This is a genomic window from Variovorax sp. GW821-FHT10B04, assembly GCF_059415645.1.
In genome coordinates this window covers 112,011-204,835 of sequence record NZ_JBWKNQ010000013.1, presented here as the reverse complement: position 1 = coordinate 204,835, position 92,825 = coordinate 112,011, and the positions used below count along the sequence as shown (strand labels likewise).

Genomic DNA, 92,825 nt, shown 5'->3' with positions numbered 1-92,825 from the left:
GACTCCAGTTCGCGGTCTCGTCGACCTTCGTCGTCGAGCAACCGGCCACCAGCCATGCGGCTGCGCACAGCGCCAGCCAGCCCGGGACAACCGATAATTTGGAGCGAAATATCACATGAAACTTTCTTGAAACAAGTCCCTTCGATTATATCGACGCCCCCTCTCCAGGCGCCTTTCGACCCTGCCGACACCGAGGATGGAGCCGATCCGGCCGATGCCAGCGAATGGCGATCCTTCGTGGTCGGGCCGGCGGAGCATGGCCAGCGGCTGGATCGTGCGCTCGCTGCGCTGGTACCGGAGTTGTCGCGCAGCTACCTCCAGCAACTGATCCAGGCCGGTGTCGTCGAACTGCAGGGGCGTGCGGCGACCAAGGCCTCCGCCACGGTGCGTGCCGGCGAGGCCGGACGGATCGAGATGCGCCCGACGCCGCAGAGCCAGGCGTTCAAGCCGGAGCCGATGGCGCTGCGCGTGGTGCACGAGGACGCCCATCTGCGCGTGATCGACAAGCCGGCAGGATTGGTCGTGCATCCCGCGCCCGGCCACTGGAGTGGCACCTTGCTGAACGGCCTGCTCGCACTGGATCCGCAGGCCGTCATGCTGCCGCGGGCGGGCATCGTGCACCGGCTGGACCGCGACACCAGCGGCCTGATGGTGGTGGCCCGCACGCGTGCGGCAATGGATGCGCTGGTTGCCCTGATCGCCGCGCGTGACGTCAAGCGGCAGTACATCGCCATGGCCCACAAGCCATGGCAGGGTGCCGCCGCTCGCCAGATCGACGCGCCGATCGGCCGCGATCCGCGCAACCGGCTCCGGATGGCCGCAGTCGATCTCGAGCGGCATCCAGGCAAGACCGCGCGCACCTGGGTCGAGCGGCTCGACAGCACGGCCGAGGGTTGCGTGGTGCGTTGCACGCTCGAGACCGGACGGACCCACCAGATCCGCGTGCACATGGCGCTGATCGGTCATCCGCTGGTCGGCGATGCGCTCTATGGCGGCGTCCCTGCGGCAGGAATCGCCAGGCAGGCGCTGCATGCGTTCCGGTTGGCTTTCGTGCACCCGGTGACGGGCGAGGCGATGGAGTTTCGTGCGCCGCCGCCGCCCGATCTGGTCGCTGCCTTGCAGGCGTGGGGGCTGGATTACAATCGCGCCTGACGGCCCCAGGGCCTCGCCGGCCATCCGAGTCGGCCTTGCGTTGTGCTCGCCACGTGCCGGCAACGCCCTCTTCGAATCTTCTCTCTTCCAACTGAACGTGCGCCACGGGCGCCTTTTCGGATCACGCGAACCATGAATACGGCGGATGCCAAGCGCATTCTCGAAACCGCCTTGATCTGCTCGTCGCAACCGCTGCCGGTGCGCGAGCTGCGCGTTCTGTTCGACGACGAACTGGGCGCCGACACGATCAAGTCGCTGTTGCTCGAGCTTCAGGAAGACTGGTCCCAGCGCGGGCTGGAGCTCGTCGGCGTCGCAACCGGCTGGCGCTTTCAGAGCCGGCCGGAAATGCGCGATCACCTGGACCGGCTGCATCCCGAGAAGCCGCCGCGGTACACCCGTGCCGCGCTGGAAACGCTCGCGATCATTGCCTATCGCCAGCCCGTCACGCGTGGCGACATGGAAGACATTCGCGGCGTCACGATCAACTCGATGATCCTGAAGCAGCTCGAAGACCGCAATTGGGTCGAGGTCATCGGGCACCGCGAGACGGTCGGTCGGCCCGGGCTCTATGCCACCACCCGCCAGTTCCTCGACGATCTCGGCCTGGCATCGCTCGACCAACTGCCGGTGATCGAGACATCGGCCCAGCAGGGCGCGCTGATCGATGCGCTGGCCGAAGCTGCCGGCATGGTGCAGCCGGGCTTGCCGATGGGCGATCCGCAAGACGCCATCGCATCTACCGAACCCGTTGTGGCCGCAGCGCCCGACGCCGAACCCTCACAGGCCGAGCCCCCGGCCGTCTCCTCTGGAAATCCATCATGAGTCCATCCGAACACGACGACGCGGCCGGTTCCCCGGAACCTATCGCAGAAGAAAAGCGTCTCGTCGAGGCCGTGCGGAACGACGGTCCCGCGGGCGAATCCGCTCCGGATGCGGCCGAGGCTCCGCGCAAGCGTCGCCCGCGGCGAAAGAAGCCGGCGGAAGCCTCTGCTGAAGCCGGTGAGTCCGAGGAGGGTGTCGTCACGTCGGCAGATGCGGTGTCCGAGCCGTCCGCTGCGCCCGTCGTCGAGCGTCACGCGCCGGAGCTCGCTGCGGTGGTGCGCGAGGAAGTCGATGCGTCGGACGAGGATGAACTCGACGAAGACGATCTCGACGAGGAAGAGGACGATCTCGATCGCGCCCGTCGCGCCGCCGACCGCGCGCAGCGCAACGCGCCGCCGCCGGAGCCGATCCGTTTCGCCGATGTGATTTCCGGCCAGTTCGATGCGGACGAGGAGAGCCCCGAGGTCCCGCCGCTCAAGCGTGTGTTGCTGCCGGAAGCCGATTCGCCGAAGCTGCACAAGGTGCTGGCCCAGGCCGGCCTGGGCTCGCGTCTCGAAATGGAGGCGCTGATCCTGCAGGGGCGGATCTCGGTCAATGGCGAACCCGCCCACATCGGCCAGCGCATCCAGTACGGTGACCAGGTCAAGGTCAATGGCAAGCCGATCCGCTATCGGATCGCGCCGCCGCCCGCGCGGATCATTGCGTACCACAAGCCGACCGGTGAAGTCGTGACGCACGACGATCCGCAGAACCGGCCGACGGTGTTTCGCAAGCTGCCACGGCTCGTGCAGGGCAAATGGCAGTCGGTGGGGCGACTCGACCTGAACACCGAAGGCCTTCTCCTTTTCACGAGCTCGGGCGAGTTGGCCAACCAGTTGATGCATCCACGCTTCGGGCTGGAGCGTGAATACGCGGTTCGCGTGCTGGGCGCCATCAATGCGGAAGAGAAGAAAAAGCTGCTCGAGGGTGTGCGGCTCGACGATGGCATGGCGCAGTTCGGAACCATCGAGGAAGGTGGCGGCGAGGGCTCCAACCATTGGTATCGGGTGACCATTTCCGAAGGCCGAAACCGCGAGGTTCGCCGGCTGTTCGAGTCGGTGGGTCACGCAGTCAGCCGCCTGATTCGGATCCGCTATGGCGCCATGGTGTTGCCGCGCGGTCTCAAGCGTGGTGCATGGATGGAGCTCGATGAGCGCGACATCCGGTCGCTGCTGGCGGCTGTCGGCGGCGGCGAGCGTCCGGCACGGGCCGATGCGGGCGACCGAGGTCCGCGACCGGACGGGCGCAATGGCCGGAACCGCAACAACAAGCCTCGCAGCGGCAACGCGGGCGGGCCGCCGCAGCAAGCGCGTCGCGGTCCCAACGGCGCTGGTGGCGGTGGTGCTCCCGGCGGCGGCAAGGCACGCGGCGCCCAGGGTGGTCGGCAGAACGCTGACCGGGCGGATCGCGCCCCAGGCGGCGCCAGCCAGCCGGACCCGATGAAGACATCGCTGGGGTACATCGGCGCCGACAGCTTCTCGCGGCAGCGCAAAGAACAGCGTCAGGGCGGTCGCCGTCCGGGCGGCAATCCTGGCGGCGGAAACGCTGGCGGCGGGCAGGGCGGTCGTCGCCGCGGCCGCTGAGCCAGGAATCTGTGACCGGCCAGCGGTCTTTCATGGCTTCTTCATTCGCCGTGGTGGTCGCGCCGGTTAAAATCTAGGGCTTTGTCAAGACCGCGTGACCACTCGCGGCTCTGGCTCATTCTTTCAAAATCAAGCTACTCAGGAAGCATTTCAATGGCAATCGAACGCACTCTCTCCATCATCAAGCCCGACGCCGTCGCCAAGAACGTCATCGGCAAGATCGTCTCGCGCTTTGAAGCCGCCGGCCTCAAGATCGCTGCTGCCAAGCTGGTTCACCTGTCGCGCGCCGAAGCCGAGCAGTTCTATGCCGTCCACAGCGCACGTCCTTTCTTCAAGGACCTCGTCGAATTCATGATTTCCGGCCCCGTGTTCGTGCAAGTGCTCGAAGGCGAAAACGCCATCCTCAAGAACCGTGACCTGATGGGCGCCACCGACCCCAAGAAGGCCGCCGCCGGCACCATCCGCGCCGATTTCGCCGACAGCATCGACGCCAACGCCGTGCACGGCTCGGACGCTCCTGAAACCGCAGCGAACGAGATCTCCTTCTTCTTCGCTGGCCTCAACGTCTACGCACGCTGAGGTTCAACCCAGCCCGCACAATGACCACCGCCAACCTGCTCGAGTTCGATCTGGAGGGGCTGGCCGCGTTCTGCGAACGGCTGGGTGAAAAGCGTTTCCGCGCGACGCAGCTCTTCCGCTGGATCCACCAGCGTGGAGCGAGCGATTTCGCGCAGATGACCGATCTGGCCAAGTCCCTTCGCGAGAAGCTGGCCACGACGGCGCACATCGAGCCGTTGCCGGTCATCACGCAACATGAGTCCGCGGACGGCACCATCAAATGGCTGTTCGATGTGGGTGACGGCAATGCCGTCGAAGCCGTATTCATTCCCGAAGACGACCGCGGGACACTCTGCGTGTCGTCGCAGGCCGGCTGCGCTGTCGGCTGTCGCTTCTGCTCGACCGGGCATCAAGGTTTCAGCCGCAATCTGCGTACCGGCGAAATCGTCGCGCAACTCTGGTTTGCAGAGCACTTTCTCCGCAAGCATCTGAAGCGCACCGAGCGCGTCATCTCCAACGTGGTGATGATGGGAATGGGCGAGCCCCTGCAAAATTACAGTGCGCTCGTGCCTGCACTGCGCACGATGCTCGACGACAACGCCTACGGGTTGTCGCGCCGTCGCGTGACGGTGTCGACTTCCGGCGTCGTTCCCATGATCGATCGCCTGGGCGCCGACTGCCCGGTGGCGCTGGCGGTGTCGCTTCATGCGCCAAACGATCCGTTGCGTGACGACCTGGTACCGCTCAATCGCAAGTATCCGATCGCTGAATTGCTCGAGGCCTGCAAGCGCTACCTCGCTCATGCGCCGCGCGACTTCATCACCTTCGAGTACTGCATGCTCGACGGCGTCAATGATCAGCCCGAACATGCCAGGCAACTGGTCGATCTGGTCCGCAAGCAGGGCGTTTCCTGCAAGTTCAACCTGATTCCGTTCAATCCGTTCCCGGCATCCGGCCTGATTCGGTCGCCGCAGCCGCGTGTGCTGGCTTTTGCCAAGACGCTCAGCGAAGCCGGAATCGTCACGACCGTGCGCAAGACGCGTGGGGACGACATCGACGCCGCCTGCGGGCAGCTCGCAGGCGATGTCAAGGACCGCACGCATGCTGCCGAGCGCATGGCGCAACGCCGCACCGTGGTGCTGCATCCAGCACGGCGGCCGGCGGCGACCCAGGAGCGCTGAGGCGATGACCGCGGCGTTTCCGGGTGTGCGCAGCGGGTGGCACCCCGCGTTGCTTTTGGCTGTACTGGTGTTCGTGACGCTGGCTGGCTGCGCGTTGCGTTCGACGGGTTCGACCGGCTCGGATTCCGCGGCCACTGCCGACGTGATCACCTCGTCGGATGAGCCGGCGGGTCGCAAGCGGGCTCGCATCAGGCTCGAGCTGGCCATCGGCTACTTTCAGCAGGGTCAGGCCACGGTTGCGCTCGACGAAACCAAGCAGGCCATCGCGGCCGATCCCACGTTCGCCGATGCCTACAACCTGCGTGGACTGGTCTACATGCGGCTCGACGAGCCGGCGCTGGCGGAAGATAGTTTTCTGCGCGCGATCGCGCTCAATCCGCGTGATGCCAACTCGCTGCACAACTATGGCTGGCTGCTCTGCCAGGAACGTCGCTATGGCGACGCCGCACAGCAGTTCACCCAGGCTTTGGCCGTTCCTGCCTACACGGATCGAGCCAAGACGTTGATGACGCAGGGCGCATGCGAAGTCAGGGCCGGCCAGCTCGACGATGCCGAACGCAGCTTGCGCCAGGCCTACGAACTCGATGCCGGCAATCCAATGATCGGCTTCAACCTCGCTGCGGTGCTTGTGCAGCGAAAGGATTGGACGCGTGCGCAGTTCTATGCGCGGCGCGTCAACAATGGCCCCTCGGCCAACGCCGAGACGCTCTGGCTCGGAATCCGGATCGAGCGTCAACTGGATGATCGTGATGCAATGGCCCAGCTTGGTGGGCAATTGCAAAGGCGCTTTCCGCAGTCGCGGGAAGCTATTGCGTACGAGCGCGGGAACTTCAATGATTGAACGAGCCAGCGAACTCGCTGCTTCCTCCGTGCAACCGCCGGTTGCAGAAGACACCATGACCTTGACCGCTGGCGACATGCTGCGGGAGGCCCGGCTGGCACGCGGTGTCCAGCTCGACATGCTCGCGGCGGCCCTCAAGGTCCCGGTCAGAAAAATCCAGGCGCTTGAAAACAACGACATCGAGGCGTTGCCGGACCCGGTGTTCGCGCGTGCGTTGGCGGCGAGTGTCTGCCGGGCGCTGCATGTGGATGCGGCGCCGGTGCTGGCCAAGCTTCCGGGCGTGATACGGCCCGGGCTTGCGGAAGAGGACCGGGCCATCAGTACCGGGTTTCGTCCGGGGCTGCCGCGGCGCACCAACCGCAACAGCTCGAGCGGCTTGCCTTCACGCGTCCTGCTGACGGTCGTCGTCCTGCTGCTGATCGGGGCTGCGGCGTTGTTCTGGCTGCCGCCGACGGCCTTCGAGCGGATCGGGTCGTCGATCTCGCGCTTCACTTCGCGCGATACGGCGAGCGTGCCCGCCGCAACGGAAATGACAGGCGACGTGCAGCCCGCCGGCACGGTTGTCGAGCCTGTGGCTGCCGTGGCGCCGATGCCGCCGGCGTCGGCGCAGGTACCTGCTTCGGCCCTGCCCGCAACGGTCGTTCCGGCCGCCGCGAGCGCGAGCGTACCGCCGGCCTCCAGCGACGTTCTGGCCTTCGCGGCGCGGGACGAGACCTGGATTGCAGTCAGCGAAGCGGGCGGCAAGCAGTTGATGAGCCGCACCTTGCGTGCGGGCGAAAAGATCGGTGTCTCCGGTGCGTTGCCGTTGTCGGTCGTCGTCGGGCGTTCTTCCGGCGTGGACGTATCGGTGCGCGGCGCGCCTTTCGATCTGACACCTTTCTCCAAGGCGGGCGGTGTCGCACGTTTCGAGGTAAAGCCATGACCGAGCCATTTCCGATCGAACCTGCCGCGCCCCAAGCGCGCCGCTCCCGACAAGCCCGTGTCGAATGGGGCGCGAGGATCGTGACCGTCGGGGGCGATGCGCCGGTGCGCGTCCAGTCGATGACCAACACCGACACCGTCGACGCCATCGGCACGGCCATCCAGGTCAAGGAGCTCGCGAACGCGGGTTCCGAGATGGTGCGGTTGACGGTCAACACGCCAGAGGCCGCGGCCCAGGTGCCTTACATCCGCGATCAGCTGGATCGGATGGGCATCGACGTGCCGCTGATCGGCGACTTCCACTACAACGGCCACCGTCTGCTGACGGACTATCCGGCGTGCGCCGAAGCGCTCAGCAAGTACCGCATCAACCCCGGCAACGTGGGCAAGGGCGACAAGAAGGACAAGCAGTTCGGCCAGATGATCGAGGCGGCGATGCGCTGGAACAAGCCGGTGCGCATCGGCGTGAACTGGGGCAGCCTCGACCAGGAACTGCTCGCGCATCTGATGGACGTCAACAGCCGGCGCTCGACGCCCTGGCAGGCCAAGTCGGTCATGTACGAGGCGCTGGTCAGCTCGGCCATCGATTCCGCCAAGCTGGCCGAATCGATGGGCATGAATGGCGACCAGATCATCCTGAGCTGCAAGGTCAGCGGCGTGCAGGACCTGATCTCCGTCTACCGCGAACTTGCCAAGCGCTGCAGCTATGCGTTGCACCTCGGGCTCACCGAGGCCGGCATGGGGACGAAGGGCACGGTGGCGTCGGCCACGGCGTTGTCGGTCCTGCTGCAGGAGGGCATCGGCGACACGATCCGTGTGTCGCTCACGCCCCAGCCGGGCGAGTCGCGTACGCAGGAGGTAGTGATCGCCAACGAGATCCTGCAGGCACTGGGCCTGCGCATCTTCGTGCCGAGCGTGACCGCCTGCCCGGGCTGCGGCCGGACCACCAGCACGACCTTCCAGGAACTGGCCAAGACCATCGACGATTACCTGCGCATGCAGATGCCCGTCTGGCGGACCAAGTATCCCGGCGTCGAGGCGCTGAAGGTGGCGGTCATGGGCTGCATCGTCAACGGCCCGGGCGAGAGCAAGCATGCCGACATCGGCATCAGCCTGCCCGGCACCGGTGAAGCACCGGCCGCGCCGGTGTTCATCGACGGCGAGAAGGCGTTGACGCTGCGCGGCGACAACATCGCCGCCGAGTTCCACCAGCTGGTCGAGAACTACATCGAGAAGCGCTTCGGCAGCCCGCAGGCTGCCGAGCTTGCGTGATCACTTTCCTGCTTCCTTTCAACGGATTCCATGGTTGACAAATTGAATGCCGTCAAAGGCATGAACGACATCCTGCCGCCCGATTCGGCGCGCTGGGAATGGCTCGAGGCCATCGTGCGCGAACTGATGGCGCGCTATGCCTACCGCAATGTCCGTACGCCGATCGTCGAGCACACGGCGCTGTTCGTGCGCGGTATCGGCGAGGTCACCGACATCGTCGAGAAGGAGATGTACTCCTTCGAGGACAAGCTCAACGGCGAGAAGCTCACGCTGCGTCCCGAGGGCACGGCCAGCCTGATGCGCGCGGTCGTCGAGCATTCCATGCTGTACGACGGCGGCAAGCGGCTCTGGTACTCCGGTCCGATGTTCCGCCATGAGCGGCCGCAGCGGGGTCGCTACCGGCAGTTCCACCAGATCGGCGCAGAGGCGCTGGGCTTCGCGGGTCCCGAGGTCGATGCCGAGTTGATCCTGCTCGCGGCCGCGCTCTGGAAGGCCATCGGCCTGACCGACGTGCGGCTGGAGCTCAACAGCCTCGGCCAGCCGCCGGAGCGCGCATTGCACCGCGCAGAGCTCATCAAGCACTTCGAGGCGCATGCATCGCTGCTGGACGAGGAGGCGAAGCGCCGGCTGCACAGCAATCCGCTGCGCGTCCTGGACACCAAGAATCCGGCCATGAAGGAAGTGGTCGAGTCCGCGCCGAAGCTGATGGACTTCCTCGGTGCCGAGTCGCTTGCGCACTTCGACGGCTTGCGGGCGATCCTCGACGCCAATGGCATCGCCTACACGATCAATCCGCGCCTGGTGCGCGGCCTCGACTACTACAACCTCACCGTCTTCGAATTCGTGACCGACCGCCTGGGTGCGCAGGGCACGGTGTGCGGTGGTGGCCGGTACGACGACCTGATCGTGCAGATCGGTGGCAAGGCGGCGCCGGCCGTCGGCTGGGCGCTGGGTATCGAACGCGTGCTTGCCCTGGTGGAAGAACAGGGCACCGCCGTGCCGGTCCCGGTGCCCGACGTGTATGCCGTGGTGCCCGATGCCTCCGCCATGCCCGTGGCCTTGCGGACGCTGCAGCAATTGCGCGATGCGGGCGTTCGGGTGCAGATGCACGCCGGTACCGCCGACGGGTTGGGCAGCTTCAAGTCTCAGTTCAAAAAGGCCGACGCCAGCGGTGCCTTGCACGCGCTGGTCTTCGGTGCCGACGAACTGGCGCGCGGCGAGGTCACGGTGAAGGCGCTTCGCGACGGCGGAGGCGCGCAGACCACGCGTGCGCTGGACGAGGTGGCCGTCTGGGCCTCCACCCTACAATCGCCTGCTACCAAGGACTGACAGCGCATGGCAACTCATCTCGATCTCGAAGAACAGGAACAGCTCGATCAGCTCAAGCATTTCTGGAACACCTACGGCACGCTGATCACCTGGGTCGTGCTGTTGGCTGCAGGCGCTTTCATGGCCTGGAACGGCTGGCAGTATCTGCAGCGCAGCAAGGCTGCACAGGCATCGGCGCTGTATGACGAGGTCGAGCGCACGGCCACGGCAGGCGATGCGGAGCGGATCGAACGCGCGTTCGGCGACATGAAGGACAAGTTCTCCGGAACCGCCTACGCGCAGCAAGCCGGCTTGCTGGCTGCCAAGACGCTCAACGAAAAAGGCAAGACGGATGCGTCTCGCGCAGCGTTGACCTGGGTGGCCGAGCATGCCGTCGACCCGGGCTATCAGGCAATCGCCAAGCTTCGGCTGGCGGGCGAATTGATGGATGCCAAGTCCTACGACGAGGCGCTCAAGCAGTTGTCGTCATCCGTGCCAAAGGAATTCGACGCGCTCTTCGCCGATCGAAAAGGCGACATCTATATGGCGCAGGGCAAGCGCGATGAAGCCAAGGCCGAGTACCAGAAGGCATGGACGGGTCTTGAAGCCCGCAATGACTATCGGCGCTTGATCGAGGTCAAGCTCAATGCCGCCGGCGCCGATCCGGCTTCTCTGGCGCCGAAGATCGCCGTGAGCGTGTCGCCCGCAAAAATCGTCCAGTGATCCTTATGAATTTGAAGTCGTTGAATTTCGCGCCGTTGGCCGCGCCTGCATGGCGCCTTGGGGCTGCGGCCGTCCTGGTCGCAGCACTTGCAGCATGTTCGGGAACTGCCAAGCCCAAGCCAGCCGACTTGCCGGCCAACGCCGCACTCTTCGGTGTGCGGCAGGCCTGGGCCGTTCGCATGCCCGCGACCAGCGTGCCATTGCAGACGGATGTGAGCGGCGACATGGTGACGGTGGCCAGTTCGGACGGTACCGTCGTCGCCATCGACGCGGTCTCCGGCGTCGAGAGCTGGCGCACCAACGTCGGCGGTTCGTTGCTGGCCGGCGTCGGTAGCGACGGGTCGCTGGTTTCCGTGGTCACCAGCGGCAACGAGCTCGTGACGATCCAGGGCGGAAAGGTGCTTTGGCGGCAACGCCTGGCCGCGCAGGCGTACACGGCGCCGCTCGTGGCGGGCCGTCGGGTGTTCGTGCAGACCGCCGATCGCACGATGACGGCATGGGACGGCCAGAGCGGCCGCCGGTTGTGGTCGCAGCCGCGCACGGCCGAGAATCTCGTGCTCAAGCGCCCCGGAGTCCTGCTCGCCGTGGGAGATACCCTGGTGACGGGCGCCGGCGGTCGACTGACGGGCCTCAACCCGGCCAATGGCTCTTCGCGCTGGGAGGTGTCGATCGCCGCACCTCGCGGGACCAACGACGTCGAGCGGCTGGTGGATCTGACCGGCCCCGCGAGCCGGCTCGGCGACAGCGTGTGCGCACGTGCCTATTACGCCTCGGTGGGTTGTGTCGACACCTCGCGCGGTTCGTTGGTCTGGAGCAAGCCTGCATCCGGTGCCGGTGGCCTCGGCGGCGACGATCGCCTCATCTACGGAACGGAGTCCAACGGCGATGTCGCGGCCTGGCGTCGTGCCGACGGTGAGCGCGTCTGGCTGTCGGAGCGTCTGAAGAATCGCACCCTCACAGCGCCGCTGGCTGTGGGGCGTTCGCTGATCGTCGGTGAAAGCACGGGCACGCTGCACTTCATTTCGCGTGAAGACGGCTCGTTGCTCAACCGTATCAGCCCCGATGGTTCCGCCATCGAGTCGACGCCGGTCCTGGCCGGCAACACCGTTGTCGTGGTCACGCGCAACGGCGGCGTGTTTGGCTATCGTCCCGAATGACAGCACGCCATCACGTCGCACGCCGCATGACGTTCTTGCAGAACAAGGGTCAGCCATGAAGCCGGTCATCGCGCTGGTCGGGCGTCCGAACGTCGGCAAGTCGACGCTGTTCAACCGCCTCACGCAGACACGCGACGCCATCGTCGCCGACTTCGCCGGGCTCACACGCGATCGCCACTACGGCAACGGGCGGCAGGGCAAGCACGAGTTCATCGTGATCGATACCGGCGGCTTCGAGCCCGACGCCGGAAGCGGCATCTTCAAGGAGATGGCCAAGCAGACGCGTCAGGCCGTGGCCGAAGCCGATGTGGTCATCTTCGTGCTCGATGCGCGCGAAGGCCTCTCCGCGCAGGACCACGAGATCGCCAAGGAGCTGCGGCGTCTGGGCAAGCCGACCTTGCTCGTCGCCAACAAGGCCGAAGGCATGCGCGATGCGACCAAGCTGGCCGAGTTCTACGAACTGGGTTTCGGCGAAGTGCACGGCATCTCCGCTGCGCATGGCGAGGGCATTCGGGGGATCGTCGAACTCGCGCTCGAACCGCTGAACCTGCCTGACCCTGACGACGAGCCGGGTGACGAGGAAGCGGGCAAGCCCATCAAGCTGGCTGTCGCCGGCCGACCCAACGTCGGCAAGTCGACGCTGATCAATACCTGGCTTGGCGAAGAGCGGCTGGTGGCTTTCGACATGCCGGGCACCACGCGCGATGCCATTTCCGTGCCTTTCGAGCGCAACGGCCAGCGCTTCGAACTGATCGACACGGCCGGGCTCCGCCGCAAGGGCAAAGTGTTCGAGGCGATCGAGAAGTTCTCGGTGGTCAAGACATTGCAGGCGATCGAGTCCTCGAACGTCGTGCTTCTGCTGCTGGATGCCACGCAGGGCGTTACCGATCAGGATGCGCATATCGCGGGCTATATCCTCGAATCGGGCCGTGCGGTGGTTATTGCGATCAACAAGTGGGACGCAGTCGATAGCTACCAGCGCGAACAATTGCAGCGCCAGATCGAGACCCGGCTCCCGTTCCTCAAGTTCGCGGCGTTGCATTTCATTTCTGCAATCAAGCGCCAAGGGCTCGGCCCTGTCTGGCAGGCGATTGCGCAAGCACATAAATCGGCGACGCGGAAGATGTCGACGCCCGTGCTGACCCGGCTTTTGCTGGAGGCTGTTCAGTTCCAATCGCCTCAGCGCGCGGGCATGTTCCGCCCGAAGATGCGCTATGCCCACCAGGGCGGCATGAACCCGCCGGTGATCGTGATCCATGGCAATTCGCTGGAGCACGTGACCGATGCCTACAAGAGATTTCTCGAAGGGCGTTTTCGCAAGGAATTTGATCTGGTCGGAACGCCGATGCGCATTGAATTCAAGACATCGACCAATCCCTATGCGGACAAGGATCGCGGCTGAACGGCCAGTCTGACCAGACCGAATACGTGAGCGTGATTCGCCTGCAAAGTTCAGTCTTTGAAGTGCCGTTATTTTCGTCCGGGTTTTCCCGTTGCCGGAGCAACCCTGAAACGGTGTGTTAAGGTTCCCGGTCCAACAACTCTTCCTTGAACACGGAGAATATCGTGAGCAACAAAGGGCAACTTTTGCAAGACCCGTTCCTGAATACTTTGCGTCGGGAGCATGTGCCGGTTTCCATTTATCTGGTCAACGGCATCAAGCTTCAGGGTCAGATCGAATCGTTCGATCAATATGTCGTGCTGCTGCGTAACACTGTGACGCAGATGGTCTACAAGCACGCCATTTCCACCATCGTGCCTGGCCGCGCAGTCAACTTCTCGGCCGCCGAGAACGACGACGCTGCCGCTTGACTGGCATGCCGCGCGGCGGGGCAACCTGCCGCGCTTTTTAATTTCTGATTCCGTTGTCTGAACCGTTACCACGCCAGGAAGGCGCCGCAATCCTCGTCGGTGTCGACTTCGGGTTGCCTCATTTCGACAGCGAACTTGAAGAACTCGGCCTGCTCGCCCAGACTGCAGGTCTCGTGCCCGCCGCCCGCATCGTCTGCAAACGCAAGGCGCCCGATGCGGCGCTGTTCGTAGGCAGCGGCAAAGCTGCCGAAATTCGCGAACTGGCCGAATTGCATCGCGCCAGCGAAGTCATCTTCGATCAATCCCTGAGTCCTGCGCAGCAGCGCAATCTCGAGAAGCAACTCGAGATTGCGGTCTATGACCGCACCTTCCTGATTCTCGAGATCTTCGCGCAGCGCGCGCGGTCGCACGAAGGGAAGCTGCAGGTCGAACTCGCGAGGCTCCAGTACCTCAGTACGCGCCTCGTTCGGCGCTGGTCTCACCTGGAACGCCAGACCGGCGGCGCGGGCGTTCGCGGCGGCCCTGGCGAAAAGCAGATCGAACTCGACCGTCGAATGATCGGCGAGTCGATCAAGCGCACCCGCGAGCGGTTGACCAAGGTTCAGAAGCAACGCGGTACGCAACGGCGCCAGCGCGAGCGCCGAGAGACCTTCAATATTTCGCTCGTCGGCTATACCAATGCCGGCAAGTCCTCGATCTTCAATGCGATGGTCAAGGCGCGTGCCTACGCGGCCGACCAGTTGTTCGCGACGCTCGACACCACGACCCGGCACCTCTACCTGGGCGACGCAAGACGCGAAGTGTCGATCTCGGACACGGTCGGGTTCATCCGCGATCTGCCTCACGGGCTGGTCGATGCATTCAAGGCGACGCTGCAGGAGGCGGTCGACGCCAATCTGCTGCTGCATGTGGTCGATGCGTCCAATCCGCACCACCCCGAGCAGATGGCCGAGGTCCAGCGGGTGCTCCACGAAATCGGCGCGGGCGATGTTCCGCAATTGCTCGTTTTCAATAAGCTGGACGCTCTTGATTCCGGCCAATACCCCCTGCATCTGCAGGATGAGATCGAAGTCGACGGCGTGCAGGTGCCGCGTATTTTCGTGAGCGCGCACACCGGCGATGGCTTGCCCGCCTTGCGCAGCGAGCTTGCGCGGCGCTCCGGTTCGGTCGTCGACGATGCCATGCCCTTGGGCGCCGGTGCTGAATTGCATGGGGCGGCCGAGTGATTGGGCACAATCCATCCACTGACGAGAGAAGCAAAAACGAATGAATGCAAAGCCAGTGTGGAGCCGTTTTCAGGGCATGTTCAATCTGAACGATGGCCGGTGGGGACGCGGCGACGAGCCATCTTCCAATAACAACGACCGCCCGACCCAGAACCGGCCCGATGCAGATCCGCCGCCGTCGGGCAACGGCAATCGCCCCAAGGGCCAGGGACCGAATCAGGGTCCTCCCGATCTCGACGAACTCTGGCGCGACTTCAACCGCAAGCTCGGTGGGCTTTTCGGTGGTGGGCGCGGTGGCAACCGCGGACCGAGCGGCGGCAGCGGTGGCGGGAATTTCAAGCCCGACATGAAGAACGCCGGCTACGGGATCGGTGTGATCGCCATTGTCGCGGTGCTGATCTGGCTCGGAACCGGCTTCTTCATCGTGAACGAAGGCCAGCAGGCAGTCATCACCCAGTTCGGTCGCTACAAGGCGACCGTCGGCGCTGGTTTCAATTGGCGCATGCCGTACCCGATCCAGCGAAATGAACTCGTGGTCGTCACGCAGATCCGTTCCGCCGACGTGGGGCGCGACAGCATCGTGCGTTCGACGGGCCTGCGCGAATCGGCGATGCTCACCGAAGACGAGAACATCGTTGAAATCAAGTTCGCCGTGCAATATCGCCTGAGCGATGCGCGCGCTTATCTCTACGAAAGCAAGAACCCCGCTGAGACGGTCGTCCAGGTTGCCGAGACGGCCGTGCGCGAGGTTGTGGGCAAGATGAAGATGGATGCCGCGCTGGCCGAAGAGCGTGACCAGATCGCACCGCGCGTGCGGACGCTGATGCAGACCATCCTCGACCGTTACAAAGTCGGCGTCGAGATCGTGAACATCAACCTGCAACAGGGCGGTGTGCGTCCGCCGGAGCAGGTTCAGGCCGCGTTCGACGATGTTCTGAAGGCGGGCCAGGAGCGTGAGCGCGCCAAGAACGAGGCGCAAGCCTATGCCAATGACGTCGTGCCGCGTGCGACGGGTACGGCGTCCCGTCTCAAGGAAGAGTCCGAGGCATACAAGGCACGGATCATTGCGCAGGCGCAAGGCGATGCAGGCCGGTTCGCAGCCGTGCTGGCCGAATACCAGAAGGCGCCACAGGTGACCCGCGACCGCATGTACACCGACGCCATGCAGCAGATCTACAGCAACACGACCAAAGTGCTGATCGACTCGAAGCAGGGCTCGAACCTGCTGTATCTGCCGCTCGACAAGATCATGCAGATGGGCGGCCAGAATGCGGCGCCCGCGCCGGTCGATGCGGCCAGCCCGAATGTCGCCGGTACCGCCCCGTCGCAGTCGTCGGTGATTCCCGTCGCGCCCACGTCCAACGACATGCGTGCACGCGATGGCCGCTCGCGTGATCGCGACGTGCGTTGAGAAAGCCAGAACAATGAACAGAATCGGATTCATCGCATCGACGATCCTCGTGGCGCTCGCCCTGCTGAGTTCCACCCTCTTCGTGGTCGACCAGCGCCAATTCGGCGTGGTCTACGCACTGGGCCAGATCAAGGAAGTGATCACCGAGCCGGGGCTGAACTTCAAGCTGCCGCCGCCGTTCCAGAACGTGTCGTACATCGACAAGCGCTTGCTCACGCTGTCCAGCCTCGAGACCGAGCCCATGCTCACGGCCGAGAAGCAGCGTGTCGTGATCGACTGGTACGTGCGCTGGCGCGTGACCGACCCGTCGGAGTACATCCGCAACGTGGGCCTCGACGAGAGCGCAGGCGCCGTGCAACTGAATCGCGTCGTGCGCAACGCGTTCCAGGAGAACGTCAACAAGCGCACCGTGCGCGACCTGATCTCCGTACGCCGTGAAGCCCTGATGGCCGACGTACAGCGCGAGGTGCTGGCGGTGGTCAAGGGTGCGAAGCCCTGGGGCGTGGATATCGTCGATGTGCGGATCACCCGCGTCGACTATGTCGAAGCCATCACCGAGTCTGTCTATCGCCGCATGGAAGCCGAGCGCAAGCGCGTCGCCAACGAGCTGCGCTCGACCGGTGCGGCCGAGGGCGAAAAGATTCGTGCCGACGCCGACCGCCAACGTGAAGTCACGGTGGCGAACGCCTATCGCGACGCGCAGAAGATCAAGGGCGAAGGCGACGCGCAGGCCGCAGCCTCCTATGCGGAAGCCTTCGGGCGCGACCCCCAGTTCGCCCAGTTCTATCGCAGCCTTGACGCCTACAAGCAGAGCTTCGCGAAGAAGAGCGACGTGCTGGTGGTGGACCCATCGTCGTCCGATTTCTTCCAGGCACTGCGCAGCTCCGGCAGCAACACGGCAGCGCCGCGCCGCTGAACGCGCGTGAGCGCTGATGCCTTCTGGAGCGCGATCGCGCTCGTGCTGGTCATCGAGGGCATCCTGCCTTTCCTGTCGCCCGGCGGCTGGCGCCGTGGCTTCAGCCAGCTGATGCAACTGAGAGACGGCCAACTGCGTTTCTTCGGCCTTTGCAGCATCGTCATCGGCCTCGCATTGCTCTGGTTCGTCGGCTAGCCTGACGCCCGCGTTGCACGCTTTTACCGGTCCGCCTGGCGCGGCCCGGTAGAATCCTGGTTTAACCACGCCCCCGATCCCCATGTCCGCTTGGGTCCTTCCGGATCACATTGCCGATGTGCTGCCTTCCGAGGCGCGTCACATCGAAGAACTTCGCCGTCAGCTGCTCGACACTGCCCGTGGCTATGGCTACGAGCTGGTGATGCCGCCGCTGCTCGAGCACCTTGAATCGCTGCTGTCCGGTACGGGCGAGGCCCTTGGCCTGCAGACTTTCAAGCTGGTCGACCAGTTGTCAGGCCGCACCATGGGCCTGCGTGCCGACACGACACCGCAAGTCGCGCGCATCGATGCGCATCTGCTCAATCGCCAGGGCGTGACGCGTCTTTGCTATTGCGGTCCCGTGCTGCATACGCGCCCCGACCGTCCTCATGCGACACGGGAGCCGCTGCAGTTCGGTGCCGAGATCTACGGCCACGCCGGTCTCGAGGCCGACACCGAAATTCTCCGGCTCGCGCTCGACAGTCTTCACGCCGCCGGCATTGCCGATGGCGCGATCGTCGACATGGCGGACGCGCGCATCGTGCGCTCGCTGTTCGCGGGCGTGCCTGTCGACGCTGCTGCACTGGCGCGCGTGCATGCCGCGCTGGCCGCCAAGGATGCGAGCGAGCTCCGTGCGCTGACCCGTGACTTCCCCGCAGCATCGCGTGAAGGGCTGCTCGCGCTGGTCGAGCTGTATGGCGACGCGTCGGTGCTCGACGAGGCCGAAAAATTATTGAAGCCCATCGCGGCGGCGCAGCAGGCATTGGCCGATCTTCGTTTGCTGGCCTCGCGACTGAGCGGCGCCAAGGTGAGCTTCGATCTGTCGGATCTGCGCGGTTATGCGTATTACAGCGGCATGCGCTTCGGCATCTATGTCGACGGCGCCGCCGATGCGCTGGTGCGCGGCGGCCGGTACGACGAGGTCGGCGCGGTCTTCGGCCGCAACCGGCCGGCGGTCGGCTTCAGCCTGGACGTGCGGGAACTGGTGGGCGTGTTGCCTGCGCAGCCGCTGCGCGCCGCGATCCGTGCGCCCTGGAACGACGACCTCGCGCTCCGCACGGCCATTTCCGGCCTGCGTGCGCGCGGTGAAACCGTGGTCTGCGTGCTGCCGGGCCACGACAGCGAAATCGACGAATTCAACTGTGACCGCGAGCTCGTCGAGCAAGGCGGGCAGTGGAGTGTGCAAGCCATCCGAATCTTGAGAAGCGACAAATCATGAGCGTTACCACAGGCAGAAACGTGGTCGTCGTCGGCACCCAGTGGGGCGACGAAGGCAAGGGCAAACTGGTCGATTGGCTGACCGAAAGCGCCCAGGGCGTGGTCCGCTTCCAGGGCGGCCACAATGCGGGCCACACGCTGGTCATCAACGGCGTCAAGACGGCGTTGCATCTGATCCCCAGCGGGATCATGCGGCCGGGCGTCAAGTGCTATATCGGCAATGGCGTGGTGCTCTCGGCGGCCAAGCTGTTCGAGGAGATCGAAGGGCTCGAGAAGGCTGGCGTCGAAGTGCGTTCGCGCCTGCGCATCAGCGAGGCCTGCCCGCTGATCCTGCCTTTCCATGCCGCGCTGGACATCGCCCGCGAGGCCTACCGCGAAAAGGGTGGCATCGAAAAGATCGGCACCACCGGCCGCGGCATCGGCCCGGCTTACGAGGACAAGATCGCCCGCCGCGCACTGCGCGTGCAGGACCTGAAGCATCCCGAACGTTTCGCAGCCAAGCTGCGCGTTCTGCTCGACCTGCACAACCATGTGCTGACGCAGGTGCTGGCTGCACCGGCCATCGATTTCGACGCCGTCTTCGACGAGGCCATGAAGCATGCCGAGCTGCTCAAGCCGATGATGGCGGACGTCTCGCGCGAGCTCAACGACGCACACCGCAATGGCGCGAACCTGCTGTTCGAAGGCGCGCAGGGCACGCTGCTGGACGTCGATCACGGCACGTATCCGTACGTGACCTCGAGCAATTGCGTGGCCGGCAACGCCGCCGCGGGTTCGGGCGTCGGCCCGGGCATGCTGCACTACATCCTGGGCATCACGAAGGCGTACTGCACGCGTGTCGGCGGTGGCCCGTTCCCGACCGAGCTCGAATGGGAAAAGCCCGGCACGCCGGGCTACCACATGAGCACGATCGGTGCCGAAAAGGGCGTGACGACCGGCCGCAGCCGCCGTTGCGGCTGGTTCGATGCCGCGTTGCTCAAACGCTCGGCGCAGGTCAACGGCCTGTCGGGCCTGTGCATCACCAAGCTCGACGTGCTCGACGGCCTCGAAAAGCTCGAACTCTGCACGGGCTATGAGCTCGACGGCGAGATCACCGACATCCTGCCAATGGGCGCAGACGAGATCGAGCGCTGCACGCCGATCTACGAAACGCTGGAAGGCTGGAGCGAAAGCACGGTCGGCGTGACGCAATACGACAAGCTGCCGGTGAATGCACGGCTGTATCTCCAGCGCATCGAGCAGGTTACCGGCGTGCCGATCCACATGGTGTCGACCAGCCCCGACCGCGATCACACGATCATGATGCGCCATCCCTATTTGGCCGACTAACCAGGAACACACGCCATGTTGACCGAAGACGGCAAGCATCTCTACGTCAGCTACGACGAGTACCACAACCTGATCGAGAAGCTTGCGATCAAGGTGTACCAGTCCGGCTGGCAGTTCGACACGATCCTGTGCCTTGCGCGCGGCGGCATGCGGCCTGGCGATGTGCTGTCGCGCATCTTCGAGAAGCCGCTGGCCATCATGTCGACGAGTTCCTACCGCGCCGACGCCGGCAAGGTGCAGGGCCATCTCGACATCGCGCGCTACATCACGACGCCCAAGGGCGAGATCGCGGGCAAGGTCCTGCTGGTCGACGATCTGGCGGATTCCGGTCATACGCTGCACGCCGTGATCGACATGCTGCGCAACAACTACGCGCCGATCACCGAACTGCGCAGCGCAGTGATCTGGACCAAGGCCCTGTCGACCTTCACGCCGGACTATTCGGTCGAGTACCTCGAGACCAATCCTTGGATTCACCAGCCGTTCGAGGGTTACGACAGCATGGGTGCCGAAAAGCTGCTGAAGAAGTGGTCGGTGTGAGGTCGTCTTCGGGCCTCGCGATGCTCTAGCATCGCGGCATGCGCAAGCCCATCACCGATCTCATTCACCACTCCTACGTTCCCCCCGCCACCTTTGCCGCGCCGCAGCCCGGCGTGTACAAGGCGTCGACGGTCTTCTTCGTCGATGTGGCCGCCATGCGCGCGCGCGACTGGAAGACCAAGGCCGGCTACACCTACGGCCTGCACGGAACCCCGACCACCTTCACCCTCGAAGAGCGGCTCGCATCGCTGGAAGGCGGTACGGCCGCGCTGCTGGTGCCGAGCGGTTTGGCAGCGATCTCCCTGGTCGCGTTTGCGTTGCTGAAGAGCGGCGACGAAGTACTCATTCCCGACAATGCCTACGGCCCCAACAAGGCACTGGCAACCGGCGAACTGGCGAATTTCGGCATCACGCACCGGCTCTACGACGCCATGGATCCGGCCGATCTTGCGGCCAAGCTGTCCGAGCGCACGCGCCTGGTCTGGCTCGAGGCCGCCGGTTCCGTGACGATGGAGTTCCCGGATCTGCCGACGCTCGTCAAGCTGTGCCGCGACCGTGGCGTGGTGACTGCGCTCGACAACACCTGGGGTGCCGGGCTCGCATTTCCTGCGTTTGACCTGGGCAATGGATGGGGCGTCGATATCTCGGCGCACGCGCTCACCAAGTACCCGAGCGGGGGGGGCGACGTGCTCATGGGCAGTGTCGTCACGCGCGACGATCGCTTGCACAACGCGCTCAAGCTCACGCACATGCGGATGGGCTTCGGTGTGGGCGCCAACGATGCCGAGTCGCTGCTGCGTTCGCTGCCAAGCATTGCGCTGCGCTATGCGGCGCACGACCGCAGTGCGCGTGCGCTGGCGCGCTGGTTCGAGGACCGCGAAGAGATCGCCCAGGTGCTGCATCCCGCATTGCCTGGATCTCCTGGCCATGCGAACTGGCGGCGGTTGTGCGCTGGAGATTCGTCCGCAAGCGAAGGCCTGGCCGCCGGCTTGTTTTCCGTCGTGTTCGACGAGCGCTACAGCGCTGACCAGGTCGACCGCTTCTGCGACAGCCTGCAGCTGTTCCGCCTTGGCTATTCGTGGGGCGGGCCGATCAGCCTCGTCGTCCCGTACGACATCGGACTGATGCGCGATGCGAGTGTCGCGCGCTGGCCGCATCGCGGCACGCTGGTGCGCTTTTCGGTGGGGCTGGAGGCCGTCGGCGACCTTCAGGCCGACCTCGAACAGGCGCTCGCCGCGCTCTGATCCTCGACGGTTATCGCGTACAGTCAGAGCAAGTACAGTCACTCGGACTGTTTCGCACAAGGAGAAGCAGTGGCAGCACCCAATTACGGCTACGAGAAGCGCCAGAAGGAACTGGCCAAGAAGAAGAAGAAAGAAGAGAAGCTGCGTGACAAGGCCATGCGCAAGCTCAGCCCGAGCGCCGACGGGCTGGCGCCTGGCGATCCGGAAACAGATGTCGCGTCGCTGGAGCGCGATCCGCCGACTGTCCCCGATCTGCCGACCAAGAACGGTTGAACGGCAAGCCCCCTGAAAGAGCCGCTGCCTGCATCTGCAGGGAGCGGCTTTTCTTTTGCCGCAGCGCTTTCGATACGCCGGTCTTCAGCGGCCGAGCAGCTTGCGCAGTTCGGGCCAGACGTTGTCCAGCATGCGCGGCTGCGCCGTCGCGATGGGGTGGATGCGGTCGGCCTGGAACAGCGTCGCGGCATCGGGTCCATCGGCCACACCGCGCAGCAGGAACGGCACCACCGCAGCCTTGGTTGCCGTGGCCACATCGAGGAACATCGCCTGGAAACGCCGCAGGTAATCACTGCCGTAGTTCGGTGGTACCTGGATGCCGACGATCAGCACCTTCGCGCCTGCGGCCTGCGCCGCACGGGTCATCTGCGTGAGGTTGTCCTCGGTGTTCTTGATCGGCAGGCCGCGCAGTGCGTCGTTGGCGCCGAGCTCGATCAGGACATGCGTCGGTTTGTGCTGCGCGAGCAGGGCGGGCAGCCGCGCGCGACCGCCGGAACTGGTGTCGCCGCTGATGCTCGCATTCACGACTTGCGCGTCGATCTTCTGTTCCGCGATCCTTTTCTGCATCAAGGGCACCCAGCCCTCGCCGCGCTTCAGCCCGTATTCCGCCGACAGCGAGTCGCCGACCACCAGGATCACCGCAGGTGTGCCGGCCTGCTTCTGTGCCCAGGCGGGCGCGGGCATCGCCGATAAACCTGATAACCCCGTGACGCCGAGCCATCCGGCCGCCAAGATAAAGTGACGCCGATTCACCATGCAAAACCTTTCAATGTCCCAAGCTCCATCCGATGCCATCGTTGCCGTTGATCATGTCTTCAAATCGGTCACCGATTCCACCGGTACGCTGGACATTCTGAGGGACATCGATTTCACCCTGGGCGCGCGGGAGACTGCGGCCATCGTCGGCGCTTCGGGTTCGGGCAAGAGCACGCTGCTGTCGATCATCGCGGGGTTGGACACGCCGACGCGCGGCACCGTCAAGCTCGCCGGCAGCGACCTCTTCGCCATCGACGAGGACGATCGGGCCGCCCTGCGAGCCCAGAAGGTTGGCTTCGTGTTCCAGAGCTTCCAGTTGCTCGCCAACCTGAGCGCACTCGAAAACGTCATGCTGCCGCTCGAACTCGCAGACCGCAAGGACGCACGCAAGGCCGCCACCGAGATGCTCGGCCGTGTCGGGCTGGGCCAGCGGCTCGGGCACTACCCGAAGGTGCTGTCGGGCGGCGAGCAGCAGCGCGTCGCGCTCGCGCGGGCCTTCGTCGTGCAGCCGGCTTTGCTGCTCGCCGACGAGCCCACCGGCAGCCTCGACTTCGCCACCGGCGAGCAGGTCATGAAGCTGATGTTCGATCTCAACCGCGAACTCGGCACGACGCTCGTTCTGGTCACCCATGACCGAGGCATCGCGGCGCAATGCGAACGCCGGATCACGATCGAGGCAGGCCGCATCGCGCGGGACGAGCGAAGCGTCTGACGCCGCGGCGCTCCGGCGCCGGGCCGCGGGGATAATCGACGGATGTCTTCCCCCAAAGTGATATTCGGCTTCCATGCCGTCGGCGTGCGCATCAAGACCGCGCCGGCATCGGTGATCGAGGTCTTGTTCGACGCGAGCCGGCGCGATGCGCGCATGAAACAGTTCATGGCGCGTGCCCAGGAGGCCGGCGTCCGGCTGGTCGAAGCCGACGGTGCGCGGCTGTCCAAGCTCAGCGGCAGCCACGGCCACCAGGGCGTCGCGGCGCGGGTCGAACCCATCGCGCAGACGCATTCGCTGGACGAGCTGCTCGAGGGCCTCGAAGCCACCGACACCATGCCGCTGCTGCTGGTGCTCGACGGCGTCACCGACCCGCACAATCTCGGCGCCTGCCTGCGCGTGGCCGACGGCGCCGGCGCTCATGCCGTGATTGCGCCGAAGGACCATGCGGCCGGCATCAACGCCACGGTCGCCAAGGTGGCGAGCGGCGCCGCCGAGACGGTGCCGTATTTCATGGTGACCAACCTGGCTCGTACGCTGGGTGAACTCAAGGAACGCAGCATCTGGTGCATCGGGACCAGCGACGACGCGCCGCGCACGCTGTATCAAAGCGATTTGAAGCGTCCACTGGCACTGGTGCTCGGCGCCGAAGGCGCAGGCATGCGCCAGCTGACCCGCAAGAGCTGCGACGAGCTGGTCGGCATCCCGATGCTGGGCGCGGTCGAAAGCCTCAACGTCTCCGTGGCCAGCGGTGTCTGCCTCTACGAGGCGATGCGGCAGCGTATCGGCTGACCCGCGCTTTCAGAGGCGCCTGGCGCTACCTGGTGGCGCCGATCAGGCGTCCAGCCAGGGTGAGCCCTCGGCTGCCGTGGCGGTGAGCATGTCGGCCTCATTGGCGCCCAGCGCTTCCGCCAGCGCGCGGCGGGCCAGTTCAGGCCGGTTGTTCTGTTCGCTCAGATGGGCGGCGACCACATGGCGCAGCCCGGCATGGTGTACCGCACGCGCGATGGCGCCGGCAGCGGCATTCGACAGATGCCCATAGTTGCCACCCACGCGATGCTTCAGGAAGGCAGGGTAGGCCGAAGTCGCGAGCATGTCGGTGTCGTGATTGCATTCGAGCAGCAACGCGTCCAGGCCCATCAGATGATTCAGCACGTGGGGCGTGGCATGGCCGAGATCGGTCAGGATGCCGATCGTGCGGTCACCATCGGTGCAGCGCAGTTGCAGCGGTTCCTTGGCATCGTGGGGCACGGTGAAGGGCTGGACCGTGATGTCGCCGGCCTGGATATCCATGCCGTCGCGCGCCAGCTGCAGCTGGCCTTCGAAGTCGCGGCCACCGGTGGCGAGCCATGTGCCCTCGCTCATCCAGACGGGGATATGGTCCCGTCGCGCCACGGCATGGGCGCAGCCGATGTGATCGCCATGCTCATGCGTGATGAAGATGGCATCGATGTCCGATGCGCAAAGCCCGGCGCGCGCCAGCCTTGCGTCGAGGTGCCGCAGCGTGAAGCCGCAGTCGATCAGCAGCCGCGAGGTGCGGCCACCGCTGCTGGCTTCGACCAGCGTGGCATTGCCGGTACTGCCGCTGCCCAGACTGCGGAAGCGCAGCATCCCCGGAGACGCTCAGGACACCAGGGCTGCGGCGGATCGAGCCCTACTTGAGGTCATCCGCAATGACCTTCACGATGCGTTGCGCGTTTTCCGTGTTGTCGGGTGCACCGGCCTCGTTGAGTACCGACACGGTCGTGCTTTCGCCCTGGCTCTTGACGAGGATGCGGAACTTCAGTGGCGTGTCGTTGGGGTTCGTCTTCCCGAAGCTGAAGATCTTCGAGAACAGGCCGGCTTCCTTCTTGTCGGGGTTCGGCGTCACGTAGCGCACGAAATACGTGCCTGCCGCGCGGTCGCGGTCTTCCACGGTGAAGCCGGTGCGATCGAGCGCAAGACCGACACGGCGCCATGCGCGCTCGAAGCCTTCGCTCATCTGCACGACCGGCTGGCCGCCCACCGTCGCGACGCGCGAGGTCTGCGCAGGCGCGGCGCTCGCGACCAGCGCCGTGGCCTGTTGTTGCGACACGCCGAGCCGGACCATCAGGCGGCGCAGGAACTCGGTCTCGAGTTCCGGGTCGCTCGGACGTGGCTGCCAGACGGTCTGGTCCTTGGTGGAGTTGCTGTAGACCTCTTCCATGCCGCGATGGCTCACGTAGATCTCGGTGCCGTTCGGCGTGCGTTCCAGCCGCGTGCGGAAGCGGTCGAGTTCGCCGGTGGAGTAGATCGAGTCGAGCAGCTTGCCGACGGCGCCGCGGATGATGTCCTGCGGCAGCTTGGCGCGGTTCTCGGCCCAGTCGGTTTCCATGATGCCGAGATTGCGCTGGTCGAGCGTCAGCAGGAAGCCGCTTTCGAGCCAGAAGTCGCGCACCGGGTCCCACAGCTGTTCCGCGGGGCGATTCACCACCAGCCAGCGCTGCGAGCCGGAGCGTTCCATGCGCACGTCGCCGATCGACGATGCGGCGGTCGGCACGCTGGGCGCCGCGGCCGCGCCGGCCTGCATGCTGTTCGCGGACACGGCCTTGCCGGGGACGACGTAGCGGCTGTCGCGCGACAGCTGGGTCAGGTCCGGCGGCACTTCGAGTGTGGGTGCCTTAGCGCCGCTGGCGCTCTTGTAATCAATCTTGTCGCCCTCGAACACCGAGCAGGCAGCCAGGCTGGCGGCAACCAGTGCCAACAGCGTAAATCGCAAATAAGTCTTCAACGTCTCTTCCTCAGTGGAATGGTTCGGTCAAGCATGGGCCACCTTGGCCCACAGCGTCGCTGTGTCGGAGCCTGCGTGAGGCAAAAGGTTGCCATTCACCGCACGCGCTGACGTAAAGATTGGGTTTCAGCCGGTGAGCAGGCCGCTCGCACGCAGCGCCGCCTCGACCACCGGACGGCTGCCCTCAGACAACGGCGTCAGCGGCAAGCGCAGCGCACCGCCGCACAGGCCCATGCGCGCCATCGCCCATTTGACGGGGATCGGATTCGGCTCGACGAAAAGATGGCGATGCAGCGGCATCAGCTCGAACTGGATGCGCATCGCGGTGGCGACGTCGCCGGCGATGGCCGCCATGCACAGTTCGTGCATCTTGCGTGGCGCAACGTTGGCCGTCACGCTGATGTTGCCCTGGCCACCGCAGAGCATGAGCGCCACGGCCGTCGGATCGTCGCCGGAATACACGCCGAAGTGCGCCGGCAGCTCGCGGATGAGCCATTGCGCCCGCTCGATGTTGCCGGTCGCTTCCTTGATGCCGATGATCCCGGGCACCTGCGCCAGGCGCAGCACGGTGTCGTGCGCCATATCGGCGACGGTTCGGCCGGGGACGTTGTAGAGCACCACGGGCAGGTCGCCGACGGCCTCGGCGATCGCCTTGAAATGCAGGTACTGGCCTTCCTGCGTCGGCTTGTTGTAGTAGGGCACGACCTGCAATTGCGAATCGGCGCCCACGCCCTTCGCGAACTTGGCGAGTTCGATCGCTTCCTTGGTGGAATTGGCGCCACAGCCGGCCATCACGGGCACGCGCCCCGCCGCCTGTTCCACCGAGACGCGGATGATCTCGCAGTGCTCTTCGACGTCGACCGTCGGCGATTCGCCGGTGGTTCCCACCACGCCGAGGCAATCCGTGCCTTCGGCGATGTGCCAATCGATCAGCCGGCGCAGGGCTGGATAGTCGACGCTGCCATCCTCATGCATGGGGGTGGCGAGCGCAACGATGCTGCCTTTCAGTTGCTCCAAGGGACTCTCTTTGCGGTTAGCCGAAAAGCAGCCATTCTACTGACTGGACAAGTCACGATTCCAGACGGTGGCGGGCGCCGGGTCCGGCCTCGCGCACGGCGGCGATCCGCTGCACGAAGCGCGGCGGCGTCTCCAGGTAGCCGTCTTCGTAGCCGATGACGTGCAGTCCGGCGCAGGCAGCCAGCAATTCGCCCGGCTGGAGAAGGAAATCCGGACGCGACGGCTTGCCGACCGTCTCGTTGCCCGCGGCGAAGGTCTCGTACAGCAGCACGCCGCCCGATGCGAGCGCCGCGACGATGTCTGGCAGCCTCGCTCGCCAGAGGTAGTTGGTCACCACCACGAGGTCGAACGGCTCGCTGGCAAAGGGCCAGGGCCCGTTCTCGATGTCGGCGAGCACCGTCCGTCCGAACGCCGCGGCGCTGCGCAACGCCTCTTCGGCGCGGTCAACACCGGTCACGGGATGGCCGCGCTCGGCCAGCCAGCGCATGTGCCGCCCCGAGCCGCAGGCGACGTCGAGTGCCGAGCCGCCTGGGCGCGCCAGGTGCGACCACCGCACCACCCAGGGCGATGGGGCCAATGCCATGTGCGTGGTCGGTGGGGTGTTCAGAAGCATGACCACATCTGGTCGATCAGCGTGACGAGGAAGGACGGGCGGGTGTACAGCGCGAACACGCCCGCGAGCACGGCCGCGGCAAGCAAGCCGCCGGCCGTGCGAATGAGAAGGGGACGCGCATCGCGGTGCATCAGCGTTCCATCACGCCGGCCGAGGCGCCATCCGCACGATCGCGCTCTCCTTGACCGGCAGGTTGATCAGCGCGGCGAACACGCCCAGTGCGATCGCGATGTACCAGACGATGTCGTAGCTGCCCGTGCGGTCGTACAGCACGCCGCCGAGCCAGACGCCCAGGAACGAGCCCACCTGGTGCCCGAGGAACACGAAGCCGCTGAGCATCGACAGATGCGCCACGCCGAAGATCTGTGCCACCAGCGCGTTGGTCGCCGGCACCGTCGACAGCCAGAGGAAGCCGATCACCGCGGCGAACACATACACGGTCAGCGGTGAGATCGGCAGCGTGATGAAGAGGGCGATCGCGATCGCACGGCTGAGGTAGATCGCGGCAAGGATCTTTCGCTTGGCCAGCCGCTGCCCGAGCGAGCCCACGAGATAGGTGCCGAAGATGTTGAACAGGCCGATCAGCGCCAGCGCGTAGCTCGCGACTTGCGGCGACAGGCCCTTGTCGCGCAGGTAGCTGGGCATGTGCACGCCGATGAACGCGAGCTGGAAGCCGCAGACGAAATAACCCGCCACCAGGAGGCAGAAGCTCGGGTAGTTGAAGGCCTCCATCATGGCCTGGGTCATGGATTGCTCGCGCGATACGCCTGCGGTGGCCCGCCTGGGCTCGCGCAGCCCGAAGGCCAGCGGCACGATGAGCAGCGCCACGACCGCCAGGATCAGCAGCGCGTTGTGCCAGCCGAACTGCATGATCAGCTGTCCCTCGACCGGCACCATCAGGAACTGTCCGAACGAGCCGGCCGCTGCCGCGACGCCCATCGCCCATGAACGCCGCTCCGCCGGCAACTGCCGGCCGATCACTCCGTAGATCACTGCATAGGTGGTGCCGGCCTGCGCCGCGCCGATCAGCACCCCGGCGGTCAACGCGAACAGCACCGGTGTCGGCGACAGTGCCATGCCGACCAATCCGAGCGCGTAGCAGGCGGCGCCGATCAGCAGCACGCGGAACGCGCCCAGCTTGTCGGCCAGCATGCCCGCGAAGACACCCATCACGCCCCACGACAGGTTCTGGATCGCGATCGCGAACGAAAAGGTCTGGCGCGACCAGCCCTGTTCCTGCGTGATCGGCTGCAGCCAGAGACCGAAACCGTGGCGAATGCCCATGGACAGCGTCACGATCAGCGCGCCGCAGAGCAGCACCTGTCGCATCGAAAGAGGAGCGGGAGAAGTCATCCTTTGACTTTAGCCAATGCGCCGGCCCGCCAACGCGGGGAAATCCAGTGCATTGTTGCTATTGGCGGCGGATGTTGATGCGTCGTCGGCATCAATGAGCGGCCAGGATATTGGCCCGCCGCATGCTTGCAACCTTCCGCGCTGTATACGTATCCAGTTGTTCTCTTCTTCCTCACTACAATCCGCGCCCATGGCGACTCCTCCCAAGATATCTTCCACTCCGCCCGCTTACTCGGAAGGCTCGATCCGGGTGCTCAAGGGCCTCGAGCCCGTCAAGCAGCGGCCGGGCATGTACACCCGAACCGACAACCCCCTGCACATCATTCAAGAGGTGCTGGACAACGCCGCCGACGAGGCGCTCGCCGGTCACGGCAAGAAGATCAAGGTCGTCCTTCATGCGGACGGCTCGGTCAGCGTCGAGGACGACGGCCGCGGCATTCCCTTCGGCCTGCATCCTGAAGAAAAGGCGCCCGTCGTCGAACTCGTCTTCACCCGGCTGCACGCGGGCGGCAAGTTCGACAAGGGCTCGGGCGGTGCCTACAGCTTCTCGGGCGGCCTGCACGGCGTGGGCGTGAGCGTGACCAACGCGCTGTCCACGCGGCTCGAAGTCACCTCCTACCGCGAAGGCTCGGTGGCGCATCTGGCGTTCTCGGGCGGCGACGTGATCGAGGCGCTGAAGATCCGTCGGCAGGAAAGCGCAGCAGGCGCCGCCGACGGCGCGCGCGACCGCAAGCAGGGCACCACGGTGCGGGCCTGGCCCGATGCCAAGTACTTCGAATCGAGCACGCTGCCGCTGAACGAACTGACGCACCTGCTGCGCAGCAAGGCCGTGCTGATGCCGGGCGTGACCGTGACGCTCGTCAACGAGAAGACCAAGGACACGCAGCAGTGGCTCTACAAGGGCGGCCTGCGCGACTACCTGATGCAGACGCTGCACGGCGAGCCCGTGATCCCGCTGTTCGAGGGCGCCGGCCATGCCGACCGGAACGCCGACAACTTCGCCGAAGGCGAGGGCGCCGACTGGTGCGTGGCCTTCACCGAAGACGGCCAGCCGGTGCGCGAGAGCTACGTCAACCTGATTCCGACCAGCGCCGGCGGCACGCACGAGAGCGGCCTGCGCGACGGGCTGTTCAACGCCGTCAAGAGCTTCATCGAGCTCCATTCACTGCTGCCCAAGGGCGTGAAGCTGCTGCCCGAAGACGTGTTCGCCCGCGCGTCCTACGTGCTGAGCGCCAAGGTGCTCGATCCGCAGTTCCAGGGCCAGATCAAGGAGCGCCTGAACTCGCGCGACGCGGTGCGGCTGGTGTCGAGCTTCGTGCGCCCGGCGCTTGAACTCTGGCTCAACCAGCACGTCGACTACGGCAGGAAGCTGGCCGAACTCGCGATCAAGGCGGCCCAGACCCGCCAGAAGGCCGGCCAGAAGGTCGAGAAGCGCAAGGGCTCCGGCGTGGCCGTGCTGCCCGGCAAGCTGACCGATTGCGAGAGCAAGGACATCAGCCACAACGAGGTCTTCCTGGTCGAGGGCGACTCGGCCGGCGGCAGCGCCAAGATGGGCCGCGACAAGGAGTCGCAGGCCGTTCTGCCGTTGCGCGGCAAGGTGCTCAACACCTGGGAGGTCGAGCGCGACCGGCTCTTCGCCAACACCGAAATCCACGACATCTCGGTCGCCATCGGCGTCGATCCGCATGGCCCGAACGACACGCCCGACATGAGCGGCCTGCGCTACGGCAAGGTCTGCATCCTCAGCGATGCGGACGTCGACGGCTCGCACATTCAGGTGCTTCTGCTCACATTGTTTTTCCGGCATTTTCCGAAGCTGATCGACGCCGGCCACGTGTACGTCGCCAAGCCGCCGCTGTACCGCGTCGACGCGCCGGCACGCGGCAAGAAGCCCGCCTCGAAGGTCTATGCGCTGGACGAGGGCGAACTTGTCGCCACGCTCGACAAGCTGCGCAAGGACGGCGTCAAGGAAGGCGCCTGGAGCATCAGCCGCTTCAAGGGCCTGGGCGAAATGAGCGCGGAACAACTCTGGGAAACGACGCTCAATCCGGATACGCGCCGCCTGCTGCAGATCGGCCTGGGCCGCCTGGCCTTCGGCGAAACCGAGGGCGAGATCACCAAGCTGATGGGCAAGGGGGAAGCGGCTGCGCGGCGCGAGCTCATGGAGATCCGCGCCGACGACATCGAAGTGGACGTCTGAGTCCAGCCGCCACCTGACCTGAGACGCCAGACCCGAACATGCCGATGCTGCGCCATCTTCGACCCGTGCTCGCGAGCCTGTTGCTGCTCGCGGCGCAGTCGTGGGCGCATGCGGCCGACATCTTCGGCTACGTCGATGCGCAAGGCGTGGCGCATTTCGCCGCCGAGAAACTCGACGAGCGCTACCAGCTGTTCTTCCGCGGCGGGCAGAGCTTCGACACCGAGAACGGCGTCGCACCGCTGGGCCGCGGCCTGTCCGTCGCGCCCGGACCGGCCGGCGTTCCGCCCGCGGCGCAGACCCTGATGGCGCTGTTCGAGTCATCGCCGAGCTACAAGGTCGCCAAGTCGGCGCTTCAGGAAGCCTCGAAGCGCAACGACATCGACTACGAACTGCTGCAGGCGCTGGTGGCGACCGAATCCGGCTTCGACACGCATGCGGTCTCGCCCAAGGGCGCGCTCGGGCTGATGCAGCTGATGCCGGACACCGCGCAGCGCTACGGCGTGCGCGGCGACCGACGCGCCAGCCTCGAGAAGAAGCTGTTCGACCCGGTCGTCAACATCGCGGCCGGCGCGCGCTACCTGGGCGACCTGATGGCGCTGTTCGAGGGCGAGATCGAGCTCGCCCTGGCCGCCTACAACGCCGGCGAAGGTGCGGTGCAGCGCGCCGGCAACCGCATTCCCAACTACCGCGAGACGCAGAACTACGTGAAGACCGTGCTTCAGCTCTACGCCTACCTCAAGCCGACGGCATCGTCCGCGGGCCGTGGCGCGCCCGGCCGCGTGCACATGGAGCTCGCGGCGCCGCAGGGCGGCGCCATCGGGCGCGGCAACATGCCTGCGGCTGCCGGCCAGCGCCCCGTGCTGCCGCCGGCGCCATCGACCGACACATCGCCCGCTGCCGACACGGCGCGGGCCACCGAATAGAACCGACCCCGACGAGACCATGGACGATTCCCAACCAACGCTCGACCTGAGCCCACCTGACCCGAACCGCCTGACGCTGGCCGACTATGCGCAGACCGCCTACCTCGAATACGCGCTGAGCGTGGTCAAGGGCCGCGCGCTGCCCGACGTGAGCGACGGCCAGAAGCCGGTGCAGCGCCGCATCCTGTACTCGATGGCCCGCATGGGCCTGGGCTTCGGCGGCACCAACGGCACGGTCGGCGCCAAGCCGGTGAAGAGCGCGCGCGTGGTCGGCGACGTGCTCGGCCGCTTCCATCCGCACAGCGACCAGGCCGCGTATGACGCGCTGGTGCGCATGGCGCAGGACTTCAGCCAGCGCTATCCGCTGGTCGATGGCCAGGGCAACTTCGGCAGCCGCGACGGCGATGGCGCCGCGGCGATGCGCTACACCGAGGCGCGGCTGTCGCGCATCACCGGCCTGCTGCTCGACGAGATCGACGAAGGCACGGTCGACTTCATCCCCAACTACGACGGCAGCACCGAAGAGCCGCGTCTGCTGCCCGCGCGCCTGCCCTTCGTGCTGTTGAACGGCGCCAGCGGCATCGCGGTCGGCCTGGCCACCGAGATACCGAGCCACAACCTGCGCGAGATCGCCGACGCCTGCGTGGCGCTGATCAAGTCGAACGGCAAGCTGGCCGACGAGGAGCTGCTGCAGATCGTGCCCGGCCCCGACTATCCGGGCGGCGCCCAGATCATCAGCAGCACCACCGACATCGCCGACGCCTACCGCACCGGCCGCGGCTCGCTCAAGGTGCGGGCGCGCTGGACCATCGAGGACCTCGCGCGCGGCCAGTGGCAACTGGTGGTCAACGAGCTGCCGCCGGGCGTCAGCACGCAGAAGGTGCTGGAGGAGATCGAGGAGATCACCAACCCGAAGGTCAAGGCCGGCAAGAAGGCGCTGTCGACCGAGCAGAGCAACCTCAAGGCGGCGCTGCTGTCGGTGCTCGACGTGGTGCGCGACGAGTCGAGCAAGGACGCAGCCGTGCGGCTGGTGTTCGAACCCAAGACCTCGCGCATCAGCCAGGAAGAGTTCATCACCACGCTGCTCGCGCAGACCTCGCTGGAAACCTCGTCGCCGATCAACATGACGATGGTCGGCATCGACGGCAAGCCGGTGCAGAAGTCGCTGCGCCAGATGCTCAACGAGTGGATCGCGTTCCGCGAGATCACGGTCGAGAAGCGCTCGCGGCACCGGCTGAACAAGGTGCTCGACCGCATCCACATCCTCGAAGGCCGGCAGCTCGTGCTGCTGAACATCGACGAGGTGATCGCGATCATCCGCGCGGCCGACGACCCGAAGGCGGCGCTGATCGCGCGCTTCAACCTGAGCGAGCGGCAGGCCGAGGACATCCTCGAGATCCGGCTGCGGCAGCTCGCCCGGCTGGAGGCGATCAAGATCGAGCAGGAGCTCAAGGGCCTGCGCGACGAACAGAAGAAGCTCGAGGACATCCTCGCCAGCCCGGCCGCACTGCGCCGTGTGCTGGTCAAGGAGATCGAGACCGATGCGAAGACCTTCGAGGACACGCGCCGCACGCTGATCCAGGCCGAGAAGCGCGCCGTCTCCGAGATCAAGGTGCTCGACGAGCCCGTCACCGTGATCGTGTCGCAGAAGGGCTGGGTGCGCACGCAGAAGGGCTGGGCCAGCGAGAAGGCCGCGGCCGGTACGCCGGTCGAATACAGCTTCAAGTCGGGTGACACGCTGTACGGCGCTTTCGAGTGCCGCACGGTCGACACGCTGCTGGTCTTCGGCACCGCCAAGGACAAGGGCGTGCGCGTCTACACGGTGCCGGTCGCGTCGCTGCCCGGCGGGCGTGGCGATGGCCAGCCGCTGACCACATTGATCGACCTCGACAGCGGCACGCAGGTGGCGCATTGCTTTGCCGGTCCGGTCGGCGCGAGCCTGCTGTTGTCGAACACCGGCGGCTACGGCTTCATCGCCTCGGTCGAGAACATGATGTCGCGCCATCGCGGCGGCAAGGCCTTCATCGACGTGGGCGAGGGCGAGCAGATGTGCCAGCCTTCATTGGTCGGCGGCGCTGGCGGTGCGGAGCCGCTGGCCGCGGCCACACACGTTGCGTGCGCATCGACGGGCGGCCGCATCCTGACCTTCGACATCGCCGAGCTCAAGGCGTTGCCGAAGGGCGGGCGCGGGCTCACGCTGATCGACCTGGAGCCGAAGGACACGCTGGCCGGCGCTGCGGCCTATACGCGCAGCGTGCGCATCGACGGCATCGGCCGCGGCGGCAAGGAGCGCGACGAGACGCTGGAGATCCGCACGCTCAACAACGCGCGCGGCAATCGGGCCCGCAAGGGCAAGGCGGCCGACCTCGGCTTCAAGCCGACGCGCATCGTGCGGGTGCAGTGACCATGAACGCATTCGACCTCAGCACGCTCGGCGTGGTGATCGCAACGCTGACGGGCCTCGGCAGCTTCTTCCTGGGGCGACGACTGAGCAGGCGCCGTACGGAAAAGCGCATGGCCAAGGAGCGTGCCACGGCGCAGGCCAGCGAAAGCCGGCAGGTACGGCGCGCGCGGGAGCGCAAAGGATCGCGCTGAGGCGGCGGCGCCTTGGCGTTGGAGGCGTGCACGCAGCACGCCTGTCTCGTTGCTTCGCGGCGTGATGCACTCGTTCGCAGCGGAGGCCGGATAAAGCGGATCGGCGTGGAGGATTCGGGGGGGTTCAACTCCAGTCTGCGAGGTACGCCATGGTCGCCAGTTCAATTCCGTCAAAGAAGGATGCAGCGTTGGGAGCGTGGTCCGCATCCGGCGCATCCCCGAATCCGGCCGATCCGGTCGTGAAGCCGAACAACGCGGGCAGCGCGAGTTCGGCGGAGCGTCGTTCGGCGCCGTCCAGCACCCCATTCGAGAGGCTGCCGCAGAAGCCGGCCTCGCACGACACGCGGACAGCGCAGTTTTCCGCCCATGCCGATGGAGCGAAGACCGTGCGCGAGGACATGCTGTCCCTGCCGATATTCCACAGGCACCTCGGCATTCGGAATCTCCTCAATTGCAAGCCGCGGGAGTCGGCGGACGAGACACTTCTCAAGCAGAGGCTGAATCAATTCGCGGAGCGCCTGGTCGAATGCTTCAACCATCAGCCGCCGGATCTGGACGCCGCATGCAAATGGTTTCCCGGCGAGTTTCGCAGCCTCACTCGCGCCCGTGACGTCGATACCGTGTTGCGGACGGAGCAGGTGCGGACGTTGGTCGCGGCATTGGTCGAGAAGGGCAAGATCAAGCCGAGGGGGCAAGATGCCGCTGTGCAATTCATGGCGAACCTGGAGCGCCATCGCGATCTGACGGACCGCTTTCCCTGCCATATCCCCGACCTCGTCCTGAGCGGCGGCCTTTCGGATGCTTTCGCCGCTGGCGGATGGCAAGCCGTTGAGCCCCTGATGGCGACACAAACGCCGAACACGGCCGAATGGAACAGGGCTTTCGAGACGATAACGTGCATCGTGCCGGAGCTTTTTCGCACCAAGGTGATCTCCAAGGAGCTTTATCTCAAGATGAACAGCAGCCTCGCGGATTTCCACAGGGATTTGCAGCGAGCGCCCGACAAGGGCCGTAGCGATCAGGACTGGAAGTGCGGCCATCTGTTGAACGAACAGAACCAACATCCCTCGAAGTTCGCGCTGCTTTCGGATCTGGTGAAGAAGGCCCCCATGGCAAACGACTCGCTCGGGTGGCATCCGTTTGCCGACGGTAGCGGCGGCGTGGTGCAAACCGTCGGCGAATTTCTCAAGGGAAGCATGGCGAGCGGTACGGCGATCGTCAGGAAGGACCTGCCTGATCACGTTAAGGCCTTCGATATCTTCCAGCAGGGCAGGTTGATCATCGACCTGCTGGACCGCGAGGCACTGCTGAATTGGATACTGGAGCCCGATCCTTCATCAAACAACGTGCCTGCCAGCACCCGCTAGCGCAGCGCCTTCCACCACAGCACGTTCTCGCGTGGCTTGCCGAGCGTCAGCACCTCGCCGATCTCCGGCGTGGCCAGCGCGATGTTCTTCTCGGCGGCCAGCGCCGAGATGCGGTCGAGCGGATCGCGCCAGGTGTGGAAAGCCAGGTCGAAAGTGCTGTTGTGGACGACGTAGAGCAGCTTGCCGCGCAGGTCCTCGAAGGCCTTGACGCTCTCTTCGGGCTGCATGTGGACCGACGGCCAGTAGGTGTCGTAGGCGCCGTTTTCCATCAGCGCGATGTCGAAGCCGTCGAAGCGTTCGCCGATCTGCCGAAAGCCCGGGAAGTAGCCCGAGTCGCCGCTGTAGAAGATCCGTTCGGGGCCGCTCTGGATCACCCATGACGCCCACAGCGTGCGATCGCGGTCGAACAGGCCGCGGCCGGAGAAGTGCTGGGCCGGCGTGGCTGTGAGTTCGACCTCGCCATGGCGGCCTTTCTGCCACCAGTCGAACTCCTCGATCCGCTCGGCGGGCACACCCATGTCCTGCAGCCGCTGGCCGACACCCAACGGCACGAAATAGCGCTGTACGCGTGCGCGGAGGTAGGTGATCGTCGCGACGTCGAGGTGGTCGTAGTGGTCGTGCGAGAGGATCAGCCCTTCGATCGGTGGCAACTCCGTGAGCGGCAGCGGCGTCGGATGGAAGCGCTTCGGCCCTGCCCATTGCACGGGCGATGCGCGCTGGCTGAAAACGGGGTCGATCAGCCAGTATTTGCCTCGCAACTTGAGCAGGTGCGACGAGTGGCCGAGCCGGATCACATGGTTGGCCGATGGGTCCAGCGCGTCGAGCGATGCGCGGTCGAGAACGCGCACCGGAATCGGGTCGACGGGCACGGTGCCTTCCTTGGTGCCCAGCACGAAGCGGCTCCAGATCTTCCAGCCACTCTCGGAGGCGCGCGCCCCCGGATTCGCCATGTTGTGGAAGCGGCAGTCCGCGGTCGAAAAATCCGCGCCGGCCGCTGGCGCGCCAGCGGGCGCATGGGGGCTGCAGGTTTCGCTCGTCGCGCAGCCGGTGGCGCCGAGCAGCGCGAGCAGGCCGAACAGCCGGGTGAGACGGTTTCGCAGGAAGGTCATGGCATGAGGAGGTGGAGGCCTGCGGTGCAGGGATGACGCCGAGCGTAGCGTCACCATCTGCACGCGGGCGGCCCGACCCGCGCAAAACGAGGGCATCGTTGGTGCGGCCGTGCCGCTGGCCGCCCAATAAACGGGCATTGCTTACAAAATGCCACATCAGGGTAATCCCTAATGTGTACATGAAACCGGTTTCATACACTGCCAGCCGTCCCATCGATGCCCGCTTCAGGTGCGCCAGGTCGTGAATTACCAATTTCAATTCGATGCCGTTTTTGCCGCCTGGCCGCTGTTGCTCAAGGGCGCCTGGATCACGATCCAGCTGTCGCTCGTGTCCACTGCGCTGGGCCTCGTGGTTGCCGTTTTCTGCGCCTGGGGCAAGACCTCGGGGCCGCGGGTGCTGCGTTTCCTGATCAACGCCTACATCGAGGTGATCCGGAACACGCCGTTCCTGGTGCAGCTGTTCTTCTTCTTCTTCTTCGCGCTGCCGGCGATCGGCCTGCGCTGGTCGCCCTACACCGCGGCATTGACGGCGATGGTCGTCAACCTGGGCGCCTATGCCGCCGAAATCGTGCGCGCCGGCATCGAGTCGATTCCCAAGGGCCAGATCGAGGCGGGCCGGGCGCTCAACCTGAAGTCGTGGGAAATCTTCCGCTTCGTGATCATCAAGCCGGCGCTCAAGGCCATCTACCCGGCGCTGACGAGCCAGTTCATCCTGCTGATGCTGAGCTCGGCCGTGGTGTCGGTCATCTCGGCGGACGACCTGACCTCGGTCGCCGCCAACTTGCAATCGCAGACCTTCCGCAGCTTCGAGATCTATATCGTGGTCGCCGCCATCTACTTGGTGCTGGCGCTCGCGTTCTCCGGGCTTTTCAAGCTGATCTACCAGCGCACGCTCAACTACCCGGATCGGCGCTAACACCATGCGTACCTTCGGCTATCCAGAATTCCTGTTCATCCTCGAGGCGGCCAAGTGGACGCTGGCGCTCTCGCTGATCGCCTTCATCGGCGGCGCGATCCTCGGGCTGGTCATCGCGCTGGCACGCACCTCGGAGAACAAGACGGCGCGCGGCGTTGCCGTGCTGTTCATCCAGGTCTTCCAGGGCACGCCGCTGCTGCTGCAGCTGTTCCTGATCTTCTTCGGCGCGCCGGTGCTGGGGCTCGACATCAATCCGTGGATCGCCGCGGGCGTGGCGCTGATCCTGAACAGCGCAGCCTTCCTGGGCGAGATCTGGCGCGGCTGCATCGAGGCGATCCCGCGCGGCCAGATCGAGGCGGCGCAGGCACTCAACCTGCGCTACGGTCCGCGCATGCGTGACGTGGTCCTGCCGCAGGCCTTCAAGATCGCGCTGCCGCCGACCGTCGGCTACGTGGTGCAGATCATCAAGGGCACGTCGCTCGCGGCCATCATCGGTTTCACCGAAATCACCCGGGCCGGCCAGATCATCAACAACGCGACCTTCCAGCCGCTGGAAGTGTTCACCACGGTGGCGGCCATCTATTTCGTGATCTGCTGGCCGCTGTCGCTGCTCGCCGCGCGCATGGAGCGCAAGCAGGCGCGTGCCTTGGCGCGCTGACCGTTTCTTTTTTCTTGCTTCCCCGTTCCCGTTCCCACCTCAGGAGACTTCGAATGATCCGTTTCACCACCCGCCGCACCGCCACCACCGCGCTGGCCGCACTCGGCCTCGGCGCCGCGCTGACCGTGTTCGCCCCCTTCGCTTCGGCCCAATCGGTCGCCGACATCAAGAAGAAGGGCGAGATCACCGTCGGCATGCTGGTCGACTTCCCGCCCTACGGCACGACCAACGCCAAGAACGAACCCGATGGCTACGACGCCGATGTCGCGAAGCTGCTGGCCAAGGACCTGGGCGTGAAGGCCAACATCGTGCCGGTGACCGGCCCGAACCGCATTCCGTTCCTGCTGACCAACAAGGTCGACGTGCTGGTCGCATCGCTGGCCATCACGCCCGAGCGTGCCAAGCAGGTCCAGTTCTCGCAGCCTTACGCCGCTGCCACGATCGTGCTGTACGGCAAGACCGGCAGCGCCATCAAGGGCCCGGCCGACATGAAGGGCCTGCGCGTGGGCGTGGCTCGTGCCAGCACGCAGGACGTGGCCGTGACCAAGGCCGCACCGGAAGGCACCGAGATCCGCCGCTTCGACGACGACGCTTCGGCCATGCAGGCACTGATCTCCGGCCAGGTCGACGCGATCGGCTGCTCGGTCACCGTCGCGGCGCAGATCGCCAAGCGCGTGCCGGCCAACACCTTCGAGAACAAGTTCAACCTGGTCCAGCAAGCCATGGGCATCGCACTGCGCCCCGGCCAGGACGAGCTGACCAAGACGTTGAACGACTTCGTCGCCAAGAACACGGCCAATGGCGAGCTGAACAAGCTCTACCAGAAGTGGCTCGGCGCCGATCTGCCCAAGCTGAACTAACCCCCAGGCTTCGCGCACTGCGTGTCGCTTTCGCCAACCCCCCTTCCAGGGGGCGACACCAGCGGCCTGGCAAAGCCAGTTCCGCGGTGTCTCACGTGAAGAGGCGGTAGAGGCGGAGGTGCGGTGTGACGCGCGATGCCGTGGTGTCTCGCCCGAAGACATCGGGTGCGCCTGTTGAAGATTTTTTGGAACTGAAAAGCATGACCGACGCAGTCACGACGCCCGCCGGCACCGAGCCGATCATCCGCATGGAAGCGGTGAACAAGTGGTACGGCGAATTCCAGGTGCTGACCGGCATCGACCTGAGCGTTCGCGCGGGCGAGCGCATCGTGATCTGCGGGCCCTCGGGCTCGGGCAAGTCGACGCTGATCCGCTGCATCAACCGGCTCGAGACCGTGCAGAAGGGCCGGATCGTGGTCGACGGCATCGACCTCACGGCCGGCGGCAAGAACGTCGATGCGGTGCGCGCCGAGGTCGGCATGGTGTTCCAGCAGTTCAACCTGTTCCCGCATCTCACGATCCTCGAGAACTGCACGCTGGCGCCGATGCGCTCGCGCGGCATGAACAAGGTGCAGGCCGAAGAGATCGCGATGAAGTACCTCACGCGGGTGCGCATCCCGGAGCAGGCCAAGAAGTATCCGAGCCAGCTGTCCGGCGGACAGCAGCAGCGCGTGGCCATCGCGCGCGCGCTGTGCATGACGCCGAAGATCATGCTGTTCGACGAGCCCACCTCGGCCCTCGACCCCGAGATGGTCAAGGAAGTGCTCGACACCATGATCGGTCTCGCCGAAGACGGCATGACGATGCTCTGCGTGACCCACGAGATGGGTTTTGCGCGCAGCGTGGCCGACCGCGTGATCTTCATGGCCGCCGGCAAGATCGTCGAGCAGGCACCGCCCACCGAATTCTTCAGCAACCCGAAGGACGAGCGCACCCGCCAGTTCCTCGGCCAGATCCTGAACAACCATTGATGACCGCCGGGCCTGCCCGCGCCGTCCTTTCCAGACAAGACACAGCATGCAGGTATTGATTTCCCTGTCTTCCTTCGGTACCGCCGAAGTGGGGCGCCATGGCCAGCTCTGGTGTTCGCAGCTCGCGCGCGCCGCCGGTGCGGATTCGGTCGAAGTGCGCGGCGAGATGCTGCGCGACCCGGCCGCCGAACTGCCGGCACTGGCCGGCCACGCGTCGGTCTATTCGAGCCCCGAGGGCCTGTGGGCCGAAGGCGGCTGGCTCGACAGCGCGGCGCTGTCGCGCGGCATCGCCGCCGCCAGGACACTGGGCGCGAGCCGCCTGAAGATGGCGATCGGCGGCTTCGGCCCCGCGTCGCACGGCTCGCTCTGGGGCCTGAAGGTGCAACTGGCCGAAACCCACATCGAGCTGGTGATCGAGAACGACCAGACCGTGCGTGCCGGCACCCTGCCCGCGATGGTCGACTTCTTCAACGCCGCCGACCAGGCGGGTCTCAGCCTCGGCATGACCTTCGACATGGGCAATTGGCACTGGGTCGGCGAATGCCCGCTCGAAGCTGCCAAGGTGCTCGGCCACCGCGTGCGCTACGTGCATTGCAAGGGCGTGCAGCGCCTGCCGGCCAAGTGGGTCGCCGTGCCGCTGGCCGAGTCGTCGGCCCCCTGGCGCGCCGTGCTGCGCGCGCTGCCGGCCGACGTGCCGCATGCCATCGAATACCCGCTGATCGGCGACGACCTGCTGGCCGTCACGCGCGAGCAGATCGCGCTGATCCGCGCCACACGCGCCCTGTGATGAGCCCTGCGATGACCGACACCACTTTCGACGTTGCGTTGTTCGGGGAGGCGATGCTGCTGATGGTCGCCGACCGTCCCGGTCCGATCGAGGACGCGCAAGCCTTCTACAAGCGCACCGCCGGCGCCGAGACCAATGTGGCGATCGGCCTGTCGCGGCTCGGCCTGAAGGTCGGCTGGGCCAGCCGGCTCGGCACCGACTCGATGGGGCGCTACCTGATCGCGACGATGAAGGGCGAGGGCATCGATTGCTCGCACGTGATCTGCGACCCGACGCAGCGCACCGGGTTCCAGTTCAAGGGCCGTGTGACCGATGGCAGCGATCCGCCGGTCGAGTACCACCGCAAGGGTTCCGCCGCGAGCCAGATGACGCCCGACGACGTCGACGTGCCGTGGCTCACCTCGGCGCGCCATCTGCATGCGACCGGCGTGTTCGCCGCGATTTCCGCGACCACGCTGCCGGCCGCTGCCAAGACCATGGACGCGATGCGTGCCGCAGGCCGCACGATCTCCTTCGACCCGAACCTGCGGCCGACGCTGTGGGCGTCGACCGACGCGATGCGCACGGCCATCAACGACCTCGCGGCACGTGCCGACTGGGTGCTGCCCGGCATCGAGGAAGGCCTGCTGCTGACCGGCGAAAGCACGCCCGAAGGCATTGCCGCCTTCTACCGCCGGCTCGGCGCCAAGCTGGTCGTCGTGAAGCTGGGTGCCGACGGCGCCTATTACGACAGCGACGTGGCCGGCACCGGCCGCGTGCCGGGCTTTCCGGTGAAGGAAGTGATCGACACCGTCGGCGCCGGTGACGGCTTCGCAGCCGGCGTGATCAGCGCATTGCTCGAAGGCCGGTCGGTGCCCGACGCGGTGCGGCGCGGCTCTTGGATCGGCGCGCGCGCCGTGCAGGTGCTCGGCGACACCGAAGGGTTGCCCACGCGCGCCCAGCTCGAGGAGGCCGGGCTGTGAGCACGCGCAAGCAGGTCCTGGTGTTCCGCGAGTTGCCTGACGATCAGCTCGCACGGCTGCAGGCCGTGCATGACGTGATCGTCGCGAACCCCAAGCTGCCGACGCAGCGCGCGGCGTTCGATGCGGCGCTGCTCACGGCGCAAGGCTTGATCGGCTCGAGCTATCCGGTCGATCGCGGCCTTCTCGAAGCCGCGCCCCGACTCGAGGTCGTGTCCAGCATTTCGGTCGGTGTCGACAACTACGACCTGGCCGCGCTGCATGCGCGCGGCATCGTGCTGTGCCACACGCCCGGCGTGCTCGACGAAACCGTGGCCGACACGGTGTTCGCGCTGCTCATGGCGACCAGCCGCCGCGTGGTCGAACTGTCGAACCTCGTGCGCAACGGCGAGTGGACGAAGAACATCGGCGAAGACCTGTTCGGCTTCGACGTGCACGGCAAGACGCTCGGTCTGCTCGGCTTCGGCCGCATCGGCCAGGCCATCGCGCGCCGCGCCGCACTGGGCTTCGGCATGCCGGTGCTCTACCACGCGCGCCGCCCGGTCGACCTGGGTGCGCACGCGCCCGAGCTTCAGGCGCGCGCCATCCACACGCCGCTCGACGAACTGCTGGCGCGTGCCGACTTCGTCGTCGCGATGCTGCCGCTGTCCGACAGCACGCGCGGCATGATCGATGCCGGCCTGTTCGCCCGCATGAAGCCGGGCGCGATCTTCATCAATGGCGGACGCGGCGCGACGGTCGACGAGACCGCGCTGCTGGCGGCGCTCGACGGTGGCCGCCTGCGCGCCGCCGGGCTCGACGTGTTCGCCAAGGAGCCGCTGCCGCTGGCGTCGGCATTGCGCACGCATCCGCGCGTGACGCCGTTGCCGCACATCGGCTCGGCCACGCACGAGACGCGTCACGCCATGGCCGAGCTCGCCACGACCAACCTGCTGCAGGCACTGGCCGGTGAACGGCCCACGGCGGTGTACGACACCGCAAGTGCCTGAGGGCGGCGCGAAAGCGCGCCCACCCATGAAGCCCAGCGGTCGCGCCACCATTGCCGACGTCGCCGAGGCGGCCGGCGTGTCGAAGGCCACCGTTTCGCGCTTCCTGAACCATCGCGAGCGGCTGCTGAGTCCCGACATCGCCGCGCGCGTCGAGACGGCGATCGCAGCGCTTGGCTTCACGCCCAACCCGATGGCGCAGGCGCTCAGCCTGGGCCGCTCGCGCCTGATCGGGCTGATCGTGGCCGACATCACCAACCCCTATTCGGTCGCCGTGCTGCGCGGGGCCGAGAAGGCCTGCCAGGACGCCGGCTATCTCGTCGTGCTGTTCAACCTCGGCAACGAGTTCGGCCGCGAGCGCGAGGCGATCGACGCGCTCGCGGGCTACAAGGTCGACGGCTTCATCCTCAACACGCTGGGCCGCGGCGCGGGCGTGGTCGATGCGGTGACGATGCATGGCAAGCCGGCGGTGCTGGTCGATCGTCGCCATGCCGGCATGGAGGCCGACTTCGTCTCGCTGGACAACGCCGGCGCGATGGCGCAGGCCTGCGAACACCTGGTGGCCGGCGGCTGGCGCGAGCTGCTCTACATCACCGAGCCGCAGCAGGGCGTGAGCACGCGGCGCGAGCGTTCATCCGCCTTCCGCGACTGCGTCGCGACGCATGCGGCCGATGGAGTGGCCGGCGAGATCTTCGAGAGCGAAGAGGCGGGTCAGGATGCGCTCGACGGCGCGCTGCGGGCGTTGGGCGAACGGGCTGCTGCCGGGCGGCCAGGCCGCCGGCCCGCCGTGGTGGCGGGCAATGCGGTGGTCACGCTTCGCGTAGCGGCCGCAATGACACGGCTGGGTTGGCGCTTCGGCGAGCAGCTGGGTTTCGTGGGTTTCGACGACACCGAATGGGCGCCGCTGGTCGGGCCGGGCCTGAGCACCATCGAACAGCCGACCGATGGCATCGGCCGGGCGGCCGCGGCGAGCCTGATCGATCGGCTGCGGGGCTTCGAAGGACCCGCACGCCAGCAGCTGCTGCCTGGGCGGCTGATGGTGCGGGGTTCTTCGATCGCCTGAGAGAGCCCGGCGGGATCAGCCGATCTCGGCGATCAGTTCGATCTCGACGCAGCAGCCCATCGGGATCTGCGCCACGCCGAAGGCACTGCGCGCATGCGCACCTTTTTCCGGGCCGAAGACTTCGGCGAAGAGTTCGCTGGCACCGTTGGTCACGAGATGCTGCTCGGTGAAGGTCGGCACCGAGTTCACCAGGCTCATGACCTTCACGATGCGCTTGATCTTGTTCAGGTCGCCCACGGCCGCATGCAACGTGCCCATCAGGTCGATCGCGATCGCGCGCGCGGCGAGCCTGCCTTCGGCCGTGTCGATCGCGCCGCCGAGCTGGCCGACCCATGGCTTGCCGTCCTTCTTGGCCACGTGGCCGGACAGGAAGACCAGGTTGCCGGTCTGCACGAAAGGCACATAGGCGGCAGCGGGGACGGCGACGGGCGGCAGCGTGATGCCGAGGGCGGTGAGTTTGTCGTAGACGCTCATGGAAAGACTCCTTGGATGGAACGGAAAAAGAAGGCAGAGGTGGCGGGCGTGTGGCGGCTTCGCGCCGTGCCGCCTCCGCTGGCCCTCAGGACTGGGATTGCAGCTGGACCGGCGGCAGCATGCCGGGCTGGCCTTGGGACTGTGACTGGCCCTGGCCCTGTGACTGACCTTGCGACTGGCCCTGCGATTGCGACGACAGGCCGGGCACCAGCGCCATGCCTGGCAGATAGGCCTGCATTTCCTCGAGCGGTTGCACCGTCACCCCGACGTCGAGCGTGTGGCGTGCGCCGCCGTGCAGCACGCCGCGCATCGGCGACACGTCGGAGTAGTCGCGGCCGATCGCCAGCGTCACGTAGTCCTGGCCGGGCTGGCGTCCGTTGGTCGGGTCGAAATCGACCCAGTCGCCCGGGCCATCGGTCGCCGGCAGGTAGACCGACACCCAGGCGTGCGAGGCGTCGGCGCCGACCAGCCGTTTCTGGCCCGGTGGCGGCTGCGTGAGCAGGTAGCCGCTGACATAGCGCGCAGGCAGCCCCATGGTGCGGAAGCACGCGATCATGATGTGGGCGAAGTCCTGGCAGACACCCTGGCGCTGTGCGAGCGCTTCCACGGCCGGCGTGTTGATCTCGGTGCTGCCGGCGTCGTATTCGAAATCGCGGTAGATGCGGTGCGTGAGGTCCATCGCCACGTCGAAGGTCGGGCGACCGGGCGCAAAGCTCAGCCGCGCATAGGCGGCGAAGTCGTCGTGGCGCGGTACGTAGGGCGACGGAAACACGAAGTCCGACGCCGGATCGAAGCGCGATCCCTTGCTGTAGCGGAAGCGCTCGCGCACCTCTTCCCAGGGCAGCATGCGCGCGATGCAGCTCGCGAGCACGGGGTCGGACGTCTCGACGACGCTTTCGGCCGTGACCACCAGTTCGTGGTGCGTGGAGTCGAGCGCGAAGAAGGCGCGCGTGTTGCCGTACAGGTCGAGCTGCTCATGGCATTGCGCGGGCGTCGGCGTGATGGCCAGCGTGTGGCTCACCAGCCGCTGCGAGGCCGTGGTCCGCGGCTTCAGGTGGGCGAGATGCTGCGCCGTCTCCACCGGCGGGGTGTAGTCGTAGCGGGTTTCGTGGGTGACGTGGAGAAGCATGCCGGGATGCGGAGCTAGGCGCCCACCGACCGAAGCGATTCGGACGTGAGCGTGAAGTAGCGCGTGCCGATCGAGTCGGACACGTGATAGGCCGCGGTTTCGCAGATCTTGAACAGTTCGACCAGAGCGGGGTATTTGGCGTCCGGGCCCGGATCGCAGAGGCGTTCGAGCGTCCAGGTGGCCGGGTCGGGCAATTCGTAGGACAGCGCGGTGAGCTTGCCCGGTGCGCTGCCGGCCAGTTTGGCGATGCGTCCGCGCAGCGTCTGCGTGACCCAGGCGAGCGAGCGCGGGTTGTCACCGTCGAGCACGAGCAGGTCGACCATCGTCGCGACGTCGCGACGCTGCTGGTAGCGGCCGTGGAAGGTGATGGTGCTGTCGAACAGCGCAATGATGGCTTCGAAGCCGGCGACCTCGTGCACGGAACCGTTGGCGAAACCGGCGGCCAGCGCGTTCGACAGGAAGGCGAGCCGCTCGATGTGGCGGCCGATCGATAGCAGCCGCCAGGCGTCGTCGCGCGTCATGCGGTCGGTCTGCGCGCCGGTCATCGCGGCGAGCGCGGCACTCGCCGCCTCGAGCGAGCGAACCGCGGCACTGGCGGCATAGCTGCCTTCGCGCTTCTCGCCGGCCTGCTCGGCGGTATGGCGCAGGAATTCTTCCTCGGCGCGCACGATCTGCTTCCAGTGGTCCTGCGACAGCCGCTCGCGCACCGCTGCAGCGGCCTGCCGCACGCTGCGCAGGTTGTAGCCCACGCTGCCGCCGTCGGCGTCGCCGAGTTCGGCGATCAGTGCCCGCTCGAAGACGCGCAGCGACTTGGTGCCGATCGGCACTTCGGGCGGGATCAGCGCGTTGCGCTGCGCCAGCTGGTGCATCCAGGTCAGCAGCGCGCGCGACGACTGCCCCTCGCCGCCGAGCACGTCGAGGATCAGGCGTGCCAGGCGCACCGCGTTCTCGGCGCGCTCGGTGTAGCGACCCAGCCAGAACATGTTTTCGGCCGCGCGGCTCGTCACCGGTGCGCGGTGGCGTGCGAGCGACGCGGGCGTGGCGTGCGGTTGCAGCAGCGTGGTGCGGTCGATTTCGCCGTGCGTCTGCACCCACACGTCGGCGCTGCTGCCGCCGCGCTGCATCGAAGCGATCTGCGCATTGGCGCCGGCCAGCCGGGCCAGGCCGCCGGGCAGCACCCGCCAGGATTGCGCACCGTCGCTCACCGCGAAGACCCGCAACAGCACCGCGCGCGGCGCAATGCGGCCGGTGCTGGCGCCGCGGTCCTGCGACCAGGTGGGCATCTGAGACAGCGGAAGGTAGCTCTGCACCGTGTGCTCGTCGCCTTGCCGGACGATCCGGCCGGCCCATTCATCGAGTTCGCGCCGGCCCATCTGGCTGCCGAGCACCGCCTCGAAGCTGGTGCGCGAGTCGTAGCCGGGATAGGTCGACTTGATCGCCGCATCGGCCAGTTGGGGAAGCGCGGATTCGAGCGCGGCGCGCTCGCCGCACCACCAGGTCGGCAGTGCCGGCAATTGCAGCTTTTCGCCGATCAGGCGGCGTGCCAGCGCTGGCAGAAAGCCCAGCAGTGCCGGCGATTCGAGGAAGGCCGACCCCGGCATGTTGGCCACGAGCACATTGCCTGCGCGGATGGCTTGCAGCAATCCGGGCACGCCCAGCGTGGAATCGGGGCGCAGTTCGAGCGGATCGAGGAACTGGTCGTCGAGCCGCTTGATGAGGCCGTGCACCGGTCGCAGGCCCTGCAGCGTCTTGAGGTAGAGCCGCTGGTCGCGCACCGTGAGGTCGCTGCCTTCGACCAGCGTGATGCCGAGGTAGCGCGCCAGGTAGGCGTGCTCGAAATAGGTTTCGTTGTACGGGCCGGGCGTCAGCAGCGCGATGTGCGGCGGCGCGCCGGCCGGGCACATCTGCTGCAGGCCCTCCATCATGGCGCTGTAGGTGGCGGCGAGGCGCTGCACCTGCAGTGCCTCGAAGGCCTGCGGGAACTGGCGCGAGATGGCCAGCCGGTTCTCCAGCAGGTAGCCCAGGCCCGACGGCGCCTGTGTGCGCTGCGAAACCACCCACCAGTTGCCGTCGGGGCCGCGCGCCAGGTCGAAGGCGGCGATGTGCAGCCAGGTGTCGCCCGGCGGCTTCACGCCATGCATGGCGCGCAGGTAGCCCGGATGGCCGCGCACCAGCGCCGCGGGCAGCAGGCCTTCGGCGAGCAGCTGCTGCGGGCCATAGACGTCGGCCATCACGCGGTCGAGCACGCGCACACGCTGCAGCACGCCGGCTTCGATCTGCGCCCAGCCTTCAGGCGAGATGATCAGCGGGAACAGGTCGAGCGACCACGGCCGCTGCGGGCCGTCGGCATCGGCGTAGACGTTGTAGGTGACGCCGTTGTCGCGGATCTGGCGTTCGAGGTTGAGGGCGCGCCGTGGCAGGTCGGTGAAGCCACCGGCACCGATGTGTTCGAAGAAGCGGTTCCAGACAGGCGTCAGCGGCGGCTTGTCCTTGGCCGCGGGCTCGGTGGCCGCAGCGGCAGCAGGATGGGGCGGCGGTGTGGAGGCCGCGTCGTACAGAACCGTGCCGGCTGCGGGTGCCGGGGGGCGCGGCGCGATCGCGGGCTGTGCGAAGCCGCGCAGCTCGTCGAAGTGCCCCGGCGTCGCGTTGGGGGCGAGCGCAGACGCGAGCGCCGCAGGCGTTTCCATCGCTTGCGCGCCAAAGAGAGATTCGTTCAACGGTTCCACAGTGCAGGCATTTTCGCACTGCACATGTGGTGCCGAAGGCAAGTTTCCTGCTGTCGTCTCTTTCTTGCGAGATTTCGCCGCTTCATTGGTGCTTTCACTTGCGTCAGGGCCGGTAACGGGCTGCTCTTTAATGGTGCGATCTAACTTGTGGAGTCAACATGGTCAATCGCACCGTCTCCGAACCGATGCCTTCTTCGGCGGCGCACTTTGGTCGCTGGGCTTAGTTCATCAGGTGCCATCTGATGGCAGGCGCGGCGTGGTCACACAACGCGTCAACTGGCTTTACAGCCGGCTTGCGGACGGCGGCTTGAAGGTTTCCGGCAGCCCCTCGGTAACGCGCGGGTCCGCCTCATAGACACAGGCGTCGATTTCAAGTGCGCTGCGGTGGTACCCCGACTCTTGCAACTCGGCCAGGCTGGCGTCCAAGAAGTTGGTGCCGCTTTCATGTGCAATTTCGGCTTGGCGAACATGTCGCAACTCGTGCGCCAGAAGCTCCGCATTGATGGGATCGTCGCCGACGAAAACGATGGCATCGCGATCCAACGTCAGCGCCAACAAGCCGCTGGCCGGAAGCCCTATAAGCTCTTCCAGTTTTGCCGGAAATTGCTGCTCAAACTCTTTGGGCGACATGCAGACATAGCGCACATGCTCCGGGTGTTCCACACCTACACGCCGTGCAATTTCGCATTGGGCGGGCGTCAGCGCATGGCCGCATTGCTGCACCAGGCTTCGCATGCTGTCGGAGGCTTGGCGCAACGCCTGTTGCTCACCGCGGTCCAGGTTCAGCGGCGCTGGCTGATCGAGGTACATCCTCACGATGTGGGCTGGATCGCCCTGGCAATCTTGGTATGGAATGCCCGGGCCAAGCTGATCTTTCATGATCAGCATGTCGGGCAGTCGCACATCGCCGCTTTTGCTGCTGCCGAAATCCGATTCACTCCAGCTGGCACGGCCTTCCGCCGTCTTATCCGCGAGTTGCTGGAGATGGGGGTCGATGGCGCGGGGCAGGCGCGCGACGGGCACGGTTTGCGGCAATTGGACGCTGGACCGTCGAATAGTCCCGTCCATCGAAAAAGAGGTTGTCTGGATCGTCATTCATAGGCTTTCGGGTCCGCGTTTTCGCAGTGTCGTTGCCATTGCATGGCGGCCATGACGCACACGCGAAGACGCATTCGGCCTTGCGAACTCTGCCATGGCCTGCTCAGGAGGGGTGACGCCTCAGATCCAACGTGAACGGAAACTCGCGGCTGCCCGCCAGCTCGATCGTCGCCGGCGGCGTGCGCAACAGGCCGGGCGTGTGGCCCATGCGCGTGAAGCGCGACATGCGCCGGCTTTCGGCTTCGTAGGCGTTGACCGGGAAGGTGTCGTAGTTGCGGCCGCCCGGATGCGCCACGAAGTACTGGCAGCCGCCCAGCGACCGCTTCATCCACGTGTCGACGATGTCGAAGGTCAGCGGCGCATGGGCGCCGATGCTCGGATGCAGTGCCGACGGCGGGTTCCAGGCCTTGTAGCGCACACCCGCGACGAACTCGCCGACGGTGCCGGTCGACTGCAGCGGCAGCACCTTGCCGTTCACGGTGATGACGTAGCGGCTTTCGTTCAGGCCCGTCACGCGGACCTCGATGCGTTCGAGCGACGAGTCGACGTAGCGCACCGTGCCGCCGGCCGAGCCTTCTTCGCCCATCACATGCCAGGGTTCGAGCGCGTTGCGCAGCGACAGCTCGACGCCCATCGCCTGCACCTGGCCCACCAGCGGGAAGCGGAACTCCAGGTGCGGAGCGAACCAGTCGGCGTCGAAAGCGAAACCGGCCAGGCGCATCTCGGTGATGACGTCGTCGAAGTCCATCTTCACGAAGGTCGGCAGCAGGAAGCGGTCGTGCAGCTCGGTGCCCCAGCGCGTGGCCGGCGCCTTGTACGGCTCGTCCCAGAAACGCGCGACCAGCGCGCGGATCAGCAACTGCTGCGCGATGCTCATGCGCGCATGCGGCGGCATTTCGAAGGCGCGCAGCTCCAGCAGGCCGAGGCGGCCGGTCGACGAGTCCGGCGAATAGAGCTTGTCGATGCAGAACTCGCTGCGGTGCGTGTTGCCGGTGACGTCCACCAGGATGTTGCGCAGCGTGCGGTCGACCAGCCAGGCCGGCATGTTCGCGCCGTAGATCTCGCGGTTCTTCGCGATCTCCTTGAGTGCGATCTCGAGTTCGTAGACCTGATCGTTGCGGGCCTCGTCGACGCGGGGCGCCTGGCTCGTCGGGCCGATGAACATGCCCGAGAACAGGTAGCTGAGCGACGGATGGTTGTGCCAGTAGAGCAGCAGGCTGGCCAGCAATTCGGGCCGGCGCAGGAAGGGGCTGTCCGCCGGCGTCGCGCCGCCCATCACGAAGTGGTTGCCGCCGCCGGTGCCGGTGTGGCGGCCGTCGGTCATGAACTTCTCGGCCGACAGGCGCGTTTCGAAGGCGGCGTCGTACAGGAATTCGGTGTGGGCGACCAGCTGCTTCCAGTTGTGTGCCGGATGGATGTTGACCTCGATCACGCCCGGGTCGGGCGTGACCTGCAGCATCTTCAGGCGGGGATCGCGCGGCGGCGGGTAGCCTTCCATCACGATCTTCAGGCCCAGTTGCTCGGACGTGGCCTCGATGGCGGCCACCAGGTCGATGTAGTCCTCGAGCCGCGCCAGTGGCGGCATGAACACGTAGAGCACGCCCGACGAGCTGCCGAGCTTTTCGGCAGCCGGGCCGTTGGCGCGGCGCGGATCGCGCACTTCCACGCAGAGCGCGGTGCGCGTCACCCAATGGGCCGACTCGCCGCGGCGCGGCTGGCGCGGCGTGGTGACATCGTCGCGGCTGCGGTTGGCGCTGCTGCGCCGGCCGGCGTCGCCGCCCGGGCCGAGATCGCCTTCGCCGGCGTCAGTGCCAGCTTCTCCGCTGCCACCGCTCGCACCGAAGGCGCTGCTGGTGGCCGACGCCACGGTCGACTGCATGCGCAGCGCGGCGGTCGACTGCGGCGACGCGCCGAAGGCATAGGGCACCGTGCCGGCATCCGCACCCTGCGGCGCCATCGGCGCGGTCGCGTAGCGTGCGCGGTAGTCGGCGGCGCTCGGCAGGCCGTCGCGCGGCGCGGTCGGGTCGCGGTCGATCAGGTAGGGGTAGTCGCCCTTGCTGGCCCAGGGTTGCGAGTCGAGCGGCAGGCGGTAGCCCATCGGCGAGTCGCCGGGGATGAGGTAGAGGCGGTCGTCGCGCAGGAACCAGGGGCCGGTCTTCCAGCCCGGGCCTTCGAGCGCGGGTGCGTCGCCGTCGGCGTTGCCGGGTTCGATCGGCAGCATGTAGCCGATGACCGCGTCGAGCTTCTGCGTGAACACGCGGCGCAGCCGCATGCGTTCCATCTCGTCGTCCAGCTTCGACTCGAAGGGGTCGACGTTGACCGGCAGACGGCGTTCGCGCCAGAGGTAGTAGTAGACGTCCTCGTAACCCGGCTGGATGAAGCGTTCGGTCAGGCCGAGCCGGTGGGCGAGCACGGTCGTGAAGCGGCGTGCGTCCTCGCTCGTGTAATGGGTCGGCTCACGCTCGTCGGCGAAGAGCTCGGGGTTGTGCCAGAGCGTCTGGCCGTCGGCGCGCCAGAAGATCGACAGCGCCCAGCGCGGCAGCTGTTCGCCCGGGTACCACTTGCCCTGGCCGAAGTGCAGGAAGCCGCCGTCGCCGTATTCGGCGCGCAGCTTCTGCACGAGTTCGGTGGCGTAGCCGCGCTTCGTCGGGCCGAGCGCATCGGTGTTCCATTCGGCCGCGTCGCGGTCGGTGGTGGCCACGTAGGTCGGCTCACCGCCCATGGTGAGGCGCACGTCGCCGGCCGCGAGGCGGGTGTCGACGGCGTCGCCCAGCGCGAGGATCTCGGCCCATTGCTCGTCGGTGTAGGGCTTGGTGACGCGCGGCGATTCGTGGATGCGGGTGACCACCATCTCGTGGCCGAACTCGACCTCGGCGTCGTCCACCACGCCTTCGATCGGTGCGGCGCTCGAAGGCGTCGGCGTGCAGGCCAGCGGGATGTGGCCTTCGCCGGCCAGCAGGCCCGACGTGGCGTCCAGGCCGATCCAGCCGGCGCCGGGCAGGTAGACCTCGCACCAGGCGTGCAGGTCGGTGAAGTCGACCGTGGTGCCGCTCGGGCCGTCGAGCGCCTTCACGTCGGGCGTGAGCTGGATCAGGTAGCCCGAGACGAAGCGCGCGGCCAGGCCCATGTGGCGCAGCAGCTGCACCAGCAGCCAGCCGGAGTCGCGGCAGGAGCCGCTGCCGTTGGTGAGCGTTTCTTCCGGCGTCTGCACGCCGGGTTCCATGCGGATCAGGTAGTTGACGTCCTGCTGCACCTGCTGGTTCAGCCCGACCAGGAAGTCGATCGTGCGCTTCTCGGTGCGGTCGATCTTGTCGAGGTAGGCCTCCACCAGTGGCGTGACCGGCTCGACCACCAGATAGGGCGCGAGTTCCTCGGCCTGCGACTGGGTGTACTTGAACGGGAAATTCTCGGCCTGCGGCTCGAGAAAGAAGTCGAACGGGTTGTAGACCGCCATCTCGACCACGAGGTCGACCGTGACCTTGAACTCGGTGGTCTTCTCGGGGAACACCAGCCGTGCCTGGTAGTTCGCGAACGGGTCTTGCTGCCAGTTGACGAAATGCTGTTCGGGCTCGATGCGCAGCGAGTAGGAGATGACGTTGCTGCGGCAATGCGGTGCAGGGCGCAGGCGAACGACCTGTGGGCCCAGCTGCACCGGACGGTCGTACTTGTAGTGGGTGACGTGGTGAAGCGCAGCGTGAATGGACATGTTTTGTTCTAGGCGTCGAGATGCTTCGGAGGAGACCGCATACTAGCCCACAAGCGAAGCAATTAGCGCGCCAAAGAGCGTCTGCAGGGAGTGTTGCGACATGCGTTTTGAAATGAGTTTGTGCTAGCCGATCGGGAGGTCGGACAGCCGGCCGGCTTCGCCTGGATGGCCGGCTGGGTGGTGGGCGCCGCGCTGCAATTGCAGCAGGCGGCGCTATGGCCGGTGGGCCTCTACGCGGTGCTGGCCATCGGTCCGGTGGTCATGGCCCTGGCGTCGCGCCGATGGCGGGGACACGCCGCCGTCAGCCGCTTCGCGTTGCCGTTGGCGCTCGCGCTGGGCATCGCGTTCGGCGCGGGCCTGACGGGCTGGCGCGCCGCGGTCTATGCAGGCGGTGCGCTCGACCCCGCTCTCGAAGGTCGCGACATCGTGGTGACCGGCGTCGTCGCGCAGATGCCACAGCTCGACGAAGGCGGCGTGCGTTTTCGCCTCGACGTCGAAACGCCGGGGCTGGCCGGGGACGGTCCGGCACGCAACGGGCCGCCACTGACGTTGCCGCCGCGGCTGGCGCTCGCCTGGTATGCAGCCAACAGCGGGCTGTGGGCGCGGGCCGGCGACGACGGCGTGCCGGCGGCGGCAGCACCGGGCCCGGTGCATGCGGGCGAGCGCTGGCGTCTGACGGTCCGTCTCAAGGCGCCGCACGGCACCCTCAATCCGCATGGGTTCGACCAGGAGTTGTCGCTCTGGGAGCAGGGCGTGCAAGCCACCGGCTATGTGCGCAGCGGCGCACCCGATGCCTCGCCGCTGCGTGTCGCGCGCACCTGGTGGCACCCGGTGGAGCGGGCCCGCGAGGCCGTGCGCGACGCGATCTTCGAGCGGGTCGCCGATCGGCGGCAGGCCGGCGTGATCGCGGCGCTCGTGACCGGCGACCAGGCTGCGATCGAACGCTCCGACTGGGATGTCTTCCGTGCCACCGGCGTGGCCCACCTGATGTCGATCTCCGGCCTGCACGTGACCATGTTCGCCTGGCTCGCCGGCCTGGCCGTGGGCGCGGCCTGGCGCCGCAGCCGGCGGTTGATGCTGCTGTTCCCGGCGCCGCATGCGGGGCTGCTCGGCGGCGTGCTGCTCGCCGCGCTCTACGCGTTGTTCAGCGGCTGGGGCGTGCCCTCGCAACGCACCGTCTGGATGCTGGCGGCCGTTGCGCTGCTGCGCCTGACGGGTCGGCGCTGGCCCTGGCCGCACGTCTGGCTGCTGGCCTGCGCAGCGGTCGTGGCCGCCGATCCGTGGGCGCTGATGCAGCCGGGCTTCTGGCTCAGCTTCGTTGCCGTCGGCGCACTGTTCGCGACCGAACCGCTGACCGGCCGGCCGCGTGCCGCCGGGTTGAGCGGCCATGCGCGGCAGCTGGCGCGCGAGCAGGCCGTCGTCACGCTGGCGCTCACGCCGCTGACGGTGCTGCTCTTCCAGCAGGTGTCCGTCGTCGGCCTGCTGGCCAATGCCGTGGCGATCCCCTGGGTCACGCTGGTGGTGACGCCGCTGGCCATGCTCGGCGCATTGCTTCCGCCACTCTGGGCTCTGGCCGCCTGGGCGGTGCAAGGCCTGAATGCGTTGTTGCAGGTGCTGGCCGGCTGGCCGCTGGCGACGCTCTCGATGCCGGCGCCGCCGCTGTGGATGACGGTGGCCGGCATGGCCGGCGGCCTGCTGCTGGCGATGCGGCTGCCATGGCCGATGCGCTTCCTGGGCTTGCCACTGCTGCTGCCCGTGCTGCTCTGGCAGGCGCCGCGTCCCGCACAGGGCGACTTCGATCTGCTGGCGGCCGACATCGGGCAGGGCAACGCGGTGCTGGTCCGCACCGCCAGCCACAGCCTGCTGTACGACGCCGGTCCGCGCTACAGCCTGGAGAGCGACGCCGGGCAGCGCGTTCTCGTGCCGCTGCTGCGCGCATTGGGCGAGCGCATCGACACGCTGGTGCTGAGCCACCGCGACATCGACCACACCGGTGGTGCGCCGGCCGTGCTCGCCACGCAGCCCCACGCGGCGCTGCTGAGTTCGATCGAGCCGACGCACCCGTTGCAGGCCTTGCGGCCGGCCACACGTTGCGAGGCCGGCCAGCATTGGGCGTGGGACGGCGTCGACTTCGACGTGCTGCATCCGGTCGCCGGGGACTATGCGTCGTTCGGCAAGCCGAATGCGGTGTCCTGTGTGCTGCGCATCCGCAACGCCGCGGCCACCGTGCTGCTGACCGGCGACATCGAACGCATGCAGGAGGCCGCGCTGGTGGCGCGCAACCCCTCGCTGCGCGCCGATCTGCTGCTGGCCCCCCACCACGGCAGCAAGACGTCGTCCAGCGCCGTCCTGCTGGACGCCGTGGCGCCCACGGCGGCGATCGTGCAGGCCGGCTACCGCAACCGCTTCGGCCATCCGGCGGCCGAGGTCGAGGCGCGCTACCGGGAGGCCGGCATCCGGCTGGTCGACTCGGCCCATTGCGGCGCGGTGGGCTGGTCGAGCCCCCGGCCTGCCGTGCTCCGGTGCGAGCGGGAAGTCGCCCGGCGGTACTGGCATCACGTCGTGCCGTAGGCCTCGCCGCGCCGGGCTGGCGTCGTCGGGAACGCCTTCGCGCGAAGGTCGCCGGGAGGCCGCCCGACGATTTTTTTAGACGTGGATCAGCGGGCAGATGGCCTCGAACTTGCTAAGCTATGCCGAAGGAGATTGGTCGTTCCCATGCACAAATTCGATGAGATGTACGAGCAGCTGCCCTACAGCGGCGCTGCGATCCGGAGCCACTACAAGCGCTACGACCAATGGCTGGCCCGACAGCCCGGCGAACTGATGCGATCCCGCCGCGAAGAGGCCGAAATGATCTTCCGCCGCGTCGGCATCACCTTCGCGGTGTACGGCGCCAAGGACGAGGACGGCTCGGGTACCGAGCGCCTCATTCCTTTCGACCTGCTTCCGCGGATCATCCCGTCCCACGAGTGGGAGAGCATGGAAAAGGGCCTGGTCCAGCGGGTCACCGCGCTCAACCGCTTCCTGCACGACGTCTACCACGACCAGGAGATCATCAAGGCCGGCATCATCCCGGCCGAGCAGATCCTGAACAACGCGCAGTTCCGCCCCGAGATGATGGGTGTGAGCGTGCCGAACAACATCTACTCCAACATCTCCGGCATCGACATCGTCCGCGCGCCCGACGCCGACGGCAATGGCGAGTACTACGTGCTCGAGGACAACCTTCGGGTGCCCAGCGGCGTGAGCTACATGCTCGAGAACCGCAAGATGATGATGCGGCTGTTCCCGGACCTGTTCAGCCAGAACCGCATCGCGCCGGTCGCCCACTACCCCGACCTGCTGCTGGAAACGCTGCGCGCCAGCGCACCGGCCGCCACCGCCGAGCCGACGGTCGTCGTGCTCACGCCCGGCATGTACAACAGCGCCTACTTCGAGCACGCCTTCCTGGCGCAGCAGATGGGCATCGAGCTGGTCGAAGGCCAGGACCTGTTCGTCAAGGACAACTTCGTCTACATGCGCACCACGCGCGGCCCGAAGCGGGTCGACGTGATCTACCGCCGGGTCGACGACGACTTCCTCGACCCGGAAGTGTTCCGCCCGACCTCCACGCTGGGCTGCGCCGGCCTGATGCGCGCTTACCGCGAAGGCAACGTCGTGATCTGCAATGGCGTGGGCACCGGCGTGGCCGACGACAAGTCGATCTATCCGTACGTGCCGAAGATGATCGAGTTCTACCTCGGCGAGAAGCCGATCCTGAAGAACGTGCCGACCTACATGTGCCGCAACAAGGACGAGCTGCAGTACACGCTCGACAACATGAAGGACCTGGTCGTGAAGGAGGTGCACGGCGCCGGCGGCTACGGCATGCTGATCGGCCCGGCCGCCACGCAGGCCGAGATCGAGGATTTCAAGAAGGCCGTGCTCGCCAAGCCGGACGGCTACATCGCGCAGCCCACGCTGAGCCTGTCGACCTCGCCTACCTTCGTCGACGCCGGCATCGCGCCGCGCCACATCGACCTGCGGCCCTTCGTGCTGTCGGCCAAGGAAGTGCAGATGGTTCCCGGCGGCCTCACGCGCGTCGCGCTCAAGGAGGGCTCGCTGGTCGTCAATTCGTCGCAGGGCGGCGGCACCAAGGACACCTGGATCCTCGAGGCGGATCGCCGCCCGGTCGCGAAGGCCGCTGCGCCGGCTGCCAGGCAGTCGCAAACCCAGACTCAAACTCAAACGTCAACGCAAGCCCCGTCGGCCTGAAGCAAGGAGAAGCCAGACATGCTGTCACGCACCGCCGACCACCTCTACTGGATGTCCCGCTACACCGAGCGGGCCGAGAACACGGCCCGCATGCTCGACGTCAACTACCAGACATCGCTGCTGCCGCAGTCGGCCGAGGTCGCCGCCTTTGGATGGCAGGGTGTGTTGTCGATCAGCGAACTGCTGCCCGCGTACAACGAGAAGTACGACGAGATCTCGCCCAACAGCGTGATGGAGTTCATGGTCAAGGACGAGTCGAACCCGTCGTCGATCGTGTCCTGCCTGCGGGCTGCGCGCGAGAACGCACGCGCAGTGCGCGGCGCGCTGACCACCGAAGCCTGGGAAACGCAGAACACCACCTGGCTCGAAGTCAACCGCATGCTGCGCGCCGGCGACTTCGAGCGTGATCCGGCGCAGTTCTTCGAATGGGTGAAGTTCCGCTCGCACCTGTCGCGCGGCGTCACGCTCGGCACCATGCTGCAGGACGAGGCCTTCTACTTCTCGCGCCTGGGCACTTTCCTGGAACGTGCCGACAACACGGCGCGCCTGGTCGACGTGAAGTTCCACGCGCTCAACAGCGAGTTCTTCGGCACCGCGACCGAGGAAGACCAGGAGTACGACTTCTATCACTGGAGCGCGATCCTGCGCAGTGTCTCGGCCTTCGAGGTGTATCGCAAGGTCTACCGCGACGTGATCAAGCCGGAGCGCGTGGCCGAGCTGCTCATCTTGCGCGCCGACATGCCGCGCTCGCTGCACGCGAGCCTGGCCGAGGTCGTGGCGAACCTCGCCAAGGTGCAGAACGACCAGAGCGCCGAAACCCAGCGCCGCGCCGGCAAGCTGCTGGCCGACCTGCAGTTCGCGCGGGTCGACGAGATCCTGGCGACCGGACTCCATGCGTACCTGACGCAGTTCCTGGATCGGGTGAACGAGCTGGGGTGGCGGATCAGCCAGGACTTTCTGGTTCCAACACATTAGGCTCGCCCCCAGGCTGCGCGCACTTCGTGTCGCTTCGCCAACCCCCTACCGGGGGCGACACCAGCGGCCTGGCGAAGCCAGTTCCGCGGTGTCTCTGGAACAAGGCCGGTGGTTACAGGGTGGTTGCCTGCCGGACCGCGCGCTCCCACCGCGCCATGGCGTCATCCGCCTGCGCCCGCCCCATCGTCGGCATGAATCTGCGCTCCACGCGCCATAGTTTCGACAACTGCGTCACGTCGCTGTACACGCCCGTCGACAGGCCGGCGAGGTAGGCGGCGCCGAGCGCGGTGGTTTCGATGACTTCGGGGCGCACGACCGGTATGCCGAGCAGGTCGGCCTGGAACTGCATCAGCAGGTCGTTCACGCAGGCGCCGCCGTCCACCCGCAGTTCGGAGACCGGCGCACCGCCTGCGGCCACGGCGTCGCGGCTCATCGCCTGGAGCAATGCAGCGCTCTGGTACGCGATGCTCTCCAGCGCGGCGCGGGCGATGTGGGCGACCGTGGTTCCGCGCGTCAGCCCGGTGATGGTGCCGCGCGCGTCGGCGTCCCAGTAAGGCGCGCCGAGGCCGGTGAAGGCCGGCACCATCATCACGCCGCCGGCATCGGGCACGCTCTCTGCCAGCGACTGCACTTCGGCGCTGCCCTTGATGGCCTTGAGGCCGTCGCGCAGCCACTGCACGACCGCGCCGCCGACGAACACACTGCCTTCCATCGCGTACTGCGGCTGCGTGCCGGTCTGTGCGGCGCTGGTCACCAGCAGGCCGTTGGTCGACGGCTGGAATGCGTCGCCGGTGTGCATCAACAGGAAGCAGCCGGTGCCGTAGGTGTTCTTGGCCATGCCCGGGCCGAAGCAGGCCTGGCCGAACAGCGCGCTCTGCTGGTCGCCGGCCACGCCGCCGATCGGCAGTGCCGCGCCGAGCAGCCCGGCATCGGTATCGGCGAAATGGGCGCTCGACGGTCTGACCTCGGGCATCAGCGCGGCCGGTATGTCGAGCGCCTGCAGCAGTTCGGCGTCCCACTGGTTGGTATGGACGTTGAAGAGCATCGTGCGCGACGCGTTGCTGACGTCGGTCACGTGCACCTTGCCGCCGGTGAGCTGCCAGATCAGCCAGCTGTCGACCGTGCCGAAGGCGAGCTCGCCGCGCACCGCCTGCTCGCGCGCGCCTGGCACGTGGTCGAGCAGCCAGCGCAGCTTGGTGCCCGAGAAATAGGCGTCGATCACGAGCCCGGTCTTGTCGCGGATCGTGTCGGTCATGCCGTCGTCGCGCAGCCGTGCGCAGAGCGGTTCGGCGCGCCGGTCCTGCCAGACGATCGCGTGGTGCACGGGCTGGCCGGTCCTGCGGTTCCACAACAGCGTGGTCTCGCGCTGGTTGGTGATGCCGATCGCGTGGATGTCGGTTGCGGCGAGCCCGGCCTTGGCCAGCACTTCGCGTGCCGTGGCCAACTGGCCGCGCCAGATCTCCATCGGATCGTGCTCGACCCAGCCGGGCTGCGGATAGATCTGCGGCAGCTCGCGCTGTGCGATGGCGACAATATGGCCTTCGCGATCGAACACGATGCTGCGTGAACTGGAAGTGCCCTGATCGAGGGCAAGAAGGTAGGTCATGGGCTGTCTCCTGGCAATGCGGCATCGTGTACAAATCGCCTGATCGAATTGAACGAGCCCATCTTGAGCGACTCCCACTTTAGCGAATGCGACGTCCTGGTCGTCGGCGGCGGCATCAATGGCTGCGGCATTGCGCGCGACCTCGCCGGCCGCGGCTGGCGCGTCATCCTGTGCGAGAAGGACGACCTGGCGTCGCACACGTCCTCGGCGTCCACCAAGCTGATCCATGGCGGCCTGCGCTACCTGGAGTACTACGAGTTCTCGCTGGTGCGCAAGGCGTTGCAGGAGCGCGAGGTGCTGCTGAAGAGCGCGCCGCACATCATGTGGCCGCTGCGTTTCGTGATGCCGACCGACCCGAGCGACAAATCGTTGCGGCCGGCCTGGATGATCCGGCTCGGCCTGTTCATGTACGACCACCTGGCCAAGCGCGAAGTGTTGCCGGGCTCGACCTCGGTCGACCTGCAGGGACATCCGGCGGGCGCGCCGCTCAAGCCGCGGTTCAAGCGCGGCTTCGTGTATTCAGACGGCTGGGTCGACGACGCGCGGCTGGTCGTGTTGAACGCGGTCGATGCGCGCAGCCGCGGCGCGGAGGTGCTCACGCGCACGCGCTGCACCGGCGCTCGCCGCGATGCCGACGGCTGGACCGCCACACTCGAAGGCCCGGGCGGCACCCGCACCGTGCGCGCCCGCGCGGTCGTGAACGCGGCCGGCCCCTGGGCCGAGTCCTTCCTGCGCAACGCGGCCCAGCCGGCCGCGGGCGAGAAGCTCGCGACCAAGCAGCTGCGGCTGGTCAAGGGCAGCCACATCGTGGTGCCGCGCGTGTTCACGCACGACCATGCCTACATCTTCCAGAATCCGGACAAGCGGATCATCTTCGCGATCCCTTACCAGGGCGACTACACGCTGATCGGCACGACCGACGTCGAGATCAGCGGCGACGACCCGGGTGCCGCGCAGATTTCGCAGGACGAGATCGATTACCTCTGTGCGCAGGCCAGCCACTATTTCCAGAAGCCGGTCACGCCGGCCGACGTGGTCTGGACCTACTCGGGCGTGCGTCCGCTGCTGGACGACGCGTCGGGCGATCCGTCCGCCGTCACGCGCGACTACCTGCTCGAGCCCAACACCTCGGCCGCGCCGTTGCTGTCGGTGTGGGGCGGCAAGATCACGACCTTCCGCAAGCTCGCGGAAGACGCGGCCGACGAGGTGGGGCGCATGCTTGGCGAGGTCCGTACCGCGTGGACGGGCAAGGCCTTCCTGCCGGGCGGCGATTTCTCGCCGTGGATCGGCGCTGCCAAGCGGCCGGACAAGGACTTCGAGCGCTTCGTGGCCGCTGCCCGGCATCGCTACAAGTGGTTGCCGGAGGCTCTGGCGCGCCGGCTGGCACGCGCCTACGGCACGCGCATCGACCGCGTGATCGGCGACGCACAGGCGCTGGCCGACATGGGCAAGGAGGTTGCGCCAGGACTTCACTTGCGCGAGTTGGCCTATCTGCGCGACCAGGAATGGGTGGTCGCGGCCGACGACGTGCTGTGGCGCCGTTCCAAGCTGGGCCTGCACTACACGCCGGCCGAGCGGGCGCGTGTCGCGGCCTGGTTCGCACGCTGACGCAGCCCGGGCGCCGAGCGACGCAGGCTGCGCGCTGAACGGCCCGGTCAGCCCAGCGCGGCGATCGATCGCATGAGGTTGCTGCGCGCCGAAGCCTCCAGGCGCGCATGCATGCCGGGCGTCGCGTAGATCGCGGGCCGGTCCAGGAAGCGCTGCAGGATGGCGCGCCGCCGCGGCCGCCGTACCTCGTCGGGCACGAAGCCGTATTCGATGCCCACCTGCCGCTCGTACTCGTCGAAGCGCTCGGCACTCGCGCCGAGGATCGCCAGGTCGATGTCGATCAGCAGTTCGGCATCGCGGCCTTCGGGCAGCGCATCGTGGCGCGTGGCCATCACCAGCGAATGCACGCGGTCTGCCGCTTCCACCGCTGCGCCTGCGGCGCGCAACGCGTCGCGCGCCCATTCGGCGCTGCGGGCTTCGTTGTCGTGCGCATGCACGTCGTAGATCGCGTCGTGGAACCAGAGCGCCAACAGCACTTCCGCCGGATGTTCGGCCCCGGCGCGTTCACGCTCGAACCAGGCCAGGCATTCGCCGAGGTGCTGCAGCGTGTGATAGTGGCGTTGCGGCTCGGCGTAGCGGGCCAGCAGCTGTTCTCGCAATCCGGGCGCGGGCGCTGTGCCGAGTGCGGTCCAGGCGTCGTCCCAGGACGCATTCCACTGAATGTCCCAGTTCATGGTTCCAGCGCGGCGCGAACTTCGCGGCCGAGTTCGAGCACCGACATCGCGTAGTAGCTGCTCCAGTTGTAGCGCGTGATGGCGTAGAAGTTTTCGGTGCCGGCCACATAGGTGGGCGTGTCGCCACCGTTCTGCAGCTCGATCAGCGCGAGCGGCCCCCGATGGCTGCGTCCCTGGCTGTCGAGCAGCGCGCCCTTGGCCTCGAAGCTCGCGGCGCTGAAGGTCGGCAGGATGTCGGGCGCGAGCAGCGCGTCGAGGTCGGCGCCCGACGGGCCGAAGTGCACCGGGTAGGTCGCCGGCATGCCGGGCTGCCAGTTGAACGCGCGGAAATAGTTGGCGACCGAGCCGATCACATCGGCCGTGTCGTTGACCAGGTCGATGCGGCCGTTGCCGTCGTAGTCGATCGCGTACTTGCTGATGCTGCTCGGCATGAACTGCGGCATGCCCATGGCGCCCGCGTAGCTGCCGAGCGCCGCCATCGGGTCGGCGCCGGTGCGGGCCGCGAGGCTCAGGAAGTTCTCGAGCTCGTCGCGGAAGAAGGCCTGCCGCTCGGCTGCGCGCGGATGCGCCTGCGGAAAGTCGAAGGCCAGCGTGGCGAGCGTGTCGATCACGCGGAAGCTGCCGGTGTTCTGGCCGTAGATCGTCTCCACGCCGATGATGCCGACGATGATGTCCGCCGGCACGCCGAATTCGGCTTCGGCGCGCGCCAGCGTGGTCGCATTGGCGCGCCAGAAGCGCACGCCGGCCGCGATCCGCACCGGGTCGATGAAGCGGCTTCGGTAGGCGCGCCAGTTCTTCGGCGTGCCCTTGGCGGGCGGCAGCATCAGGCGCGGCACGCTGGGCAGCAGCCGCGCGCGGCCGATGGCGGCGCGCACCCATTCGCGGTCGAGGTCGCGTCGTGCGGCGACGTCGTCGGCGAAGGCCATTGCGTCGTCGCGCGTGGCGTACAGCGGGCCGTTGCGGGCCGGCGTCGCTGCGGCGCGGGCCGGCCCGGCGGGCGCGCGCTTGCCGGCGGCGGGCTTGGACGACTTCTGAGCCGACGGCTTGCGGGGCTTGTGCGTTTCCGTCGCGGCGGAAGACGCGCCGCCTGCCAGCAGCGCGAGCAGCGCCAGCGACGAGACGGCGAGGGAAATGTGGCATCGCATCGGTCGATTGTGACGCGGCCGGACAGCCGCCGCAGCCTTCCATTTGCGCCTCTTCATCGACGATCACCGTGTTAAGCTGACTCGGCAAACGGGCCGGCTTCGCTGCCACGTCCGCCTTTGCATTCATCCGCAAACAACACACCGCAGAGCGAGCCGGCTCCACGCCGCGTGAGGTCGACGATCTGCGCGGCGACAACGACCGAGACATGGGCAAAACCGGCTACTTCACACACCGCGACTGCTGGAAGCACGACATGGGCGGTGGGCATCCGGAATGCCCGCAACGCCTCGACGCCATCGAGGACCGTCTGCTTCTCACCGGCGTCGGCGACGCCATGGAGCGCGGTGACGTGCCGCTGGCCACGCTGGCGCAGATCACGCGGGCGCACAGCGTGGCGCACCTCGAACACCTCGAATCGTTGAGCCAGCGCCTCGTGGCGGACGGCCCGGCCGGTGGCCCGGCGCATGCGATGCTTGACCCCGATACCTTCCTCACGCGCGACACGCTGCTCGCCGCGCGCCGCGCCGCCGGCGCAGCCATCGCGGCGACCGACGCGGTGATCGCGGGCCGGCTCGAAAACGCCTTCTGCGCCGTGCGGCCGCCCGGTCACCATGCCGGCCGCGAGCAGGCGATGGGCTTCTGCTTCCTGAACAACGTCGCGATCGCCGCGCGCCACGCGCTCGACGTGCATGGGCTGGACCGTGTGGCCGTCGTCGACTTCGACGTGCACCATGGCAACGGCACCGAGAACATCCTCGCCGGCGATCCGCGCGTGCTGATGGTCGGCATCTTCCAGCACCCGTTCTTCCCGTACAGCGACATCGACCATCCGGCCGACAACATGCTCAACCTGCCCGTGCCCGCCTACACCAAGGGCATGGATGTGCGCGAACTCATCGAGATGATGTGGATGCCGAGGCTGGAAGCCTTCAAGCCGCAGATGGTCTTCGTGAGTGCCGGCTTCGACGCTCACCGCGACGACGATCTGGGTCAGCTCAACATGAACGAAAACGACTTCGCGTGGATCACCGCGCGGATCCGCGACGTGGCGAAGCGCCACGCGCATGGGCGCATCGTGTCCATGCTCGAAGGCGGCTACAACCTCGACGCGCTGGCCCGCAGCGTCGAACTCCACCTGCGCGAACTGGCCGACCTCTGAGCGACTTTCGAGAATGGATTTCAGCGACTTCACCCAACGCCTCGCCCAGATCCACGCGCGCACCGTCTGGATCGAACTCGGCGCCCTCGTCGCCTGCGTCGTGCTCGCCTGGGCGGTCTCGCGCTGGTTCGGCCGGGACCAGTCCAAGGACTCGGTCTGGTTCGGCGAACGCACTTTCGACGGCCTGCTGTTCCCGCTGCTCGCGTTGATGCTCACCGAACTGGCGCGGCGCATCGTGCTGGGTTTCCAGCCGGTGCTGGTGCTGCGCATCGCGGTGTCGGTGTTTCTGTCGCTGGTCGCGATCCGGCTCTTTGCGCGCGTGCTGCGCGCCGTCTTCCCCGACTCGGCCCTGGTGCGGCTGGTCGAGCGGACGGTGTCCTGGATCGCCTGGGTCGCCGCCGTGCTGTGGATCGTCGGCCTGCTGCCGCCGGTGCTGGCCGAACTCGACGAGATCACGCTGGCTTTCGGCAAGACCCGCGTGAGCGTGCGCACGATCTTCGAGGGCGTGCTGTCGGCCGGTGTCGTGATGGTGATCGCGCTGTGGATCTCGGCGGCCATCGAGAAGCGCGTGCTGCGCGAAGCCGTGACCGACCTGTCGATGCGCAAGGTGGCGTCGAATGCGCTGCGCGCGGCGCTGTTGCTGGTCGGGCTGCTGTTCGCGCTGTCGGCGGTGGGCGTGGACCTCACGGCGCTGTCGGTGCTCGGCGGGGCGGTCGGTGTGGGCCTGGGCTTCGGCCTGCAGAAGCTCGCCGCCAACTATGTGAGCGGGTTCGTCATCCTGCTGGAACGCTCGATCCGGATCGGCGACAACGTCAAGGTCGACAATTTCGAAGGCCGCATCACCGACATCAAGACCCGCTACACGCTGATCCGCGCGACCAACGGGCGCGAGGCGATCGTGCCGAACGAGTCGCTGATCACGAGCCGTGTCGAGAACCTGTCGCTGTCCGATCGCAAGTTCTCGCTCACCACCACCATCGTCGTCGGCTACGACAGCAACGTGGCGCAGGTGCAGTCCATCCTGTGCGAGGCCGCGGTGGCGCAGCCGCGCGTGCTGACCGATCCGGCGCCGGTGGCCTACCTGTTGAATTTCGCGCCCGACGGGCTGGAGTTCACGCTGATGTTCTGGGTCGCCGACCCCGACAAGGGCAAGGACAACCTCCGTTCGGCCATCAACATCACGGTGCTGGACGGACTGCGAGCCGCGGGCATCGACATTCCGTATCCGCAGCGCGTTCTGCGCGTCGAGTCGTTGCCCGAATCGCTGTCGCAGACGGTGGCACAGAGGGTCGAGCCTCCTCTATAATTATTTATAAAAAAGCACGGTCGTTCTTTTTCTGGCGCCACGACGCCGGTTCCTGTATCTCAGAGGCCGTCGAAAACCGACTTCTCTAGAATGGTCGGCTGTCCCGAATTCACTCATTTTTGCAATCAATGGAGTCAAGGCAATGAAGGTTCTGGTACCTGTCAAGCGGGTCGTCGATTACAACGTCAAGGTTCGCGTCAAGAGTGACGGCAGCGGTGTGGACATCGCCAACGTCAAGATGAGCATGAACCCGTTCGACGAAATCGCCGTCGAAGAGGCGGTTCGCTTGAAGGAGAAGGGCGTCGTCACCGAAGTGATCGCCGTGTCCTGCGGCGACGCCAAGTGCCAGGAAACCCTGCGCACGGCCATGGCCATCGGTGCCGACCGCGGCATTCTGGTCGAAACCACCGAAGAGCTGCAGCCGCTGGCCGTCGCCAAGCTGCTGAAGGCGCTGGTCGAGAAGGAACAGCCCCAGCTGATCATCCTGGGCAAGCAGGCCATCGACGACGACGCCAACCAGACCGGCCAGATGCTGGCTGCGCTGGCCGACCTGCCGCAAGCCACTTTCGCCTCGAAGGTCGAAGTGGCCGGCGACAAGGTCACCGTCGCACGTGAAGTCGACGGCGGCGCCGAGACCCTCACGCTCACGCTGCCCGCGGTCATCACGACCGACCTGCGCCTGAACGAGCCGCGCTACGTCACGCTGCCCAACATCATGAAGGCCAAGAAGAAGCAGCTCGACACCTTCAAGCCCGAGGACCTCGGCGTGGACGTCAAGCCGCGCCTGAAGACCCTAAAGGTCTCGGAACCGCCGAAGCGCGGTGCCGGCGTCAAGGTGGCCGACGTTGCCGCCCTTGTCGACAAGCTCAAGAACGAAGCCAAAGTTATTTAAGACCCCCAGGCTTCGCGCACTTCGTGTCGCTTCGCCAACCCCCTGACAGGGGGCAACACCAGCGGCCCGGCCAAGCCGGTTCCGCGGTGTTCCTGGAACAGATAGAGCTCTCATCGGAGATTCATTTATGACCGCACTCGTCATTGCCGAACACGACCACGCCAGCATCAAGCCGGCCACCCTCAACACCGTGACCGCCGCACTCGCCTGCGGTGGCGACGTCCACGTGCTCGTGGCCGGCGCCAACGCCGCTGAAGCCGGCAAGGCCGCCGCGCAGATCGCCGGCGTCGCCAAGGTCATCGTGGCAGACAGCCCGAGCCTGGCCGACAACCTGGCCGAGAACGTCGCAGCCCAGGTGCTCGCGATCGCCTCGAACTACAGCCACATCCTGTTCCCCTCGACCGCCAACGGCAAGAACGTCGCGCCGCGCGTGGCCGCCAAGCTGGACGTCGCCCAGATCAGCGACATCACCAAGGTCGACAGCCCGGACACCTTCGAGCGCCCGATCTACGCCGGCAACGCCATCGCGACCGTGCAGAGCAGCGACGCGACCAAGGTCATCACCGTGCGCACGACCGGCTTCGACGCCGCCGCTGCGACCGGCGGCAGCGCCTCGGTCGAAACCGCCGAAGGCGTGGCCGATTCGGGCAAGTCGAGCTTCGTCGGACGCGAAGTCACGAAGAGCGCACGCCCCGAACTGACCGCCGCGAAGATCATCGTCTCGGGCGGCCGCGCGCTGGGCAGCGCCGAGAAGTTCCAGGAAGTGATGGCACCGCTGGCCGACAAGCTCAACGCCGGCCTGGGCGCATCGCGCGCAGCGGTGGACGCGGGCTACGCGCCGAATGACTGGCAAGTGGGCCAGACCGGCAAGATCGTCGCGCCGCAGCTCTACATCGCCGCGGGCATCTCGGGTGCGATCCAGCATCTGGCCGGCATGAAGGACTCCAAGGTGATCGTGGCGATCAACAAGGACGAAGAAGCGCCGATCTTCTCGGTGGCCGACTACGGGCTGGTCGCCGACCTGTTCGTCGCCGTGCCGGAGCTGGTCAAGGCCCTGTAAGAACGCGCGGAGCACACATCACCTGAAGAAGGTCCAGGGCATCGTTCGCGATGCCCTTTTCGTATCTGCAGCAGATGCTGCACGTGGAGACTGAGACATGAGTTACATCGCCCCGCTCAAGGACATGCTGTTCGACATCGAGCACCTCGCGAACATCGCGCAGGTCGCGAAGATGCCGGGCCTGGAAGACGCCGGCCTCGAGACCGCGCAGGCCGTGCTGGAAGAATGCGCGCGCTTCAATCAGGACGTGGTCGCGCCGCTGAACGTCGCGGGCGACCGCGAACCTTCGTCGTTCAAGGACGGCGTGGTGACCACCACCGAGGGCTTCAAGGAAGCCTTCGCACAGTACGCCGCGGGTGGCTGGCAGGGGCTGCAGCATCCGGCGGACTTCGGCGGCCAGGGCTTGCCCAAGACCATCGGCGCGGCCTGCGGCGAGATGCTCAACTCGGCCAACATGAGCTTCGCACTGTGCCCGCTGCTGAGCGACGGCGCGATCGAGGCGCTGCTCACGGCCGGCTCCGACGAGCTCAAGGCGGTGTATCTCGAGAAACTGGTGAGCGGCCAGTGGACCGGCACCATGAACCTCACCGAGCCGCAGGCCGGCAGCGACCTCGCGCTGGTGCGCAGCCGCGCCGAGCCACAGCCCGACGGCACGTACAAGGTCTTCGGCACGAAGATCTTCATCACCTACGGCGAACACGACATGGCCGAGAACATCGTGCACCTCGTGCTGGCACGGGTGACCGGCGCGCCTGAGGGCGTGAAGGGCATCAGCCTGTTCGTGGTACCGAAGTTCATGGTCGAGAAGGACGGCTCGCTCGGCGCGCGCAACGACGTGCACTGCGTGAGCATCGAGCACAAGATGGGCATCAAGGCCTCGCCGACCGCGGTGCTGCAGTACGGCGATCACGGTGGCGCCGTCGGCTATCTCGTCGGCCAGGAGAACCGCGGCCTCGAGTACATGTTCATCATGATGAACTCGGCCCGCTATGCGGTGGGCATGCAGGGTATCGCGATCGCCGAACGGGCCTACCAGCATGCCGTGGCCTATGCCAAGGACCGCGTGCAGAGCCGCCCGGTCGACGGCTCGATGAACACCAGCGCGCCGATCATCCATCACCCCGACGTCAAGCGCATGCTGATGACGATGCGCGCCTACACCGAAGGCTGCCGCGCCATGGCCAGCGTGGCGGCAGCCGCCTACGACGCCGCGCACCACCATCCGGATGCCGATGCGCGCAAGCAGAACGCGGCCTTCTACGAATTCATGGTGCCGCTGGTCAAGGGTTACAGCACCGAGATGAGCCTCGAAGTGACGTCGCTCGGCGTGCAGGTGCACGGCGGCATGGGCTTCATCGAGGAAACCGGCGCGGCGCAGTACTACCGCGACGCGAAGATCCTCACGATCTACGAAGGCACGACCGCGATCCAGGCCAACGACCTGGTCGGCCGCAAGACCGCGCGCGACGGCGGCCAGACCGCCAAGGCCATCGCCGCGCAGATCGAGACGACCGAAGCCGAACTCGCGAAGCTCGACAGCCCCGCCGCGGCTGCGGTGCACAAGCGGCTGAAGGCGGCGCGCGAAGCCTTCCTCGACGTCGTCGACTTCGTCGCCGGCCAGACCAAGGCATCGCCGAACGCGGTGTTCGCGGGCAGCGTGCCCTACCTGATGCTGGCCGGCAATCTGGTGGCGGGCTGGCAGCTCGCGCGCTCGCTGATCGTGGCGCAGGAACTGGCGTCGCGCAGCTTCGACACCGACTTCATGCTGGCCAAGGTCGCGACCGCACGCTTCTACGCCGAGCACATCCTGAACAAGGCGCCCGGCATCCGCGACAGCATCGTCGACGGCGCCGACAGCGTCACGGCACTCGCGCTCGACGCGTTCTGAATCTCGACAACAACACTCCCCGAGGCAAATCCATGTCCAAGCTTCCTCCCGTGCTCGCGAACCTGCCGCTGCCGATCATCGGCTCGCCGCTGTTCATCATCAGCAACCCGCAACTGGTGATCGCCCAGTGCAAGGCCGGCGTCGTCGGCTCCATGCCGGCGCTCAACGCGCGCCCTGCGGCGCAGCTCGAAGACTGGCTCGCCGAGATCACGGAGGAGCTGGCCGCCTACAACAAGGCCAACCCGGACAAGCCGGCTGCGCCCTTCGCCATCAACCAGATCGTGCACAAGAGCAATGACCGGCTCGACCACGACATGGAGATGGTCGTGAAGTACAAGGTGCCGATCGTCATCACCTCGCTGGGCGCGCGCACCGACGTCAACGACGCCGTGCACAGCTACGGCGGCGTGACGCTGCACGACATCATCAGCAACACCTTCGCGAAGAAGGCGATCGAGAAGGGCGCCGACGGCCTGATCGCGGTGGCGGCCGGCGCCGGCGGCCATGCCGGCGTGAAGAGCCCGTTCGCGCTGATCCAGGAAATCCGCCAGTGGTTCGACGGCCCGGTGGCGCTGTCGGGCTCGATCGCCAGCGGCGCGGCCGTGCTGGCGGCGCAGGCGATGGGCGCCGACTTCGCGTACATCGGCACCGCCTTCATCGCGACCGAAGAGGCGCGTGCCAGCCAGGCGTACAAGCAGGCGATCGTCGACGGCAATTCCGACGACATCGTCTACTCGAACCTGTTCACCGGCGTGCACGGCAACTACCTGGCGCCGAGCATCGTCGCCGCCGGCATGGACCCGGCGAACCTGCCCGAAGGCGACCTGAAGACGATGAACTTCGGTACCGGCGATGGCGCCAAGGCCAAGGCGTGGAAGGACATCTGGGGCTCGGGCCAGGGCATCGGCGCGATCACCGAGGTGACGACGACGGCGGCCTTCGTCGACAAGCTCAAGCGCGAATACAAGGCGGCTCGCGAGCGGCTGGCGCTCTGATTCGAGACGCCGATCTGGCGGTGCGGCATGCGCTGCCCGCCAGTCCAGGCCTCCCCAGGTCCACGATGCCGTTCGGTGCCGTGGACCTTTTTCGTGGTGCCTTGATTTGACGCAATCGAAGTGAAGGCGATGGACACTTTGTCCATCGTCAAGGCTCGTGGTTTTCCCTATCATTGCGAATATTCAGTAAATACTGAAAATTCGGGAATGAAAGATGAAGCCCTCCACGTCGTCGAATGCCGCCCTGCGATCGCTGGCCCGTCCGGGCGTCGGCAGCCGTGTGCTGGGCGCGGCCGCGCTGCTCTGGATTCCGCAGGCTGCGCTGCTGGCCGTGGCTGTGCAACGGCTGGGGCAGGGCGGCGGACTGCCCGATGCCATCGGGCCGGCGGCGGGTGTGCTGCTGCTCGGCCTGCTGCGCGCAGCGGCTGAGCGCTGGGGTACGCGCAAGGTCTTCGCGCAGGCCCGCGAAGGGCTGTCGGCACTGCGTGCGCAGGCCGCCGCGTCGCTCGCGGCGCGGTCGCCGCTGGACCGCGGCCGCCCCGCATCGGGCCAGGCCGCCAGCGTGATCGCCGAACAGGCCGAGGCCATCGTGCCTTATCTCGTGCGCTACGCACCGACCCGCTGGCGCGCGATGGCGGTGCCGCTGGTCATCCTGCCGGTGGTGGCCTGGTTCTCGTGGGTGGCGGCGCTGGTGCTGCTGGTCGCGGCACCGTTGATTCCGGTGTTCATGGCGATCGTCGGCTGGCGCGCCAAGGCGGCGAGCGAAGCGCAGATGGTCGAGATGGGGGGCATGAACGCCTTCCTGCTCGACCGGCTGCGCGGCCTGGCCACGCTGCGCGCATTGGGCGCGGTCGACGCCACGGCCGAGCGGCTCGGCGATGCGGCGCAGTCGCTGCGCCGGCGCACGATGGCCGTGCTGCGCATCGCGTTCCTGTCGTCCGCCGTGCTGGAACTGTTCTCTGCGCTGGGCGTGGCGATGGTGGCCGCTTACGTGGGCTTCCATCTGCTGGGCACGCTGCCGTTCGGCGCCTGGGGCCATCGGTTGTCGCTGGGCGAGGGGTTGTTCGTGCTGCTCCTCGCACCGGCCTTCTTCGAGCCGCTGCGCGAGCTGTCGGCCGTGTGGCACGACCGCGCGTCGGGCGAGGCTGCACTCGAAGCGCTCGCCAGCCTGGCGCAGGGCGGAGAACCGTTGCCTGGCGCAGCGGCCGATGCAGCGGCCGACGCAGTGGCCGTGCAGCAGCCCGAAGCGCCGCCCGCGATCCGCATCCGTGGGCTGCACTTCGCGCATGCCGGCGAGCCTGCGCTGTTCGATGGCGCGCAGTTCGACGTCGCTGCCGGGGAGCATGTCGCGCTGATGGGGCCGAGCGGCTGCGGCAAGACCGCGCTGCTGAGCCTGATCGCCGGCCTGAGCGCAGCCGGGCAGGGCGAGATCGCGATCGGCGGCGCGCCGCTGACCGACGCCAGCGTGCGCGGCCTGCGCCAGCGCATCGGCTGGATGGGCCAGCGTCCGCACGTCTTTGCCGGCTCGGTGCTGGCCAACGTCGCACTCGGCCGGCCCGGCATCGACGCCGCGGCCGTGCAGCAAGCCGTGCGCTTCGCGGCGCTCGACGGCGTGGCGCAGGCAAGGCCCGGCATCGCGCTGGGCGAGGGCGCGGCCGGCCTGTCCGGCGGCGAGGCGGTACGGCTTGCGCTGGCGCGCGCCGCAGCGCAGGCCGATGCCGACCTGCTGCTGGTCGACGAGCCGACGGCCCACCTCGACGCGGAGACCGCTGCACGCGTGAGCGACGCGCTGCTCGCGCTCGCACGCGGCAAGACGCTGATCGTGGCGACCCATGACCCGGTGCTCGCGGCGCGCATGGACCGCGTGATCCGCCTGGATGCCGCACCGACCTCATCGGCCGGATCGACCGGCCTCGCTGCCTCGCTCGGCGACGCCAGGGAGGCCGCATGAACACCGTTCGCTCATCTTCTGCCGCGCGGCGCCGCTGGCGCGATCTGCAACCGCTGCTGCGGCCCTTCCTGGCCACGCAACCGCGCCGGCTGGCGCTCGGCGCGGCGATGGCGGCGCTGACCGTGCTCATGGGCATGGCGCTGCTCGGCCTGTCGGGCTGGTTCATCACCGCGACCGCGCTGGCCGGACTGCAGGCCGCCACGGCGCTCGGCTTCGACGTGTTCATGCCTTCGGCCGGCATCCGGCTGCTGGCGATGGGCCGCACGCTGTCGCGCTACGGCGAACGGCTGGTCACGCACGACGCCACCTTCGCTGCGCTGGCCGACCTGCGCACCCGCCTGTTCCGCGGCTGGGCGCGGCCCGATGCGGCGCGCCAATTGCTGGCACGGCCGGCTCGCCTGCTGTTCCGGCTCACGGCCGACATCGACGCGCTCGAATCGCTGTACCTGCGCATGCTGGTGCCGGCTGGCGCCGCCCTGGGTGCGGCGCTGTTCGCCGGCCTGGTGCTCGGGTTCATGAATGCCTGGGCCGGCGCATTGCTGGCGCTGTGGCTGGTTGGCGCAGGCTGGGGCATCGCGTTGATGGCGGCACAGCGCGCCGCGCCGGCCGCGGTGAAGCGCGGCCAGGCGATCGAGACGCTGCGGGCCCGCGCGGTCGACCTCGTGTCGGGCCAGACCGAGCTGGTCATGGCCGGACGGATCGACGCCCAGCGCGAAGCGCTCGCCGTGGCCGACCGGCATCTCGCACGCGCCGACCTTGCACTGAACCGTCTCGAGGCCGACACCGGTGCGGCCTATGGCGTCGCCGGCACGCTGACGCTGGTCGCCGTGCTGCTCGCGGTCGCGGCCTTGGCGGGCCGAGGCGCGATCGGTGCGCCGGCGGCTGCGCTCGCGCTGCTGGTGTCGCTCACGGCCGTCGAGCCCTTTGCCGCACTGCGCCGCGGCGCGCTCGATGCGGGCCGCACCTGGCTGGCCGCGCGCCGGCTCGCACCCCGTCTGGCGGCGGAAGACGCCGCACCATCGTTGCCGGTGGCCGCGAACGACGCTTCGGTGCTGCGCCTCGTCGACGTCGTCGCGACCCATCCGGGCAGCCGTGCGCCGGCGTTGCACGGCGTGTCGCTGCTGGTCGAATCCGGCGAGCGCGTGGCGCTGGTCGGCCCGAGCGGTGCCGGCAAGTCGACGCTGTTGGCCGTGATCGCCGGTGAACTCGCGCCGCGCACAGGCCGGTCGAGCGTGCCGCCGCTGAGCCTGCTCACGCAGCGCACCGAGCTGTTCCAGGACAGCCTGCGCGACAACCTGCGGCTGGCCGACCCGACAGCAGACGACGCACGGCTCTGGCGCGTGCTGGAGGACGCGGGTCTCGCATCGGACGTGCGCGCGCTCGGCGCGGCTCTCGACACGCCGCTCGGCGAAGGTGGGCTGGGCCTGTCGGGCGGCCAGTCGCGCCGGCTCGCACTGGCGCGTCTGCTGTTGCGCGACACGCCGCTGTGGGTGCTGGACGAGCCGACCGAAGCGCTCGACGCCGCCATCGCCGCCGACGTGCTGCAGCGGCTCGACAGCCACACCGCCGGCCGCACGTTGCTGATCGCCACCCACCTGCGCCGCGAGGCCGCGCTGGCCGATCGCCTGGTCTGCCTGCAGCAGGGCCGCGTCGTCGCCGACCTGCGGCGCGGCACGCCGGCCTTCGACGCCGCACTGAACACGCTGCGGCCCGACTGAGCCGCCGCCCCAAGAACACTCAAGGAAAGGAAGTCCCCCCATGGACCTCGACATCGTTGCACTCTCGCGATTGCAGTTCGCGCTCACCGCGCTCTACCACTTCCTCTTCGTCCCGTTGACGATCGGCCTGGCCGTGATCCTCGCGATCATGGAGACGGTCTACGTCATGACGGGCCGCACCGTCTGGCGCGACATGACGAAGTTCTGGGGCGTGCTCTTCGGCATCAACTTCGCGATGGGCGTCGCCACCGGCATCGTGATGGAGTTCCAGTTCGGCATGAACTGGAGCTACTACAGCCACTACGTCGGCGACATCTTCGGCGCGCCGCTGGCCATCGAAGGGCTGATGGCCTTCTTTCTCGAAGCCACCTTCGTCGGCCTGTTCTTCTTCGGCTGGGACAAGCTCAGCAAGGTCGGCCATCTGGTGACGACCTGGGCGGTTGCGATCGGCTCCAACCTGTCGGCGCTGTGGATCCTGATCGCCAACGGCTGGATGCAGAACCCGGTCGGCTCGGCCTTCAATCCACAGACCATGCGCATGGAAGTGACCGACTTCGCCGCCGTGCTGACCAACCCGGTCGCGCAGGCCAAGTTCGTGCACACGGTGTCGGCCGGCTACACGGTGGCGGCGATCTTCGTGCTCGGCGTGTCGGCGTACTACGTGCTGCGCGGGCGGCACCTGCAACTGGCCAAGCGCTCGATGACCGTGGCCGCATCGTTCGGCCTGGCCGCGACGCTGTCGGTGGTCGTGCTCGGCGACGAGAGCGGCTACCTGTCGACCGAGCACCAGAAGATGAAGCTCGCCTCGATCGAGGCGATGTGGAAGACCGAGCCCGCGCCGGCTGCCTTCACCGCCTTCGGCTTCCCTGACCAGGCCGCGCGCGAGACGCACTTCGCGGTGCACATCCCGGCCGTGATGGGCCTGATCGGCACGCGTTCGCTGGACACCGAGATCCCCGGCATCGAAGACCTGGTCAAGCTGGCCGAACAGCGCATCCGCGAAGGCATCCAGGCCTACGACGCGCTGCAGACGATCCGTGCGGCGGGCAGCAGTGCGGCCGTGCCGGTCGAAGCGAAGGCGACCTTCGAGAACAACGGCCACGCGCTGGGCTATGCCTTGCTGTTGAAGCGCTACATCGACGATCCGCGCCAGGCGACGCCCGAGCTGATCGAGCGCGCCGCGCTGGACACGATCCCGGCGGTGGCGCCGCTCTACTGGTCGTTCCGGATCATGGTCGCGCTGGGCATGTTCTTCATCCTGCTGACGGGCACCTTCTTCGTGCTGTCGGTGCGGCGCAAGCTCGATGCGCATCCGTGGCTGTTGAAGGTGGCGCTGTGGGCGATCCCGCTGCCGTGGGTCGCGGCCGAGGCCGGCTGGATCGTGGCCGAGGTCGGCCGCCAGCCCTGGGTGATCGAAGGTGTGCTGCCGACGGCCGTTGCCGTGTCGAGCCTCGGCGCGACCACGCTGCTGATCACGATCGCCGGCTTCGTGCTGATCTACACGGTGCTGATCGTCATCGAGGCGAAGCTGATGCTGAAGGCGATCCGCAAGGGCCCTGAAGACCATCCCGTGCCGCCGCCGGCCGTCTGCCGCGCCGAGGCTGCGCCCGAGCTGCGCAGCCTGCCTGGCGCACCGCTGGCCGCGGCCGAATGAACCCCGGAGAACGACCATGATCCTTCACGAACTCATTTCCTACGAAATCCTGCGCCTGATCTGGTGGCTGCTGCTTGGCGTGCTGCTGGTGGGCTTCGCGGTGACCGACGGCTTCGACCTCGGCGTCGGCATGCTGCTGCGCATCGCGGGCCGCGACGAGCTGGAGCGCCGCGTGATCATCAACAGCGTCGGCCCGGTCTGGGAGGGCAACCAGGTCTGGCTGATCCTCGGCGGCGGCGCGATCTTCGCGGCCTGGCCGCAGCTCTACGCGGTGTCGTTCTCGGGCTTCTACCTGGCGATGTTCGCGATCCTGGTGGCACTGATCCTGCGGCCGGTGGCCTTCAAGTTCCGCGGCAAGCACGACGACGCGACGTGGCGCCTGCGCTGGGACCTGGTGCTGTCGCTGGGCGGCTTCGTGCCGGCGCTGATCTTCGGCGTGGCGATCGGCAACGTGCTGCGCGGCGTGCCGTTCCGCTTTTCGCCGGACATGCACATCTTCTACGACGGATCGTTCTTCGGTCTGCTGAATCCCTTCTCGGTGCTGTGCGGCCTGGTGTCGGTGGCGATGCTGCTGATGCACGGCGCAGCCTGGCTGCAACTGAAGACGCTGGGTGCCGTGGCCGACCGCGCTCGGCGCTACGGCAGCTGGGCCGCGCTGGCGACGATCGTCCTGTATGCATTCGCAGGCTGGGCGATGTGGCGCTGGATCGACGGCTACCAGATCACCGGCGCAATTCCCGTGGATGGTCCGTCCAATCCGATGCTCAAGACGGCGGCCCTGCAGTCGGGCGCATGGTTCGCGAACTATGCGGCTCATCCGTGGCTGTGGGTGGTGCCGGGACTGGGCTTCGCGGGCGCACTGCTGGCGTTCGCCGGTCTGCAATTGCGGCGTGAAGTGCTGACCATCCTCGCCAGCGCGGCCAGCATTGCCGGCATCGTGCTGAGCGTGGGTGTGTCGATGTTCCCGTTCATCCTGCCGTCGTCGATCGACCCGCGTGCGAGCCTGACGGTGTGGGACTCTTCATCGAGCCACCTCACGCTGTTCATCATGCTGGTGGTGACGGTGATCTTCATCCCGATCATCGTGGCCTACACGAGCTGGGTCTATCACGTGCTGTGGGGCAAGGTCGATGCCGAGGCCATCCGCGAGAAGCGCGGCCACGCGTACTGAGCTTCTTCCATCTTCGAAACAAGAAAGGAATCAACCATGTGGTACTTCGCCTGGATCCTGGGCCTTCCGCTCGCCGCGACCTTCGCGGTGCTCAATGCAATGTGGTACGAACTGATGGACGATGAAGCCATTCGGCGGGACAAGCTGGAGAAGCCTGGGGGGTGAGCTGGTGACTGCTTGGCGTTGCTGTTGACGTTTGACGTTGGTCGTTGGTGGGGCGCGCCCGGTACGCGGTGTGGGCCAGGCGACCCGCTGCGCCGGCCCTTCGGGCTTCCCTGCGGTGCTCGCCTTCCGCGGGGTCCCGCCCAAACTCGCTTCGCTCAAACAAGGGCGAGCCCTGATCCGCGAAAGGCTGCGCTCCTCGGCGGCGCAGAAGGGAATCGCCTGGCCCACACCGCATACCGGGCGCTTCAGGGTGTTCGACGGGTGCGTGCACCTCGACGTATTTCCCAACAGCCAACACGACACCGGCGACGCGACGCGACGCGAGCGATGTGATGCGACTTTCGGCTGCCGTCGGCTCGGCTGTTTGCCTGCAACGCATGCCAGCCCAACGCGCGGATGTGTTTTCAGGATGCCCAACGCCCGTGTCGGGCGTCGGTGGGTGGGATGCCTTGGGGCGGCTGTCCGGCTCCGGCGAGCACCGCAGTGGAAGGCGGATCAGGGCCGCAGCTGTTTGAGTGGAACGCAGTGGAGCGAGTTCTGCGGACCCCGCCTGGAGCGAGGAGCAGCAGCGAAGTCCGAAGGACCGGAGTCGTCTGCCGCCCCAAGGCATCCCACCCGCCGACGCCTTCCCATCACCGAAGAACGCTTTTGCTGAACCGCTGAACCGCTGAACCGCTGAACCGCTGAACGCATCAGCCAGCAACGGCCCCAACGCCTCAGCCTTCAGCCGGCTTCTTCTTCGCCTTCCCACCCGTCAGCCGGTCCTTCAAGCCCAGCACCTTCGTCACCGTCGCGCCCATGCCCATGAGCTGCATCGCGGTCTCCGGTGCCAGCCGCTGCACGTCGTCGAACCACTTCATCAGCCGGTCGATCAGGTCGTGCATCTCGCGCATGCGCTGCTGCGCGTGGCGCTCCTCGTCACTGGTGGCTTCCTCGAGCAAGGCGGAGCGCAACATCGACAGCGTGGGTTCGATCTCGCGGCGCCGACGCTCTTCGGCAAGCACGCGGAAAATTTCCCACACATCGGCCGGCGCTTCGAAGTATTCGCGGCGGTCGCCGGCCTGATGGCGCAGCCGCACCAGCCGCCACGACTGCAGCTCCTTCAAACCCATGCTCACGTTGGAGCGCGAGAAGGACAGCAACTCGCCGATCTCGTCCGCGTTCAACGCGCGCTGCGAGATGAAGATCAGCGCATAGATCTGGCCGACCGTGCGGTTGATGCCCCACTTGCTGCCCATCTCGCCGAAGTGCGCGACGAACTGGCGGTTGAGGGAAGGGAGCTCGGCGGAGATACGGTGCATCCGGCGATTGTTGCCGGATGCTGTAGTTTCAGGAAGTCCTGAAAATTTGACGTGCTCGCATCAGGGGTATGCAGCGGCCCGGCCAAGGTCACTTCCAGGGCGTCGGCGCCGGCACTTCGGCGGCCGGTTCGCAGTCCACGCTCCGGAAGTCGGCTGGCGAGACGATCTCCAGGTATTCCATGTCCGGCGAATAGTCGAACAGGTAGTGGCGGATGCCCGGGCGCTGGTGCACCACGTCGCCGGCCTCGACCAGCGTCTCCTTGTCCTCGTACATGAACTTGGCCCAGCCCTTGGTCATGATCACGATCTGGAAATCCGCCTCGTGGCGGTGCCAGCCCGTGCCCGCTTCCGGTGCCATGTTGGCCTTCACCAGATGGGCGATCACCTTGCCGTTGGTGGCCTCCGCGACACCCAGGTCGCGGTAGAGAAAGAAGTCTCGCAAGCCGCCCGGGACGAACTCGGTGTCACCGGGCTTCACATGGGAGAACTTGGTCGCGGCACGGTCCAGCATGGGGCGCTCCTTCTCGAAGTGGGGATGCTGCGCCGCAGCACGCATAAACCGTTCCTGCGCACAGGGGATAATCCCGCCCCATGAGCGGCAACACTTTCGGCACCCTTTTCGCGGTCACCAACTTCGGCGAATCGCATGGCCCGGCGATCGGATGCGTGATCGACGGCTGCCCACCCGGCATGGCATTGAGCGAGGCGGACATCCAGGGCGACCTCGACCGCCGCCGCCCCGGCACCAGCCGGCACGTCACCCAGCGCCAGGAGCCCGACGCGGTGCAGATCCTGTCCGGCGTGTACGAAGGCAAGACCACCGGCACGCCGATCGCGCTGCTGATCCAGAACACCGACCAGCGCAGCAAGGACTACGGCCAGATCGCGCAGCAGTTCCGGCCTGGCCACGCCGACTTCACGTACTTCAAGAAATACGGCATTCGCGATCCGCGCGGTGGCGGACGTTCGTCGGCCCGGCTCACCGCGCCGACGGTCGCTGCCGGCGCGGTCGCCAAGAAATGGCTGGCCGAGAAGTACGGCGTGCAGTTCCGCGGCTGCATGACGCAGATCGGCGAGATCGAGATCCCCTTCGAGGACTGGTCGCACGTGCCGACCAACCCCTTCTTCGCGCCCGTCGCCGACGTGTCGAAGCTCGAGGCCTACATGGACGCATTGCGCAAGGCCGGCGACTCCTGCGGCGCGCGCATCCGCGTGACCGCCACCGGCATGCCGGTCGGCCTGGGCGAGCCGCTGTTCGACAAGCTTGACGCCGACATCGCCTTCGCGATGATGGGCATCAACGCGGTGAAGGGCGTCGAGATCGGCGCCGGCTTCGCGAGCGTCGCGCAGCGCGGCACGGTGCATGGCGACTCGATCACGCCCGAAGGCTTCGTGACCAACCATTCGGGCGGCGTGCTCGGCGGCATCAGCACCGGCCAGGACCTGGAAGTGAGCATCGCGATCAAGCCGACCAGCTCGATCATCAGCCCGCGCCAGTCGATCGACATCCACAACCAGCCGGTCGAAGTCGTCACCAAGGGCCGGCACGACCCCTGCGTCGGCATCCGCGCCACGCCGATCGCCGAGGCGATGCTGGCGCTGGTCGTGATGGAGCATGCGCTGCGCCACCGTGCGCAATGCGGCGACATCGATGGCGCGCCCATCGCCGCCGCCGCGTCGCTGCAGGCGTCGTTCCTCTAGTGTCCGCCGCGCCCGTGGCGGGCGGCGGTCGCGGCCACCTGCTGGCCTTCGCGGCGCTGTCGGCGAGCTATTTCGCGCACATCGGGTTCTTCAACCCGTACCTGCCGCTGTGGCTGAAGGACCAGGGCCTGCCGATCCTCACGATCAGCCTGCTGGCGGCGGTTCAGTCCATCACCCGTGTCTTCGCGCCGTATGCCTGGGGCGCGCTCAGCGACCGCACCGGCGAGCGCGTGCGGCTGCTGCGGTTGAGTGCGGCGGTGGCGCTCACCGTGTCGCTGGGGCTCTGGTTCCAGGGCGGCGCCTGGTGGGTGGCGCTGGTGTTGCTGCTGCTCTTCACGCACACCAGTTCGATGATGGGGCTGACCGAGGCCGCGATGGCGCACCTGGTCGCCGGCGACTGGGGCCGCTACGGCCGCATCCGGCTCTGGGGCTCGACGGGCTTCCTGCTCACGGTGTTCGTCGCCGGCGCCTGGTTCGAGCATTTCGGCATGCGCCACTTTCCGGCATGGGCCGGCATCACGCTGGCACTGGTGCTCTGGACCGCCTGCCGCTTGCCCGACGTGCGCGAGCCCGCCGCTGCGCAGGGCGAGGCGCACGTGCCGATCGGGCCGGTGCTGCGCCAGCCGGCGGTGCGCTGGTTCCTCGGATCGCTGGGGCTGCACGTGATGTCGCACTTCGCGGTCTACGCCTTCCTGTCGCTGTACCTCGACTCGCTCGGCTACGGCAAGGGAATGATCGGGATGCTCTGGGCCGTGTCGGTCGTGGCCGAGATCAGCTGGTTCTTCCTGCAGGGCCGGTTGATCGGCCGCCTGTCGATGGAGCGCTGGCTGCTGGTCTGTGGCGTGGTGTCGGTCGCGCGCATGGGGCTGACCGGTGCAGCGGGCGACTGGCTGCTGGCCGTGCTGCTTGCGCAGGGCCTGCATGCGCTGAGCTTCGCGGCGCATCACACCACCTGCATCGTGCTCGTCACGCGCTACTTCCCGGGGCGGCTGCGCGGCCGCGGACAGGCGCTGTTCACGGTCGTCGGCTACGGCATCGGCGGCGTGGCGGGCGTGCTGGCCGGCGGCGCGCTGGCCAGCCGCTTTGGCTTCGGCGTGATGTTCGGCGCCGCAGCCTTGCTGTCGGCGCTGGGCACCGCCTGCGCCTTCAAACTTGCGAAGATCGAAGGCCAGTGGGGCGCCGCGACAGTCCCGGCCGGCGGACCGCGGGAACCGTGAGCCACCCGGCGAATCGCACAGGACCACTCAGAAGGACCGACGGATGTTTTCTCTACCGCCCGCCACCCAGGCGCTGATCCTGACCAACGTCATCGTCTACCTGCTGCAGATGTTCGGCGGTGGCGCACTGGACGCCTTCGCGCTCTGGCCGATCGGCTCCGGCGCATTCGAGGTCTGGCAGCCGGTGAGCTACGCCTTTCTGCATGGCGGGCTGTCGCACCTGGTATTCAACATGTTCGGCCTGTTCATGTTCGGCGCGGAACTGGAGCGCGTCTGGGGCCCGCGGCGGCTGCTCGCGTTCTATTTCGTCAGCGTGCTGTGCGCGGCCCTGGCGCAATTGGCCGTTGCCGCATGGACGGGCGGCATGTACTCGACCGTCGGCGCGTCGGGCGGCCTGTTCGGCCTGCTGGTCGGCTTTGCGATGCTGTTCCCGCACCGCCGCATCGTGCCGCTGATTCCACCAATCCCGATGCCGGCCTGGCTGTTCGTCGTGCTGTATGGCGTGGTCGAGCTGCTGCTGGGCGTGACCGGCAGCATGAGCGGCGTGGCCCACTTCGCTCACCTCGGCGGCCTGGCGGGCGGCTGGCTGACGATGCGCTACTGGCGCGGGCAGATACCGTTCGGCACGCGGCGTTGAGTTCTTTCTCGATGCACGCGGTCGCCTCGGATGAAGTCGTCTTGCGCTCGCAAAGGGCTCAGGTGAATAACGCGTAGAACGTATCGATCCCGCCTGCGGCGACCCGTGCCTGGTACGGGAAGATCTCCCAGGGTGCTTCGATCGACATGGCGGCCATGCGGGCCTGCAGCGCATCCCGCATGTCGGGCCTGACTTCCTGACGCCAATTCAAGACCTGTCCCCATGTGGAGCTGCCGTTCAAGTGCAGGGGGAACGAGGCCGGTTGCGCAGAGGCAGCATAGGGGGCCGGGAACAGCCTTCTGTACGCGTCGATGTTGTACAGCCACGAAACGCCGCGCACGGACGCTGCGTTGCGCTCGGTGCGGCCGATGTGCAGGAACATGGCGCGCAACTCGTCCCGCCTGGCACCGATGTTCGACGAAGCCAACGGGCTGGCGTGCACATCGTGTGGGGGCATGAAGTGAAGGCGCAGCACACCCTGCGCGTCGGGTGGCTCATAGGAAAAGCAGCCGAACGCAAGGCCGGTCTCCAGTCGGGGGCGACGTTCATGCAGCGCCATGCACATGCCGAGCGCTTCAGCGTGAGACAACGCCAGGCGACTGACCCGATCGAGGAATTCGTTCCAGCGCACTTCACCTGAAGGACCCCACAAATTCAGCCGGCGCCGCAGGTTCGTGCAATGCGCGATGGCGACATCGAAGCGGATGTTCGCCACCGCCGCATATCGCTCGGCGAATCTCAGCTGAAGGGAGAAGTAATCTTCCAGCATCGCTTCTGTGCCTGGTCGCGGATGTGGCTCAACGGGTCCATTGGAGGCTGCGGCGCCGCCGCCATCAGCCACGCAGGTCCAGCCCCTTCCACGCCTCGAAGAAGTCCAGCTGCTTGCGCAGCCAGTCCGGCGGCGCGGAATTCGTTCCCCAGTGATGCAGGCGGCCGACGGCTTCGCCGAGGTTCCACAGGTGCCGCAGCTGCACGAACAGCGGCAATGCCGCGATGTCGCGCTCACCGATCGCGCCACCAGTGGCACGGTAGCCGCGCAGGTAGTGCGTCCAGCGTTCGCGCAGCGTGTCGTCTGGTTCCTTGAGGGCCTTGCGGAACAGGTAGGACCAGGGCATCACGCTCAGGTCATAGGCCAGGAAGCCCGGGCCGGCATCGTCGAAGTCGAAGAACACGGCTTTCCTGTCGCCCGCAGCGTCCGTGGTCACATGGTTGTTGAAGCCATGCGTGTCGCCATGGCAGACGACCCGTGTCAGTCCGTCCTCGGCTGCGCCCAGTTCGCCGAGCAGACGCTGCACCAGCCGCCGGTACGCGACCAGCAGATCGGCGTCCAGTTCGGGATAGCCGTTCAGGTAGCCCAGCGTCCTGCCGGCCAGGTGGTGACCATCGAGCGTGTAGCGGCTCGGCGGGCCGGCGTAGTCGCGCGCCGCTGCATGAATGTGGGCGAGCGTGCGGCCGGTCGACTCGAACTCGTCCAGCGTGTCGGGCACCGCGCCCGCCGCATGCCGGAACAGCGCCAGGGCACGCGGTCCCTCGGGGAACTGCAGCGGGGCGTGCGAGCGCCCATCAGCTGTCGTCACCGCCGCCGCCACCTCCACGCCACGCGCTGCGAGGTGCGCCAGCAGCGCGACCTCGAAGTCGACGTTGACGCCGCCACGCGGGCGGATCGCATACAGGCGCGCCACGTACCGGGCACCGTCGGCGGAACGCAGCGCGTAGTTGTCGTTCAGGCCGCGGCGGATCAGCTGGCACTGCTGCACCGCGACGCCATGGTGCTTCTCCACCCAGCGGGCGATGGACAGGGCCGCCGCGGTGGTGTGCGTGGGAATGAGGTCCGGGTCGTGGCCCTGGGTGTCGGTCATGGGGTCATTGTCGGGCGCACGCAAGAATTCATGGCATGCGCCTACACGCAGTGCCGCGTCGATTTGCGAGTCTCCGCCATCCGCGCGAAGCGGATCCCGGAACCTTTCAGCCACCTCGATCTCATCCACTTCATGAAGCGCTACTGGGAAATCGACGCGACGCGCGGGCTCATGCTGGTGCTGATGACCATCACGCACGTGCCGAGCATGCTGACCGATCCGGTCGGGCAACCCTTCGGCTTCGTGTCGGCCGCCGAAGGCTTCGTGCTGTTGTCGGCCTTCGTGTCGGGCCTGGTCTACAGCCGCATCGGCTACACACGCGGCGTGACGGCGATGCGCGAGGCCTTCTGGCGGCGTGCGCTCAAGATCTACCTGATCCAGGCGCTGCTGCTGATCTTCCTGTTCACGGTGATCACCATGGTCGGGCTGAAGACCGGCCAGCCGGCGATGCACGAGCTGCTCAAGTACTACCTCGCGCATCCGCACGAAGGCCTGCTGTATTCGCTGCTGCTGGTCTACCAGCCCGCGCTGCTCGACATCCTGCCGCTGTACATCCTGTTCATGCTGCTGAGCCCCTGGGTGCTGGTCGCCGCCTTCCGTTTCGGCTGGGGGCGGGTGATGGCGGTGAGCGCTCTGCTGTGGCTGCTGGCGCAGTTCAACATGACGCCCTGGCTCTACGGCCACGTCGTCGCGATCGTCGGCGTGCCGGTGCCTTACAGCGAGACCGGCTCCTTCGACACCTTCGCCTGGCAGTTCCTGTGGTTCGCCGGCCTGTGGCTGGGCGCGAGCCGCAGTGCGCCCGACGCGCAGCCGCTGCGTTTTCCGCCCTGGCTGCTGATCGGCTCCGTGATCGTCGCGCTGTATTGCCTGTACTGGCGGCACTACGGCGCAGGCGGCCAGGCGCCGTTCGGCGACGACATGGACATGAACACGCTGCTGTTCGACAAGTGGCGGCTCGCGCCGCTGCGGCTCGTCAATCTGGCGGCGATCTGCGTGGTGTCGATCCGCTTCGGACCCGAGATCCTGGCGCGCCTGCCGAGGCCGCGCGTGCTCGAGGCCATGGGTTCGGCCTCGCTGTCGGTGTTCTGCGCGCACTTGGTCGTGGTGCTGATCGTGCTGGCGACCTTCGGCGGCGACCACCGCGTGCGGCCGTGGTGGGGCGACGTGCTGCTGCTGGCCGCGGTGTTCGCGCTGCTCTACGGCGTTGCGCGCGCAGTGGCATGGTGGGAGGCGCGCGCGCCGCGGCCACCGCGTGACGGCGGCCGGCGCGAGCCGATGCCGGCGCGCCAGGCGTTGCCGCAATAGCCAGCGCCGGCTGCCCGCGAAGCCCGGGCCGGTCCCGGGTCAGATCAGGTTGCGCATCGCCTGCGCCGTCTCGCGCAGCACCGGCAGCACGCGCGCGACCGCGTCGTCGCTGCTCTCGTGGCCCATCGGCATCGTGATGTTCAGCGCGCCGACCACGTCGCCATGCCGGTCGCGCAGCGGCACCGCCACGCCGCGCGAGTTCAGGTCCAGTTGCTGTTCGGACAGCGACCAGCCCTGCGCACGGATGCGCGCCAGCTCGAGCTTCATGCGCTCCTTGCTGGCGATCGTGTGGGACGTGTAGGCCCGCAGTTCGCGCGTCGCCAGCCATTGCGACAGCTCGGCATCGTCGCGCAGCGACAGCATCAGCATGCCGGCGGCGGTAACCTGTGCCGGCACGCGCGCGCCCAGCACGTAGCCGGTGCTCATGTTGCGGTTCGGGCCGTTGCGGGCGATGTAGACGACCTCGTCGCCGTCCATCACGCTGAGGTAGGCCGTTTCGTGCGTGCCGGCCGCCACCCGCTGCAGGAAGGGCTGGACGATGCGCGGCAGGCGGGCCGACTCCAGGTACGACTGGCCCAGCCGCAGCACCCGTGGCGTCAGCCAGAACAGCTTGCCGTCGCTCGCCACATAGCCCATTGCCTGCAGCGTGAGCAGGTAGCGGCGGGCGGCGGTGCGCGTCATGCCGGTACGCTGGCCGGCCTGGCTGGCGGTGAGCCGTGGGTTCGCATCATCGAAAGCCTCGATGATGCTCAGGCCGCGCTCCAGCCCCGCGATCCAGTCGCGTTTCTGCAGGCCGGCCGGTACCGCGGATTCTTCCTCGCTCATGACGCCAGAGTTTGCCTTTCGGGGTTGCGTGAACGGATGGATCCGTGCTTAGGTAAAACCCTTCAAGCGTTCGATCATCGATCACAAACGAACGTTTATCGCACAAACTCTTGTCAGGACCCTTTGGGCGGCCGAAACGGATGACTACAGTCCGGGTCGTTCCCACCCTTCGGGCGATTGGCGAACAAACCCAAGAGCAACAGATGAACCCATCGATCAGCGGCAGTACCTCGGTCTACCTCATTCCCGGCGATCCGGTGGGGAACGTGCGCCTGCCGAAGATGTTCAACGCGGCCTTCGCGCGCTTCGGCATCGACGCCGTGCTGGTGCCGGTCCAGGTGCCGGTGCGCGACTTCGCGGCCTGGCTGAAGTCGGCCTTCCTGGCCCGCAACGTCAAGGGCATGCTGATCGCGCCGCCGCACAAGCCGCGCGTGGTCGACCTGCTGGACGGCTGCGGCCTGTTCGGCCGCGTCGCAGGCTCGGTCAACATCGTGCGCCGCACCGCCAACGACCAGCTCGAGGGCGACCTGTTCGACGGCGAAGGCCTGCTGGGCGCGCTCGACCGCTGCAACGTGCCGTTCCGTGGCAAGCGCGTGCTGGTGATCGGCGCCGGCGTCAGCGCCTCCGCGATCGGCGTGGCGCTGGCCGAAGGCGGCACGGTCAACGGCGCCGAGCACATCGCCTTCTTCGACACCTCGGCCGGCAAGGCGGCCAGCGTCGCGGCCCGGCTCGACACCTATTTCGATGCCACGGTGACCGCGGTCGACAGCAGCGATCCGGCCGGCTACGACCTGGTGATCAACGCAACATCGATCGGCCTGGACGAAACCCAGAAACTGCCCTTCGACGTGGCCCGCATGGACGGCCACGCCGCGCTGTTCGACATCCTGCTGCGCAACCAGCCGACGCCCCTGGTGCGGGCCGCCCGCGCACGCGGCCTGAATGCGCAGGCCGGCTTCGAGATGCTGGTGCAGCAGATGCCGTACTACTTCGACTACTTCGGCCATGCCGAGGCCGCCAAGGCCTTGCGCGCCGACGCCGACTTCATCCGCGAGATCGTCTACCCGCCCGCGATGGCCGACGAGATCCGGACACCGATTCGATACCAGTCCGCGAGCGTCGCCTGACGGAGCGAGACAGGGCCGACGCTTTCCACCCCGGCGCCGCGAGGTGCTTTTTTTCCGCCTTCTTCATCAAAAAGAGAGACGAAACATGTCCATCAGCACATCGAAAGCGGCAGCCGCCGCGCGCGCCGCGGAGGCGGGCAAGTCGCCTCGCAAGGCCGCCCTTGCGAGCTGGATCGGCAGCGCGGTCGAGTACTACGACTTCTTCATCTACGGCACGGCCGCCGCACTGGTGTTCGGCAAGCTGTTCTTCCCGTCGATCGACCCCAAGCTGGCGACCGTGGCCGCCTTCGCGACCTTCGGCGTCGGCTACATCACGCGGCCGATCGGCGCGTTCTTCATGGGCCACGTGGGCGACAAGTTCGGCCGAAAGAAGGTGCTGACCTTCACGCTGCTGCTGATGGGCGTCTCGACCTTCGCGATCGGCCTGCTGCCGACGTACAACCAGATCGGCATCGCGGCGCCGATCCTGCTGGTCGTGCTGCGCCTGCTGCAAGGCCTGTCGGCCGCCGGCGAACAGGCCGGTGCCAACTCGATGACGCTGGAGCACGCACCGGAGAACCGCCGCGGCTTCTTCACCAGCTTCACGCTGAGCGGCACGCAGATGGGCTTCATCCTGGCGACGCTCGTGTTCCTGCCGATCTCCGGCCTGCCGGAAGACCAGTTGATGGCCTGGGGCTGGCGCGTTCCGTTCTTCCTGAGCGCCGTGGTCGTCGCGGTCGGCTTCTGGGTCCGCCGCAGCCTGCCGGAAACCCCGGCCTTCGAGGAAGAAGCCAAGACGCAGGCCGCGCCCAAGCTGCCGATGGCCATCCTGTTCCGCGACCACACGCCCGACGTGCTGCGTGTGATCTTCGCCGCGCTGGTCTCGGTCGTCAGCACCATCTTCGGCATCTTCGTGCTGTCGTATGCGGTCAACACCATGCACATCCCGCGCGCCAGCATGCTGACGCTGCTGGTCTGCACCAACCTCGTGGCGCTGGTCGCGATCCCGCTGTGGGCGATCCTGTCGGACCGCATCGGCCGCAAGCCGGTGTTCATCTTCGGCGCACTGGCCTGTGCCGTGATGATCTGGCCGACGCTGTGGTCCATCGCCCAGGGCGACATCTTCCTGATCTACGTGTTCGGCGTGCTGCTGTCGGGCGTGGTCTACAGCGCGTCGAACGCGGTCTGGCCTTCGCTCTACGGCGAAATGTTCGACACCCGCGTCCGCCTGTCGGGCATGGCGATCGGCACGCAGATCGGTTTTGCGCTCGGCGGCTTCGCCCCCACCATCAGCGCCGCGATCCTGGGTGAAGGCCCGACCGGCTGGATGCCCGTGGCCGGCCTGGTGACCGCTTCGTGCGTGATCGCCGCCATCTCGGCATCGACCGCCCGCGAAACCTACAACGTGCCGATGCGCCTGCTGGGCAAGAAGGCCGGGGCGGCTGCATGAGCGTCGACGGCATGCCCGCGCAGACGACGCTGTCACCGATCCAGGTCGACGGCGGGCTGGTGAGTGGCGTCGAATGGTCGACCGCGAGCCTTCCGGGTGCGAACGTGCGCGCCTACCTGGGCATGCCGTACGCCGCGGCGCCGGTCGGCGCACTGCGCTGGCAGCCGCCGCAGCCGGTCGTGCCCTGGAGCGGCGTGCGCGCCGCCGACACGCTGCCGCCGCAGTGCATGCAGCCGGGCCGCTCGACCGAATCCGTGTACTTCGAATTCGCCGGCGTGCAGCCGATGAGCGAGGACTGCCTCTATCTGAACGTCTGGACGCCCGCCGCATCGGCCGATGCCCGGCTGCCGGTGATGGTCTGGTTCCACGGCGGCGGCTTCCAGCAGGGTTCGGGCGCGAATCCGGTGTTCGTGGACGGCGACCTGCCGGCGCAGGGCGTGGTGCTGGTCACCTTCAACTACCGGCTCGGCCCGCTCGGCTTCATGGCGCACCCGGCCTTCAGCGCCGAAGCGGCCGAGGCGGGCGCCAGCGGCTCGGGCAACTACGGCCTGCGCGACATGGAAGCCATGCTGCGCTGGGTCCGGCGCAACATCGCGGCCTTCGGCGGCGACCCGGAGCAGGTCACGATCTTCGGCCAGTCGGCCGGTGCGGCCGGCGTCATCAACATGATGGCCTCGCCGCGCACCGAAGGGCTCTATGCCCGCGCGATCGCGCAGAGCTTCGGCGTGACCGGCATGGAGAGCCTGGCGGATGCCGAGCGCTCCGGCGCCGCCTTTGCGGAGAGCATCGGCGCCATCACGCCCGACGCGCTGCGTGCGCTGCCGGCGCAGGCGCTGCTCGACAGCTACCTGGCCCGGCCCGAGCGCTGGATGCCGATCGCCGACGGCGACTTCATCGCGCGCCCGGCGCGCGAAATCTTCGCCGCCGGCGAGCAGGTGGCCGTGCCGCTGCTGACCGGCTGGAACGCCGACGAGGGCAGCACCTTCGGCTTCTCGCGCGACCTCGCCAGCTTCGACGACAAGCTGGCCAAGCGCTTCGGCGACCGCATCGCGCAGGCACGGCAGCTCTATCCCGCGGCGAACGATGCCGAGGCGAAGGCCGCGAGCCTCTCGCTGGTGGGTGACGAGCTGTTCGCGTCCGGCGTGCATGCCGCGGTGCGCAGCCACACGCGCAAGGCGCCGAGCTGGCTCTACTACTTCGACCATCTGCAGCCGTTCAAGCCGGGCCAGCGCTACCGCGAGTCCGGCGATGCCGAGCCGGCGCAGGCGCTGGGCGTGTTCCACAGTTCCGAATACGCCTACGTCTTCGGCACCACCGGCGTGCTCACGCGCGACTGGGGTGCGGACGACGCACGCGTCACGCAGTTGATGCAGCACATCTGGCTGAACTTTGCGCGCACCGGCAACCCCAACGGCGAAGGCGTGCCGCAGTGGCCGACCTTCGACGAGCGCCGCATGTCGATGCTGCGGCTGGCCGCGGCGCCGGCGCTGATCGACGTGCCGCGGCGCACGCAGCTCGAATTCGTCGGCTGACGCATCGCCTGCTGCTTTCCACATCCCGTTTGCCGCCCGCCCCATTCACCCGCGCTTCCCGCATTCATCCGAAAGACGCACGCTTCCCATGTCCATCGCCATCGACCGCTTCGGCTTCAACACCATCACCATGGGGGGCGATCTGGGGCACAAGCTCGAAGCGATGAAGGCGGCGGGCTTTGCCGGGGTCGAGATGTGGGCGCGCGACCTGGTCACGCATCCGGCCGGCTTGGCGGGTGCGGCGGCGCAGATCAGGTCGAGCGGCTTGCGCGTGACAGACTTCCAGCCGCTGCGCGACTTCGAATGCGCGCCGGACGTGATGCGCGCCCACCGGCTCGACGTGGCCCGCGAGCATCTGCGCCAGATGTCGATGGTCGGCGCCGACCTGCTGCTGTGCTGCTCGACCACGCTGCCACGCGCCATCGACGACCCGGAGCGCGCGGCCGCCGACCTGCGCATCCTGGGCGACCTGGCCGCGCCGCTCGGCATCCGCATCTGCTACGAGGCGCTGAGCTGGGGCCGGCACGTCAACCGCTGGCAGCAGGCCTGGGACATCGTGCAGCGCTGCGACCATCCGGCCGTCGGGCTGAACCTGGACTCCTTCCACATGGCGGTGCTCGGCGACGACACGCCGGAGTCGCTCGAACGGCTCGCGCAGGTGGACGTGAAGAAGATCTTCCTCGTCCAGCTGGCCGACTATTTCTTCACCTATGGCGACAAGCCGCTCGACATCATCGAGCTGGCGCGCCACCAGCGCCTGTTCCCCGGCGAAGGCCTGCAGGACGTGCGTCCGCTGGTGCAGCTGCTCGAGGACATGGGCTACGCCGGCGACTACACCTTCGAGGTGTTCAACGACGACTACGTCAATTTCGACCCGCTGGCGGTCGCGCAGCGCGCCATGAAGAGCGTGCGCTGGATCAGCGACCACCACGTGCCACGCACCCAGGAGTAACCCCATGATTTCCGGAAAAACCACCCTGATCGCCCACCTGGGCTACCCGACCGAAGCCTTCAAGGCGCCGATGATCTACAACCCCTGGTTCGACAAGAAGGGGATCGACGCGGTGGTGGTGCCGATGGGCGTCAAGCCCGAGGACTATGCGGCGTCGCTCGCGGCGATCTTCCGCTTCTCCAACATCCGTGGTGCGCTGGTCACCATGCCGCACAAGGTCACGACCGTCGGCCTGGTCGACGAGGTCACGCCGACCGCGAAGATCGCCGGCGCCTGCAACGCGATCCTGCTGCGCCCCGACGGCACGCTGCTGGGCGACCAGTTCGACGGCGCCGGCTTCGTGCGCGGCGTCGAGCGCAAGGGCCGCCTCTTCAAGGGCGAGCGCGTGATGGTGTCGGGCACCGGCGGCGTCGGCTCGGCCATTGCCGCATCGATCGCGGCGGCCGGCGCGGCAGAGCTCGCGCTGTTCGATACCAACGACGCTTCGGCGAAGGCGCTCGGCGAACGGCTGGTCGCGCACTATCCGCAGCTCAAGGTCAGCACCGGTTCGAAGGACCCGGCGGGCTACGGCATCGTGGTCAACGCCACGCCGCTGGGCATGAAGGACGACGACCCGCTGCCCTATGACGTGTCGCGCATCTCGCCCGACGCCTTCGTCGGCGAAGTCGTGATGAAATCGGAGTTCACCCCACTGCTGCGCGCCGCCAAGGACAAGGGCTGCGCCGTGCAGGTCGGCACCGACATGCTCTTCGAGATGATTCCGGCCTACCTCGAATTCTTCGGCTTCGGTACGGCCACGCCGGAAGAACTGCGCGCGGTGGCTCAACTCAAATACTAGGTTTTCGCTTCACGCCATGAGCATCTTCGACGGCTTTCTCTCCACCCCGCAGGTCCTCGACGCCTTCAGCGACAGCCACTTCGTCGATGCGATGCTCCGCTTCGAATCCGCGCTGGCGAGCGCCCAGGCCGCCGTCGGACTGATCCCCGAATCGGCCGCCCATTCGATCGCGAGCAGCTGCAAGGTCGAGCTGTTCGATGTCGCGAAGATCGTGCGCGACAGTGGCCGCGCCGGCAGCGTCGCCATCCCGCTGGTCAAGAGCCTGAAGGAGTCGGTCGCGCTGTTCAACGCCGACGCCTTGCCGCACGTGCATGTGGGCGCGACCAGCCAGGACGTGATCGACACCGCGATGGCGCTGGTCACGCGCGATGCGCTGGCGCACGTCGAGGCCGACCT

83 protein-coding genes (1 of these 83 only partly in view) are annotated in these 92,825 nt (G+C 67.1%); 62 read left to right on the top strand and 21 right to left on the bottom strand.

The features are described 5' to 3' along the window. The first annotated feature begins 147 nt into the window (after nt 1–147). The 22 genes from AC07PZ_RS26630 (at nt 148) to AC07PZ_RS26525 (ending at nt 21,760) form a co-directional block, all read left to right on the top strand. The gene (locus tag AC07PZ_RS26630; protein WP_495298179.1) at nt 148–1,152 is read left to right on the top strand and encodes an RluA family pseudouridine synthase; all 1,005 of its coding nucleotides are present in this window, start codon (nt 148–150) and stop codon (nt 1,150–1,152) included. A 132-nt stretch (nt 1,153–1,284) separates the two neighbouring features. Further along, nucleotides 1,285–1,974 (top strand): SMC-Scp complex subunit ScpB, encoded by a 690-nt coding sequence (scpB, locus tag AC07PZ_RS26625; RefSeq protein ID WP_495298168.1) that lies wholly within the window; start codon nt 1,285–1,287, stop codon nt 1,972–1,974. Next, nucleotides 1,971–3,596 carry a pseudouridine synthase gene (locus tag AC07PZ_RS26620; RefSeq protein ID WP_495298167.1) on the top strand — a complete coding sequence of 542 codons (1,626 nt, stop codon included), beginning with the start codon at nt 1,971–1,973 and terminating at the stop codon, nt 3,594–3,596. Before scpB ends, AC07PZ_RS26620 begins: the two co-directional genes overlap by 4 nt. Before the next feature lie 153 nt (nt 3,597–3,749). Then, nucleotides 3,750–4,175, top strand: a complete 426-nt coding sequence (gene ndk, locus AC07PZ_RS26615; protein ID WP_495298166.1) for a nucleoside-diphosphate kinase — start codon at nt 3,750–3,752, stop codon at nt 4,173–4,175. Nucleotides 4,176–4,195: 20 nt separating this feature from the next. Beyond that, nucleotides 4,196–5,335, top strand: coding sequence for a dual-specificity RNA methyltransferase RlmN (gene rlmN, locus AC07PZ_RS26610; RefSeq protein WP_495298165.1), 1,140 nt, complete (start codon nt 4,196–4,198; stop codon nt 5,333–5,335). Between the two features lie 4 nt (nt 5,336–5,339). Beyond that, the gene (gene pilW / locus AC07PZ_RS26605) at nt 5,340–6,176 is read left to right on the top strand and encodes a type IV pilus biogenesis/stability protein PilW (protein WP_495298164.1); all 837 of its coding nucleotides are present in this window, start codon (nt 5,340–5,342) and stop codon (nt 6,174–6,176) included. 55 nt (nt 6,177–6,231) lie between these two features. Continuing rightward, on the top strand, nt 6,232–7,098 hold the full coding sequence (locus AC07PZ_RS26600; RefSeq protein WP_495298178.1) for a helix-turn-helix domain-containing protein: 867 nt from the start codon (nt 6,232–6,234) through the stop codon (nt 7,096–7,098). Further along, complete coding sequence (ispG, locus tag AC07PZ_RS26595; protein ID WP_495298163.1) at nt 7,095–8,369, top strand: flavodoxin-dependent (E)-4-hydroxy-3-methylbut-2-enyl-diphosphate synthase; 1,275 nt, start codon at nt 7,095–7,097, stop codon at nt 8,367–8,369. Before AC07PZ_RS26600 ends, ispG begins: the two co-directional genes overlap by 4 nt. 30 nt (nt 8,370–8,399) lie before the next feature. Beyond that, nucleotides 8,400–9,698: a histidine--tRNA ligase gene (hisS, locus tag AC07PZ_RS26590; RefSeq protein WP_495298162.1), complete on the top strand. Its 1,299-nt coding sequence runs from the start codon at nt 8,400–8,402 to the stop codon at nt 9,696–9,698. Between the two features lie 6 nt (nt 9,699–9,704). Further along, nucleotides 9,705–10,400, top strand: a complete 696-nt coding sequence (locus tag AC07PZ_RS26585) for a YfgM family protein (protein WP_495298161.1) — start codon at nt 9,705–9,707, stop codon at nt 10,398–10,400. 5 nt (nt 10,401–10,405) lie between these two features. Then, on the top strand, nt 10,406–11,557 hold the full coding sequence (bamB, locus tag AC07PZ_RS26580; protein ID WP_495298160.1) for an outer membrane protein assembly factor BamB: 1,152 nt from the start codon (nt 10,406–10,408) through the stop codon (nt 11,555–11,557). Nucleotides 11,558–11,612: 55 nt separating this feature from the next. Continuing rightward, nucleotides 11,613–12,959: a ribosome biogenesis GTPase Der gene (der, locus tag AC07PZ_RS26575; protein ID WP_495298177.1), complete on the top strand. Its 1,347-nt coding sequence runs from the start codon at nt 11,613–11,615 to the stop codon at nt 12,957–12,959. Between the two features lie 164 nt (nt 12,960–13,123). After that, a complete protein-coding gene (hfq, locus tag AC07PZ_RS26570) occupies nt 13,124–13,369 on the top strand; it encodes an RNA chaperone Hfq (RefSeq protein WP_012747311.1) in 246 nt (81 codons plus the stop codon). A gap of 53 nt (nt 13,370–13,422) precedes the next feature. Further along, nucleotides 13,423–14,595: a GTPase HflX gene (gene hflX / locus AC07PZ_RS26565; RefSeq protein ID WP_495298159.1), complete on the top strand. Its 1,173-nt coding sequence runs from the start codon at nt 13,423–13,425 to the stop codon at nt 14,593–14,595. A gap of 76 nt (nt 14,596–14,671) precedes the next feature. Then, complete coding sequence (gene hflK, locus AC07PZ_RS26560) at nt 14,672–16,006, top strand: FtsH protease activity modulator HflK (RefSeq protein WP_495298176.1); 1,335 nt, start codon at nt 14,672–14,674, stop codon at nt 16,004–16,006. Between the two features lie 13 nt (nt 16,007–16,019). Beyond that, nucleotides 16,020–16,922 carry a protease modulator HflC gene (hflC, locus tag AC07PZ_RS26555; protein WP_495298158.1) on the top strand — a complete coding sequence of 301 codons (903 nt, stop codon included), beginning with the start codon at nt 16,020–16,022 and terminating at the stop codon, nt 16,920–16,922. 6 nt (nt 16,923–16,928) lie between these two features. Further along, on the top strand, nt 16,929–17,117 hold the full coding sequence (locus AC07PZ_RS26550) for a DUF2065 domain-containing protein (protein ID WP_495298157.1): 189 nt from the start codon (nt 16,929–16,931) through the stop codon (nt 17,115–17,117). An 82-nt stretch (nt 17,118–17,199) separates the two neighbouring features. After that, nucleotides 17,200–18,375, top strand: coding sequence for an ATP phosphoribosyltransferase regulatory subunit (locus tag AC07PZ_RS26545; protein ID WP_495298156.1), 1,176 nt, complete (start codon nt 17,200–17,202; stop codon nt 18,373–18,375). Continuing rightward, entirely contained in the window at nt 18,372–19,703 is a 1,332-nt protein-coding gene (locus AC07PZ_RS26540; protein ID WP_495298155.1) for an adenylosuccinate synthase, read from the top strand. The genes AC07PZ_RS26545 and AC07PZ_RS26540 overlap by 4 nt, the downstream gene beginning before the upstream one ends. Before the next feature lie 15 nt (nt 19,704–19,718). After that, on the top strand, nt 19,719–20,243 hold the full coding sequence (locus AC07PZ_RS26535; protein ID WP_495298154.1) for a phosphoribosyltransferase: 525 nt from the start codon (nt 19,719–19,721) through the stop codon (nt 20,241–20,243). Between the two features lie 38 nt (nt 20,244–20,281). Next, nucleotides 20,282–21,487, top strand: a complete 1,206-nt coding sequence (locus tag AC07PZ_RS26530) for a PLP-dependent transferase (protein WP_495298153.1) — start codon at nt 20,282–20,284, stop codon at nt 21,485–21,487. Between the two features lie 69 nt (nt 21,488–21,556). Beyond that, a complete protein-coding gene (locus AC07PZ_RS26525; protein ID WP_495298152.1) occupies nt 21,557–21,760 on the top strand; it encodes a hypothetical protein in 204 nt (67 codons plus the stop codon). 84 nt (nt 21,761–21,844) lie between these two features. On the opposite strand, the gene AC07PZ_RS26520 is transcribed toward AC07PZ_RS26525, so the two are convergent. Beyond that, on the bottom strand, nt 21,845–22,516 hold the full coding sequence (locus AC07PZ_RS26520; RefSeq protein ID WP_495298151.1) for an arylesterase: 672 nt from the start codon (nt 22,514–22,516) through the stop codon (nt 21,845–21,847). A 13-nt stretch (nt 22,517–22,529) separates the two neighbouring features. Between AC07PZ_RS26520 and AC07PZ_RS26515 the strand changes: the two genes are divergently transcribed. Together AC07PZ_RS26515 and rlmB are read left to right on the top strand one after the other, a co-directional pair. Then, a complete protein-coding gene (locus tag AC07PZ_RS26515) occupies nt 22,530–23,228 on the top strand; it encodes an ABC transporter ATP-binding protein (protein ID WP_495298150.1) in 699 nt (232 codons plus the stop codon). Nucleotides 23,229–23,270: 42 nt separating this feature from the next. After that, nucleotides 23,271–24,017 (top strand): 23S rRNA (guanosine(2251)-2'-O)-methyltransferase RlmB, encoded by a 747-nt coding sequence (gene rlmB, locus AC07PZ_RS26510; protein ID WP_495298149.1) that lies wholly within the window; start codon nt 23,271–23,273, stop codon nt 24,015–24,017. Nucleotides 24,018–24,059: 42 nt separating this feature from the next. Here rlmB and AC07PZ_RS26505 read toward each other — a convergent pair whose 3' ends face one another. From AC07PZ_RS26505 to AC07PZ_RS26480, 6 genes are all read right to left on the bottom strand, one after another. After that, the gene (locus tag AC07PZ_RS26505; RefSeq protein ID WP_495298148.1) at nt 24,060–24,836 is read right to left on the bottom strand and encodes an MBL fold metallo-hydrolase; all 777 of its coding nucleotides are present in this window, start codon (nt 24,834–24,836) and stop codon (nt 24,060–24,062) included. A 43-nt stretch (nt 24,837–24,879) separates the two neighbouring features. Further along, nucleotides 24,880–25,974, bottom strand: coding sequence for an NlpB/DapX family lipoprotein (bamC, locus tag AC07PZ_RS26500; RefSeq protein ID WP_495298147.1), 1,095 nt, complete (start codon nt 25,972–25,974; stop codon nt 24,880–24,882). A gap of 126 nt (nt 25,975–26,100) precedes the next feature. Next, the gene (dapA, locus tag AC07PZ_RS26495; RefSeq protein ID WP_495298146.1) at nt 26,101–26,991 is read right to left on the bottom strand and encodes a 4-hydroxy-tetrahydrodipicolinate synthase; all 891 of its coding nucleotides are present in this window, start codon (nt 26,989–26,991) and stop codon (nt 26,101–26,103) included. 52 nt (nt 26,992–27,043) lie between these two features. Continuing rightward, complete coding sequence (locus AC07PZ_RS26490; RefSeq protein ID WP_495298145.1) at nt 27,044–27,604, bottom strand: class I SAM-dependent methyltransferase; 561 nt, start codon at nt 27,602–27,604, stop codon at nt 27,044–27,046. Then, complete coding sequence (locus tag AC07PZ_RS26485; RefSeq protein WP_495298144.1) at nt 27,595–27,735, bottom strand: hypothetical protein; 141 nt, start codon at nt 27,733–27,735, stop codon at nt 27,595–27,597. The genes AC07PZ_RS26490 and AC07PZ_RS26485 overlap by 10 nt, the downstream gene beginning before the upstream one ends. Before the next feature lie 10 nt (nt 27,736–27,745). After that, entirely contained in the window at nt 27,746–28,957 is a 1,212-nt protein-coding gene (locus AC07PZ_RS26480) for an MFS transporter (RefSeq protein ID WP_495298143.1), read from the bottom strand. 190 nt (nt 28,958–29,147) lie between these two features. Here AC07PZ_RS26480 and AC07PZ_RS26475 point away from each other — a divergent pair, with 190 nt between their 5' ends. The 5 genes from AC07PZ_RS26475 (at nt 29,148) to AC07PZ_RS26455 (ending at nt 36,042) form a co-directional block, all read left to right on the top strand. Next, on the top strand, nt 29,148–31,157 hold the full coding sequence (locus AC07PZ_RS26475) for a DNA topoisomerase IV subunit B (RefSeq protein ID WP_495298142.1): 2,010 nt from the start codon (nt 29,148–29,150) through the stop codon (nt 31,155–31,157). Nucleotides 31,158–31,195: 38 nt separating this feature from the next. Next, nucleotides 31,196–32,080: a lytic transglycosylase domain-containing protein gene (locus AC07PZ_RS26470; protein ID WP_495298141.1), complete on the top strand. Its 885-nt coding sequence runs from the start codon at nt 31,196–31,198 to the stop codon at nt 32,078–32,080. A gap of 19 nt (nt 32,081–32,099) precedes the next feature. Next, nucleotides 32,100–34,484, top strand: coding sequence for a DNA topoisomerase IV subunit A (parC, locus tag AC07PZ_RS26465; protein WP_495298140.1), 2,385 nt, complete (start codon nt 32,100–32,102; stop codon nt 34,482–34,484). A 2-nt stretch (nt 34,485–34,486) separates the two neighbouring features. Next, the gene (locus AC07PZ_RS26460) at nt 34,487–34,675 is read left to right on the top strand and encodes a hypothetical protein (protein WP_495298139.1); all 189 of its coding nucleotides are present in this window, start codon (nt 34,487–34,489) and stop codon (nt 34,673–34,675) included. A gap of 149 nt (nt 34,676–34,824) precedes the next feature. After that, complete coding sequence (locus tag AC07PZ_RS26455) at nt 34,825–36,042, top strand: hypothetical protein (RefSeq protein WP_495298138.1); 1,218 nt, start codon at nt 34,825–34,827, stop codon at nt 36,040–36,042. Here AC07PZ_RS26455 and AC07PZ_RS26450 read toward each other — a convergent pair. Then, entirely contained in the window at nt 36,039–37,151 is a 1,113-nt protein-coding gene (locus tag AC07PZ_RS26450) for an MBL fold metallo-hydrolase (RefSeq protein ID WP_495298137.1), read from the bottom strand. The two genes, AC07PZ_RS26455 and AC07PZ_RS26450, sit on opposite strands and share 4 nt — an antisense overlap. A 241-nt stretch (nt 37,152–37,392) precedes the next feature. Between AC07PZ_RS26450 and AC07PZ_RS26445 the strand changes: the two genes are divergently transcribed. From AC07PZ_RS26445 to AC07PZ_RS26410, 8 genes are all read left to right on the top strand, one after another. Beyond that, entirely contained in the window at nt 37,393–38,067 is a 675-nt protein-coding gene (locus AC07PZ_RS26445; RefSeq protein ID WP_495298136.1) for an amino acid ABC transporter permease, read from the top strand. 4 nt (nt 38,068–38,071) lie between these two features. Then, nucleotides 38,072–38,725 (top strand): amino acid ABC transporter permease, encoded by a 654-nt coding sequence (locus tag AC07PZ_RS26440; protein WP_495298135.1) that lies wholly within the window; start codon nt 38,072–38,074, stop codon nt 38,723–38,725. 53 nt (nt 38,726–38,778) lie between these two features. Further along, nucleotides 38,779–39,585 (top strand): transporter substrate-binding domain-containing protein, encoded by an 807-nt coding sequence (locus AC07PZ_RS26435; RefSeq protein ID WP_495298134.1) that lies wholly within the window; start codon nt 38,779–38,781, stop codon nt 39,583–39,585. A 200-nt stretch (nt 39,586–39,785) separates the two neighbouring features. Then, complete coding sequence (locus tag AC07PZ_RS26430) at nt 39,786–40,556, top strand: amino acid ABC transporter ATP-binding protein (RefSeq protein ID WP_495298133.1); 771 nt, start codon at nt 39,786–39,788, stop codon at nt 40,554–40,556. 46 nt (nt 40,557–40,602) lie between these two features. Beyond that, nucleotides 40,603–41,343, top strand: a complete 741-nt coding sequence (locus tag AC07PZ_RS26425) for a sugar phosphate isomerase/epimerase family protein (RefSeq protein WP_495298132.1) — start codon at nt 40,603–40,605, stop codon at nt 41,341–41,343. An 11-nt stretch (nt 41,344–41,354) separates the two neighbouring features. Further along, nucleotides 41,355–42,305 carry a sugar kinase gene (locus AC07PZ_RS26420; protein ID WP_495298131.1) on the top strand — a complete coding sequence of 317 codons (951 nt, stop codon included), beginning with the start codon at nt 41,355–41,357 and terminating at the stop codon, nt 42,303–42,305. Beyond that, the gene (locus tag AC07PZ_RS26415) at nt 42,302–43,291 is read left to right on the top strand and encodes a 2-hydroxyacid dehydrogenase (protein WP_495298130.1); all 990 of its coding nucleotides are present in this window, start codon (nt 42,302–42,304) and stop codon (nt 43,289–43,291) included. The genes AC07PZ_RS26420 and AC07PZ_RS26415 overlap by 4 nt, the downstream gene beginning before the upstream one ends. A gap of 25 nt (nt 43,292–43,316) precedes the next feature. Continuing rightward, complete coding sequence (locus AC07PZ_RS26410) at nt 43,317–44,351, top strand: LacI family DNA-binding transcriptional regulator (RefSeq protein ID WP_495298129.1); 1,035 nt, start codon at nt 43,317–43,319, stop codon at nt 44,349–44,351. A 15-nt stretch (nt 44,352–44,366) separates the two neighbouring features. Here the strand turns inward: AC07PZ_RS26410 and AC07PZ_RS26405 are convergent, their stop codons facing one another. From AC07PZ_RS26405 to AC07PZ_RS26385, 5 genes are all read right to left on the bottom strand, one after another. Further along, nucleotides 44,367–44,825 (bottom strand): RidA family protein, encoded by a 459-nt coding sequence (locus tag AC07PZ_RS26405; protein WP_495298128.1) that lies wholly within the window; start codon nt 44,823–44,825, stop codon nt 44,367–44,369. 85 nt (nt 44,826–44,910) lie between these two features. Next, nucleotides 44,911–45,954 (bottom strand): transglutaminase family protein, encoded by a 1,044-nt coding sequence (locus tag AC07PZ_RS26400; protein WP_495298127.1) that lies wholly within the window; start codon nt 45,952–45,954, stop codon nt 44,911–44,913. A 14-nt stretch (nt 45,955–45,968) separates the two neighbouring features. Further along, nucleotides 45,969–48,641 (bottom strand): circularly permuted type 2 ATP-grasp protein, encoded by a 2,673-nt coding sequence (locus AC07PZ_RS26395; protein ID WP_495298126.1) that lies wholly within the window; start codon nt 48,639–48,641, stop codon nt 45,969–45,971. 321 nt (nt 48,642–48,962) lie between these two features. Continuing rightward, entirely contained in the window at nt 48,963–49,775 is an 813-nt protein-coding gene (locus tag AC07PZ_RS26390) for a hypothetical protein (protein ID WP_495298125.1), read from the bottom strand. 106 nt (nt 49,776–49,881) lie between these two features. Continuing rightward, entirely contained in the window at nt 49,882–53,484 is a 3,603-nt protein-coding gene (locus tag AC07PZ_RS26385; RefSeq protein ID WP_495298124.1) for a transglutaminase family protein, read from the bottom strand. Between the two features lie 165 nt (nt 53,485–53,649). Here AC07PZ_RS26385 and AC07PZ_RS26380 point away from each other — a divergent pair, with 165 nt between their 5' ends. From AC07PZ_RS26380 to AC07PZ_RS26370, 3 genes are all read left to right on the top strand, one after another. Continuing rightward, nucleotides 53,650–56,055 (top strand): DNA internalization-related competence protein ComEC/Rec2, encoded by a 2,406-nt coding sequence (locus AC07PZ_RS26380; protein ID WP_495298175.1) that lies wholly within the window; start codon nt 53,650–53,652, stop codon nt 56,053–56,055. 144 nt (nt 56,056–56,199) lie between these two features. After that, a complete protein-coding gene (locus tag AC07PZ_RS26375) occupies nt 56,200–57,738 on the top strand; it encodes a circularly permuted type 2 ATP-grasp protein (RefSeq protein WP_495298123.1) in 1,539 nt (512 codons plus the stop codon). Nucleotides 57,739–57,756: 18 nt separating this feature from the next. Next, nucleotides 57,757–58,713, top strand: coding sequence for an alpha-E domain-containing protein (locus AC07PZ_RS26370; protein WP_495298122.1), 957 nt, complete (start codon nt 57,757–57,759; stop codon nt 58,711–58,713). A gap of 112 nt (nt 58,714–58,825) precedes the next feature. Here AC07PZ_RS26370 and glpK read toward each other — a convergent pair whose 3' ends face one another. Next, nucleotides 58,826–60,319, bottom strand: a complete 1,494-nt coding sequence (gene glpK / locus AC07PZ_RS26365) for a glycerol kinase GlpK (RefSeq protein ID WP_495298121.1) — start codon at nt 60,317–60,319, stop codon at nt 58,826–58,828. 63 nt (nt 60,320–60,382) lie between these two features. On the opposite strand from glpK, the gene glpD reads away from it, so the two are divergent. Then, on the top strand, nt 60,383–61,927 hold the full coding sequence (gene glpD, locus AC07PZ_RS26360) for a glycerol-3-phosphate dehydrogenase (RefSeq protein ID WP_495298120.1): 1,545 nt from the start codon (nt 60,383–60,385) through the stop codon (nt 61,925–61,927). A gap of 47 nt (nt 61,928–61,974) precedes the next feature. On the opposite strand, the gene AC07PZ_RS26355 is transcribed toward glpD, so the two are convergent. Beyond that, complete coding sequence (locus AC07PZ_RS26355; RefSeq protein ID WP_495298119.1) at nt 61,975–62,601, bottom strand: HD domain-containing protein; 627 nt, start codon at nt 62,599–62,601, stop codon at nt 61,975–61,977. After that, nucleotides 62,598–63,746, bottom strand: a complete 1,149-nt coding sequence (gene mltB, locus AC07PZ_RS26350) for a lytic murein transglycosylase B (RefSeq protein ID WP_495298118.1) — start codon at nt 63,744–63,746, stop codon at nt 62,598–62,600. Before mltB ends, AC07PZ_RS26355 begins: the two co-directional genes overlap by 4 nt. Before the next feature lie 206 nt (nt 63,747–63,952). On the opposite strand from mltB, the gene AC07PZ_RS26345 reads away from it, so the two are divergent. The 11 genes from AC07PZ_RS26345 to cydX all read left to right on the top strand — a co-directional run bounded on the left by AC07PZ_RS26345 (nt 63,953) and on the right by cydX (nt 77,706). Next, nucleotides 63,953–64,906, top strand: a complete 954-nt coding sequence (locus tag AC07PZ_RS26345; RefSeq protein WP_495298117.1) for a histone deacetylase family protein — start codon at nt 63,953–63,955, stop codon at nt 64,904–64,906. 13 nt (nt 64,907–64,919) lie between these two features. Next, nucleotides 64,920–66,212: a mechanosensitive ion channel family protein gene (locus AC07PZ_RS26340; protein WP_495298116.1), complete on the top strand. Its 1,293-nt coding sequence runs from the start codon at nt 64,920–64,922 to the stop codon at nt 66,210–66,212. 142 nt (nt 66,213–66,354) lie between these two features. Then, nucleotides 66,355–67,104 carry an electron transfer flavoprotein subunit beta/FixA family protein gene (locus AC07PZ_RS26335; RefSeq protein ID WP_495298115.1) on the top strand — a complete coding sequence of 250 codons (750 nt, stop codon included), beginning with the start codon at nt 66,355–66,357 and terminating at the stop codon, nt 67,102–67,104. 127 nt (nt 67,105–67,231) lie between these two features. Beyond that, nucleotides 67,232–68,164, top strand: a complete 933-nt coding sequence (locus AC07PZ_RS26330) for an electron transfer flavoprotein subunit alpha/FixB family protein (protein ID WP_495298114.1) — start codon at nt 67,232–67,234, stop codon at nt 68,162–68,164. 97 nt (nt 68,165–68,261) lie between these two features. Further along, the gene (locus AC07PZ_RS26325; RefSeq protein WP_495298113.1) at nt 68,262–70,052 is read left to right on the top strand and encodes an acyl-CoA dehydrogenase; all 1,791 of its coding nucleotides are present in this window, start codon (nt 68,262–68,264) and stop codon (nt 70,050–70,052) included. A 32-nt stretch (nt 70,053–70,084) separates the two neighbouring features. Continuing rightward, the gene (locus tag AC07PZ_RS26320) at nt 70,085–71,047 is read left to right on the top strand and encodes an NAD(P)H-dependent flavin oxidoreductase (protein WP_495298112.1); all 963 of its coding nucleotides are present in this window, start codon (nt 70,085–70,087) and stop codon (nt 71,045–71,047) included. 214 nt (nt 71,048–71,261) lie between these two features. Then, entirely contained in the window at nt 71,262–72,998 is a 1,737-nt protein-coding gene (cydD, locus tag AC07PZ_RS26315; protein WP_495298111.1) for a thiol reductant ABC exporter subunit CydD, read from the top strand. Beyond that, nucleotides 72,995–74,716 carry an amino acid ABC transporter ATP-binding/permease protein gene (locus tag AC07PZ_RS26310; protein WP_495298110.1) on the top strand — a complete coding sequence of 574 codons (1,722 nt, stop codon included), beginning with the start codon at nt 72,995–72,997 and terminating at the stop codon, nt 74,714–74,716. The genes cydD and AC07PZ_RS26310 overlap by 4 nt, the downstream gene beginning before the upstream one ends. Before the next feature lie 40 nt (nt 74,717–74,756). Next, nucleotides 74,757–76,370, top strand: a complete 1,614-nt coding sequence (locus tag AC07PZ_RS26305) for a cytochrome ubiquinol oxidase subunit I (protein ID WP_495298109.1) — start codon at nt 74,757–74,759, stop codon at nt 76,368–76,370. Nucleotides 76,371–76,386: 16 nt separating this feature from the next. After that, nucleotides 76,387–77,541, top strand: a complete 1,155-nt coding sequence (gene cydB, locus AC07PZ_RS26300; RefSeq protein ID WP_495298108.1) for a cytochrome d ubiquinol oxidase subunit II — start codon at nt 76,387–76,389, stop codon at nt 77,539–77,541. Between the two features lie 36 nt (nt 77,542–77,577). Further along, nucleotides 77,578–77,706 carry a cytochrome bd-I oxidase subunit CydX gene (gene cydX, locus AC07PZ_RS26295; protein ID WP_495298107.1) on the top strand — a complete coding sequence of 43 codons (129 nt, stop codon included), beginning with the start codon at nt 77,578–77,580 and terminating at the stop codon, nt 77,704–77,706. Between the two features lie 716 nt (nt 77,707–78,422). Here the strand turns inward: cydX and AC07PZ_RS26290 are convergent. Beyond that, a complete protein-coding gene (locus AC07PZ_RS26290; protein ID WP_495298106.1) occupies nt 78,423–79,007 on the bottom strand; it encodes a GbsR/MarR family transcriptional regulator in 585 nt (194 codons plus the stop codon). Nucleotides 79,008–79,095: 88 nt separating this feature from the next. Next, nucleotides 79,096–79,518: a cupin domain-containing protein gene (locus AC07PZ_RS26285; RefSeq protein ID WP_495298105.1), complete on the bottom strand. Its 423-nt coding sequence runs from the start codon at nt 79,516–79,518 to the stop codon at nt 79,096–79,098. An 80-nt stretch (nt 79,519–79,598) separates the two neighbouring features. On the opposite strand from AC07PZ_RS26285, the gene aroC reads away from it, so the two are divergent. The 3 genes from aroC to AC07PZ_RS26270 are packed head-to-tail and all read left to right on the top strand — an operon-like array spanning nt 79,599 to nt 82,562. Then, a complete protein-coding gene (gene aroC, locus AC07PZ_RS26280) occupies nt 79,599–80,708 on the top strand; it encodes a chorismate synthase (RefSeq protein ID WP_495298104.1) in 1,110 nt (369 codons plus the stop codon). Beyond that, nucleotides 80,708–81,925: an MFS transporter gene (locus AC07PZ_RS26275; protein WP_495298103.1), complete on the top strand. Its 1,218-nt coding sequence runs from the start codon at nt 80,708–80,710 to the stop codon at nt 81,923–81,925. Before aroC ends, AC07PZ_RS26275 begins: the two co-directional genes overlap by 1 nt. Nucleotides 81,926–81,968: 43 nt before the next feature. Further along, on the top strand, nt 81,969–82,562 hold the full coding sequence (locus AC07PZ_RS26270; protein ID WP_495298102.1) for a rhomboid family intramembrane serine protease: 594 nt from the start codon (nt 81,969–81,971) through the stop codon (nt 82,560–82,562). Nucleotides 82,563–82,620: 58 nt separating this feature from the next. Here AC07PZ_RS26270 and AC07PZ_RS26265 read toward each other — a convergent pair whose 3' ends face one another. Together AC07PZ_RS26265 and AC07PZ_RS26260 are read right to left on the bottom strand one after the other, a co-directional pair. Next, nucleotides 82,621–83,331, bottom strand: a complete 711-nt coding sequence (locus AC07PZ_RS26265; protein ID WP_495298101.1) for a hypothetical protein — start codon at nt 83,329–83,331, stop codon at nt 82,621–82,623. 64 nt (nt 83,332–83,395) lie between these two features. Continuing rightward, nucleotides 83,396–84,421, bottom strand: a complete 1,026-nt coding sequence (locus tag AC07PZ_RS26260) for a phosphotransferase enzyme family protein (RefSeq protein ID WP_495298100.1) — start codon at nt 84,419–84,421, stop codon at nt 83,396–83,398. 132 nt (nt 84,422–84,553) lie between these two features. Here AC07PZ_RS26260 and opgC point away from each other — a divergent pair, with 132 nt between their 5' ends. Further along, nucleotides 84,554–85,726, top strand: a complete 1,173-nt coding sequence (gene opgC / locus AC07PZ_RS26255; protein ID WP_495298099.1) for an OpgC domain-containing protein — start codon at nt 84,554–84,556, stop codon at nt 85,724–85,726. A 39-nt stretch (nt 85,727–85,765) separates the two neighbouring features. Here opgC and AC07PZ_RS26250 read toward each other — a convergent pair whose 3' ends face one another. After that, nucleotides 85,766–86,551, bottom strand: a complete 786-nt coding sequence (locus tag AC07PZ_RS26250) for an IclR family transcriptional regulator domain-containing protein (RefSeq protein ID WP_495298098.1) — start codon at nt 86,549–86,551, stop codon at nt 85,766–85,768. A 203-nt stretch (nt 86,552–86,754) separates the two neighbouring features. Here AC07PZ_RS26250 and AC07PZ_RS26245 point away from each other — a divergent pair, with 203 nt between their 5' ends. From AC07PZ_RS26245 to pcaB, 6 genes are all read left to right on the top strand, one after another. Next, nucleotides 86,755–87,678, top strand: coding sequence for a shikimate dehydrogenase family protein (locus tag AC07PZ_RS26245; RefSeq protein ID WP_495298097.1), 924 nt, complete (start codon nt 86,755–86,757; stop codon nt 87,676–87,678). An 85-nt stretch (nt 87,679–87,763) separates the two neighbouring features. Further along, entirely contained in the window at nt 87,764–89,107 is a 1,344-nt protein-coding gene (locus tag AC07PZ_RS26240) for an MFS transporter (RefSeq protein WP_495298096.1), read from the top strand. After that, on the top strand, nt 89,104–90,639 hold the full coding sequence (locus AC07PZ_RS26235; RefSeq protein ID WP_495298095.1) for a carboxylesterase/lipase family protein: 1,536 nt from the start codon (nt 89,104–89,106) through the stop codon (nt 90,637–90,639). The genes AC07PZ_RS26240 and AC07PZ_RS26235 overlap by 4 nt, the downstream gene beginning before the upstream one ends. A gap of 88 nt (nt 90,640–90,727) precedes the next feature. Continuing rightward, a complete protein-coding gene (locus AC07PZ_RS26230) occupies nt 90,728–91,591 on the top strand; it encodes a sugar phosphate isomerase/epimerase family protein (RefSeq protein WP_495298094.1) in 864 nt (287 codons plus the stop codon). A gap of 4 nt (nt 91,592–91,595) precedes the next feature. Further along, nucleotides 91,596–92,429, top strand: a complete 834-nt coding sequence (locus AC07PZ_RS26225) for a shikimate dehydrogenase family protein (protein WP_495298093.1) — start codon at nt 91,596–91,598, stop codon at nt 92,427–92,429. 16 nt (nt 92,430–92,445) lie between these two features. Next, nucleotides 92,446–92,825, top strand: the start of a protein-coding gene (pcaB, locus tag AC07PZ_RS26220) for a 3-carboxy-cis,cis-muconate cycloisomerase (protein ID WP_495298092.1). It continues 877 nt past the right edge of the window; the window shows 380 of its 1,257 coding nt (coding positions 1–380); it begins with the start codon at nt 92,446–92,448; the stop codon falls past the right edge of the window.

Coding starts and splice junctions, on each gene's coding strand:
- AC07PZ_RS26490 (WP_495298145.1), bottom strand. CDS start 27,604: ATGCTTCTGAACACCCCACCGACCACGCACATGGCATTGGCCCCATCG.
- AC07PZ_RS26435 (WP_495298134.1), top strand. CDS start 38,779: ATGATCCGTTTCACCACCCGCCGCACCGCCACCACCGCGCTGGCCGCA.
- cydX (WP_495298107.1), top strand. CDS start 77,578: ATGTGGTACTTCGCCTGGATCCTGGGCCTTCCGCTCGCCGCGACCTTC.
- mltB (WP_495298118.1), bottom strand. CDS start 63,746: ATGCGATGCCACATTTCCCTCGCCGTCTCGTCGCTGGCGCTGCTCGCG.
- AC07PZ_RS26265 (WP_495298101.1), bottom strand. CDS start 83,331: ATGCTGGAAGATTACTTCTCCCTTCAGCTGAGATTCGCCGAGCGATAT.
- AC07PZ_RS26320 (WP_495298112.1), top strand. CDS start 70,085: ATGTCCAAGCTTCCTCCCGTGCTCGCGAACCTGCCGCTGCCGATCATC.
- parC (WP_495298140.1), top strand. CDS start 32,100: ATGGACGATTCCCAACCAACGCTCGACCTGAGCCCACCTGACCCGAAC.
- AC07PZ_RS26620 (WP_495298167.1), top strand. CDS start 1,971: ATGAGTCCATCCGAACACGACGACGCGGCCGGTTCCCCGGAACCTATC.
- AC07PZ_RS26230 (WP_495298094.1), top strand. CDS start 90,728: ATGTCCATCGCCATCGACCGCTTCGGCTTCAACACCATCACCATGGGG.
- AC07PZ_RS26290 (WP_495298106.1), bottom strand. CDS start 79,007: ATGCACCGTATCTCCGCCGAGCTCCCTTCCCTCAACCGCCAGTTCGTC.
- AC07PZ_RS26345 (WP_495298117.1), top strand. CDS start 63,953: ATGGGCAAAACCGGCTACTTCACACACCGCGACTGCTGGAAGCACGAC.
- rlmB (WP_495298149.1), top strand. CDS start 23,271: ATGTCTTCCCCCAAAGTGATATTCGGCTTCCATGCCGTCGGCGTGCGC.
- AC07PZ_RS26405 (WP_495298128.1), bottom strand. CDS start 44,825: ATGAGCGTCTACGACAAACTCACCGCCCTCGGCATCACGCTGCCGCCC.
- AC07PZ_RS26520 (WP_495298151.1), bottom strand. CDS start 22,516: ATGGTGAATCGGCGTCACTTTATCTTGGCGGCCGGATGGCTCGGCGTC.
- glpK (WP_495298121.1), bottom strand. CDS start 60,319: ATGACCTACCTTCTTGCCCTCGATCAGGGCACTTCCAGTTCACGCAGC.
- bamB (WP_495298160.1), top strand. CDS start 10,406: ATGAATTTGAAGTCGTTGAATTTCGCGCCGTTGGCCGCGCCTGCATGG.
- AC07PZ_RS26240 (WP_495298096.1), top strand. CDS start 87,764: ATGTCCATCAGCACATCGAAAGCGGCAGCCGCCGCGCGCGCCGCGGAG.
- AC07PZ_RS26340 (WP_495298116.1), top strand. CDS start 64,920: ATGGATTTCAGCGACTTCACCCAACGCCTCGCCCAGATCCACGCGCGC.
- AC07PZ_RS26400 (WP_495298127.1), bottom strand. CDS start 45,954: ATGCTTCTCCACGTCACCCACGAAACCCGCTACGACTACACCCCGCCG.
- cydD (WP_495298111.1), top strand. CDS start 71,262: ATGAAGCCCTCCACGTCGTCGAATGCCGCCCTGCGATCGCTGGCCCGT.
- AC07PZ_RS26305 (WP_495298109.1), top strand. CDS start 74,757: ATGGACCTCGACATCGTTGCACTCTCGCGATTGCAGTTCGCGCTCACC.
- AC07PZ_RS26310 (WP_495298110.1), top strand. CDS start 72,995: ATGAACACCGTTCGCTCATCTTCTGCCGCGCGGCGCCGCTGGCGCGAT.
- AC07PZ_RS26335 (WP_495298115.1), top strand. CDS start 66,355: ATGAAGGTTCTGGTACCTGTCAAGCGGGTCGTCGATTACAACGTCAAG.
- AC07PZ_RS26455 (WP_495298138.1), top strand. CDS start 34,825: ATGGTCGCCAGTTCAATTCCGTCAAAGAAGGATGCAGCGTTGGGAGCG.
- AC07PZ_RS26235 (WP_495298095.1), top strand. CDS start 89,104: ATGAGCGTCGACGGCATGCCCGCGCAGACGACGCTGTCACCGATCCAG.
- hisS (WP_495298162.1), top strand. CDS start 8,400: ATGGTTGACAAATTGAATGCCGTCAAAGGCATGAACGACATCCTGCCG.
- AC07PZ_RS26390 (WP_495298125.1), bottom strand. CDS start 49,775: ATGACGATCCAGACAACCTCTTTTTCGATGGACGGGACTATTCGACGG.
- AC07PZ_RS26420 (WP_495298131.1), top strand. CDS start 41,355: ATGACCGACACCACTTTCGACGTTGCGTTGTTCGGGGAGGCGATGCTG.
- scpB (WP_495298168.1), top strand. CDS start 1,285: ATGAATACGGCGGATGCCAAGCGCATTCTCGAAACCGCCTTGATCTGC.
- AC07PZ_RS26260 (WP_495298100.1), bottom strand. CDS start 84,421: ATGACCGACACCCAGGGCCACGACCCGGACCTCATTCCCACGCACACC.
- AC07PZ_RS26475 (WP_495298142.1), top strand. CDS start 29,148: ATGGCGACTCCTCCCAAGATATCTTCCACTCCGCCCGCTTACTCGGAA.
- cydB (WP_495298108.1), top strand. CDS start 76,387: ATGATCCTTCACGAACTCATTTCCTACGAAATCCTGCGCCTGATCTGG.
- AC07PZ_RS26380 (WP_495298175.1), top strand. CDS start 53,650: ATGGCCGGCTGGGTGGTGGGCGCCGCGCTGCAATTGCAGCAGGCGGCG.
- der (WP_495298177.1), top strand. CDS start 11,613: ATGAAGCCGGTCATCGCGCTGGTCGGGCGTCCGAACGTCGGCAAGTCG.
- AC07PZ_RS26535 (WP_495298154.1), top strand. CDS start 19,719: ATGTTGACCGAAGACGGCAAGCATCTCTACGTCAGCTACGACGAGTAC.
- AC07PZ_RS26470 (WP_495298141.1), top strand. CDS start 31,196: ATGCCGATGCTGCGCCATCTTCGACCCGTGCTCGCGAGCCTGTTGCTG.
- AC07PZ_RS26225 (WP_495298093.1), top strand. CDS start 91,596: ATGATTTCCGGAAAAACCACCCTGATCGCCCACCTGGGCTACCCGACC.
- opgC (WP_495298099.1), top strand. CDS start 84,554: ATGAAGCGCTACTGGGAAATCGACGCGACGCGCGGGCTCATGCTGGTG.
- AC07PZ_RS26530 (WP_495298153.1), top strand. CDS start 20,282: ATGCGCAAGCCCATCACCGATCTCATTCACCACTCCTACGTTCCCCCC.
- AC07PZ_RS26250 (WP_495298098.1), bottom strand. CDS start 86,551: ATGAGCGAGGAAGAATCCGCGGTACCGGCCGGCCTGCAGAAACGCGAC.
- AC07PZ_RS26355 (WP_495298119.1), bottom strand. CDS start 62,601: ATGAACTGGGACATTCAGTGGAATGCGTCCTGGGACGACGCCTGGACC.
- AC07PZ_RS26585 (WP_495298161.1), top strand. CDS start 9,705: ATGGCAACTCATCTCGATCTCGAAGAACAGGAACAGCTCGATCAGCTC.
- hflC (WP_495298158.1), top strand. CDS start 16,020: ATGAACAGAATCGGATTCATCGCATCGACGATCCTCGTGGCGCTCGCC.
- AC07PZ_RS26410 (WP_495298129.1), top strand. CDS start 43,317: ATGAAGCCCAGCGGTCGCGCCACCATTGCCGACGTCGCCGAGGCGGCC.
- AC07PZ_RS26430 (WP_495298133.1), top strand. CDS start 39,786: ATGACCGACGCAGTCACGACGCCCGCCGGCACCGAGCCGATCATCCGC.
- AC07PZ_RS26285 (WP_495298105.1), bottom strand. CDS start 79,518: ATGCTGGACCGTGCCGCGACCAAGTTCTCCCATGTGAAGCCCGGTGAC.
- AC07PZ_RS26325 (WP_495298113.1), top strand. CDS start 68,262: ATGAGTTACATCGCCCCGCTCAAGGACATGCTGTTCGACATCGAGCAC.
- AC07PZ_RS26385 (WP_495298124.1), bottom strand. CDS start 53,484: ATGTCCATTCACGCTGCGCTTCACCACGTCACCCACTACAAGTACGAC.
- AC07PZ_RS26450 (WP_495298137.1), bottom strand. CDS start 37,151: ATGACCTTCCTGCGAAACCGTCTCACCCGGCTGTTCGGCCTGCTCGCG.
- pilW (WP_495298164.1), top strand. CDS start 5,340: ATGACCGCGGCGTTTCCGGGTGTGCGCAGCGGGTGGCACCCCGCGTTG.
- ispG (WP_495298163.1), top strand. CDS start 7,095: ATGACCGAGCCATTTCCGATCGAACCTGCCGCGCCCCAAGCGCGCCGC.
- hflK (WP_495298176.1), top strand. CDS start 14,672: ATGTTCAATCTGAACGATGGCCGGTGGGGACGCGGCGACGAGCCATCT.
- AC07PZ_RS26485 (WP_495298144.1), bottom strand. CDS start 27,735: ATGCACCGCGATGCGCGTCCCCTTCTCATTCGCACGGCCGGCGGCTTG.
- AC07PZ_RS26375 (WP_495298123.1), top strand. CDS start 56,200: ATGCACAAATTCGATGAGATGTACGAGCAGCTGCCCTACAGCGGCGCT.
- AC07PZ_RS26540 (WP_495298155.1), top strand. CDS start 18,372: ATGAGCGTTACCACAGGCAGAAACGTGGTCGTCGTCGGCACCCAGTGG.
- AC07PZ_RS26515 (WP_495298150.1), top strand. CDS start 22,530: ATGTCCCAAGCTCCATCCGATGCCATCGTTGCCGTTGATCATGTCTTC.
- AC07PZ_RS26245 (WP_495298097.1), top strand. CDS start 86,755: ATGAACCCATCGATCAGCGGCAGTACCTCGGTCTACCTCATTCCCGGC.
- AC07PZ_RS26600 (WP_495298178.1), top strand. CDS start 6,232: ATGACCTTGACCGCTGGCGACATGCTGCGGGAGGCCCGGCTGGCACGC.
- AC07PZ_RS26270 (WP_495298102.1), top strand. CDS start 81,969: ATGTTTTCTCTACCGCCCGCCACCCAGGCGCTGATCCTGACCAACGTC.
- AC07PZ_RS26545 (WP_495298156.1), top strand. CDS start 17,200: ATGTCCGCTTGGGTCCTTCCGGATCACATTGCCGATGTGCTGCCTTCC.
- AC07PZ_RS26330 (WP_495298114.1), top strand. CDS start 67,232: ATGACCGCACTCGTCATTGCCGAACACGACCACGCCAGCATCAAGCCG.
- ndk (WP_495298166.1), top strand. CDS start 3,750: ATGGCAATCGAACGCACTCTCTCCATCATCAAGCCCGACGCCGTCGCC.
- AC07PZ_RS26395 (WP_495298126.1), bottom strand. CDS start 48,641: ATGGAAACGCCTGCGGCGCTCGCGTCTGCGCTCGCCCCCAACGCGACG.
- AC07PZ_RS26505 (WP_495298148.1), bottom strand. CDS start 24,836: ATGCTGCGCTTCCGCAGTCTGGGCAGCGGCAGTACCGGCAATGCCACG.
- AC07PZ_RS26370 (WP_495298122.1), top strand. CDS start 57,757: ATGCTGTCACGCACCGCCGACCACCTCTACTGGATGTCCCGCTACACC.
- AC07PZ_RS26440 (WP_495298135.1), top strand. CDS start 38,072: ATGCGTACCTTCGGCTATCCAGAATTCCTGTTCATCCTCGAGGCGGCC.
- rlmN (WP_495298165.1), top strand. CDS start 4,196: ATGACCACCGCCAACCTGCTCGAGTTCGATCTGGAGGGGCTGGCCGCG.
- aroC (WP_495298104.1), top strand. CDS start 79,599: ATGAGCGGCAACACTTTCGGCACCCTTTTCGCGGTCACCAACTTCGGC.
- AC07PZ_RS26480 (WP_495298143.1), bottom strand. CDS start 28,957: ATGACTTCTCCCGCTCCTCTTTCGATGCGACAGGTGCTGCTCTGCGGC.
- AC07PZ_RS26460 (WP_495298139.1), top strand. CDS start 34,487: ATGAACGCATTCGACCTCAGCACGCTCGGCGTGGTGATCGCAACGCTG.
- AC07PZ_RS26425 (WP_495298132.1), top strand. CDS start 40,603: ATGCAGGTATTGATTTCCCTGTCTTCCTTCGGTACCGCCGAAGTGGGG.